Raw genomic sequence first — 88,993 nt, 5'->3', positions numbered from 1 at the left:
TGGTTCAGACGGTCAGGAAAGCGCAGCGCCACTGCCCGGAGCGCTGAGAGCAGATCACACCGGACATCAAAACTAAGCTCGACAGTCCTTAGTTAAAAAATCTTCTGCCGCCCAGGCTCCTAGCGCCGCTCGCGAGCAGCCCATCCATGGGCTGCACTTGCTCCGGCGAGTTAAGACATTATCTCGCCGGAGCAATAGAACGATGCCGCGACTGCCCGACGCTAGTCGATCGCACGTACCCGCAACACCATGCCTTCGATCGCAATCACCCGCACCCGCGTACCAGCGGCGAGATCATCGCCCGAGACCGACCACAGCGCGTCGCCGATCTTGACCTTGCCGCGCCCGTTCTCGATCGGCGCATCGAGCGTCAGCACGCGATCCATCAGTTGCGCGGCTCGCTTGTTCAGCAGTGGCTGATCGGTAACGCGCGGCGGATGCGCCAGTTTGTAGCGCCAACCGGCATAGGTCGACGCCAGGGCAAACAGACTGAACCAGATCCACTGCACAGCCAGACTCGACTCTGGCAAGGCCAGATGCACCAGGCCGGTCGCCGTCGCCGCAATGCCGAGCCACAGCATGAACGCGCCAGGCACCAGGGCCTCAGCGGCAAACAGCGCCAGTGCCAGTGCCCACCAGAACCAGGTTGAATTCATCCACTCCATACATCGTCCTCCTGTCGCCCTGCGATCGCTCAACTTGCGCTTTGAACGTCGCGTTCAACTGCAAGCGCCAGCTGCACGCTGCGTTGCCAGCGCCGGCCGACCAGAACTCGAGTCGGCCGGTCGTCACTCAAGCATCCACCTCAGCCGAACCCTGCCATCAACGCGACGGCAGGTTAGGGGGCGTGACCTTGCTGCCACTGCCGATGCCCTTGGCCAGTTCGGTGATGCCGGCCAAGGAGCCGAGCACACCGGTGGTTTCCATCGGCAGCAGCAACAACTTCTGGTTCGGCGAAGTGGCAAACTCCTTCAGCGCCTCGACGTACTTCTGTGCCACGAAGTAATTGATCGCCTGGATATCGCCCTTGGCGATTGCGTCGGACACCATCTGCGTCGCCTTGCCTTCCGCTTCTGCCAAACGCTCGCGCGCTTCGGCGTCGCGAAATGCGGCTTCGCGTCGACCATCGGCCTCGAGTACCGCGGCCTGCTTCTCACCGTCGGCTTTCAGAATCGCCGCCTGACGATGACCTTCTGCTTCCAGAATGTTGGCGCGCTTGTCACGCTCGGCCTTCATCTGCCTGGCCATCGAGTCAACCAGGTCACGAGGCGGCTGGATGTCCTTGATCTCGATGCGGTTGACCTTGATGCCCCAGGGGTGGGTCGCCTCATCGACCACGGTCAACAAGCGTGCATTGATCTCATCGCGTTTCGACAGGGACTCATCGAGATCCATCGAACCCAGCACGGTACGGGTGTTGGTCATCACCAGATTGAGCGCGGCGATTTCCAGCTGAGCCACCTCGTACGCTGCCTTGGCTGCATCCAGCACCTGATAGAACACCACCGCATCGACCTTCACCACCGCGTTGTCCTTGGTGATGATTTCCTGCGACGGCACATCCAGCACCTGCTCCATCATGTTCATCTTGCGCCCGACGGTGTCGATCCAGGGGATGATGAAACCCAGACCCGGCGCCAGGGTGTGGGTGTAGCGACCAAAGCGTTCCACGGTGTACTCGAAGCCCTGCGGCACCGAGCGCACACCCTTGAAGATCGAAATCACCACAAAACCGATAAACACCCAGACAAAAATGTCCATTTCCACATTCCCCTAGATTGACCACGCCTGCGAAGAGTTCGGCGATCATACTCGCGCGCCACAGCGATCGGCGCATGCCTTGATGACGCGCGCACGTCGCGGCTGTGACGCTGCCTCTGTGAGGTAGGCGTGATGGCGGGTCGCATGCTCGGCGTGGTAGATGGGCGGGGCTGGCATTGCCGTTAAAAAGCTGTGAAGCTATTCGCACCTTCGGGGGAGATTCCACATCATGAAAGCACGCATCCTGTCTGTTGCCGTCAGCTGCGGTCTGCTGGCCGTGAGCGGTTCTGCGCTGGCGATTTCCAATAATGAGGCCAACGCCAATATTCCTTTCAGCTTTTCCACCCCGGGCGCACGCAGCCTGGCGATGGGCGGAGCCTTCCTCGGCGCCGCCGACGATGCTACCGCGGCACTGGCCAACCCGGCCGGCCTGACCCGTCTCGGCCTGGAACAGCAAGTCATGCTGGAGTTGCGACACAACTCGCCACGCACGCCGTACGCGGCCGGCGGCAGCGTCACCAACAACCCGTTCAACCCAACCCGGGTTCGCTACGGTGAAGACACAAGCAGTGTCGAGCACGTGAGCTATCTGGCCTGGGTGCTGCCACGCGACACCTGGGCGCTCTCGCTGTATCGCACCACCATGGTCGATTTCGAGTCGAACTTTTCCACCGAGCAGATTGACCTGCTGGATTTCCCCGGCACCTTCGTGCGTCCTTACAGTTCGGCCGCAGACCTTGAAGTGGTCGGCTATGGCGCCTCATTCGCCATGAACCTCAATGACAACCTGTCATTCGGGGTCGGCGCGATCTGGTACGACTTCGAGATCGCCTCGATTACCGATCGATTCGAGAGTGACGGCGTCACCCTGGCCAACCGCCAGCTGCAAGGTGGCGATGACAACGATGTCGGCTTCAATGTGGGTCTGCTCTACAAGGGCTCAGACCGATTCAGCTTCGGCCTGAGCTATCGCTCGGCGCCGGAATTCAGCTATGGCGCCAGCAACACCGTGTTCCGGGTGAACGATCCGAACACCGGCGATCTGATCACCTTGGATCCGCCGGTGCTGGCAGCCAACTTCACCACGCCGTTCAAGGCGCCGGATGTGTTCGGCGTCGGCATGAGCTGGCGCGCCACCGAACAGCTCACCTTTAACCTCGACATCAATCGGGTTGGCTACTCCAATCTGTCCGAGCAGGTCGACGATGCCTTCTTCACCGGCGGCGATTTCGAAGTCAATATCGATCCGCAGATTCTCCGCTCGCTGGAGATCGAAGACGAGATCGAACCGCGTCTGGGCGTCGAGTACGTGCTTGCCGAAATGAGCTATCCGGTGAGTTTGCGCGCCGGCTGGTGGCAGGAGAAGCGGCACACGCTGAGCTTCAATGCCGATCCGGACAGTCTGAATTTCGACAACCCGGTAGTCGCCACCGCCAATGCCGTGCTGTTCTCCACCGGCGAGGATGAGGACCACATTTCGGTCGGCTTTGGCTGGGCCTTCCCCAACTTCCAGGTCGACTTGGGCTATGACCATAGCGACACCATGGAAGTGCTCTCGCTGTCGGGCGTCTACCGCTTCTAGCCAACCGGCACTCTGCTCAACAAGGGGCGCGGCAACGCGCCCCTTTGTTTTTGCCCAACACGGTGTGGCAGCCGACATTGCCGACGACTGCGATCAACGGTCAGCGCGTGTTGGACCAGAAGGCGATGAACTTGGGCGAGAAGGCAGCGCGATCGGGCGCCAGGGAAGCCTGGGCACTGCGCGCTGCTCGCACATCCTGCCGGGCTTGATCGAGACCTCGCTGATCGCCGTTCTGCTCGGCCAGACTGAACCCGGCCGCCGCACGCAGCATCAGCGCATGGGCGCGGGCGCGGCCATCGCTGACTGACTGCGCCTCGAGCTTGAGCAGATCCTGGTAACGACCGGCGAAGTAGAGATCAGCCGCTTGGCGCAGAACAGCAGGTACGGAGACAGCAGCCGGGCGCGGGTCGGGCGGGCGCGGCGCGGGCGGCGTGGTGGTCGTGGCGGGTCGCGGCGTATTGCTGGCGGTGCTTCCGCTGCTCACAGGCGACGTGCTGCCCGAACTTGAGCTGCCGGAACCTGGCGTTGCCGCTGCCGTGCTGGCGGTCGAGCTGCCGGTGGTCGGCGTGCTGCTGGAACCCGTTGTTGTGGCGGGCGCCACCGGTTGACTGGCCGCTGCTAGCCGGGTATCGCACTCCTGCTTGCCGCGTTGCCACTGTGCCCGAAGCTCCGGCAGCTCGCCGCGAAACACATTCTGCATACCGGTGTTGGACCAGTAGTTCAGTGCCTCTTCGCAGCGGCCCTGACGATACGCTGCCATTCCGGCGTAGAAGTGCGGCATGTATTCGTCAAAGCGCATGCCCTCGAAACGCTTTCGGTGACTGGCATCGTCTTCATCGCGGATGGCATCACGAAAGCGCGCCTCGGCTTCAGCCCAGTCGCCATCAGCATAGGCCTTGCGACCACGGTCGTAGTCGCGCTTCCAGTCTGCCAAGGCGCTGCCGCTGAACAGCAGCAGGATGCACGCGACCGCACACGCACAACGGCTGGTTTGCCTGACCTTAGTCACCATAGCCGGCCCGTTTCAGGTAGTCGGTGGCAGTCAGCGCACCGAAGTTGGCCTGCGATAGTTGGGTGGCCTTGGCATCCACCTGCACCACCTGCACCACCGAGCGCCCCACCAAGGGATGCTTGTAGGTCACCCGGTAACTGCCCTTGGGCAGGCTCAGCCGCAGCGGTGTAGAGCGCTCGCTCGGCAGGTCGATCGACTGCCCGGAGCTAGCCTCGACCACCGATTCCACGGTCGCCCACGGCGTGGCATTCAATACCAGCACGCCGCTCATCGCCGCCAGCCGCTCCTGTTCGGCCGCCGTCAGCGCAGCGCGGCGTTGCGCCAGCTCGCTGACTACCAGCCGCACGTCTTCGCTGCGATCGCCCAACTGCGCCTTGATCTGAGCGATCACTGGCTCCATGGCGTCCAGCTCTTCCAGCTTGTTGCTGGCGTCAAGCACCCGGATGACGCCGCCCAGAAACTGGTCGCGATAGCGCCGCGCATCGATATCGTTGGGATCGAGCTTCTGCAGCTCGGCAATGGCAAAGCCAATCTCACGCGCCGTGTCGGCGTTCAAGATGCGCTTGGCCAGGGCTCGCTGCACAGCGTCAAGCAGGGCCTGACGCTTGGCCAGCCGTTCCGACTGCTGTTGCTGGCCGGCCAGCTTGCGCGCCAGAGCGGCAATCTCGGCATCGTTCTTGTACACCGCCTGCGCCTCACCCAACAGCGCAACTGCCTGTTCAAGATTGCCGCGCGCGGCCAGCGCTTCGGCTGACTCACGCACCAGTCGCGGCAGATCCTGCAGCAAGCGAACGGCAGCCGGCTCGTCAGGCTGTCGCTTGATCACGCCCTGCAGCAACGCATGGGCATTGCTGTCGGCGGGAGAGAAATAATGCAGCTTGGCGATCGCATCGCGCGCCGCCGTCAGATCACGCGAGATCTGCGCCGCCCGTTCGCCGACCCGCTGCTCCAGCGCCTTGCGCGCATTCTGTGAACTGCTGTCACCCGGCTGCAACTGCAGAGCCTGATCATAGCGGGTCAAGGCCAGGCTGAAGTCGCCGCCGCGCTCGGCTTCACTGGCCGCTCGCACCAGCAGGCGCGCCGCTTCGGCCCGCACCTTGCCGGCCTCGCTGTTGTCCGGATCGATCTCGCTGATCCGCTGCAGCGTCTCGACCACATTGTTTCCGGCCGGCTCGACCACCCGGCCGGCGGCCAGCTGCTGGCGCGCCGCCGCAACCAGCTGATCAATGCGGGCGCGCTCGGCCTGAATCTGGCGGGCCTTTTGAATCTTCTGCTCCAGCGCCTGCCAGGCAGGCTCAGCGGCTAGGAAGCTGGCCGAGGATTGCAGTGCCGACTCGGCGCGATCGAGCTGACCGGCCGCCACTGAACGTTCCACCGGCTGCAGGATCTTGCCAACCAGATCGGCCATGGCCTGTTTGGCTACGCCTGAGTCGGGGTCGATCTGCAGGGCGTCGCGAAGGATGGCCAGTGCATTGTCCTGCCCCTCACCGGCCAGCCGACCGGCCCGCTCCGCCTCCCCCGCCCGCGCAATCAGCGACTTGACCTTAGCCTGGCGTTCCACCGCGAGCTCGGCAGCCATGATGGCCTGTTCCAGCTTCTTGTTCTCCGCCGCGTCAGGCAGCACCCGATAGGCCTCACTGAGGCGTTGCTTGGCCACTTCGAACGACTGCTTCTGCAGCGCTTGCTCGGCTTGCTGGCGCAGTTGCCCGGCGATCTGCTGAAAGCGCTTTTCCGCCTCCGGATACACCGATACCTCACGCAGGGCCAGATCATTGGCTTCCTGCAGCAACTCCAGTGCGTTGTCACCGGGCGGGGCCACCAGCTTACCGGCGGCAATCAGACGATCGACCTCGGCCAGATTGCGGCTAACTACACGTTCAATCGCCGGATCAAGACCACCGCCACCGCTGAACATCAACCAGCCGCCGAGGCCGGCGGCGGCGACGATCGCAGCCACCGCGGCCGGAATCCACCAGGGTAGTTTCTTCTTGGCCGGCGGCAAACGCACTCCGGGCCCGCTGCCGCTGACGCGTGGCGCCGCCGACTGACTGCTGACCCGGGCAAAGGCGGCCTGTGCCGGCGCCTGCGGACCGGCACCGGTATGAATCTGGCTTTCCGAAAAACCCAGTGCGCGCAGCTGTTCGGAGGAACTGCTGGTCGGGTCGAACTGCAACTGATGGACCAGGGCATCGCTACCCGTAACCAGGTCCTTCAACTGGCGTACGAACACCTTGAGATCTGGGAAGCGCTGATCGCGTTCTTTCGACAGCATGCGGTCGAGCAGGGGCTGGAAGAACGAAAACTGCGGCGGTAGCGGCGGCGGCGGTGAATTGATATGCGCCAGCACGACCTGGATCGGTGTCGATCCCTCGAACGGCGCGCGACCGGTCAACATTTCGTAGAACATCACGCCCAGCGAGTACTGGTCGGAGCGGCCATCGAGATCGCTACCGGTGGCCTGCTCGGGACTCATGTAGGTCGGCGTGCCGATCATCATGCCGGTCTGGGTCAGCCGGGTGGCTTCCGAGTTCTGCTGCCGGGCAATGCCGAAATCGGTCAGCACGGGAGTGACCCCGTCACGGAACATGATGTTGGCCGGCTTCAGATCGCGATGGATGATGCCGTTGTCATGGGCGTACTGCAGAGCGCCGGCGATCTGCACCACGACCGCGATGGCGTCAGCCAGACTCAGCCCTTCGCGCATGCGGTCAGACAGGCTGCCGCCCTCGAGGAACTCCATCGCGATGTAGTTGATCGACTCGTTCTGCACGATGTCGTACACCCCAACGATATTGGGGTGTGGCAGCCGCGCCATGGTGCGGCCTTCAATCAGGAAACGCTTTTCGACATTCTCATCGGCCAGACCGCGGCGCATGACCTTGATCGCCACCTTGCGATCCAGCGAGCGCTGGGTGGCGAGGAATACGGTCGCCATACCGCCCGAACCGAGTTCACGGATCAGTTCGTAGCCTGGAATGTCGAAAGCCGGGGCAGACATGCGGAATCCGATCTAGCGCTGCAATAGCTGAGCGAACGTGTCTGTTACAGAGACCGGCGCCGCTGACAGTCTGAACACAGCTTGCAGCCAAACGGCTGATCGCCCGGACCCAGACTGATTTCTAACGCGCATTCACCCTCCTTGCGACCTGCGCTCGGTGTGCGAAATCGGTTGCCCCATCGTCCCTGTGCCGGGCACAGGTCGACGCGTTCAAATCATAGCACTGGCATCGCTCGGCCGGACGCCTGCCAGGTTGCTGAAAAACCTCCAGGAGTTCTTCAGCGCAAACGGTCGCAGCAGATCCGCGCCACCCTTGCCGAGAATCAAACACTTGTCGGGTCCGATGCTCGTGCGCGCCATCCTTGGCACACCTTAACAGGCCGCTGAAAGCCGGCTCAGCAGACTGCTACAGCTTGCCATGCCAACCAAGCCTAGTTTGTCACCACGGCACGCAAACTGAGCGGCAGGTCGATGATCACCCGGGTACCTTGGCCGGGCTGGCTCTCGACCGAAATCCGCCCATGCAGCACGTCGCTGACCAGTTGATAGGCCAGATGCATGCCCAGCCCGTTGCCGCCGCGCCCGAGCTTGGTTGTGAAGAAAGGATCAAACACACGGCGCACCCGGTCTGCACTCATGCCGCAGCCGTTGTCGGCGATCACCATGCGTACCCAGTCGCCCGCCATGCGCTCGGCGCGGATCCGTACGACACCGTCCTGATCGGCATCGAAGGCATGCACGAAGGCATTGCTTACACAGTTGGAAATCACCTGCTCCAAAGGACCCGGCGTGCTGTCCAACACGATACCCGGGGGCACCTCGTACTCGATGCGCTGGGCACTATTGCGCCACTGGCTGCGCAAGGTTGCCACCACATCGCCAATCAGTTCGCCAAGCTCGAAGGCGCGCTGCTGGGCGCTGACCTGATCAACCGCCGACTGCTTGAAGCGACGCACCTGCTCGTTGGCGCTGTCCAGAGAGCGCTGCAACAGGGCCAGGCCCTCGTTGGCCTGCTGCAGGAAATCAGCCAGCACACTGCGACGCAATTGCTCACGATTGAACTGCTGGTCGAGTCCCTCGAGCAGACTGCGCAAGTGGCTGACCACGGTAACGCTGGCACCGAGCGGTGTATTGATCTCGTGCGCGACACCGGCCACCAGGCTGCCCAGCGCCGCCAGCTTCTCGGCCTGTACCAAGCTGGCCTGGGTGCGGTGCAGCTCGGCCAGGGTGGCTTCGCTGCGATCCTTGGCGGCACGCAGCGCGCGCTCGTGGTCGAGCAGGTCGGAGATGTCCTGCAGCACCAGCACATAACCTCGCAGTGCGTCGGCGACCGGGTCGAGCATGGCCGAGCAGGCCAGCGAGAAGCCGCGACTGCGGCCGCGCACCACCAGACCATGCAATTCCTGCCGATGCACCTCGCCGGCCACCAGGGCGGCGATGCTCGGCCAGTCGATCGCCGGCAGCGTCGCCAGCATCGAGCGACCATCGATCTCGTGCGCCAATCCCAATTGCTGATAGAACGCCTGGTTGGCACTGATCAGCTTGAACTCATTGTCGAGAAAGGCAAACGGTGTCGGCATGGTCTGATTCAGCGAGGTCTGCAGCAGCAGCTGTTCGCGCAAGCCACGCTCAGCATGCTCCTGCCGCGCCAGACCATTGTTGTACTCGCGAATGAACTCCCCTAACTCGTCGTTTGAGCTGCACACCGCCGGCTCGCGCCTACCGGTCTCGCGAAACACCCGCAGGGATCCGGCCACCTGATCCAGCGGATTGAGCACGGTTCGACGAAAGGCCCAGATCGCGCTGACCATCAGCACCATCACCAGCAGCACCAGCTGGAACAACAAAGGCCAGAGATCGCGCCACACCTCGGCGGCGTCCGGCTGCAGATCAAACCAGTGGCGAAGTCGACCCAGTTCCTGCACCGAGCCACGATCGCTGAACTGCACCGGCACTTCGATCAACACGTTCGCCTGGCGGTCCTGGCAGCTGCCGACCGCAGGCGGAGCCTGCAGGCCGACCAGTTGATCGAGCTCGACGCAAACCAGACCCGGCACGCCGCTCAACGAGCGCATGATCGCCGCGACCGTTACCTCATCGACATTCCAGACCGGATAGCTCAGCAGGCTGGCATTGGCGGCCGCGCGCTGCTCGGCCAGCTGCCGATTGAGATCAGCACGGTCACCCAGCTTCAGCACATAGGCGCCGAATACAAACAGCAAGGCCGCGACGACCATGGTTGGAATGGTCGTGAGCAGGAACTTGCTGCTTAGCCGGGTGGTTGAAGCCATCGCGGGGTGCTTTCAACGGTGTGCGGAGCAAGGAGCCGGCGGCTCCGGCGTCGCCCCAATAGTGGCCCTTTTTAGCGCGTTCGACCAGTGATCCTGGGCGAGAATACTCATCACGTAATTTGCACATCCGACCGTCCGCCCAGCGGCCTGCGACCCTTTTCCTGCTCAGCGCATCTTTAGGTCATATGAACCCACAATCGCCCTTTGCCATCGAGATTCCGGCCCTGCTGCTGGCCAGCGCAAAACGCGGCGACGAGCGTGCCCTGGAAGCGATCTACAGGCAGTTCCAGGGCCCGGCCTATCAGCTTGCCTGGCGCCTGTGCGGCGATCGCGAGCTGGCCCGCGATATGGTTCAGGAGTCGATGTTCAAGGCGTTCCGGCAACTGCATCAATTTCGCGCTGACGCACCGTTCTGGGCCTGGCTGAGACAGGTGCTGGTCAACGAATGCCTGATGCACCTGCGCCGTCAACAGCGCATCGAACAGCAACAGCAGGAGCCCGACCTGCAAGCCGAGGAAACCAATCTCAGCCTGCCGCCGGAAGTGGCCGAGTGCGGCCTGCTGCAGAGTGCGCTGGAACGTCTACCAACAAGTACCCGCGCCGTGCTCTGGCTGTACCACGTTGAAGGCTATACCCACGAAGAGATCGCCAGCCTGATGCAGCGGACCATCAGCTTCTCAAAATCGCAGCTGTCCCGTGGCACGCAGCGACTGCGCGAAATGCTCTGCCTGAAGGAGGAGCTAAGCCATGTTTGAGTTTTCCCGCCCCCCGCATGAGCCGCGGTTGCCACTATCGGCGGCACTACGACAGCTGGCCGAACAACCGGCGCCGTTTGACGATTGGCCGCAACTGAGCGCACGACTGCGAAGCGAGGCGCACAGCCATCAGTCGCGTTGGCCGAGTCTTGCGCTCGCCGCCAGCCTGCTGATTGGCATCACGCTGGCGCTATTGCTGCAGCCTACACCCCAGGTTTCAGCGCCGCAGGCCACGGCGGTCGAGCCGCCCGCGCTGGAAGCGCTGCAGGCCGAATCGGCGTGGCTGGAAAACTGGCTGCGTCAGCAGCGCCAGCTCAAGCGCGCAACGGCGGTGCTCGATGCAGAGCGCTTGAGTGCCCGCCAGGAACTGATCGACCAGCTGCAGTTCGTCGATCTGCTGCTGGCCGAAGAACCGGTCGCTGACACCGAACTGGCGCTGTGGCAGCAGCGCGTTCTGCTGCTGCGGCAACTCTCAGTCGAATACAGCGCTCTGGGGCCCGCACTTTCGGCAGCTGCCCTGGTCAACGGCCCCCTGTTGCTGTGAGTCCATTACCACCCTATGGGAGAACTCGATGAACACACCCCTGCCACTGCTAACCGCCGTGCTAAGTCTGCTACTGGCCTCCAGCGCGATCGGCGCAGAGCCAGCCGGCCCGACCGAATCGATCGAGCAACTGCAGCAGACGCTGGAACAGCTTGATGAGCAGCGCGCCGAGCTTCGCGAACGACTGCATGCAGCAGAGCAAGAACGGCGCCGGACGATGCTTCAACCGCTGACCCAGGAGGGCGAAATCCATCGCGCACGGGCCCGGCTTTCGTCGGAGCAGAACCGCGAACGGGTGCGAAGGAAATTGCAGACGACGCTGCGTGAGCTGGACAAACACCGCGCGGAGTTGCGCGAGCAACTGCAGGCGGCAGAACAGGGGCAAGAGGGAGCAATTCAGCGGGCACAGCTGGAAAAGCTGCGCGAGCTTGCGCGGCAATCGGCTGATGCCTCCCGGCGCGCGGCCACCGAGCAGCACGAACAGTTGCGTGAGGAGCTGCACCGGTCACAGGCTGAGATGGCCCGACTGGCCGCGCATATCGCCACCCTATCGGTGGATCTGCAGGCTGAGGACTATGCCAAGGCGCTGCGCGCTGACCGCTTCAATCAGCCGCGCTTCGGTGTGCTCTTGCAGGCCGATCCAAGCGCCGGGGCGCTGATCAGCGGCGTCACCTTCGATGGCCCGGCCGAACAGGCCGGCCTGCGCAGCGGTGATCGCCTGTTGAGTATCAACGGCGAGGCGCTGCTCGGCAGCGCTGAGCAGCGGCTGCAACGGGCGCAGGATCTGTTGCAGGTAGAGGGCGCCGAGAAGACGGTGAAGCTTGAGGTTGAAACGGCAGGCAAGCCGCGTTCGATTTCAATCACTGCCCGACCCCTGGTCGCGCTCGCGGTGAACCCTGCGCTTCAGCCCGGCAGCGCGCCGATCATTCCGGCCAGCTTCGACATCGCGCCGTACGCGCCCAGCCTGATCTGCGGCGAAGACTCGGACAGCTGCCGTTTCGATCTCTATAGCAGCGTCTGGCGCGGCCTGCGGTTGGCCGAACTTAACCCGGAGCTGGGCCGCTACTTCGGCCATGAGCGCGGCGTGCTGGTGCTCACCGCGGGCGCTTCGATGGAGGGTGTTGAAGGCGGCGATGTCTGGCTGTCGATCGATGACCAACCGGTGCACACTCCGGATCAGGCAATGCGCGCCCTGCGCCCCACACCTGGCACTCAGCATCACAACATTTCGTTTGCTCGACAGCGCGAAATGCTGAACTTGAAAGTGTCGCCGGCGGCGACCTGGCGGCTGCCGATCGACAGCCAGGCGGGTTTACCCAAGGGCCGTTCGGCAGAGCTGGATTCAGGCCTGCTGCAAAGGCTGATCGAGCAGGAGTCCGCGCCGGCAGACAAAGACCGTCAGCCGCTGTAGGTTCCGAATGCAACTGATTTCGCCTCCGAATCCTGTTTGACCCGGCGCAGTGCCGGCACCCCGTCTGAGGCGCTGCCAACGGCGCCCCGACAGCGCTGAAACCGATTCCCTTGGCGCTGGTCGACGGCCCCCTGCGCAAGACCCGCGAGCGCCGCATTGACCATGCGCGGTGGCAACGCGCTAGCATGAGCAGCGCATTTCGCCCAAGGATCTCCGTTCAGCATGGATACGCTGCTCCTCGAACGCATCACCCTGATGCTGCTCCTGCTCGGAGCGCTGGCGCTGTTCGCCTCGGAAAAGGTGCGCGCAGACCTGGTATCTCTGGGCCTGCTGCTGGCACTGATGGTGATAGGCATCATCAGCGTCGAGGAGGGGTTCAGCGGCTTTGCCAGCCCGGCGGTGATCACCGTCGTCTGCATGTTCATTCTCTCCGGTGGCCTGGTGCGCACCGGCGTTGCCGATGAAATTGCCGGCTGGGTGGTGGCGCGTGGCGTGCGCAACACCATTGGCTTGACTGCCATCCTGATGGTGCTGGTGGGCTTGATGTCGAGCTTCATGAACAACATTGCCGCGGTCACCATCCTGATGCCCTCGGTATTTGCGATTGCCCAGCGTACCGGCGTGCCAGTCACCAAACTGCTGATGCCGCTGGCGTTCGGCTCGCTGCTCGGTGGCCTGTCGACCTTGGTCGGTACGCCGCCCAACCTGCTCGCTTCCGAAGCCCTGCAGCGGGCCGGACACACGCCATTCGCGATGTTTGATTTCCTGCCGACCGGATTGGTGGTGTTTTCCACCGGCCTGTTGTATTTCGTACTGATCGGCTCGCGACTGGTGCCGATCCGCATTCCGGCATCGGCGCCGGAAGAAGGCAACAGCCTGCGCCACTATGTCACCGAAGCCATCGTTCCGCGCGGCTCGGCCCTGGTCGGGCGCAGCGTGGAAGAGGCCAAACTGCGCGACACACTGGGCGTCAGTGTGGTACGCGTCCATCGTGCCTATAACCACGATGGTCAGGAAACCGCCGATGACCGTCCGTGGTTGCGTTACGGCCGCTATGGGCGCGACGAGGGCGACGGCGGCTACTCGTTCCAACCCTGGCCGGAGTGTCGATTTGCCGTCGACGATCACTTGCAGCTGGAAGGCGACCCTTCCCTGCTGCTGCAAAAGCAAGGTCGCGGTCTGCTGGAAATTCCGGAATCGGAAGCCGACCACGGCGAAACGCCGTTGATCGGCGAACTCGCCCTGTCGCCAGGCTCACGCTCACTCGGCACCAGCATCGCCGAAGCTGACTTTCCGGCGCGCTACGGCGTCACCGTGCTCGGGCTGCGGCGCAACGGTCGACAGGAGGACGAGCGAATCAATCAGCTAAGACTGGAACCCGGTGATGTGCTGCTGGTACGCGGCACACCCTCGGCGATGGCCTTGCTCGGTCATAACCCGGACTTTCTCGTGGTCAATCGCCTGGCTGGACCGGCGCGCGATCACCGCAAACGCTGGATCGCCCTGGCGGTGATGGCAGGCACGGTGATCGCGGCGGCCAGCGGTGCCCTGCATATTTCGGTGGCTGCGCTGGCCGGCGTGTTGGTGATGGTGACCAGCGGCTGCATGCCGGTGCGCGACATGTACTCGCAGGTCGACTGGCGCGTGGTGTTCATGATTGCCTCGCTGATGCCGCTGTCGATTGCCATGGATGGCGAGCACACCGGCACGGCGGCCTGGCTGGCCGAATCGATGCTGGTGCTGACCGGCGGCGCCAGCCCCTACTTGGCGATGATGGCAGTGATCGTACTCACCGTCGGCCTGACCCAGCTGATGTCGAATGCCGCCTGCGTGGTGCTGGTGGCCCCGATCGCGATCAAGATGGCCGAGGGTCTGGGGATCGAACCGCATGGTTTCGCCATGGCCGTAGCGATCGCCGCGTCGACCGCATTCATCACCCCGATTGGTCATCAGGCCAATATGCTGGTGTATGGCGTGGCCAACTACCGCTTCAATGACTTCATCAAGGTGGGCGGCCCGCTTAGCTTCCTGGTGGTGATCACCGTCTTGATCGTGGTGCCCTGGGTCTGGCCGTTCTAGACCAAGGGTTCCACCGCATCCAAGGCGGCGCGTCCAAGTGGGCTGCAACCCACTGCAGCAGGTCGTAGCGGGCAGCCTGCAACGCACCCATCGAGCCGACATTTCGACAGCGACCATTCATCGCTGCAGACCCAGCGACAACGGCGTGCGGCAAGGCCTGACAGGCGCAGACACATGCCGGAGTCACCAACCGACTGCACTTCATCGAGCCAGCGATCCCAGGCAAACCAGTCGGTATCGCGCGCCGCAGTCAGCACGAAGGCGCTGTGCGGCGAACAGACCGCGATGGCCGGGCACAGACGCGGCTGCATGCGCGGCGCGCTGAGACAGACGCTGAGCGGATACTCGGCCCAGACCGACGTCGGTTCGTGCGGGGCCCATCGATGGGACGGCGACAACGGTGACGACCAGCACCAGAGCGGGCCACAAACCCGCGCCCAGCGCCGCATGGCCGGCGCGGCCGCGGTCGGCGGATGGGCCGCGGTGGTCCTCACCGATCGATCACTTGGTGAGAATCAGCTTGTCGTTGCGGGTGTGACGCAGGCGATACAGCTGATCACCATGAAAAATCAACAACTCGCGCTCGCCGCGCAGCAATTCGCGGCTGTTGAGTGCAGCCATCGGCGGGGCCACCTGCTTTGACGTATTGAGATCGGTGTTGCGGGCGGGCCGGGATGCGGAGCTGGCAGACATAGGACACCTCTGGGGTCGGAGTGCGCCCAAATGATAACGCTTCGCATTTGCATTGCAAGTGTCGCCAGGGCTTTCGCAGCCCATCCAGGGAGGTCGGCCTTTCAGCGGCTAATCGCATTCAAACAACGACTGCGCCTTGGCCATCAGCTCTTCTTCCACCCTTCCCAGCAAGCTCAGACTGTGCAGATTGTGCTCCAGCTGGGCCACCGTGGTCGCGCCGAGAATTACCGAGCTGACATGCGGATTGCTCAGGCACCAGGCAATCGCCAGCTGCGTCGGCGAAAGTTCGTACTGCTGACACAGCTCGACAAAGTGCCCCACCTGCTTGTCACGCTGTTCCGCTGAATCGCCGCGCACCGAGCGCGCCAGCCAGTCCAGATCCTTGCGCTGCAGTCGCGCGTGTGAGGTGCTCGAATCCAGATATTTTCCGGTCAGCAGCCCGGAAGCCAGCGGCGACCAGGTGGTCAGGCCGATGCCATAGGCGGAAAACAGCGGCGCATATTCCAGTTCGACCCGCTGTCGATGAAACAGGTTGTATTGGGGCTGCTCGACGGCCGGGGCGATCAAGCCGTGCTTGACGGCAAACTTGCAGGCTTCTTCGATCGCATCGGCGGGCCATTCCGAGGTGCCCCAGTACAGCACCTTGCCTTGCCGGATCAGCGCATCCATGCTGATCACCACCTCTTCCACCGGCGTGTCCGGGTCGTGGCGATGGCAGTAGTAGAGATCGAGGTAATCGACCCGCAATCGCTTCAGCGCAGCATGGCAGGCATCGACGATATGTTTGCGCGACAGGCCTTTCTGGGTCGGCCGCGGCTCACTGGCCGAGCCGAAGAACACCTTGCTCGATACGCACCAGCCATCACGCGGCAAACGCAGGTCGGCGATCACATCACCCATCAACTGTTCCGACTCGCCGTCGGCATAGGCTTCGGCGTTGTCGAAGAAGTTCACCCCGCTGTCGTAGGCATGGGCCACCAGTTCGCGCGCATCGTTGCGGCCGATCTGCCGCGCAAAGGTCAGCCAGGAGCCCAGCGACAGCGCAGACAGCTTCAGGCCTGAGCGGCCCATACGACGGTAGTGCATCGACGAATCTCCTCCTTGGAACTCGGCTCAAGTCTACTCCGCACGGCGGTTCGCCTCCGTTCGGTCGACGCAACCCGGCATATTCCATCAGGTCGCGCCGAAAGATCCGGCAACTGCGCGCCTACGATGTGCTGTAGATCTCCCGGGCGATCCTTGGCCGTGGCGCGTGGCCGATTGCGGGGCGCACCGGCTGCTACGCGGCACGCCCCGGCCGCAGCGCTTGCCGGCCACCGCCGAAGCGCCTACTCTGCCGCGATCGTTTGTCCGGGCAGGGGAACCGCCTGGGCGCTGGCTATTTCGGAGTGGGGCACGCCCCGTCCGCTTAGGGGTGTTGCATGCTGTCAATCCTGTTCGGGCTGTTTGGCCTGGCCTGTCTGATCGGCCTGACCTGGCTGTTCTCCAACAACAAGCGGTCAGTCAACTGGCGTCTGGTCGCCACCGGCATCGGCCTGCAGCTGGTGTTTGCGGTGTTCGTGCTGCTGACGCCCTGGGGCGCGGTGGCGTTTGGAAAACTCAGTGAGGGCTTTGTTGCCCTGCTGGGCTTTACCGCCCAGGGCTCACAATTCATCTTTGGCGATCTGGCCAGGATCGAGAAGTTCGGCTTTGTATTTGCCTTTCAGGTATTGCCGACGATCATTTTCTTCGCCGCCTTCATGTCGGTGCTGTATCACCTCGGCGTGATGCAGGCGATCGTCAAGGGCATGGCCTGGGTAATCACCAAGGTGATGCCGGTGTCGGGCGCCGAAACGCTGTCGGTCTGCGCCAATGCCTTTATCGGCCAGACCGAAGCACCGCTGGTGGTGAAACCCTATGTGTTGAGCATGACACCCTCGGAACTGCTGACCCTGATGGTCGGCGGCATGGCAACCATCGCCGGCGGCGTGCTCGGCGCCTACGTGCTGATGTTGGGCGGCGATGATCCGGTGCAGCAGGCGGCCTTCGCCAAGCACCTGATCACCGCCAGCATCATGGCCGCGCCGGCCACCCTGGTGGTGGCCAAGATCCTGGTGCCGGAAACCGGCCAGCCGATGACCATGGGCAAGGTGAAAGTCGAGGTGGAGAAGACCACCGCCAATATCATCGATGCGGCCGCTGCCGGCGCTGCAGATGGCCTGCGTCTGGCGCTGAACGTCGGCGCCATGCTGCTGGCTTTTGTCGCCCTTATCGCCCTGGTCAACGCGCCGCTCACCTGGCTCGGCGACGCTACCGGCTTGAGCGCCGCCTTGGGCAAACCGACCGATCTGGCCTCCCTGCTCGGCTACCTGCTGGCGCCGATCGCCTGGCTGATCGGGGTGCCCTGGGCCGATGCGCCCACCGTTGGCGGCCTGATCGGCACCAAGGTGGTGCTGAACGAGTTCGTCGCCTACCTCAGCCTGGGCGATATCGTGCAGGGCAAGGTGGCCGGCGTCAGCCTCAGCGAACACTCGGTGCTGATCTCGACCTACGCCCTGTGCGGCTTCGCCAACTTCAGTTCGATCGCGATCCAGATCGGCGGCATCGGCGGGCTGGCGCCAGAGCGGCGCCAGGATCTGGCCGTGTTTGGACTGCGCGCAGTGCTCGGCGGCTCGATTGCCACCCTGATGACCGCCACCATTGCTGGCGTGATTTCGCAGCTGTGAAGCGCTGCAACTGAAGTATCTGTTATGAGCAGCCAAGCACGCAGCAAGAAAGCCAAACAAGCGGCGGCGCAGGTCGTGGTGGTGGGCAGCTACAACCAGGACATGGTCTGGCAAGGCGCACGCTTTCCGCAGCCGGGCGAAACCCGCATGGGCCGGTTCTTTTCCGGCCCCGGTGGCAAGGGCTTCAATCAGGCCGTCGCGGCGGCCAGGCTTGCGGCACGCACCGGCTTCATTGCCGCCGTCGGTCGCGACCCCCTGGGTGATAACGCCGCCGCATTGGCGCGCAGCGAAAACATCGATGCCCGCTGGCAACTGTGCAGCGAGGCCACCGGCACCGCCGCAATCTGGCTTGACGGCGCTGGCCAGAACATGATCATCGTGGCGCCCGGCGCCAATGCCTTGCTGTCGCCGGCACAGGTGCTGGCGCAGCGCGAGTTGATCGAGCAGGCCAGGGTGCTGCTGACCCAACATGAAGTTCATCCGGTGGCCAGCCTGCGGGCGATCGAGGTGGCCCGCGCGGCCGGAGTGACCTGCATTCATAATCCGGCGCCCAGCAGCGACAGCCCGCAGGTGCGCGCCCTGCTGCAGGCCGCCGACATCATCACGCCGAACGAAACGGAGTTCTGCGATCTGCTGCGGCTGTTTGAGGTCGAGGTCAACGAACAGGCGCTGGCTGCGGCCGATGCCGCGCAATTGCATACCTGGTGCCGAATGCTGCCCACCGCCACCATCGCCCTCACCCTGGGCGCCGCCGGTGTGTTCGTATCGCAGGCCTCACCCGCAGGTGAAGATCCGCCGTTTTTCAGAACGCCCGCAGCCGCGGTCAATGTGGTCGATACCACCGGCGCCGGCGATGCTTTCAATGGTGGACTGGCCGCCAGTCTGGCCAGCGCCCCCGGGCGCAACCTGCAGCAGCACGTCGCATTCGCCGTGCAAGTGGCTGGTTGCGCCATCGAATCCAGCGGCGCGGCCCAGGCCATGCCCACCCTGGCCGAGGTGGAGCGGCGCTTCACTGGCTGAACGATTCACAAACTCACCACGTCCACAATTTCGAATTTTGCCGTCCATGGTGCAGCGATCACTTGCAAGCCAGACGTCCTGTCACCAATTCTGTTTCCAATGAGGAGCCCGCCCACGGGCAGCTCAGAACTCTAGATGGAGGATTCAACCCATGCGTCGCGTAGGCCTTTTCCTACTCACCAACCTTGCCGTCATCCTGGTCCTTGGGACAGTGCTGCGCCTGCTGGGCGTCGACCACTACCTGAATGCCCAGGGCGGGGCGCTGAACTACACCAACCTGCTGATCTTCGCAGCGGTGTTCGGCTTTGGCGGCGCCTTCATCTCGCTCGCCATGTCGAAGTGGATGGCCAAGCGCAGCACCGGCGCCGAAGTCATCACCCAGCCGCGCAATGCTACCGAGCAGTGGCTGTTCAGCACGGTGCAGCGCCAGGCGCAGATGGCCGGCATCAAGATGCCCGAAGTGGCGATCTACCACAGCCCGGATCCCAACGCCTTCGCCACCGGCATGAACAAGAATGCCGCCCTGGTGGCGGTCAGCACCGGCCTGTTGCAGAACATGGAGCGCGATGAGGTCGAAGCGGTTCTCGGCCACGAGATTGCCCACGTCGCCAATGGCGACATGGTGACCCTGGCCCTGGTGCAGGGCGTGGTCAATACCTTCGTGATCTTCCTGGCCCGCATCATCGGTCACACCGTCGATCGCGTGGTGTTCAAGAACGAGGATGGTCCTGGCATAGCCTACTGGGTGACCTCGATCGCCGCGGAGATTTTCCTCGGCGTTCTGGCTTCGATGGTCGTCGCCTGGGTCAGCCGCCAGCGCGAGTTCCGCGCCGACGCCGGTGGTGCGCAGTTCGCCGGTCGCGGCAAGATGATCGCTGCCCTGGAGCGACTGCGTTCGATGCAACCGCCGCCGCTGCCGGGTGAGCTGGCCGCCTTCGGCATCGCCGGCAAGAAGGACGGCCTGATGGCCCTGTTCGCTTCGCATCCGCCGCTGGAGCAGCGCATTGCCGCCCTGCGCCAGTAAGTGAACCCACGGCTGATGAAGCAAGGGCGCCGCGAGGCGCCCTTTTCATTTGCACACTCAGTCCACTGCATCCAGCCTGAGCACCGCTTCGCTGTGACCACTCTGCGCCGCCATGTCACGCGCGCGCCGACCATCATCGGCTTGCAGCTGTCGATCGGCGCCGCTGCGCAGCAGAGTGTCGATCATGGCCAGATTACCGTGCAAGGCGGCCGACATCAGGGCCGTGAAGCCGCCACCCTGCTGGATGTTGGGGTCGGCACCTGCCTCCAACAAAGCCTCTACGCCGGCGGTCTGTCGGCTGGCGGCGGCTGAATGCAAGGGCGTCATCGCCCCCGGCTGACGGGCCCGCTGGTTGGGATCGGCCCCCAGACTGAGCAGATGGTTCAGCACCGGTTGGCGGGCGAAGAAGGCGGCCAGATGCAACGGCTGAAAGCCGTCGCTGGACCAGGCCTGCAGCCGATTGGGGTCCGCTTGCAACAGCGGCCGCACGGCTTCCAACCGCCCCAGGGCAACCGCTTCGAACAGCGGCAGTGAGTCAACCTGTTCAGCCAGCAGGTCGGCAATCGCTGACTTGCCCTGATACAGGGCCAGCATCAGCACGCTGACTCCGGCACTAGTCTCGGACAGCGCCAGTTCCGGACTGCTCTTCAGCAACTCGCGAATCCCCTGCAGATCGCCGTCGGCAATCGCCTTCTCCACCGCGGCCGCATCCATCATCGCTCCTTGCGGGACCCTGCCCGCTCAAGCCAGCTCTTAACGCCTACGTCCACCACCCTCACTGGCCTGCAGGTCGCGCACCAACTCCGGACTCAAGCCAGGAATCTTGCTCCAATCGACGCTGTCGATCTGGTGCGCCGGAAGGAAGCGTTTGGCGTAACGCAGGTAGACCTTCTCGCGCAGGAACACTTCGAACAGATCGGGGTCGATGTGATGGTCCTGCTTCATCAGGGCGAGTATGCGAATGGCTTCTGACAGCGACTTGCCATCCTTGTACGGCCGGTCGCCGGCGGTCAGGGCTTCGAAGATATCGGCAATCCCCATCACCCGCGCCTGCACGCTCATCTGCTCACGGGTCAATCCACGCGGATAGCCCTTGCCATCCATGCGTTCGTGGTGGCCGCCGGCATATTCCGGCACCTTGGTCAAATGCTTCGGCCAGGGCAAGGCTTCGAGCATCTTGATCGTTACCACGATGTGGTGGTTGATGATGTCGCGCTCACGGCGGGTCAAGGTGCCCTTGCGGATGGTCAGATTTTCCCGCTCATCGGCATCGAGAAACTCGCGCTCTTCGCTACCGTACGGCGTCCAGCGCAGCTTGGCCGTGCTCTCGATTTCGGCGATCTTCGCGTCATCCATGAATTCGCCACCGATATTGCTGCTGCGCACCTGCTCGCGCCGCTGCAGCAGATCCTCAATGCGCGCCTGGCATTCCTGCTCGGTGATTTCTCCGCGCGCGGCGGCCAGCTGCTGATCGCGGATCAATACCTCGAAGCGGGTGTCGAGCATATGCACACGATCGAACAGGGTCTCCAGCTTGGTGCCCTTGTCGACCACGTGCACCGGCGTGGTGATCTTGCCGCAATCGTGCAGCAGGCCGGCGATCTTCAGCTCGTAGCGATCCTTCTCGCTCATGCTGAAGTCTGCCAGCGGCCCGCTGGTGATGCGATCGGCCGCTTCGGCGATCATCATGGTCAGCGCCGGCACGCGCTCGCAGTGACCGCCGGTATAAGGCGACTTCTCGTCGATAGCGGCATTGATCAGGCCAATCAGGCTCTCGAACAGCCGCTCCTGTTGCTCGATCAGCAAGCGGTTGGACAGTGCGATCGCCGCCTGTGAGGCCAGCGATTCGACCAGTTGCTGATCGGCATCGCTGAAGGCGGTGACCCGGCCTTCCGGGTCGAGCGCATTGATCAGCTGCAGAACCCCGATCACCTCGCCCTCGCCATTCTTCATCGGCACAGTAAGGAAGGAGGTCGAGCGATAACCGTTGTCGGCATCAAACTTGCGCGTACCTGCAAAGTCGAAACCGCTGGTGTTGTAGGCGTCGGCTACATTGACGGTTTCGCCGGACAGCGCGGCATAGGTCACCACCGTGCTGCGATTGGGCTCGCCGTTGCGGTCGTATAGCTCGATCGGCCGAAAATCGATCGGCTGACCACTGCGCCCGCCCATGTTGTATCCCAGGCTGTCGTTGCGCAGCACCTCGAAACGCAGCTTCTTCTGATCTTCCACTCGGTATAGGGTGCCGCCATCGGCGCGGGTCAGGCGCCGTGCCGATTCCAGAATGGTTTCCAGCAGACGGCGAATGTCGCGCTCCGACGACAGCGCCGCCCCGACTTCAATCAGCGTGTTAAGTCGCTGCAGGATATCGCTATCGCGCGTCATCGCGGCGCTCAAGCATCGGGAAACGCCACCACGCGATTGCGCCCCAGCCGTTTGGCTTCGTAAAGGGCAGAGTCGGCGCGGGCGTACAGGGTGTCGACCTTGGTGTCGGTCGCACGTACCGCGGCGACGCCAACGCTGGCGGTAAAGCTGATCGGTTCACCGTCTTCCAGCAACTGCATGGCGGCAATAGCGGTGCGCAGCCGCTCAGCGATCCGCATCGCCTCATCCTTGCCGGTATCTGGCAGCAGCAGGGCGAATTCTTCACCGCCGATGCGCCCGGCGTAGGCCCCATCAGGCAACTGATCCTGGATCAGCTTGCCGACGGCAGCCAAGGCATCGTCACCCGCGCCGAGGCTGAAGCGGTCGACCACATGTTTGAAATGATCAAGATCCAGGGCCACCATGCGCAGCCCATCGGGGCCGCGCTTGGGGTCGAAGGACTCTTCCATACGCTGGCGGAAACGGGCGCGCGACTCAATTCCAGTCAGCGAATCGACGCCGGAATCTTCGCGGTGACCATAGGGCAGCGGATTGTCCGGATTGGAGGGCGCCAGCAGCCGCGCATCGAGATCGCCCAGGCGTAGCATGTCGCCGTCGAACACCGGGCTGAGGGTGATCTGCAACCCATTGACCAGGGTCGGATTGGTCGCCCCGAGATCGGCCACCCAGTACCCGCCGCGCTTGCGGAATAGATGGCAGTGGCGTCGTGACACGCTGGCCTCGCCGAGGGTGATATCGACCTGACCGGTGCGACCGATCAATACCGAATCGGTCAGTGGAAAATTCTGGCCGGCCATACCACCGGCGACGATCGACAAACACCAGGGACGGGTTTCCGCCGCCATTGATGGCGTCATGACCCGCGATGTCATCTCAGTGAGGACCTTGCCTTTGACCGTTCCGTGTTCCACGGGTGCCCCCGATTCAGTGCTGTCCTTGATGTGCGCCGCGCTGGTTGCCGCCGTTGTCGTAGCGAGACGATTATGCACGCCCGCCATGGCAACGCGGCACTGCCGCTAGCGACAAGCCTACCGCTCTACGCGACAGTTTGCAGGATCACCTGCGTCACCGTGGCTCAAGCCACCGCATGCGCTAGGATTTGACCATGAGACGCGCTCAACCTCCCACTGCCGACGCCGCCCTGCGTCTCGATCAACAGGTTTGCTTCGCCCTGTACTCGACCAGCCTGGCCCTGCAGAAGGTCTACCGACCGCTGCTTGCCCCCCTCGGACTGACCTATCCGCAATACCTGGTCATGCTGGTGTTGTGGGAAGCCGACGGCCTCAGAGTCATTGATATTGGCGCCAGATTGCAGCTCGATTCCGCCACCCTGACGCCGCTGCTGAAGCGCCTGGAGGTGGCCGGATTGGTGTCGCGCCAACGGGCCGAGCATGACGCCCGCGAGGTACTGATCGAACTCACCGAGGCCGGGCGGGCCTTGAAGAGCCGTGCGCGGGATGTTCCAGCCGGGGTTTTGGCGGCATCGGGCTGCCCCGCCACTGAGTTGATCCAGTTGCGGCAAGAGCTTGAAAGCCTGCGGCAGCAGCTGAACCAACACCTCGGTCACCGCGCTGCCGCAGAAAATTAAATAGCGCGCGATTTATTTTTCCGCTAGACTGGCTCACCATGGATGTCCCGCCGCAGGACCGCGGCCTCACCTGAGGAGAATTCCCATGTCATTGGACAAAGTGCTGTACCGCGCCCATGCCACCGCCGTCGGCGGCCGCGAAGGTCGTGCCCACAGCTCGGACAACGCGCTCGACGTCAAGCTCAGCACGCCCAAGGAACTCGGCGGCCCGGGCGGCGACGGCACCAATCCGGAACAGCTGTTCGCCGCCGGTTATTCCGCCTGTTTCATCGGCGCGATGAAGGCGGTGGCCGGCAAGACCAAAATCAACCTGCCCGACGATGTGCAGATCAACGGCACCGTTGGCATCGGCCCGATCCGCCAAGGCGCGGCCTTCGGCATCGAAGTGGAATTGGAGATTTCGATCCCCGGCATGCCGCGCGAACAGGCCGAGGAACTGGTCGCCAAGGCACATCAGGTCTGCCCCTACTCCAACGCCACCCGCGGCAATATCGACGTCAAGTTGGTCGTCGCCTGATCAACTGCAGCCTCCTGAGCCGCAAACCCGGTTCGGGAGGCTTCGCTGGCGGGGCCTGCCGCAGTCGGCCAATCGAAGCCGAGCACTCAGGGTCCGTTCGAAGATGACTCGACCAAGACGCCCCGTCGATGCTCGCTTCGACAAGCTCAGCGAGCGGCTCGCGGCGTGTTGACCCGCCCCAAGCGCAAACGCTGGCTGAGCTCGTCGAAGCCAGCCAAACGAAGACAAGTTCTCAGATTCCGCGCAAAGCCGACTTGGTCGAGGCGCCGCGTTTATCTTGCGGTTGCAGATGATTCGCCCTGTCGATGCTCGCTTCGACAAGCTCAGCGAGCGGCTCGCGGCGTGTTGACCCGCCCCAAGCGCAAACGCTGGCTGAGCTCGTCGAAGCCAGCCAAACGAAGACAAGTTCTCAGATTCCGCGCAAAGCCGACTTGGTCGAGGCGCCGCGTTTATCTTGCGGTTGCAGATGATCGTCGAAGCCAGCCAAACGAAGACCGCACCTACACTTTCATTCGAGGATGTTTCGACCAGGGCGACCCTGAATCCTTGGCTCTTGACTCGCCAACTTGGCCCTGTCGATGCTCGCTTCCACGGACTCAGTGAGCGGTTCGCCTAGCCCGGATATTTCAATGAGGTCGCGACGAAAGAAAGCGCCCGCCTCAATCACTCCAATTCTGCAATAGCGCTCGCAGCAGGTCAGCGCGGCTGATCTGACCGATCACCCGGCCTTCCTCCAGCACCGGAAACCGCCTGAAGTGACTGTTAAGAAAGTGCCGGGCGGCATCGACCAGATCGAGGTCGGCTGGCAAGGTTTCAACCTCGGTGCTCATATAGTCGGCCACCGTGCCGCCCAGCTCCTGGTAGTAGCTGGCGTTCAGTACCGCTTTCAGGCAATCCTTGCTCGACAACACGCCGACCAGGCGCTGCGCCTGATCGAGAACCGGCGCGCCGGACAGTTGCTGTTCCAGCAGGATATGCATGGCCCGATTGATTTCCATGGTCGGGCTCAAGGTAACCAGGCGGGTGGCCATGTAATTGCGCACCTTGGGCGAGCGCGGCGACGTACTCATAACGACTCCTTGTGCTGCGTCCGCGGGCAGGCCTCACAGCGCAGCCGCGTGCAGCGAGCCCGGTCGGCACACCCCAGACTGGGCGTGCGACCGCGCCAGAGCAGACTGAAACCGAGCCCCGCCATGGCCAGCAACAGAACCAGCCAGCAGGCAAGAAACATCCAGATCCAGGTCGACATGATTCAGCGACTTCCAAAGTCGTCATTGAAAATGCGCTCAGGCTCAACCCCGAGCTGATCGAGCATGGCCAGCACCGCCTTGATCATCAAGGGCGGGCCGCACAGGTAGTACTCGCACTCCTCCGGCGCCGGATGCTGACGCAGGTAACGCTGACACAGCACCTCATGGATGAAGCCACGCGCCCCATCCCAATCATCGCCAGCGGCGGGATCGGACAGCGCCACCGTCCAGCGGAAATTACCGTACTCGGCGGCCAACGCATCGAACTGCTCGCGATAGAACAGTTCGATCTGGCTGCGCGCGCCATACCAGAACGAGATGCGCCGCTGACTATGCTGGGTCTGCAGCAGATCGGTGATCATCGCGCGCAGCGGCGCCATGCCAACGCCGCCGCCAATGAAGACCATCTCGCGTTCGCCAGGCTGCGCGGCAAAATCGCCAAACGGCCCGGATACCGGCACCCGGTCGCCCGGCTTGCGGGCAAACAACCAGGACGACACCCGACCAGGCAAGGCCTCGATGACATTCGGCGGCGGCAGCGCCAGACGCACCAGCAAGACCACCCGACGCCCGCCATCGGCCGGCACATTGGCCAGCGAATAGGCGCGACTGACCGGCGCCTCGCTTTGCGCCACCAGGTCGGCCAGCTGCAGTCGCTGCCAGATCGCCCGGTGTTCGACCGGAGGCTGCAGCTCGCTGAATGCCAGTCGGTAGCTCGGCGCCTCGACCATCACATAGCTTCCCGGGCGAAACGCAAAGCTAAGAGCATCCGGCAACTGCAAAACGATCTCGCGCATCAACGGTGCCAGCGCGGTGACCTGCAGCACCTCGCACTGCCATTGTTCGGCCTTCAGCAGAGCATCGTCGAGCTGGATCTCGAGATCCTCTCGCAGCAACAACTGACAGGCCAGGCGTTGCCCCTGCTTTAGCTCAGCGCGACTGAGCCGCGCACGCTCAGTCGGCAGCACCTCGCCACCGCCCTGCACCACCCGGGCCCGACACTGGCCGCAGGTGCCGCCGCCACCACAGGCCGCTGGCAACTTCAGACCGGCGGACTGCAATGCGCGCAGCAGGGTCTGACCCTGCACTGCCGGCACCGGCTCGGCTCCGCGCACATGCACGGTCAATGGCCGCGCCGGCATCAGCCACTTTCGCACCCACATGACGATCGCGGTCAAGCCCAGCACCAGCAGCAGGAAAAACACCAGCCCGAGACCAATCGCTCTCATTTCAACGCCAGCCCCGCGTAGCCGGTGAAGGCCATCGACATCAGCCCGATCACGATGAACGCAATGCCCAGGCCACGCAGGCCGCGCGGCACGTCGCTGTAGTGCATGCGCTCTCGCAAGGCGGCAAGACAGCACAGGGCCAGGGCCCAGCCCACGCCGCTGCCCAAGCCGAAGGCGATACTTTCGCCGAAGTCGTACTGCCGCTCGACCATGAACAGGCTGCCACCGAGAATTGCGCAATTCACCGTGATCAGCGGCAGGAAAATACCCAGGCTGCGGTGCAGCACCGGAAAGAAGCGCAGCAACACGATCTCCAGAATCTGCACCATGGCGGCGATCACGCCGATGAAGGCAATCAGGCGCAGAAAGCCCAGGTCGACGTCCTCCCAGCCGAGCCAGGCCCAGGCCCCCGCCCTCAGAAACGCATGGTGGATCATGTAGTTCAGTGGCACGCTCAGACCCTGCACCACGATCAGGGCCAGACCCAGGCCAACCGCCGTCTCCAGCCGCCTCGACGCGGCCAGAAAGGTGCACAAGCCGAGAAAGAACACCAGGGCCAGATTCTCGCGAAACAGCGCGCTGACGAAGACATCAAGCATCGTCGTCCTCCACACCCAGTTCCGCCAATCGCGGACGGAACTCCTCGCCCTCGACCTGCTGCGGCCAACGACTGCGCAATGCCCAGACCAGCAAGCCAAGCAGGAAGAAAGCGCTCGGCGCCAACAGCATCATCTTCAGCGGCTCAAACCAGCCGCCCTGTTCCACCAGGGGCAGCAACTGCACGCCGAGCAGTTGACCGGCCCCCAGCAGCTCGCGCAGCGCACCGATCAGGATCAGCATCAGGCTGTAGCCCAAGCCGTTGAGCAAGGCGTCCCACAGACTGGCAAGCAGGCCATGCTGACTGGCGAAGCCTTCGGCCCGCCCCATGACCAGACAGTTGGTGACGATCAAGGAGACGAAGATCGACAGGCGCTGACTCATGCTGTACCAGTAGGCCTGCAGGATCTGATCAACCACGATCACCAGCGAGGCAATCACCGTGATCTGAATGATAAGACGCACGTGATTGGGCAGGAAATGCCGAATCAGGCTGATCGCAGCACTGGAAGCCAGCAGCACCGCGCTGAGCGCGATGCTCATGGTGATGGCGGTGCTGAGCGAGGTGGTGACAGCCAGGGCCGAGCACAGGCCGAGCATCTGCACGGTGATCGGGTTGTCCTGAATCACCGGCGCAAAGCGCGCCCGCCAGCGGCGCCAACTCATGCTTCGTTCTCCTTAGCTAGCCGTTCAAGCAAGGGCCCGTAACCGTCAGGCCCCATCCAGAACTCGATCATCCGGCCGAGGGTGACGCTGCTGCGCGTGGCGCCGGCAATCGCGTCGACCTCGAAGGCCGGATTCTCGACCTGCTTGCGCACCGCAAAGCGCCACTCACCGGCGGCATTGCGCAACTGCCGATCGGCAAAGCGCGCCTGAAACGCCGGCTCAACGATGCGCGCGCCCAGTCCTGGGGTTTCACCCTGTTCGTGCACCTGCAGGGCGGCGATGGTATTGAGATCGGCCTGCAACACCAACAGCGCGTGCAGGGTGCTCTGATAACCGCGCCCGTAGATGGGTAGCACCAACAGTTCGAGCTGCCGCCCCTGACGCAGCAGCATGACCCTGCCCAGTGCCGGACGGCAGCCAATGCCGACCAGATCGCGCTCGCGCTCAAGCGGCCGACATTGCTGCCCCTGATCGGCCTCGGCGATCGCCTGACGCCAGTCGAAATCGATAGCGCTGGCCGGGTCGACCGCGGCACCGCTGTCCAGGTCGATCATCAAGGACTCCAGGCCGTCGGCACCGCTGGCCTGCAGCAGCTCGCTCATGCCTGGCAGCTCACTTAACATGGCGCTCATTCGCTGCTCGCGCTCGGCCGCGCGGTGCTGCTCCTGCAGTGGTCGCAGCTGCACGGCGGTGAACGAGACCAGGGCTGCACACAGACTGGCGATGCAGAACACGATCAGCAGGGTCTTGGCTGGGTGTTCGTTGGGCAAGGCGGCAAAGCGCTGCCAGAGGGCGCGCAGCTCAGTCATCGTTCTGCCTCCTTCGCTCGCGCCGCACCATCCACCACAGAGCACAACGATCCAGCAGGGGCGCGAACAGGGCGGCCAGCATCAGGGCAAATGCCAAGGCTGCCAGCGGCGCCGGCTCGCCGTAACCCGGCATCGGCAAGGCCAGCAACAGGCCGGCCAGCAATCCATGCGCGATGCGGCCGGGGCGCGTTGCCGCGCCGGCTACCGGATCGGTGAGCAGGAACAGCACCGCGAACCAGAACGGATCGTTCCACCCGGGCAACAGCCATTCCTGGCGAACGACACAGACCAGCAGCCAACCGGCGCTGGCAGCCAGCAGCAGGCGCCAGGAAATCAATCCTTGAAACAGTAGCAATAGAGCCCCCAGAGCAGCGGCCAAGGCCAGGCCAGACAGCGCGGGAGCAGGCAGCGGACCGTAGGCGAAAACCTGAAAGCCCACGGCCAGGACCACCGGATTCAGCAGATAGCGCCCGCGCCCACCAAACACCTGCTCGCCCAGCACGATGGCGAAACTGATGGCGATGAGAAACTGACCGAGGGGTATGTCCGGGCCGAGCAGGAGCAGCGCTCCAGCCACGGTCAAGCCGGCGTCGGGCAGCAGCGGACGCCCACGCAGTCGGGCGAAAGCGGCCTGCCAGGCCAGGCCCAGCGCGGCACCCAGCAGCAAGCGCAGCAGGGCCGCCATGCCGCCCTGCCACAGCGCCAGCAGCAGCAACGGCAGCAGGGCCAAGGCATTGACCGCCAGACTCGGCCAAACGCCCTGTTCAGGGCGCAACCAGAGGCGCGAGAATGGCTGCAGACGCAGATCCGGCGCGACGCTCATGACCCGGCCTCCCAGGCTTGCAAGGTGCGCCGCAACAGGGCGCCATAGCGCACTCCCGAGACGCAGACATGACTGAGCAGATCGAGATCTTCCTCCAGCAACTGCAAAGCACCGAGTTCCACCGCCCGCTCATCGTCGCCCACGCTCAGGGCGCGCAACAAGGGTGTGGCTGGCAGACCGAAGGGAAACACCGTGTCCAGCTGCTCCAGCGCCAGCATCGCGCCGATCGCGCTGCGCCGTCGCTGCGACCACCCGCGCCAGCCGGTAGCGTCGCTACGTGGCGGCGGCAAGACGCTGATCTGGTAGTGGCGCCGACCGAGGTAGCGGCCAAGCCGACCATGCAGGGGTGAGCCGCTGATGATGGCGGACGTCGTCGAGGCGGCCAGGGTCGGCGCCAGCTCGGCCAGATCGGCCGCCACTGGCAGGGCATAGATCGCCGGTTGACGCGCGTCTGCCCCGGCCACGGCGATCCAGCGCTGCGGCCATAGCCGCCCGTGCTCAAGCAGGTGACCGAGCGCAATGACCTCCTGATAGTGAATCTCCCAGACCTGGCGCCGACCGGCCGGCAGCAACTGATGCACATGGGTGCCCGGCAGGCCGGCCGGATGGCGACCAACGAAGCGCACCGGGGTGATCTGCGCGCCGGGCTCGATACAGGGCGTTTCCGCGGCCTGACAGACGAACACGGGACCGCTGCCGAGCAGACACAGCGCTTTCAGCCCACGCTCGAACTCGCTGCGATGAGGCTCGATGATCAGCAGCGGATCGGCGGCCAGGGGCTGGGTGTCAATGGCCTGCACGAACAGCGCCGCCGGTACCGCCTCGGGATCAGGGATGCCGCCGAATGGGCGCGCGCGCAGCGCGGGCCACAGTCCACTGGACTGCATCAGCTGGCGTAGACCGCTGGCACAGCTGGCATCGTCGGTGGCGAATTCGCGCGGCTCCAGACCGGCCTCGAGTTCGATCTCCAGTCGCTCGAGTCGACGCTGCGCACCCAGCTCAAGCACGCGCAGAGTGCCGCTGTGTGGCGCGGTAAAGCAGATCGCAGATCGACGCCGGTCGACCATCAGACAGTCACCGGCGCGAACCTGATCACCGGGCTTACGTGCAAGACGGGGCCGCAATCGGGCAAAGTCTGCCGCCTCCCAGCCCACCCGGCTGATCGCCGTCCCGCTGAGCAGACGCGGCGCAGGCGCTCCGGGCAGGTCAAAGCGCAAGCCGCCAGCCAGCCTGATACTGCGCATGCGCACGTCTGCACCCATCAGAACTGTTGCACCCAACTCAGGGTAATCACATTGACCTGATAATCCGGCTCGGCGAACCCCGGCAACAGTACATTGGCCAACTGATCCGGCGGCAAGCCACCATCGGTCGGATTCGACACCCGGTAGCGCTCATGCCACCAGGCCAGTTTCACTTCGGCACGCGGATTCAGCCGCCAGCGCAGTTCACTGCGCGCGCCAAGCAGATCATCGCGATAGTCGGGCAGCGGCGCGGCGGCCACCGCCGAACCGGCCTCGAACAGCAGCGCACTGCGACCATCGCCGTAGAGCAGATCAAACGAGGCGCTAAAGGCCCTGTCCGGGGGCCGCCAGTTCAGCTGCAAACCGCTGGTTTGCCAATGATCATCCATCACCACCGACCAGCGATTGGCCGGATCATTGATCTGATCGATGCGGGTGGCGCCGCCGCGGAAGGCATGGCCAGCCTGTTCGAACTGCCGTCGCTCATCGACCTGATACAGCGCCAGCTGCCAGTCCTGATTCGGCGCAAACTGCAGCTGGGTGTTGATCAGCCGACTGTCGGCATCGGTCAGACCGAGCGGAGAAGCGTAGTAATCGTCGCGGCTCCGATCTGCCTGCAGCGACAAGGTCCAGCGCTCGCTCCACTGCCAGCTCAGATTGGCACTGAAGCGCCAGCGTCGGCGGTCGGCCTGATGAAAACGCCGCAGCTGGGGATGATTCTCAAAGTCTCCGACCAGAGTGTCGATGAACTCGGGTGTGTAGGCGGCCAGGAACGGGCGGTTGCCGATATAGGTCGAGCCGTCGCGGTCGCTATGCTCGGTCTTGAGAGCGAACGATCCGCGCTGTCCCAGGCGCTGCCGGTACTGCAACTGCAGCCGATCCTCGCGCGCCTGCAGTCGCTCGGCCTGTTCGCGCTCGATCTCGCTGCGCTGCCAGCCAAAGCGCCAGCTACCGGCAGCCGCGCTGCGATAGCCAGCATCGAACTCGATCAGCTGCTGGGCGTAACTATACGGTTCGTTGAAGCGCCGTCGCCCGCTGCTGGCGGCAGCGTCCTGCAGCATGGAATCACCGCCGATGTAGACGAATTGCGCGTGCGGGCTCTGATTGTCGCGCTCATCATCGCGCCAGCGCAGCGCCCAGTCGAGACCGTTGTCGAGGCGCTGAGACAAGCGCAGTTGCAGGCGTCGAGTGTCGACCCGGCCGTCGAGCGAACTGCGTGGCAGCGCCTCGACCACGCTGGCCGCCTGCTGCGGATTGATCGTATAGGGCAAGAAGGCTTCATCCTGCGTGCCGCGACCTAACGACAGGTCAGCGGCCAGACGCAAGCCATTTCGCCAGCTTTGTGCAAACGCCATGCTAAGCTGGTGGAACTGATTGTCCGGATCGCGGGCGATCTGCCCCTGACCGGTGGGATAGCCGGCACTCGGGTGCCAGCCGCTGATCGCGCTGTACGGGTTCTGCCAGCGAATGGCTTCGACCTGGTTGTCGAACAGTGACAGCAGATAGCCCAGGCTGAACTGACGCTGCGTATCGGCATAGCGCAGCGCCCACTCGACTTCACGGCTCCGCTCATCAACCGGCGTGGGCAGAAAGGCCACCCGCGGCGTACCACCGCTATTGCCAATGGTGCCGGCCAACACGGTCAGCCCCTGTTTGCGCTGCTCACGTAGTTCAACCGTGGTATCCCAGCGGATCGACAACCAGCCCTGCAGACCGAGCAGCCCAACACGACGTTCAGTCTTCGGACTGAAGCGTGCCAGCGAGCCGGGCAGCTGGCTGAATCCCGCGCTGCTGGCGCCCGGCTGCCAGTTGCCCGGCAGCCCGAGATCGGAACTGCCGACGCCGCGAAACGGCGTGAAGCCATGCTCGCTGAGATAGACCGGCAGTTCGACATAGCTCAGCCAGACCCGGTAGCGGCCCGGGCGCTGCGCGTCCAGCTCCACGCTGCGCGCCTCAAGCCCGAGCTGTCTCGCGTGCAGTCGCAGATCCGCCTGGTCGGGATGCGAGGCAGCGCGCCACCAGTCGAGATTGAGCACGCCGTAGCCGCCCTGCTCGGACAGGTCGTTGTAGCGGCCAAAGCGCAGCGAATCGGCATCGACATACCCCAGCCCCAGCTCCAGCCTGAACATATCGTTCGATTGCGAATAGGCAGCGCCACTGGCTAGCATGGCCACGGCGAGCAAGCAGCAGGGACGCTTCGACGAGCAGAGCCAGCGCATGGCGAATCCTCCGTCAGCGAGTCAGGCGCGAACCCGAGGGATGATTGCTGCCATGCACCTGCGGATGACAGTTCATGCAATTACGCGCCAGCAGCGACTGCGCGCCCGATGGTCGCGTGTCGGTGGGCAGACCGGTACCGCTGTACAAGGCACTGGGATGGAACTGAGCCAGATGGCATTGCTGGCATAGCCAGGGCGCGCGAGCGGTCAGCAGCGCCGGATGCGGTGAACCATGTGGCCGATGGCACTGGCCGCAGTCCTCACTGGCCGGCGGGTGCTCCCACAAAAAAGGGCCACGCTTGTCGGCGTGGCAGCGAAGACAGCTGTCGTTGGCCAGCCCCAGCACCGCGGTGCCGGAGGCCGATTCGCCATGTGGATTGTGACAATCACTGCAGGACATCTGGCCGTCGCGCAAGGGATGCGCCGAGGCAAAGTGCAACTCGGCGCCTTGTTGCAGATGGCAGCGGGTGCAGGCCTGCACCGCTGCCTGTTTGTCTGCAGCCGCATCTGGCTTGGCCTGATGGATGCGGTGACAATCGACGCACTTCAGTTCGGCCTTTTCATGCGGGCTGCCCGGCCAGTGCATCTGCTCGCGACCCTGATGACAGCCAAGACAGGGCGCGTTCTGCTGCTCGACCGGAGAGGCATGCGGAGCATCGCCGAACTGCACGTCCGCCCCCCGCTCGCCCTTGCCCGGGCCCTGCAAGTGCTTGTTGCTGGCACCGTGACAAGTGACGCAGCCCGGCGCCGGCGGCCCGGTGCCCTCCTCTCGCGAGCGGTGTGGCGAGGCCTGCAAGGCCTCGACCGCGGCTGCGCTCAAGCCACGGTGACAGGCCAGACAAGTGGCATCGGCCTCAGCCGCCGCCGCGCTGCCCACGCCCATCGTCGCCAAGCATAGCCACAACAGTGCGGTCATTCTCATCGGACCTCCCGTACTGCTCAGGAAAGAGGTCTCAGTGTAGCCATCGCGTCGGCCGAACTCTTGAGCTCGATCAAGTTTGCCTGCTGGGCCTTGCACAGATCCTGCTCTCCAGGTTCGCACCTGGGGGGCCTTCGTTCCACAGAACCCGATGGATCAGCCATCCTGACCGCAACGCTCGCACACCGAGCGCACGTCGCGGAACCGATTGGTGAGGCGGTTCAAGGGGGGCGCGCCACCTCCGGTGTACAGCGCCGAGCCACGCAGCCAAGCTCGGGGGAAAGGCGCGTATGTTTGAGCACATGGATGTGCGCGTATGCGGGCGAGCAAAAAAGGTGGGGAGACCTCAGGTCGAGACCTACATTTGACTACCTCGCTCCGTAGCGGAGCACGCCACTGCCTTTGATTTCCTCAACAACCGGGAAACCTCAGGCCTTGAAGCGCCGCGCCAACACCATCAGTCATGCTTGGCCGATTCGCCATCCGCCGCCGACTCGGCGGCCGGCGCAGCACCTGCCCCCTGCTGCGCGGCTGGCGTTTCCGCTGAGGCTGACTTTTCTGCCGCCGGCTGGGCAACCGCGACCGGCTGCAGCAGCCGCTGCCAGCCCTGACTCAGCTGGCGAAACTCCTCTTCGCAGCCGACTGCCCGACTGGCGGGCAGTGCCCAGTCCTCCATCACCTGCTGTTTTCGCTTGGCATTGCCGCCAGCCAGCCAACAGACCAGGTTGTAGTAGCGCTGCGCATCGCTGGCATGGGCACCGGCCGGGTCGTCCAGGGTCATGCCGGCAGCAAAGGCAGCGGCGGCGCTGAGCACGGCCAGATCGCCGTCCTTGCCATCCACCAGCAACCAGACTGCAAACTGATCGACCGCGGTTTCCTCATTGCCGATCATTGGCAGACTGCGCACTGCCACCACCGCGTGTCCCACTTCGTGCAGGGCAACGAAGCTCAGCACCCCCTTTAACGCATGGGTCAACTGTGCCTCATCTTCAACTTGCTGTGCCAGCAAGTCGGCAATTTGATCGAACAGCTCGAAGCACAACCGCACCTCACGCTGATCGGGCAGAAAGTAAGCATTGGCCTCACCGCACTCAGCAAAGCGCAATGCCACCGACTGCGGCAGCTCAATGCGTTGGTTAAGTCGCTGCACCACATCAGCCAGCACGCTGCCACCGGCCATCTGCTCGGCCAGCCCGCGATAGGCATCGCTGGACACCAGCGGCGAGCGCTCGACGAAGGATTTGCGTGGCGTGGGCGGCTTGCCAGCAGGCTTGCTCGGCTTGGCCTGAGGCTCGGGCTGCGACTCCGGGACCGCCAGCGGCTCGGTCGCGGTTGCGATCGGCGAATCCGGCTGGCCGACTGGCGCGACCACAGCTGGCCTGGTATCCGCGCTCTTGCCGCCCGGATCTTCACTGCCGGCGGCGGCCTCAACCAGGCACAGTGCCAGTGCCAGTGCCAGTGCCAAGCTGATCGCGAAAGGTGTCCGTGGCTGTCCGTTCAGCTGCATTCGTTGCCTCCCGCCCGAGCTTCTTCGATACTGCCGCGCCGCGCCGGCCAGCGCGAGCCCTGATCTTGCCGCCCCGGTAGACTACCTGCGATGAACATCGGCCCCTATCGTATCGATCCGCCGCTGGTGCTGGCCCCGATGGCCGGGGTCACCGACAAGCCGTTTCGCCTGTTGTGCAAGCGGCTGGGCGCCGGCTATGCGGTGTCGGAGATGACCACTGCCGATCCGCGGCTGTGGAAAACGCGCAAGAGTCAGTGGCGGATGGATCACGCCGGCGAGCCCGAACCGATCGGGGTGCAGATCGCCGGCGCCGATCCTGCGGTCTTGGCCGAAGCGGCACGGTTCAATGTCGAGCACGGCGCGCAGATCATCGATATCAATATGGGCTGCCCGGCAAAGAAGGTCTGCAATGTCTGGGCCGGGTCTGCGCTGCTGCAGGATGAAGCCCTGGTCGGGCGAATCTGCCGTGCCGTGGTACAGGCAGTCGAGGTGCCGGTGACCTTGAAGATCCGCATCGGCTGGAATCGCGACAACAAGAATGGCCTGGCCATTGCCAGAATTGCCGAGGACAGCGGCGTCGCCGCGCTGGCCGTGCATGGACGTACCCGCGATCAGCAGTACAGCGGCGAGGCCGAGTACGACACCATCGCTGCGATCAAGCAAGCGCTCAGCATTCCGGTGCTGGCCAATGGCGATATCGTCGGCCCTGAGAAGGCCGCTGAGGTGCTGCGCCAGACCGGCGCTGACGCCCTGATGATCGGCCGTGGCGCCCAGGGCCGGCCGTGGATCTTCCGCGAGATTGCCCACTATCTGGCGACCGGCGAGCAGTTGCCGGAACCGTCCGCGGCCGAGGTCGGCGCCCTCCTGCTAGGTCATCTGGACGCCCTGTACGCCTTCTACGGCGAGCAGCACGGGGTGCGCATCGCGCGCAAGCACCTCGGCTGGTACGCCAAGGAGCGACCGCAGAACGCTGCGTTCCGGCAGGTGGTGAACCGAGCCGAGAATGCCGCCGAGCAACGCCAGCTGACCGCCGAGTATTTCGAGCACTTGATTGCCGGCGCCGGCTACAGCGAAGATCGCCGCGCCGCCTGAGCGGCTCACTGGAATTTCACACTTGAAACTCGCCGCCCCCTCGCGCATCGCCATGCTGCGCACTTTTTCACTGTGCGCCCTGCTCCTGCTCGGCGCTGGCTGCAAGACCCTCTCGATTGCCGATAAGGATCTGCTGCCGAAGACCCCCGACCCCACCGACGCACCAACCATCGAGACCAGCCTGGCCGGCCAGGACTTTCAGCTGCGGATCCACCAGATCAGCGCTCACGACGGCACCCTGCTGCACGCCGCCCAGGTGATCCGCGACCCGAGCTTTCCGACCGTGCTGTACTTCGGTGGCAATGTCAGTCGGGTCAGCCGCGAGTTGCCGATGCTGGTCAAGGAAACCGCTGACATGCAGGTCAACCTGCTGATGACCGACCATCGCGGCAATGGCCGCTCAGCGGGGACTGCGAGCCTGCTGGCCCACTATCACGACGGTCTCGCCGCCTACGACTTCGCCCGCCATGAGCTCGGCATCGCGGCGGAACAGCTGGTCGTGCATGGCATGTCGATGGGCAGCATGAAGGCCAGCTATGTAGCCTTGCATCGACCAGTGGCCGGTCTGGTGCTGGAGGGCAGCGCCACCACCTCGGAGCAGTGGGCTGACACCATCATGCCCTGGTATGCCAAGCCCTTCGTGCGCATCGAGCTGGCCGAGTCGCTGCGCGGCCAGGGCGCCTTGTATGCGGTCAAGCATCAGAGTGCCCCGCTGCTGGTGATTGTCGGCAGCAAGGACACGCAAACCAAGCCAGTGCTGTCGCAGCGACTGTATGAAGCAGCCCGGCAAGCCGGTTACTCAGCGGAACTCCTGGTGGTGAAGGGCGCCGGCCATGGCAATGCCCTGGGCTTTGCCGATGCCCAGCAGAGCTACTCGCGCTGGCTCAATGCGGTCTTGGGTCGACCGGCCAAGCTGGCAGCCCAGCACTGAGGCGTTAAGCACCGGGCCGGCCTGGATCGGGTCGGCCCCGATGACGGATGCAGCGCGCCGCTGGTCGGCGCCATTACTTGCCCGGCGCAATAGAATGGCAGCCCGGCCAGCGGTCTGAAATACTCCGACCATGGCGCCACGCTCACCGGTCTGGAGCACACCTGTTACGGCAACCGATTCCCGGCTGCCGCAGCAACGTCTGGCCGTGGTCGTGGTCACCGATCTGGCCGACAGCACTCGCCTGCTGGACAAACTCGGTGATCAGGCCGCCGCTGAGCTGTTCGGCCAGCACGATCGACTGACCCGCGATCTGATCGACGCCGAACAGGGCGTGGAAATCGACAAGTCAGATGGCTTTCTGGTGCTGTTCGAGCACGCCGAGCGGGCGCTGGCCTTCGCCATTCGCTACCACACAGCACTGCGATCGCTGTCTGTCCAGAGTGGCGAACAGTTGCGAGCGCGTATCGGCATCGAGGGCGGCACCCTGCTGCTGCACGCCAATCCAGCCGATGACATCGCCCGCGGGGCCAAACAACTTGAGGTGGAAGGACGAGTTAAAGTGGTGGCGGCGCGACTGATGCATCTGGCCCGCCCCGGGCAGACCCTGCTCGGTGTTACCGCCTTCCAGGAGGCCCAGCTGCGCAATCCACTGCCGATGCTTGATCTGGCCTGGTGCGCACATGGCCGCTATCGCTTCAAGGGCATCGACGAGCTGATCGCAGTATTCGAGGTCGGCATCGTCGATGAGTCTCCCCTGCGGCCCCCGCCCGACAGCGAAAAGGCCTTGCGCGAGATCGACGCCGACGAGGCCAGCACCCTGGGCTGGCGGCCGGCACATCAGGTCGGTCTGCCGGGACGGCCGCAGTGGCGGTTGCAGCACCTTTTGGGCAGCGGCGGCTTTGGCGAAGTCTGGCTCGCCGAACACGCAGATCAACGCACGTTGCGTGTGTTCAAGTTCTGTCACGATGCCGAGCGACTGCGCTCCCTGCAGCGCGAAGTCACGGTGCTGCGCCTGCTGCGCGATGTATTGGGCGAGCGCGACGATATCGTGCGCATTCTCGACTGGCAATTCGACCACGCACCGTTCTACCTCGAATGTGAGTACATCGAAGGCGGCGATCTGCTGCAGTTCGCCGACAAGGCCGGCGGCATGCTGGAAATACCTTTCGAGATCCGGCTCGAAATCGCTATTCAGGTGGCCGAGGCACTGCACGCAGCGCATTCTGCCGGGGTTCTGCACAAGGACATCAAACCGGGCAATGTGCTGGTACGCCAGACCCAGGATGGTCGGCCGCTACAGGCGGTGCTGACAGACTTTGGCATCGGCCAGGTCACCGAGCGCCAGCGTCTGCTCGAACGCGGCATCACCTGCGCCGGCCTGACCGAAGCCGACGGCCAAACGCCCACTGGCGGTTCCCAGCTGTATGTCGCACCGGAACTGCAGGCTGGCCAGCCAGCCAGCGTGCAGAGCGATCTCTATAGCCTGGGTGTGCTGCTCTATCAACTTGCCGCCGGCACCACCAAGCCGCTGGCCCTGGGTTGGCAGCGCGATATCGACGACCCGCTGCTGCAATCCGATATCGCCCACCTGCTGGACGGCGATCCGGCCCGGCGGCCGGCCAGCGCAGCTGAGGTGGCCAGCGCCCTGCGTTCCCTCCCCGCACGCCACGAGCAGGTGCGATCCCGGCGTTTGGCTGAGTGCCGCCGGCACAATCGACAGCAGCTGCTGCGCAGCGCGCTGTGGGGGCTGGCCTTGCTGCTGGCGGTCGGCCTGGTGCTGCTATATACCCACCAGCGCGGCCGCGATCTGGTCGACGCCGGCATTCGTGCACGCATGCTGAGCATTGCCGAAGGCGTCACCGTGTTTGTCGATCCTGAGGTACACAAGTCGTTCTACCAGCCTGAGCTGATCGATATCGAGCACCCGACCTGGAAAGCCTATGACAAGACCTTTCAGCGCCTGCTGGCTCAACAGAAGGATCTCACCTACCTCTACACCACGATCCGACGCGACGGCCGCTACTACTTCATTCTAGACGGCACGCCAGAAGACGACATTGAGAACGCCTCTGAACTGATGGAGGAATATCTCGATCCGAACCAGGACATGATCACGGCGTTCGAAACCCAGCAACCGATCGTTTCGCTGCATCCTTACGAGGACAGCTGGGGCCGGTTCATTTCCGCCTACGTGCCGCTGTTCGATGAGGCCGGCGAGGTGTACGCGGTGCTGGGTATCGACATGCAGGCGTCGATTTACCAGAGCCAGCTGGCTCCGATCGACCGCACCTTTCATCAGGGTCTGGCCGCAGCCTTGCTTGGCAGCCTGTTGTTCAGCAGCATTCTCTATCGCAACCGGCGCCGACCTCCTGATGAGGATCGGCGGGCGCTGACTGGGCCGAACGCGCCTTAGCAGCCTGGCGATCGTTCCTGCGGAGGTCGAGTGAACAGGTTCACTGCGGAGCAGTGTCAGCTTCACAACGCGCTGATTTCGGGCATCATGAAGAGGTTCCGGGCGAACGGTATCGACACGATGCGCAAGCTGAGGGGGAACCGAGCTGATCAGCTCGCGCTGCGCTGGCTGCGCGGCCGGGCTTGCCCTGGCGGAGGCGACACCCCGTGACACCGCTGAACGGAGCGCCGCAGCCGCCGGCGCCGATTGCGTTTCGCGATCGTCTGGCCACCCGCACCGCCTTGTCGATGGCAATTCGCATCACTGCCGTGGTGATCGTGGTCACCGGTCTGTCGTACTGGCATGTGGTGCGCTCCCTGGCCGAGCAGACCGAAGACAAGCTGCTGCAATACGCCGCCGAACGCGCTGCCAAGGAAAGCGTCTATCTGCGCCCCACCGTGCAGCAGCAACAGGTATTCAAGCAGGCCTTCCTGGATGCCTGGGCTCGGATGGGCGAGGCCGATCTGGCGGACTTCGCGCGTCTGTATCAGCGACTCGACGACGGCACCACCCGGCTGCGGCCGGAGACCTTCTACGGCCAGCCCGGCGCCGACGGCGTGATCCATCGCAACGTTACCGGCTTCGTCGGCCGCGGGGTCAATGTCGACGATCCGTTTGTTCAGAAGCGCCTGGTGTTGATGTGGCGCCTGATCGACCGCTTTGGCCCAGCCTGGACGCACAGTTTCACCAACCTCTACGCCTATGGGCCGGAGAACCTGCTGATCGGCCATTGGGAAGGCCTGCCCTGGGGGCTCGGCGCCGAAGCCGATCTCGACATGACCCAGGAAGCCTGGTCGCTGATCGTCGATCCTCAGCACAACACCGCGCGCAACACTGCCTGGTCCGACCTCTACTTCGACGCCACTGCCGGCGCCTGGATGGTGACTGCCGCCACGCCGATCGATCTCGACGGGCGCATGCTGGGTGCGGTGGCGCAGGATGTCATCCTTAACGACTTGTTCGACCGCGTGGCCGCGGATCATCTGGAGGGCAGCTACAACCTGGTACTCAGCCGTGGCGGCGGGCTGGTCGTGCATCCGGGCAAGCAGGAAGAACTCAAGGCGCGCTCAGGTCAGGTGCAGATCGGTGAACTGGGCGATGTCAAGCTCGACGCCCTGTGGACCGCCGTATCGGCACAGCTCGATGGCGAACGCACGCCGTTCCTGATTGACGATCCGCACAATCAGGCCCTGTTGGCGGTGGCCTTTGTCGAGGGCCCAGACTGGGTCTTCATCACCGTCTACCCCAAGGCCTTGCTGGCCGCCACCGCCCGCAATACGGCCCAGTTCATCTTGTTGTTAAGCGTGATTGCACTGATCATTGAGTTGATCATGCTGGTACGGGTGGTGCGCAGCAAGGTGGTCGAGCCGCTGGAGCGCTTCGTCAGTGCGTCCGAGGCAGTCGGCCAGGGCGATTACCAGATCGTTGCCAGCGGCCAGTTGGCCCTGCCGGAGGCACGCAAGGATGAGGTCGGCGTATTGGCGCGCACCTTCCGGGCGATGAGCAAACGCATCGTCGACTTCCGCGACACCCTGGAGCGGCGGGTTGAACAGCGCACCCAGGAGCTGGCTCTGGCAATCGACGAAGCGCGCAACGCCAATGCCGCCAAGTCGCGATTTCTGGCCCATATGAGCCATGAAATCCGCACTCCGATGAATGCCATCATCGGCATGAGCCGACTGGCGCAGAAATCAGCCCTGGACCGCAAGCAACGCGACTATCTCGACAAGATTTCCGCCTCGGCCAAGACCCTGCTGGCGATCATCAACGATATTCTCGACTACTCGAAGATCGAGGCCGGCCACCTTCGTCTCGAGAGCATCCGTTTCGATCTGGTCGACGTGATCCGCTCGGTTACCGGCATCGTCTCGCTGCAGGCGCAGTCCAAGGGGCTGGAGCTGCTGTTCCACGTCGCCCCGGACGTACCGCGCAGACTGATCGGTGATCCGCTGCGGCTGTCGCAGGTAATCACCAATCTGGCCAGCAACGCGGTAAAGTTCACCGAACACGGCGAGGTGGTAGTCAAGATCGAGCAAACCGAGAGCAGCGGCGATCAGACCAGCCTGTCGATCAGCGTGCGCGATAGCGGCATCGGCATCCCACCCGAGCGGCTGCAGGCCCTGTTCCAGCCGTTTACCCAGGCCGATGAAAGCATCACCCGTCGTTTCGGCGGTACTGGCCTGGGTCTGGCGATCTGTCGTCAACTGGTCGAAATGATGGGCGGCGACATCGAGGTCGACAGCACCCCCGGCCAAGGCAGCTGCTTTCTCTTCACCTGTCGTTTGGGTGTGGAGCCTGGCGACCAACGCTGGAGCCAAGCACCGCAACAGTTGCGTGGCAAGCGGGCGCTGGTAATAGACGACAACTTCTCGGCCCGGCAAATCCTCACCGAAATGCTGGTCCATCTGGGCCTGAGGGCGGAGAACGCCAGCAATGCTGTCGAGGGGCAGGCCAAGCTGCGTGGCGCCTGCCTGGAAAGCGATCCCTTCGAGATCGTGCTGGTCGATTGGAACATGCCCGACGCCGACGGCATCGAGACGGCCAAGCTTCTGCAAGCCGATACTGAACAGCCCATTCCACTGACCTTGCTGATGGTCACCGCCTATGATCATGAGGGCCTGACCGATCAGGCCGAGCAGGCCGGGATCGCTCAGGTGCTGACCAAGCCCCTGAACGAATCGACTCTGCACGACGCTCTGCTGGAGGCGGTGCTCGGGGATCGCGCCGCGCGCGAACTGCCGGAGCGGCGTCGCCAGCAGCGTGAGGGGGAGTTCAGCGCCCTGCGCGGTGTCCGCGTGTTGCTGGTCGAGGACAGCCCCCTGAACCGCCAAGTGGCGGTGGAGTTCCTGGCCGACGTCGGCATCGACCCCGACATCGCGTGCAACGGCCGCGAAGCACTGGACATGATCCAGCCGGGCCGCTACCACCTGGTGCTGATGGATGTGCAGATGCCGGTGCTGGATGGCATCGCCGCCACCCGCGAGCTGCGCGCCGACCCGCGCTACAAGGATCTGCCGATCATCGCCATGACCGCCCATGCGATGAGCGGTGACCGCCAGCTGTCCTTGAACGCCGGCATGAATGAACACATCACCAAGCCGATCGACCCCGAGCAGATGTATCGCGCCATGCTGCAATGCCTGCGCGAGCGCGGCACCCTGCCACGGCAGTCAGAACCCCGTGATAGCGAAAGGGACACTCAGACCTTGCCCGATCGTCTGCGCCAGTTGAGTATGCGTGGCCTCCATGTGCAGCGCGGCCTGGGCCATCATCTCGGCCGCATACCACTATACGAGCGCGTCCTGTTGACCTTCATCGAGGAGTTCGGTGAGGCCGGTAAACAGATTCGCCAGCATTGCCGACAGTCAGAGCCCAACGAGGTGCTGAGGGTCGCACACACACTGAAATCATCGGCCAACAGCGTAGGCGCTGACAGCCTGGCCGATCAGGCTCGGCTGATCGAATCGATGGCCAGTGAGCAGCAGCTGCCCAATGAAGAACTGATCAGTCGTCTGGAAACCGAACTGCGCCGCGTCTTGGCTGCTTTGGCTGACTGGCGCGCCGACCTTGGGCGGCCAGCGGGCCGGTCCGACGGCTCCGATCATCACATGCTGTTTCAGCGTCTACGCGAGTGCCTGAGCCGCGACGACGCGGCTGCGCAGGAATGGCTGGACATGCTCAGCGGTGCTGCACCCGAGCAGCTGGCCGACGGACTGGAGAAGCTGCAGGCCGCGGTCGACGAGCTGGAGTATGCGCGTGCCATCGAACTGGCACAGCAGCTGGAACAACGCTGGAGCATGCCATGAGCGCGCCACAGCAGCAGATCCTGATCGTCGATGATCACAGCGCCAATCGCCGTGTACTCTACGAATTGTTCAAGGATAACTACCGCATCATTCTGGCCAAGAACGGCCCGATGGCCCTGGCGCTGGCGCAAAAGCATCTGCCCGACCTGATCCTGCTAGATGTGGTGATGCCCGAGGTCAATGGCTACGAAGTCATGAGCGGGCTGAAAGCCGAACCGGCCACTCGCGACATTCCGGTCATTTTCATCACCGCCCTGGAAGACCAGAGCTACGAGGAGCGCGGCCTGCTGCTCGGCGCGGCCGATTACATCATCAAGCCGTTCTACCCGCCGATCGTGCGTGCGCGAGTCAACAACCATATGCAGTGGGTGCGCCAGCGCCATTTACTGGAACGCTTCGCCCTGCTCGATCCATTGACCGAGTTGCCCAATCGACGCCGACTCGAAGACACCCTGAAAGCCAAGCATGCACCCGGCAGCTCAGTTTCGCTGGCGGTACTTGATGTGGATCACTTCAAGCAGTTCAACGACCGCTACGGTCATGCGGCGGGCGATCGTGCGTTGCAGGCGTTGGCCGGCGCCTTGCACGAGGTCAAGCAGAATGAGGGCGAACTGATGGCGCGCTTTGGCGGCGAGGAATTTGTGATCTGGTTGCCGCAGTGCGACCGTGCGCAGGCCAGCCGGCGTTGCGAGGAACTGCGCCTGGCGGTCAGCAAGCTGCGCATTCCACACGTCGAAGGCAAGCTGAAGATCAGCTGCAGCATTGGCGGTGTCAGCGCCGTGATCGGCCACTCTGGCGGCGTGCCCGATGATCTGTTCGAAACCGCCGATGGCCAGCTCTATCTGGCCAAGAGCCAAGGGCGCGATCGTGTGCATTGGAGCGAATTATCAGGCTGCTGAAAAGCGTCTCAGCAGCCCGATGGAACGCGCTTGAGCTGCGAGGCACACACCGACTGCTTAACAGGATGATGAGCCTCATTGCAGCTGCCTGCCAAAGCTACCACCTGACCTTCAACCGGATACCTCAAATGAAACGTTGCACCGCCGCCCTGCTGGCCTTGGCCCTGCCGCTCACCGCGGGCGCTGACGACAGCAGCACGCTTGATCGGATTGAAGTTACCGGCAGTTCGATCAGCTACCGCGACCTGTTGCACACGCCAGCCATCGCCATCACCAAGCACGGCGATTACCTGTCCCAAGGCTTCAGCCTGATCAACGACAGCCGCGATGCCGAACGCAGGAAGCAGGAGATTCACAGCACCATCGAGAAGCTGCTGGCGCGCAGTGGAAAGCGCTACAGCCTGATCTTCGAGGATGGCTACTCGATCACCTTGAACGCCCAAAATCATCGAGTGGAACTGCTGGACGACAGCAAGCGCCCCGATGTCAGCCGGGTAAAGCTGCGCCTGCGGCTTGAGCTGCCCGCCGAGGCCAAGGACGGCCTGCAGATCGTCGCCGACCTGCGCGAGTTCGTACGCAGCTCAGTCAAGGTGGGCAGAACCGAGATCGAGCTGGATACCGAGACTGCCCTGGGCATGAAGCGCCCGGAGCGATACCGTTATGAGCTGATCGAGGCGATCGCCGAGGATTCACAGCGCCTTCGTCGCAGCATGGGCAGCGGTTGCTCAGTGGAGCTCGAAGGACTGAACAGCAGAATCGAGTGGGAGCGCGTCGGCCCGGTGGAGCTGATGTTGTACATCCCGTACAGCATGACCGTCAGCGGCTGCAGCGAGGCTCCGACCCCTTAGTCCGGATATTTCATGAGGTCGCGCCGAAAGATCCGGCGATTCCAAGCGGGGCGAGAGTTTCGACCGATGGTGTTGAGATAACAGAGTGTTCGCCATCTTTCGGCGCTGGCACGGCCCTCACCGAGGACTTTGCGCTGTGAAGCGCCCGCGCGCACGGGCATGCCTGCCGTGAGCCTGTCGAACGGTACCGTTCGAGCGGGGCTTGAAGTCGAACAGTATGTTCAGACCTCAAGTTGCCGAATCACTTGTCGGACTTGCCCCCATTTCGCCAAGACTCCTCACCGTAGGGCTTTTGGGGATACCCGCCTAGCGTGACAACACAAACGCGGTGAAGCACGACCCATCCTTGGGCCATGCTTCACCGCGTCGCGCTTAGCAGGCTGCTGAGACTCATTTCAGCAGCCTGATTTTGCGCGCCACGGCGCGCGCGGAAATCGAACACGCAAGTGGTTGATTTCCGGCATGGGTGGCGCGGCCTTGCCCCGATCGGCTTGCCGTGAGCCTGCCGAACGGCGGTCCCTGAGCTTGTCGAAGGGTTGCGCTGAAAACCTCCAGGTTGGAGGCCTCAGCAACCTGTTAGGGGAGCGAAACAGTCAGCTCAGACTCGAACAACGATCAGTTGCCGATGCTCATCCGCCGATCGACATAGATCGGGGCTTCCATGGCAAACGGCGAGCCCTGGGTGAAGGCGCTGGCCTCAGGCGTGTTGTGGCCCTTGATCTCGATGCGCAGGGTGTAGGTGCCGACGTCCAGCGCCTGACCATTCTCCAGCGACACCAGATCAATCTCACCACCGAACACTTCGCTGGCACCCGGAGCAATGCTCAAGGTGTTCATGAACTGGGCGAAGCGGCGATTGGCGCCCCAGGTATTCAGCACGTCGCCTTCGGCGCTGAGCAGGCTGATCTCGAAGTGCTGCGAGCTGCCGAAATGCAGATCAATCGGTGCCTCGCTGGCATTGGTCAATTCGAGGTAGACCGGCACGCTCGGCGTGACATTGGACAGCACACGCGGCCCAGGGAAGCGCGCAGTCAGCTCCAGGCCCACGGTGGCGCTGGAGGTCGCACCGTAGTGCTGCCCGCCGATTTCAGCTTCCATCAGACTGAACTCCCGAGGTCCGGCAATGCTTGCCTCGCTCCACTTTACCAGCCCCACGCCCGGCGCAAACCAGGCGCTGCCGACGCCAGCGTCAGCGCAACTGGAGGTGAAGTCGAGACGGGTGGTATTGGCAAAGCTGCCAGCCTGGGTGCTGATGGTTTCACCGCGCTGCGCCAGCTTGGCCGAGTTGTTGCACGGGCCGAGGCGCAGGCTCCAACGCGTACCGACGGCGGCATCGAAATTGGCCATGCGATAGCTGCGATTCTGGTTGGCATTGAAGATCCATACGTCTTCATCGCCGGCGGCGGTCCACACCCAGGTCTCGCCCAGGCCGAGGAAATCGCTGAGCAGCTTCCAGTTGCTGCCCTCGGTACCCAGAACGCGGGCTTCGTGGCTAGCGACCGTCTGAGCTGCGGTCGAGAATCGGGCCACATCGGCGCCGCTCATCGGCAAGTAGTCTCCGGCCACGGCAGCGCCGCTGACCAGCCCAAGAACCACCGCTCCAAACAACTTGTTCATTCTTCATCTCCGTATGAGTGCTTCAAGGGACGCCACCTGACTCGTGAATGAGGGGTGACGGGGCGCGCACCTTACGGAATTTTTGTTGCACTGCAAAATAGAAATGAGTCATCCCGCGCAGCATGAATCATTCGTCGTCATGATCGATTCAGATTGATCGAATCATGCAAAAGATCCTTTTGTGCAAAATCCCCGATGACTCATGCACTTAGCCCGCACTTTCGCGCCAAGACCGGTCCCAGATCCATACTCCTACGTATCCATGTTTCGCCTCGTAACGGCAGTCAGCGCTTACCATCGAGCGGTATTAACCCGGATATTTCATGAGCGGGCGCGGATGGTGCGTCCATGACGCACCCTATGTATGGGTCGCCGCAACGCCGATGCCATCGGGTGCGGTTCACCGCACCATCGGGCATGGAACACACCCTACCGGCACGCCCCACCTCGCGCCGGTGCGTCCAACACGCACTCTACGGGGGAATCTGTGCGCATCCGTGGGTTAATCGCGGCTGCAGAATCGGCTGCATGCCCTTCAACGCCTGCACCGGCAAGGCCGAGGTAAAGCGATAGTCATCGGCATTCTCGCCCAGCACGAAGGCGGTCAAGGTGCCGAAGTACCGATCACCGAGGTAGAACACAAAGGTGGCGGTGCGGTTGCGCGCGCGCGATTCGATCACTCGGCCGCTGGCATCGACCGATTCGATGCGGTTGTCACCGGTGCCGGTCTTGCCGCCCAGTCGCCAGTCTTCGCTGGCGGCATCGGCGAAGCTGCCCTTCAGACGTCTGGCGGTGCCGCGCTCAACTACCTGGTTCAGCGCTTCGCGAAGCACGGCCGCCACTTCCGGTGCCATCACCTGTTGGCCGGCGGCCGGCACGCGCTTGAGCTCGGTGTGGTAGGGCGTGCCATCGGCAAAGCGTAATTCGCTGATCCGCACCGTCGGCAGGCGAATACCGTCGTTCAGTATGATGCCGACCAGCTCAGCCAGGGCCGCCGGCCGATCGCCCGAGCTTCCCAGCGCAGTCGCCAGTGAGGGCACCAGATGGCCAAACGGATAGCCCAGCTTCTGCCAGCGCTGGTGGATATCGAGAAACGCCTCGACCTCCAGCATGATGCGGATACGGTTGTCACGGGCCTGCTTATGCCGACTGCGAAACAGCCAGCCGTACACTTCCTGCCGCACCTCGGTGCTCGCGGCCAACAACTCACTGAACTCGACGTTCGGCTGACGAATCAGTTCAGCCAGCAGCCACAGGTCGAGTGGATGCACTCGGGCGATATAGGCGCGATCGGGCAGCGCGTAGGCATCGGGGCGGTAGCGCGCATGCAGGGCTTCGATATCCTGCTGACTGGGCAGTTCATCGACCCCGCGCTGGCGCAGAAACTCGGCCAGAGCGGCGGCGTCGGCCTGCGGATAAAGATAGCGAAACACCGCGCCAAGGCGTGCCGGCCGTGCAGCAAGGCCCTCGAGCAGGGTATCGATCCGCTTGCTTTCGTCCTTATCGCGGTACTTGTCCCAGAATCTGCGCAGAAAGCTCTGCCCTTCCTTGTCGACAAAGCGACGCAGATAGTCCTCGCGCCGTGGATCATCATCGTCCCCCAACAACTCGGCGCGGCGCGGCACGCTTTGATAGATGCTGTAGTTGACGATATCCCGCATCAGTCGCACAAACGGCAGGTTCAAGGAATCGCGCATCGCCTCGGCCACGCTGGCAACGCGCAGATCATCCTTGCGCTGGAAGTTACTGAAGCGGTGAATGCCGCCGCCAGTCAGAAAGCGCTCGTGCGGGCTGGCCGAATAGCGCCGCTGCATGGCCGCCTGCAGCAGGCTACTGAGGTCAGCCTGCGGGTGCTCGGCCAGATAACTCAACACCCAACGGGTCAGCCGATCGGCAGGTTGCACCTCGATCTCGCGCAGGATACGCGCCGGCAGGCCGCTGTAACGCCCATGCAGTTCAGCGATGACTTCCAGATAGGTCGCCACAACACGTAACTTGGCTGTGGAGCCGAGCTCCAGCTTGCTGTTCTCGCTCAGATCGAAGGCTTGCCGGGTGCTGTCGGTTTGCACTCGAACGGCAAACCGGTCCGGCAAGCGCTCATACAGGGTGAAGCTATAGCGCACGCCCTGCAACTGATCCTCCTGCAGCAGACTGTGGCCCAGCAGACCGGCGGCCTTGGCCGCCTCGGGCTCACGCAGACCATCGAGGTAGGCCGATACCTCACGCTGCAGTTCAGCGTCGAGACTGCTGTCGACGTCCAGGTCAAGCCGATCGAGGCTGTACAGCGGCACATTCAGCAGGCTGGCCAGATGGCGTCGAACCAGATTGGTGCCTTTGTCGTTGCTGATTGCGGTCTGGATTGGATCGCTGGCCCAATCGCGGAACTCCAAAGGTGCAGCCAAGGCAGCGTCACGCAGTGCCGGCTCGATCCTGCCGGCGCGTTGCAGCAGCCGCAGATGACTGTCGATCAGACTGTTAAGCTCGACCCGCCCCTGGGCCAGGTAGTAGCTCGGACGGCGCTGCGCCACCAACAAGGCCAACACCTGACGCAAGGCCAGCCCGCGTGCGGCCAGCGCGCTTTCGCTGTGACCATTGCCGGAGAGCAATTGATTGACGCGGGCAAAATCGGCACCGAACCAAACACGCAGGCCATCGGCCAGACCATGCACTTCGCCATGCCCAGGCACCGCCGACAACGGCACGGTGTTGAGGTAGTCGCGCAGGAGATCACGTCGGGCATTCAACGTGTCCTGGCCGTGCTGATAGGCGCGCACGCTGGCCGAAGCCATCTGTCGCCACTTCTCTTTGAACGAGCTGGTCAAGCCATCGGGCGAATGGCGAAACTTTTCGATCTGGGTGGCCAGTGTGCTGCCGCCCACCGCCGAGTCGCCCCAGCCCAGGGCCTCCTCCAGCTGTGACCAGGCGGCACTGAATAGCCGCGGCCAGTCAACCGCCGGATTGATCTCGCGCCGTTGCACATCCAGCAGATGACGATCCTCGATGAAAGTCAGCGCCTGTGCCACCAAGGGCGGCACATCTTCGAATCTGGCATAGGCTTCACCGGGATAGGCGCGGCGCCATAGCGGCTGCCAGGCGCAATCGCGAATCGATAGGCCGGCCTGGGTCTTCTCCGGGTACGGCGGGTAGTAGCCCTGGTCTGTGAAGTCGACCAGCTCCGGGCTCAGCACGGCTTGGCGATCAATGGCGTAGCCGCGCTCCAGGGCACGCTGCAGAAACAGCGGCAGGTAGGCATAGCCCAGGCGCTTGTCGAACGGCCCTTCGCGCGGAAAGTGGATGTTCTCGCTGGCGCCCTCAGCGAGACGAAACTGCAAACGATCGGCATAGCGACTGAGGTAATGCGCCTGTAGCGGTGAGTAGCGCATCTCGAACCACAGCCCGGCCGCGAGCACCAGCCCGATCACCACGACGATGCGTATCCCCCAGCGCAACAGCCGACGCCACCCGCCACGGCGCCTTCTCGCCGTGGCAGACTGCGGTCGCGTCTCCGGTTCGGGCCGCCCTGCTTCGAATCCATCCATCGCCACGCTTCCTTGCGTTCCAGTCTACACCGATTTGCCCCAACCAGCTTAGCCTGTTGATTAGTTGTTGTGCGGCTCACGATTCATCTTTCAGGACGGGTCTCGACCTGGAGACCCGCCGATTCGACACCCGCCGCCAAAAGCATCGAGTCAGTCGGCTTCCGCTCCTTGCAGGGGCAAAACAAGTCGAAAGCAGGTGCCCTGCGCCACCACCGAGCGCGCCTCGATGGCGCCGCCGTGATCGCGGACGATGCCGAATACGATCGCCAGTCCGAGCCCGGTGCCCGCCCCCACCCCCTTGGTAGTGAAGAAGGGCTCGAACATGCGATCGAGCACCGCGCGCTCCATGCCCACGCCATTGTCCTCCAGGCTGATTTCAACAGCAGCGATCGAGCGCAACGTGCATGGACGGGTGCTGATTCTTACCTCGCCCTGGCCGTCTCTTGTGCCGGCCTCGATGGCCTCACAGGCATTGACGATCAGATTCATGAACACTTGACCGAGCTTGGCCGGCTGGCACTCGACGTTCGGATTGTGCTCGAGCTGCAGATCGAAACGGATGCCATCAAAACGCGTGCGTACCAGATTGACGGTGGACTGAATCGGCTCGGCGATCGGAACCGGCTTACGCTGAGCCTCATCCAAGCGGCTAAACTGGCGCAGATCAGCAACGATGCGTCGGATGCGCTGATGACCTTCGCGCGCCGTACTGGCCATTTCTTCCAGGTGGCGGAAGCGCTGATCAAAGGCATCGAGCACTTCCGGCGCCGCATCCTCGCCCGCCAGATGCCAGAGCATTTCACGAAAGCGGCGCAGCTCCAGCTCCAGGTTCTGAATCGCGCCGTCGGCGAAGCTGGTCGGATTGTTGATTTCGTGCGCCACGCCGGCGGTCAGGGTGCCGAGAGCGGCCATCTTTTCCTGCACCACCATCTGCTGCTGGGCATTGAGCAGATCCTGATGGGCGGTTTCAATTTCTGCTTTCGATGCCAGTAGACGGTCGCGGCTGGCAGCCAGTTCAGCGGTGCGCTCGGCGACCTGCTGAGCCAAGCGGGCCGCGTTCCGGCGCATTTGCGCGGTGCGCCAGCGAAAACCGCCAAGCAGCAGGGCGAAAGCGAAGCTCGCATACGCCAGGTAGGCCCAAAGGCTACGCCAGGGCGGTGGGCTGACCTCTATCCAAAGCTGAGCTTCATCAGCACTCCAGTCGCCCGCGGCTGCGGCCTTAACGCGCAATTTGTACTTGCCAGCAGGCAGATTGGTATAGGTGGCGCGGCGATTGCGATGATCGGTCTCGATCCAGTCGGCGTCGTAGCCCTCCAGCCGGTAGGCGTAGCGCATTCGAGTCGGATCGAATGGGTGCAAGCTGGAGAATTCAAAACTGAGCAGAGCCTCTCGATGGCTGAGTGCAATCTGTTCGGTCACTTCGATCGGGCTTGGCAAGGCATAAATTGCGGGTTCTGCGCCGCCTCGCAATGGCACCGGTCGATTGAACAGCAGCATTTCGGTGAACACGACTGCTGGTGCTCCATCATCGCTGCGTATGGCATCGGGGAAGTAGCGATTGAAACCACGAATGCCACCAAGGAAATGTTCACCCTGGGCGCTTCGATAGTAGGCGTTGGTGTTGAATTCGGAACTCTGCAACCCGTCATGTTCACTGTAGTTGCGCACCGTGCCGTCACGCGGATCAAAGCAGGCGATTCCATCGTTAGAGCTCAGCCAGAGTCGACCCTGCCGGTCGGGAAGGATGCCGTACAAGGAATCATCGGCCAGCCCATGCTTGCGCGTGTAGGCACGGCTCTTTCCGCTGCTGGGATCAAACCGCAGCAGCCCGGCATCCAGGGTGGCCAGCCACAGAATGCCATCCGGATCTTCGTGGATGGCGCGCACGCCGTCCGAAGCGAGACTGTCGCGATTGGCCGGGTCATGGCGATAGCAGTGGAATCGATTGTTCAGTTCGTCGAGACGGCACAACCCTCCGCCCCAGAAGCCGACCCAAAGGTCACCCGAGCGGCCACGCAGGAAGACCCGCACATCGTCGTGCGGCAGGCTCGAAGCATCGCCGGCCTGATGGCGGTAGCGCCGACCCCGACCCGACTCCGGGTCGAGCTGGACCATGCCGCGCCCCATGGTGCCCAGCCACAGGCTGTTCGGTCCGTCGACACGAATGGCGACCACACGGTCGATCAGATTGCCGTCCTCTGGACTGCGCGGCAAAGGCACCGGCTCGAATTCCCGACGCTCGGGATCAAAACGAAACAGACCGCTGTCGCTACCCACCCACAGTGTGCCCAGCGCCGCCACCAGAACGCGCACATGCCAACTTGCCTGAGGCGCGCGGTCGGTCTGCAGCAAGTAGCGCTCAAAGCGACGTTGCCCAGCATCCCAGCGGTTCAATCCGTTCTGCGTGGCTACCCATAGCGTTCCACTGGCATCTTCGGCAAAGCCACGCACCCAGTCATGACTGAGACTTTCAGGATCGGCCGGGTGGTGACGGTAGTGGGGGAATTGCGAGCGGCGCGGATCGTAGCGCAACAGCCCGTCGGAGCTACCGATCCACACCTGACCATGCCGATCCTGCACCAGCCCATTGACGGTATCGTGGCTCAAGCCCTTGTTCGCCGCCGGATCGGCGCGCAGCCAGCGGAGATCGCCGTCAGCGGGACGGTAGATACCCAGCCCACCGCCACGGGTGGCAATCCAAAGCTGTCCTTCGGCATCCACCAGCAAGGCCAGAACGGAGGCGCTCTGGGACCGCGAGCTGGCTTCCGACAGTCGGGAAAACTGCCCCGATCCGGGATCGAAATGCTCAACGCCGGCCCCTTCCGTACCGACCCACATGCCGCCCTCGGCAGCGGCCACGATGGCGCGCACCGAATCCTGGGCCACGCTGACCGACCGCCCGGCCCGCTGCGGGAAGCGACTGAACTGCCTGTTCGTGATGTTGAGTCGATTGAGCCCGCCCTCGGTACCGATCCACAGATCGCCGGCAGGGTCAAACCACAGTGCACGCACACTGTTGTGGCTGAGACTGTTTGGGTCATCGACTGCATGCTGAAAACGGGTGAAGCCCGTGCCTCTGCGCGGCAAGCGGTTCAATCCTTGCGCTGAGCCCACCCACAGATCGCCGTTCTCCGCCACCGCCAAGGTTCGCACCCAATCGTCACTCAGCGAATCGGCGCGCTCGGCATCGAATCGAAACCGTTGAAACCTGCCACTGCGTGGATCGTAGCGATTCAAGCCGCCGGCATAGGTGCCGATCCAGATAATGCCGTCCGCATCTTCGACCAAGGCGGTAACGAAATTATGCGACAGCGAATTGGCATCATCCTTGTTGTAGCGATAGAGCTTGAAGGTATTGCCATCGAAGCGATTCAAGCCTTCCTGTGTACCCAGCCAGAGAAAGCCGCGCCGGTCGTGCAACATGGCATTGACGCTGGCCTGGGCCAGTCCCTGCTCCAGGCCCCAGCGATCGAGACGAATCTCCGGGCGCACCATCGCGGCGATCGGCTGGATAGGCACGATCGTCAGCACGAACCCGACGGCCAGCCACAGGCCGCAACAAAATCGCTTGGCAATCAGGCGCGCGCGCCTGTGCTGTAGCAGGAAGGCTGCTGCCTGACCCCAGCGCCCATCAGGGAACTGCGTGTGCATCGACTTCCGACCTCAAGGGCAGCACCACCACCAGCCGCGTCCCCCACTGAGGATCGGATTCCAGGTCCAGCCGGCCGCCATCTTCACGAACAATGTTCCAGGCCACCGACAGCCCAAGACCCGCGCCCTGACCGGGCGGACGGGTGGTAAAGAAAGGCTCGAACACATGCGACTGATCGGCCGGCGAAATTCCGCAACCATTGTCCTCAACGCAGATCTGCAATTCGTCGGCTGCGCCCAACCGTGCGTGCACAACAACGCATCCAACATGCGTTGCCTCAACCTGTTGTCGCGACTCGATGGCCTGGCAGGCATTGGTGATCAGATTCATGAACACATGATTCAACTTGGCCGGCTGGCACTCAACCTGTGGATCCACATCAAACCTGGCCTGGATGTCGATGCCGCGATAGCGCCCACGAGCCAGGCTGATGGTGGCGGCAAGCGACTCCGCCAGTCTGACCACCTTGCGCTCGGCTTCATCCAGCCGTGAGTAGGTCCGCAAGTCTTCCACGATGGCGGCAATTCGCTGTGAGCCTTCGCGAATGGTGGCCAATTCCTCCAGCTGAGCAGCAATCCGCGCCTCGATCAGGGCCAGCACTTCCGGCGGCGCATCCTGGCCTGCCAGGTGGCGCAGATGCTGGCGAAACTGTTCCAGCTGGGCGGCCAGATTCTGCGCCGCACCGTTGATGAAGTTGTTGGGATTGTTGATCTCGTGCGCCATGCCAGCAGTCAGTTGGCCGGTGGCGGCCAGCTTCTCACTGGTGATCAATCGGGCCTGCGTCTGCTGCAGTCGCTGCAAGGTCTCCTGCACCTGCGCCATGGCCTTGTCCAGTTGTTCGTAGGTCTGGGCATTGTCGACCGCGATCGCTGCATAGCTGGCCAAGGCCCGCAGCAGCTCCAGTTGCGCGCTCGAATAGGCACGTGGCCGCGGACTCTGCACGCTGAGGCAACCAATCGTGCGGTCGCCTACCCGCAGCGGCAGGTAGACAATCGACTCCATCACGTGACCTTGCTTCGGCGCCGCGACGTCACCGACATAGTTCGCCAGCTCCTGTCGGCAGGCGGTGCACAGTTCCTGGCCGCGGGTGACGCACCACACAGCCGGACGATTGGTTTCGCTCAGCGCATAGTCGACGGCGCTATCGCGCACGCCAGCCTCGATGCTGTAGCGATCGCGCAGGGCCTCGCGTTCGCGATCGAGCACGGAAATCGCGAATACGTGAGCATCGAGACGTGAGGCCACTTGCGCATGCACTTCCGAGAAGGCCTGTTCGAGATCCAGCGTCGCTGTCAGGCGTCGACCGATTTCACCCAGCTTGAGGATGTCGGCGGTACGTGCCGCCACTTGCTCCTGCAGCTCCTGGCCGCGTCGGGCCAAGGCGGCGGTGCGCCAACGAAACGCGCTGAACAACAGAAACAGCAGACTCGCCGCCACACTGATCTTGAAGCCGGCGGTTTGCCACCATTGTGGAAGTATCTCGACTTGCAATTCGCGGGGCGGACTCCACTCGCCATCACGATTGCCTGCCCGCACCTGAAAGCGGTATGCGCCCGGCGCCAGATTGGTGTAGTGGGCACGACGCCGCTGAGCATCGCTGACCACCCAGTTCGACTCAAAGCCCTGCAGCCGATAGGCAAATAGCATCTGGTGCGGGGCAACGAAGTAGGGCGAGGTGAAATTGAAACTGAGATTGCGTGCGCGGTTCGATTGCAGGGCAAGCGATTGCAGCTGGGGCGCCGAGGTCTCCAGCGGCGAGTTGGGGTCGGAGGTTCTCGCCAGCAGCGGGCGATTGTCCGACTCGATCGAGGTCAGCACCGGCTGGGTTGGAATGGGCGCCTGATCGACCTGTTCAGGATCAAACACGGTGAAGCCGTCCAGCCCTCCAAAGACGAATCGGCCAGATGGCAACGCGGCGGCGCTGCCGATGTAGTAAGACGCATCCAGGGCACCGTCAGCGCTGCTGTAGTTGCGTACAGCGAAGCTGTTGGGGTCGAAGCGACTGATGCCGCGTGTGGTACTCAGCCACAGCCGGCCACGCGCATCCTCAAGGATGCCGCCGATGGCGTCGGCCGCCAGACCCTCGGCGCTGCCATAGGCCTGAAACTTCGCCTGCGCTGGATCTGCCCCAGCCTCCAGCTTCATCTCGTGCAGGCCGGCACCCTGCGTGCCAATCCACCAGCGCCCGTCGCGGGCGCGCAGAATCTCGGTCACCGTACTGGCCTGTAAGGCAGCATCGATGCCAGGTTGTGCCAGGGTGCGGTGAAGCAGTCTCGCACCATCGCGACTGAACCAGAGCAGGCCGCCACTGGTACCGACCAACATGATGTTGTCGTCGAATGGCTCAAAGGTGCCGCGGCCGATCAATCCGCAGCTGACCGGACTGTGCTTGGCCAACACGGCGGCAGTCGCCCGATCCAGAACCCACAAGGTGTCCGCATCGCATAACCATAGCCGCGGCCCATCGATTCGAAATGAGAAGCGGATGCTCAACACACCGAGTTCCGCCGGCAGCGCAATCCGCTGGAGAGCTTGGTCCTTGACCCGATAGAGCCCGGAGGTGCTGCCCACCCAAAGCTCATCCGAGCAGGCCAGATCACTGCTGAACAGCGCTTCGCCCCCGACCATTGCCGACAGTCGCGCCTTGTCCAGATCGAACTGGTACAAGCCCTGCCGGGTCGCCAGCCACAGTCGATTCTGCGCTGATGGATGAGCTGATGCATCGGCACACATCGCCAGCACCGACGCATCGCGCAGACCCGAGGTGGCCGGCATATCGGGATCGAAGGTGATGAAATCCGGCGGTCGCGGCGGCATTCGTCCTACGCCTCCGGTCCAGCTTCCGGCCCAGATCCAGCCATCCTGATCCTGCAGCAGACTGGCGATCCGGCCACTTCCGATGCCATCGCGAAAAGGCCGCTGATAACGAAAGTGGGTCCATGCCACCGATTCGGCATCCGGCTGTTCGGCGACATCGAGCCCCGACTCGTGACCGACCCAGATGCGGCCATCAACGTCCTGCAGCAAGGAACGTATTCGCCCATCTGCCAGGGAAGCGGGTTGGGCGTCCGGCAGCCAGTGCCTATCGATTTCACCCTTGACGTTGAGTCGGTACAGGCCGAACCCATCGGTGCCGACCCACAGCTGCCCGTGTCGGTCGTGCAACAGCGCGGTGACCGAAGGCGCCTCTTCGGCCAAGGGGTACCTGCGCTGCGCGCCCTGAGCGTCACGCTTCGCCAGGCCCGCCGAGGTGCCAATCCATAGCGAACCGTCGGCGACCGGCGCCAGCGCATGCACAAACTCTCCTGGCAAGCGGCCATCGCCGTGCGCAAGGTAATCAAGCACGCGGCCCTGTGCGCTCACCCGCGCCAGACCACGCCCACCCACCCAAAGATCGCCTTTGCCATCCACCGCCAGCGCGCGCACCACGCCGGCCGGCGCAGCGCCAGGATCGTCGACTGCCGACCCGATGCGCTGAAACGTCTCGCTATGGCTGAGGTAGCGGTTCAGGCCTTCGCTGCTGCCCACCCACAACTGGCCCTGTTGATCCAGGGCCATGGCATTCACCCGATTGCCCCACAAAGAGTCGGCGCGGTCGCGATGGTTGAGGAATACCCGAACCTCGACGCCGTCGTAGCGCGCCAGGCCATCTTGCGTACCGATCCAGACGAAACCCGAGGCATCCTGCACCAGGGCCAGCACGCTGACCTGCGGCAAGCCGTTGCGGGCATCGAGATGGCGAAAGCGAATGGCCTCGGGATTGAGTTCGGCTGACTGCGCCAGCCCCAGCGGCAGCAGCAGGGCCGCCAGCCAGCGCCAGCCCGACCCGCGGCGATTGATCTGCTTATCCACGCGCACGCCAGGGGCGGCAGAGGTGCGCTGCCAGTGGCGAAACGCGCCGGCGGCCATGGTCCTGGGCAATCAGGTGCAACCGGCAGTTACAGCAGTCAAGTCCATAGCCTCCCCTTGGCCATGATCATGGTAACGCTGCTTTCAGCTGATCGTTCAGCGAACGCGCCTGCAGGTGAATAAAGTCACTGCCTGAGCTATGGCTTCCACCCCCACCATGGCGCATTATCCTGCTTGCAGGTGAGGGGGAGACGCAATGGGTCTTTTCAGTCGCGACCGGTTGACGCAGCTGCAGGCAAAAGCGCCCGACGCATCCGCGCATGGCGTCATGATCGTGGACGATGAAGAGGGCAATCTGCGTGTACTGCGCACCATGCTCGCCGACCGCTTTCGGGTCATCGAAGCCAGGGACGGCCGCGAAGCCTTGGACCTACTTGAAAACCTGGCCGCTGAGGACGCGCCCAGCGTCATCCTGAGTGATCAGCGCATGCCACGCATGACCGGGATCGAGTTGTTCGAAAGAATCCGCGATCGGCTACCGGCCAGTATCCGCATTATCATCACCGGCTTTGTCGACGTCGGCGCCATCGTTGATGCCATCAATCGCGCAGGGATTTACAAGTTCATTGTTAAGCCGTTCGACCGCAACGATCTTCTGCTCACCCTGGAGCGCGCTGTCGAGGCGTTCGAAATGCGCCGCGAGATAGAACGCCATATCGAACAGCTGGAGGACAAGGTGCGAGAGCGCACCCGCGAGCTGGAGCAAAAGCACCAGGCCCTGTTGCTGGCCTCGGCGGAACTCGAACGGGCCAGCCTGACCGATGCCTTGACCGGGCTTGGAAACCGTCGCTTCGTCGAACGGGAAATATCCGAACGCGGCCGGCTTGAAGACGATGAGCGGCGCTCCGGGCTTGGCCAGCGCGTAGCCTACTTGCTGGTCGACGTCGATCATTTCAAGTCGGTCAACGATACCTATGGCCATGCCGCAGGCGATGCGGTGCTGATTGGCTTGAGTGAAGTGCTGCGTCAGTGCTGCCGCGAAGGAGATCTAGCGGCACGCTGGGGCGGCGAGGAGTTCCTGTTGCGGATCAGGGTTGAGGACGAGGCCCAGGCGATCGGTTTTGCACGCCGGCTGCGTGAGTCGGTGGCCTCGGCTCGATTTGACATTGGCGACGGGCAACAGCTGCAGCGCACCTGTTCGATCGGCATTGCGCTGCACCCATTTGACCCGCGCGATCCGCAGGCGCTGAGCTGGGAGCACGTGCTTTCGGTCGCCGACCATGCGCTTTACCTGGCCAAACGAGGCGGACGCAACGCCGCGCTATGCCTGACTTGCGGTGACCCGTCCGCGTCGGTCAACATTCATCGAATACACGAAGAGCTGCAGGATTGGATAGACGCTGGCGCGCTGCGCCTGCTCAGGGAATCCTGATCGTCACTCTACATCGGCAGGGCAACGGTGAAGCGCGCTCCGGCGCCCGGCTCGGAATCAACATCGACGTGTCCGCCGTGCTCGTTGACAATCGACCAGGAAAGCGCCAGGCCGAGGCCGGTGCCCTCGCCAGCTGGCTTGGTGGTAAAGAACGGGTCAAAGATCTGCGTTTTCAGGCCGGGATCAATGCCTGATCCATTGTCCTCGACGACCACGCAAAGCTGGTCGCCTTGCTGGAACAGCCGAACCTGTACTCTGCCACAAAACGCAGGATCGCCTTCCGCCGCTTTCTGCTTGATTGCCTGGCAAGCGTTGACGATCAGATTCATGAACACCTGGTTCAATCGCGGCGGATTGCAGAAAATCTCCGGATCGTCATCAATCTGAAGCGCGAACTCGATGTCATGTTTGTACTTGGCTCGAACAAGATTCATCGTCGCGCGAATCGGCTCACCCAGACTGGCACGACTGCCTGCCGGCGACTCGGCGCGGGCAAAGGTGGTCAGATCCCTGACGATGCCGAGCACGCGATGCGTACCCTCGAGAATCGTTTGCACCTGCTCGCGCAACATATCAAAGCGACGCTCCAGACTCTGCAGCACCTCGCGATCGGCATCCGGGCCCGCTAATTGAAAGAGAAACTGTCGAAACTCTTCCAACTGCTCATTCAGGGCATCGGCCGCCAATGCGGCATAGTGGGTCGGGTTATTGATTTCATGTGCCACGCCGGCACTCAGCTGACCTGCCGCAGCCAGCTTCTCACTCACCAGCAAGTGCTCACTTTGCATCACCTGCTGCAAGGCCGATTGAGCACGTTCGGCCTGCTGCCTGAGTCCCGCCTCGTTCTGCAACAGCACCTCCTCGACACGTTGCCGTCGTTCGACTTCCTGTTGCAATGCACGCTGTGTTGCCCTGAGATTCAAATGGGTGCCAATGCGCGCCACAACTTCGGCAATATCGACCGGCTTGGTCAGATAGTCGACGCCGCCGGCCTCGAAGCCCGCCAGTTTGTCCTCGGTATGTTGCAGCGCGGTCATGAAGATGACCGGGATCGCTCGCGTATTCGGGTTACGCTTGAGCTGGCGACACGTTTCAAAGCCATCGATACCCGGCATCATGACATCAAGCAGGATCAGGTCCGGCATCACCTGCTCGGCCTGCAACAATGCCTCGGCGCCGTCATGCGCCAGCCGAACCTTCAGCCCATAGGTCCACAGCTGCTCTTTCAGCGCGTCGAGCAATACCGACGAATCATCGACCAGCAGGATGGTCGCTGGCGGCAGACTGGCGTTGGATGGCTTTCGCTCAACCATAACGGCATCCTCGAAACCTGATCAATTGATTCCTTCTGCCAACACGCGGCAGCGCTTGCAGTCGCCCTACCTGGTCAGGATGGCCGCAATTCAAACGCGGCATCAAACAGGGCCTCCAACTCGGCATTTGCGCCACGCAGGCCATCAATCACTTCCTTGGCCCAATCGAAGTATTGTTGCCGTCGCTGCAAGGACCAATCGGGCGGCGGCGACTGCGCAACGTCGCGCAGGTTACAGATCTTATCGGCGAGTTTCACCTGCGCTGCCTGCAGTGTCAGGTGCGGGGCATGCTCGACCTGGGCCCGCTTGCGGGTCGCCTTGTCCAGGCGCTTGTCGTCAGTGACCTCGATCACGATGCCGGTGATCACGCGGCCGAAGCGCTGCTCCAGTTCTTCTTCGGTGGTTTCGGTATCTTCGATGGTGTCGTGTAGCAGCGCCGCGCACAGTACCTGCAAATCCTGCACACCGGCTTCCAGTCGCAGCACGCGCAGCAAGGCGATCGGATGATTGATATAGGGCGAGGCCTCGATATCCTTGCGCCGTTGGTCTCGATGCTTGTGCGCGGCAAAGGCCAGGGCGTCGATCAGCAAGGGTGAGACTTGATCCATGGCAGCACTCCTGGTTGCGCCGTTGCCAACATAGCAGCTCAGTCGACAGGTTTCGACTTCGGGCCAGCACGCCCTCGGTGCGCCCAAGGTGCATGCTTGCGGTCAGGGCTTGCGGTCATACACAGGGTGCGCCTCGGGCGCACCGGGCGCCATCGACGACGTGCAGCTGACACCCAGCCGGGTATGCTACGCGCACCATTGATGCCGCTGGATACGAGCCGGGCCGATCACAAGGGTTGGGTGCCGACCAGCGGCCACGTCTCCCATCGCAGAGGAGCAGGCCATGAAATCCCGCGCCGCCGTCGCCTTCGCCGCTGGCGAACCCTTGCAGATCGTCGAGATCGATGTCGCCCCGCCGAAGTCCGGCGAAGTGCTGGTGCGGATCACCCACACCGGGGTCTGCCATACCGATGCCTTCACCCTGTCCGGCGATGATCCGGAAGGCCTGTTCCCTGCCGTGCTCGGTCATGAGGGCGGCGGCATCGTGGTCGAGGTCGGCGAAGGCGTCACCAGCGTCAAGCCCGGTGATCATGTGATTCCGCTGTATACCGCCGAATGTGGCCAGTGCAAGTTCTGCACCTCGGGCAAGACCAATCTCTGCCAGGCCGTGCGCGCCACCCAGGGCCGCGGTGCGATGCCCGATGGAACCAGTCGTTTTTCCTACAACGGCCAGCCGCTGTATCACTACATGGGCACCAGCACCTTTAGCGAATACACCGTGGTCGCCGAGGTATCGCTGGCCAAGATCAATCCCGAGGCGCCGCTCGGCAAGGTGTGCCTGCTCGGCTGTGGCGTCACCACTGGCATCGGCGCGGTGCACAACACCGCCAAAGTGAAGGCTGGCGATAGCGTGGCGGTGTTTGGCCTAGGCGGCATTGGGCTTGCGGTGATCCAGGGCGCACGCCAGGCCAAGGCCGGACGCATCATCGGCATTGACGTGAACCCATCCAAGTTCGAACTCGCCAAGCAGATGGGCGCGACCGACTGTATCAACCCCAAGGACCACAGCAAGCCGATCCAGGAGGTCATCGTCGAGCTCACCGACGGCGGCGTTGATTTCAGCTTCGAATGTATTGGCAATGTCGAGGTGATGCGCGCCGCGCTGGAATGCTGTCATAAGGGCTGGGGCGAGTCGGTGATCATTGGCGTGGCCGGCGCCGGCCAGGAGATTCGTACGCGTCCGTTCCAGCTGGTGACCGGGCGGGTGTGGCGCGGTTCGGCGTTCGGCGGCGTAAAGGGCCGCAGCCAGCTACCCGGCATGGTGGAGCAGGCCATGCGCGGTGACATCGAGCTCGACCCTTTCATTACCCACACGCTGCCGCTGGAGCGCATCAACGAGGCCTTCGACCTGATGCACGAAGGCAAATCGATTCGCACCGTCATCGAGTTCTGATCATGCAACAAATCGAGCACCGCGCCTGCTTTGGCGGCTGGCAGGATGTCTACCAACACGCCTCGCCCACTCTTAACTGCACAATGCGCTTTGGCGTCTATCTGCCTCCCCAGGCCGAGCGAGCGCCCTGCCCCGTGCTGTATTGGCTCTCTGGCCTTACCTGCACCGAACAGAACTTCATCACCAAGGCCGGCGCCCAGCGCTACGCCGCCGAGCACGGCCTGATCATCGTCGCGCCGGACACCAGTCCGCGCGGCGAAGGTGTTGCCGATGATCCCGCCGACGACCTCGGCCAGGGTGCAGGCTTTTATCTCAATGCCACTGAATCACCCTGGTCATCGCATTACCGGATGTACGACTACATCGTCGACGAACTGCCCGCCTTGATCGAGTCGAACCTACCCGTTACGCAGGCGCGCGGCATCAGCGGCCACTCGATGGGCGGCCACGGCGCGCTCACCATCGCCCTGCGCAATCCTGGCCGCTATCACAGCGTCTCAGCCTTCGCCCCGATCGTGAACCCGAGTGAGGTGCCCTGGGGACAGAAGGCCTTGCGAGCCTATCTGGGCGATCGCCCCGAGGACTGGCGGCAGCATGACAGCGTGGCGCTGATTGCGACCGCGGCAGAGCGCCTGCCCCTGCTGATCGACCAAGGCGAAGCCGACCCGTTTCTTAACGCACAGCTTCAACCTGATCGACTGCGACAGGCGTGCGAGCAGCACCATCATCCACTGCAGCTTCGGCTGCAACCCGGTTACGACCACAGCTACTACTTTGTCGCCAGCTTTATCGGCGAGCACATTGCCCATCATGCCGCCGCTCTTGGTTAGCGCAGAGTGAATCCGATTCGTTGGCCTGTGCCGGCGATACCCCTCTCCCCCGCCCCGCTCCCGCGAGGGGAGAGGGGAGCAAAGCGGACGCTCGGCGTATCGACACGTTATGGAATGCGGAAGCAAAAGTCTCCCGGCGCGTCGTGTCCAAATTGCAGCCGGGCCGCGAGGCGAAGTGATTCGAGCCCCTCTCCCCTGGAGGGAGAGGGGTTGGGGTGAGGGGGAGCGTCCAGCGCATAGAGTGTCTGCCCCCTCTCCCCCGCCCCTCTCCCACGAGGGGAGAGGGGAGCAAAGCGGACGCTTGGCGTATCGACACGTTATGGAATGCGGGCGCGAAAGTCTCCCAGCGCGTCTTGTCCAAATTGCAGCCGGGCCGCGAAGTGAAGTGAATCGAGCCCCTCTCCCCTGGAGGGAGAGGGGTTGGGGTGAGGGGGAGCGGAGCTACAACACACCTCAACGCTTGGCTAAGGCGACTCAAACGAATCGGCAATCACCCGGATCGGCGGCGGCGGCAGGGTGTTCTGCGGCGTGCCGTAGGCGCCCGCGCCTTTTGCGGTTACCACCCGCTCGAAGATGTAAACCTTCCCCGAGCGCCTGCCGGCCGCGGTGTTGGCCTCATGGCAGCCCACCACGAAGCGGGTGCCGCTGGCGGCGTGAAAGTTGGCGAAGGTATTGGTGCAATCCGGGTCGCCGGCGAGCAAGGCCTGGGTGCTGGTGTAATCGGGTTCGTAAAACACGCGGTACTCGTTGATCAGGTTGCCCACGGCCAACCCCAGTACCAAACCCGTGCCCCAGCTGATCTGTCGCGCCTCAAGCGTGGTACTCGCGATCTCGATCACCTGGGTCTGGTTCCACACGCCTCCCGTTTCCTCCAGCATGCGCGCTGCTGGCGTGGTGCCGGCCATCAGGTTGCGCGTGGGAAAGCCGCAGGCAATGGCCACTTGCGTGGTGCTGCGGAAGGCGGCGCTGGCCTCGAACCCGCACGAGCTGCTACGGGCAAAGCCGCCGCTGCGCACCCAGGACATACCGTCGAAATCCAGCACATGCCAGTCGCCGTTCTGCGCATTACGCGCCAGCAGCCGCCCGGTCGCGATGGTCGCCAGAAACAGGCTCGTGTTCGGCACGCCGGACACGCTGATCTCGCCAACTAAATTGCAGGCTGAGCCAACCACGCGCCAGGCAAAGTTGCCGCCGTTGAAGCGAGCAATCACGTGTTCGCCATCGGTGAGCAAGGGCAACGCAAAGCCCTGCGTCGCAACAGACCGATCCACCGGCAAGGGCAACTCGCAGGCCCAATTCCAATCCAGTCCATCGCGCAGATACACATCGGCACGCCCGATGTTGGGGACGCCATCGACCGTGGATTTGGAGGTGACCACGGCTAAATCGCCGCCCAGCGCCCCGCCGCTTCCAAAGCTGTCGAAGGCCGCCAAGGTCTGCGGCGGCGTTAGTGCTTGCTGGCGCACCCAGTCCAACTGGCCTTGACGACGGTACATGTACACCGCTCCGGCGTCCGGCACTCGCCCGGCATCGCCAAGCTCATCGCGCCCTTGCGCGGTCGCCAGTACCCAGTCGCCATCGATGTCCACTGACAACCCGAATAGGTCGCCTAACAGGCCGTTGCCGTGGACAAATGTTTTTTCCAGTACTGGAGACGCGCCGGCGAGGGAGAACCCGTAGCCCACGCCTTGCCCGGAAACGCGATTGAATGACCGCGTCGGATCGCCGACAAACAAGTGGGTGTCGGTCAGCGCAACCGACGCATTCCCAGCTTGCGGCTGTGAGGGCAACGAGATCTGGACGGGGGTTGTCCACGCATCGTTGCGAAACTCGGATAGATAGATCTGATCAACGCCACCCGAAATGACCGTCGCGGCAACGCGCGGCACGGCCCCATCGAAGACAGCCAGATCGTTCCACGGCTCTGGGAAGGTGGGTCCCTCTTCGGCCACCGCCCAGACCCCGGCGGTTCGCCGATGCAACTGCAGGGTGGTCGCACTGGGTGGCAGCCAGGTGGCCAACACATCTCCATGGATGGCCCGGAAGGCGATCGCGCCGGTGGCGATGGTTTGAGCGTATTGCCAGGTGCCGCCGTTGAGCTCGAAGACGTACTCCGCGCCCCTCTGCATGTCGGAATTGAGGTGGGAGCGCGCGTTGACGATCAGCTGATCGCCAGACAGATCGACGTAGTAACCGAATCGATCGCGCGGCACGCCGTCAGGCGCCGTCAGTTCCTGTCGGTAGACGTAGTTGTTGCCAACCCTCTCGAACACATAGGCGCGTCCAGGATCGGTCGTGTTGCTCACTTGCGGGTTGCCGGGCTGCCCGACGATCAACCAACGATCATCGATGGCACGACCGCCGCCGAATCGGCCTTGTGCAATCGGCACTACCGACTCCACGTGAGCCAGCTGCGTCCAGCCATCGACGCCGCGCTCATACACCGTGACGGCACCTGAGTTTTCATTGCCCAGAACACTGACGAACGGATGCCCTATGGCCAGCAAGTTGCCGTCAGGGGAAAGGCTGGCAGAGTTGCCGGCAATGCCACCAAAGGTTTGCGACAGCTGCTGGAACTGACCGCTGCGCTGCCAGCTTCCGCCAACCTGTTCAAACGCAAAGAAATTGTCATCTGATCGCACGCCCGAAAACGGACTGAACACGACGCTGACACCTGCCGCCGCCACATCCGCACCAAACTCATCGAAGGAATCCGCCTCATCGGCGTAGTCCGGCACCGATAGCTGCGCCTGTGCCAGCGAGGTGGCCAGCACGGCCGACAGTAAAACCGCTTGCTTCATGAATCGCATAACGCCCCCCTGTGCGGCCGTCGCCGCGTTACTTATCAAATCGGTCCACCACCTGTGCACCCTACTCAAACCCACTCTTGTAAACCGCCTCAGCACGGGCCGGCTCGATCAGCACCTGGCGGTCGTCATCGCCCAACAGCACTTCGGTGCCGACCGGGGCGGTGACCTCGGCGCTGATCTCGACGAAGTTCTGCGTCGGGTCGATTTCACCGGTAATGTTCAGTTCGGCGCTGTTGCCGACGGCGAGGTCAAATTGCGTTTGCGCCGCACCGCTGCCGCCGGGCGGCACGCAGCTCGGGGCGCAGCTCCACAACACCGCGTTCAATCCAACCGGCGCGCCGACTCGCAGCTGCAGATCATCCACCGCATCCGGGCCGTAGTTGTGCACCTCGACGCTGTAGTCGGCCAGGGTGCTGCCCTTGGCAATCGCCTCGGCCAGCAGGCGTGGGGCGGGTTGGTTGCGGCGAATCACCAGACCCAGATCGGCACCACGTCCGACCGAGATGCGACGAATCACCGGCGTGCCGCGATCGGCGCCGCCGTTGGCAGTGCCGCCGTTGTCGACCGGTGTGACTCGAATCCGCGCCGCGCCGCTAGTGCCGCTCAGCGTGTAGTGCAGAGTGCCGCCGGCATCGACGCTGATGGTCTGCAGTACGCCGGACAGATCGCGCACTACCTCCACCTCCACCGAGGCGGTTTGGCTGCCCTCATTGGCCGGGCCGGCGCTAAGGCCGCTGACAAAGCCGCCAACCGACTGCGCGCCGCTGCTGCCCGCTGGCAGCGCTTGGTCACCGGCAAAGCTCGCCGTCGGCGGATCGTTGACGGGGGTGACCGTCAGGGTGCTTTGCGCCTGATGGGTCGCGCCGTCGCCATCGTCGACTTCCAGGGTAATCACCGCCTCGCCGTTGCCGTTCGGCACCAGGTTCAGGCTTAACGTGCGGTTGGCGCCGCTGCCGCCAAGCCCGGCGGCCAGCGCCGCATCGGTGATCAGCGCCTGGTTGTCGCTGCTAGCGCTTAACACCAGGCTACCCGGTGCAGTGCGATCGTCGCCGACGGTAATCGCCAAGCTGCCGCTGCCATCCTCCAGCACAGTGAGCGTCGAATTCATCGCAATCGTCGGCGGCTGATTCGAATCCGACACCGTAAAGCTGCGATCGACATCGGCCGCCGCGGTGTAGTTCACATCGCCGGCCTGACTGGCGCGAATCGTACAGGTGCCAAGATTGCCGATGGTCAGCGTCACCGTGCTGCCATTCGTCCCCGAAGTGGTACACACCCCGGTGGTCTGCGAGGCAAAGGTCACCGGCTGACTCGAATTGCCGCCGCTGGCCGACACACTGAACGGCGGATCATTGTCCGGGCGATCGCTCAAGGCGGCGAAGCTGATGGTTTGACTGCCCTGGCCGATGGCAAAGCTTTGCGTCACCTCCGGCGCGGCGGCGTAGGCAGCACTCCCGGCCTGATTGGCCGCGATGGTGCAGCTGCCCACAGTGACACCGGTGACGGTCGAACCATTCGTTCCACTTACCGTGCACACGCCCGTGGTTTGCGAACTGAACACCACGGGGTTACCCGACCCACCGCCGGTCGCCGACAGCGCCCCCGTCCCCTCCACCAGCACCGTCGGCGCGCTGCCGAAGCTGATCGCCTGGCTCGCCACTGGCGTGACGCTATTCGACACCGCCGACGGCGCGCTGGTACCCACGCCATTGGTCGCGGTCACGGTAAAGGTGTAGGCCGTACCGTTCGTCAGCCCAGTCACCGTACACGGTGATCCAGTGCAACCGCTACTGGTCAGGCCCTCGGGGGAACTGGTGGCGGTGTAGCCGGTGATGGGGCTGCCGCCGTTGCTGGGTAAACTGAAGGCAATGCTGGCAGAGGCATCACCCGCGGTGGCAATCACATCCGCCGGGGCATCGGGGATATTCCCTGGCACAACGGCGTTGGAGGGCAGTGATGCTGCGCTGAAACCCGCGAGACTGGACGCCCGCACGGTGAAGGTGTAGCTCTGCCCATTGGTAAGCCCGCTCACTTCGATTTCGCATGCCCCGGGCCCATTGCAGGTCCCGATGCCAGCAATCGGCTCCGACTCCGCCTGGTAAAACAAGATTGGATCGCTGCCAGAGTCCGTTGGCGCGTCAAAAGTGATGCGTGCCGATTCGACACCCGGCACGGCAACGACATTGGTCGGCGCACCGGCAACGCAGGCTTGCTCATCGACCTCGCCGTCGCAGTCGTTGTCGAGTGAATCGCAGATCTCCGGCGTCGGCGACACCGCACCCTGTACCACCCACGCGCCGCCACTGCAGGTCAGCGTTCCCACCCGGCAGACCGCGGGTGCCGTGCCAACAAGGTTGCCTAGGCCGCTGCAGGTTCCGCCAGCGGGCGGACACCAGTTGGTTGTGGAGTGGCTGCAACAATTACCCGGATTCGACCAGCCGCCTGAGTTGGAAGGCGCGTCGGTGAGATTATTGTCGATCGTGCCGTCCAGATCATCGTCAATGCCATTGCAGGTTTCTGGCGGATGCGGGGTGACGCTGTTCGACGGCGCCGAAGCCGGTCCCGTGCCCACGCTGTTGGTCGCGGTAACGGTGAAGGTGTAGGCCGTGCCATTGGTCAGGCCGGTGACCGTGCACGGCGATGACGTGCAGCCGCTGCTCGTCCGTCCCTCGGGGGAGCTGGTGGCGGTGTAGCCGGTGATCGGGCTGCCGCCGTCATTGTCAGGCGCGGTGAAACTGATAGTCGCTTGTCCATCGCCAGCCGTTGCCAAGGCATCGGTGGGCGCGGCGGGCGGGCAAGCGTTTTCGTCCACCTCGCCGTCGCAGTCGTTGTCGAGTGAATCGCAGATCTCTGGCGTCGGAGGCACCGCACCCTGCACCACCCATGCGCCGCCACTGCAAGTAAGCGTGCCGGCTCTGCAAGTCGCCGGCGCAGTACCGAGCAAGACGCCCAGTCCACTGCAGGTTCCACCGGGTGGCGGACACCAGTTGGTAGTGGAATGGCTGCAACAGTTGCCAGGCTCTGCCCAGGCGCCTGAGTTGGAAGGTGCATCGGTGAGGTTATTGTCGATCGTGCCGTCCAGATCATCGTCAATGCCATTGCAGGTCTCTGGCGGATGCGGGGTGACGCTGTTCGACGCCGCCGAAGCCGGTCCCGCGCCCACGCTGTTGGTCGCGGTAACGGTGAACGTGTAGGCCGTGCCATTGGTCAGGCCGGTGACCGTGCAGGGCGATGACGTGCAGCCACTGCTCGTCCTTCCCTCGGGGGAACTGGTGGCGGTGTAGCCGGTAATCGCGCTGCCGCCGTCATCATTGGGAACGGTGAAACTCACGCTGGCGGCTCCATCGCCTGCCACTGCAGCCACGTCGGTGGGTGCACCGGGAACGACGGCGCTGATACTGAAGGTTTGGGTTTCCTCGGCCGCGGCGTTGTACTGCGTGGCCCCCGCCTGATTGGCTGCAATGGTGCAGCTGCCCACTGAAACGCCAGTCACCACATCATCGCTGATGGTGCATACGCCAAGCGTTTGCGAGGTGAACACCACGGCATTGCCAGATCCACCGCCGCTAGCGCTGACGCTGCCGGTGCCGCCGACCGTGATGCTGGGTGCAGTGCCAAACTGAATGGTCTGATCGAAACGGTAGGTTAAAGTCACGGAGCCGTGCGCGCCCGCCAGATCCGGGGACGACGTGCCGCCGTTACCGGCCGAGTAGCCTAGGGCCGGGTTTCCACCAAAGTTCGATCCTGCGCCGCCACCGCCGTTGCCGTTTCCCGCGCACGCGCCACCGCCACCACCGGCGTAGCCACCGCCGCCACCGCCGCCACCGGTATCGCCCGAGCTGCAGCCGCTGCCGCCAACCACGCCACCACCACTGGCACCACCGCCGCTACCGCCGCCTGACCCACCACCGTTGCCACCTGCACCAATCGGGCCGAAGGAACCGCTACCTGCTCCGGTAGCACCGGCGCCGCCGGTCGCCCCTGAGGCCGTGAAGCCGCCTGCCGCGCCGCCTGCGCCATTTGCGCCATTGCTGCCGAAGTGCGCGTCACCACCCGATCCGCCAGCTGAACCTCCACTTCCACCACCGCCACCACCACCGCCGCCCGCCACGATCAGCAAGGTGGCGGTGGTGCTATTGGTGACTCCAGAGGCGCCGCCTCCGCCTCCGCCACTTCGCGCGTTGCCCTTGTTGCCACCTTGACCGATCAAGATTTGCAACTCGTCGCCTGCACTGACGGAGAACGTATCCTCCACGAACTCGCCGGATCCGCCTGCGCCGCCGGTGCCATTTGTGCTGGAGCCTGCGCCTCCGCCAGCGCCGGTGGCAGAAACGGTAATCGTCGACACGTTCGCCGGCACAGTGTGGGTTTGCGCAGCGCCGACGAAACTGAAGGTGCAGCCGTTGCCGCAGTTGGACAAGGCCTGATGAACGGGTGCGAGCGTCAGAAGAAGCGCCGCTACCAGGACTCGGCGCAGCGGGCGGCCGCGGCCCGTGGTGACCCGGGCCCTTGGCTGTCCACGGCGGAACTGTGCTCGAGCTTCGGCCCACTCAACACTCATGTTCATCGTCTGCTCCACGATTACTCAAACCCACTCTTGTAAACCGCCTCAGCACGGGCCGGCTCGATCAGCACCTGGCGGTCGTCGTCGCCCAACAGCACTTCGGTGCCGACCGGGGCGGTGACCTCGGCGCTGATCTCGACGAAGTTCTGCGTCGGGTCGATTTCACCGGTAATGTTCAGTTCGGCGCTGTTGCCGACGGCGAGGTCGAATTGCGTTTGCGCCGCACCGCTGCCGCCGGGTGGCACGCAGCTCGGGGCGCAGCTCCACAACACCGCGTTCAATCCGATCGGGGCGGCGACCTGCAGCTGCAGATCGTCCACCGCATCCGGGCCGTAGTTGTGCACCTCGATGCTGTAGTCGGCCAGGGTGCTGCCTTTGGCGATGGCTTCGGCCAAGTGTCTTGGCTCCGGTTGATTGCGGCGAATCACCAGACCCAGGTCGGCACCACGACCGACCGAGATGCGACGAATCACCGGCGTGCCGCGATCGGCACCGCCGTTGGCCGTGCCGCCGTTGTCGATCGGCGTGAAGCGAATGCGCGCTGCACCGCTGGTGCCGCTCAGTGTGTACTGCAGACTGCCGCCGGCATCGACGCTGATGGCCTGCAGCACGCCAGCGAGGTCTCGCACCACCTCAACCTCCACCGAGGCGGTTTGGCTGGCCTCGTTGGCCGGGCCGGCGCTGAGACCACTGACGAAGCCGCTGACGGATTGCGCGCCGCTGGTACCGGCCGGCAATGCCGGATCACCGGCAACGCTCGCCGTCGGCGGATCGTTCACCGGCGTCACCGTCAGCGTGGTCTGCGCCTGATGGGTCGCGCCATTACCATCGCTTACCTCGACCGTGATCACCGCCACGCCGTTGCCGTTCGGCACCAGGTTCAGGCTTAACGTGCGGTTGGCGCCGCTGCCGCCAAGCCCGGCGGCCAGCGCCGCATCGGTGATCAGCGCCTGGTTGTCGCTGCTAGCGCTTAACACCAGGCTACCCGGTGCAGTGCGATCGTCGCCGACGGTAATCGCCAAGCTGCCGCTGCCATCCTCCAGCACAGTGAGCGTCGAATTCATCGCAATCGTCGGCGGCTGATTCGAATCCGACACCGTAAAGCTGCGATCGACATCGGCCGCCGCGGTGTAATTCACATCGCCGGCCTGACTGGCGCGAATCGTACACGTGCCAACATTGCCGACGGTCAACGTCACCGTGCTGCCATTCGTCCCCGAGGTGGTACACACCCCAGTGGTCTGCGAGGCAAAGGTCACCGGCTGACTCGAATTGCCGCCGGTCGCCGACACGCTGAACGGCGGATCGTTGTCCGGGCGATCGCTCAAGGCGGCAAAGCTGATGGTTTGACTGCCCTGGCCGATGGCAAAGGTTTGCGTCACCTCCGGCGCGGCGGCGTAGGCAGCACTCCCGGCCTGATTGGCCGCGATGGTGCAGCTGCCCACAGTGACACCGGTGACGGTCGAACCATTCGTTCCACTTACCGTGCACACGCCCGTGGTTTGCGAACTGAACACCACGGGGTTACCCGACCCACCGCCGGTCGCTGACAGCGCCCCCGTCCCCTCCACCAGCACCGTCGGCGCGCTGCCGAAGCTGATCGCCTGGCTCGCCACTGGCGTCACGCTATTCGATGCCGCCGACGGCGCGCTTGTGCCCACGCCATTGGTGGCAGTCACGGTAAAGGTGTAGGCCGTGCCGTTGGTCAGGCCACTCACCGTGCACGGTGACTCAGTGCAACCGCTGCTGCTCAGGCCCCCGGGGGAACTGGTGGCGGTGTAGCCAGTGATGGGGCTGCCGCCGTCAAAGGCGGGCGTGGCGAATGAGATGCTCGCTGACGCATTACCAGAAGTGGCGGAGCCGACGGCAGGAGCGCCAGGCACGACTGCGTTTACGGCAAAGCTCTGCAGCACCGGCGAAGCAGAGTCGTAGGTGGCATCGCCAGCCTGGTCGGCGCGGATGGTGCATGTACCGCTAGTCAGGAAAGTGAGCGAACCGCCGACGGTGGTCGTACAGACGTCGGTAGACGTAGAAGTGAAGCTAATCGTTAGGCCGGAGCTGGCCGTCGCGGTCAGGGTCGGGGCGCTGCCGAAGTTCTGCGCGCCCGGGTTGGCAAATGTGATGCTCTGCGCCTGACCGAATTGCGCCTGCGCCACACGAGCTGGCAGCGCACCGGCGGCGTTGAAGTCGCCGCCTGCATATAGCCGGCGGTTTCCGGCATCCCAGGCCAGGGCGCGCACGGCGCTGTCCATTCCGCTGCCCAGCACTGCCCAAGTGCTGCCGTCCCACACCGCGATTCGGTTGGCGGCAAAGCCCCCGGCGGAGGTGAAAAAGCCCCCCGCGTAGAGGCGGCTGCTGCCTGCGTCCCATGCCAGGGCGAGCACAAAGTTGTTCAGGCCATTGCCCAGGGCTGCCCAGGCGCTGCCATCCCACACCGCCACGTAGTTCGCCACCGCACCCCCGGCGGAGTTGAAGAAGCCCCCTGCGTAGAGCCGGTTGTTGCCGGCATCCCAGGCCAAGGCCCCCACGCTGCTGCTCACGCCGCTGCCCAGCGCCGCCCAAGCGCTGCCGTCCCACACCGCGATGTTGTTGGCCGACGCGCCCCCGGCGGTGGAGAAAAATCCCGCCGCATAGAGCCGGCTGTTAGCCGCATCCCAGGCCAGGGCTCCGATGCCCCCGTTCATGCCGCTGCCCAGTGCCGCCCAGCTGGTGCCATCCCACATCGCGATGCGGTTGGCCGAGGCGCCCCCGGCAGTGGTGAATTGGCCGCCCGCATAAAGTCGGGCGTTGTCAGTATCCCAAGCTAGCGCACGTACATCACTGTCCACACCACTTCCCAGTGCCGCCCAGCTGGTGCCATCCCACACCGCGATGCGATTGGCCGCCGAGCCCCCGGCGGTGGTGAAATTTCCTCCGGCGTAGAGCCGACTAGAGGCAGCGTCCCAGGTCAGGGCGAACACACCACCGCCGCCCACACCACTGCCCATAGTGGCCCAGGTGTTACCGTCCCACACCGCGATGCGGTTCACCGCAGCGACGCCGGCGGTTGAAAAATAGCCCGCCGCAAAGAGCCGGCTGTTGGCCGCGTCCCAAGCGAGGGCATGCAGTTCGCCCTTCATGCCGCTGCCCAGCGACGCCCAGCTACTGCCATCCCACATTGCGACATGATTGGCAGAGCCGCCACCAGCTGCGGTGAAGAAGCCACCCACGTAAAGTCGGCTGTTGGTCGTGTCCAGGGCTATGGCGCGCACATCACTGTCCATGCCACTTCCCAGCGCCGCCCAGCTACTGCCGTCCCAAACTGCGATGCGGCTGGCCGAGACACCGCCAGCATTGCCGAACGCCCCGCCCGCAAAGAGCCTGCTGTTGGCCGCGTCCCAGGCTAGGGCGTGCACGAAGCTGCTCGCACCGCTGCCAAGCGCCGCCCAGGCGCTACCCTCCCATACCGCGACGTGAAACGCAGAGACACCGCCGGCGGTGCTGAATGCACCGCCCACAAAAAGCCGACTGCTAGCAGCATCCCAGGCCAAGGCGGACACGCTGTTGTTCATGCCGCTGCCCAGCGCTGCCCAGTTACTGCCATCCCACACCGCAATGCGGTTGGCCGAGGCGCCGCCGGCAGTGGTGAATTGGCCACCCGCATAAAGTCGGCTGTTTGCCGCGTCCCAGGCCAGGGCGGACACTTGGCTACCCATACCGCTGCCTAAGGCCGCCCAACTACTGCCATCCCACACCGCAATGCGGTTAGCCGAGACGCCGCCAGCGGTGGTGAAGAAGCCGCCCGCAAAGAGCCGACTGTTGCCAGCGTCCCAAGCCAATGCGAAGACGCTGCTGCCCATTCCGCTACCTAGTGCCGCCCAGCTGCCGCCATCCCATACCGCGATAAAAGACGCCTCGGCTCCCCCGGCGGCACTGAAGTTCCCACCCGCGAATAGGCGACTGTTGGCCGCGTCCCAGGCCAGAGCGTGCACACTACCATTCATTCCACTGCCCAGAGTGGCCCAACTACTGCCGTTCCACACCGCGATGTAGTTAGCTGCTGTTCCATTTGCAGCGGTAAAACCCCCGCCCACGTAAAGGTCGTTACCGGTCCAAACTACGGCGTTAACAATGCTGTCAAAGCCAGGCACATCGAGCGCCGTCCAATCCGAATCGCTAAACGTCGGATCGATACGCAGCGGATACTCAGCCCCCTGATCCGACACCGCAATCCGAAGCACACCGGCGGCAGTCACATCCATCCGCGCCGCTAGCACGGCGCCGGTGGCGTCGGTCACCTGCAACCGGTGGTAGTGCAATACGCGCCCATCGGCCAGATGGACTGCAACCGCCTTGCCTTCGTGCTGCGCCACCGGCGCCAGCCCTGCGCCTTGAGCAGACAGTTCCAGCACCAGCTCCGCTTCGCCCGCCGGCCGCACGGCCACAACGAAATCTTGTCGAATGCCGTCGGCATTCGCCTGATACTCTTCGATCAGGCCCGGGCGCTGCACTTGCACCAGGTCGCCCATGATGGCCACCGCACCGCTCGACGATAGCGGCAATACATGGTTGCCGCGACCTAAACCCTGCACCCGCCACTGAAACGCCGCTTCACCGGCCTCGTCGGTGGAACGAAGCGCGGTACCCTCGGGCCCGATCAGCGCTTCTAGATCCTGCATCGGCGCGGTCATCCGCACCCGGCCATCGGGCAAGCGCTCGATCACTTGTTGCGATTTCGATTCGGCACTGGCCTTGTCGGCCACCTCGGTCATCGACATCGCTGCCGGCTCGGTTGAGGCCAGCAGGGGCAAGGGGGTGGCCATGCCTGCCCCGAGTAGTAGGCCGATGATCAGACGGCGCCAAGCACATGGGCTACCCAAGTCTGCGGAAGCGGTAACGAGGTGAACTGGATGCGAAGTCATTGCGGTGTTCCGATGTTGTGCTGCGGCGTCGGCTAGATCTTTGATTGCTCATGCGATTGCGGTGCAATCCGCCATGTCCACCACCAACAGAATCAGCGCAATGCGCGACTTAACACCGCACTTGAGAAAAATGCTGCGGTTGTGGCTGCGCACGGTTTCCACCCCCATGCCGAGAGTGCGGGCAATGGCGGCGAGGCTGAGGTCAGTGAGGAGCAGGCTGAGCACGGAGAGTTCGCGATCGGTGATACGGTGGGTACAGGCCAGCTGCTTGGCGCCGCGCTCGAGCAAGGCAGCGCCTTTGCCTGATCGGGCGGCGGGGCGGTCGATGACTTCGGGTGTCGACATCTGGCTGCCCTCCAAGGTTTGGCAGACCTGCAACACGTCTCGATGCGAGCCGAGGCGCAGGACGCCTCGGCTCACGTCGCGATCAGGGCGACTCGAATGAATCCAGAACGATCTTGATGGTGGGGGGCGGAATCACTTCCTGCGGCGCGTTGAACAGCGGCGTGCCCTTGGCCACTGTCGGGCCACGCTCGAAGAAGTACAGCTTCCCCGAGCGTCGGCCAGCGGCGGTGTTGGCTTCGGAGCAGCCGGTCACGATGCGCTGTGCGTTGGCCGCCGTTCGGGTGTAGAAGCTACCGGAACACTCAGCATCGCCGACCAACAAACGCTGGGTCTGGGTGTAGGCCGGTTCGAACTGCACCTGGACTTCCACAAACTGATTGCCTTCGCCTACCGATATCACCAGATCGCTACCCCAGGAAATGCCCAGCGGCTGTTTGCCGGGGCTGTCGGCCTCAATCACCGCGGTCTGACTCCAGACGCCGGCAGTTTCTTCCATCAGCCGAGCCAGCGGAGCCGTGGTGGCACCCGGCGCCAGGGTGGGGAACAGGCACCCCACCGCCAGCTGCTGCGGCGTCTTGAAGGCTGCGTAGACCTCAAACTGGCACTGGCCGCTATAGGCAAAGCCGTTGGTGCGCACCCATTGGCTACCGTCAAAGTCCATCACGTGCCAGTCGGTCACGCCGCTGATCGTCTGCCTGATCAGCAATCGTCCAGGCGTGGTGATCGCATTGACCGACAGTGAAGCTGGCTGACCCGTGGGCGAGAGTCCACCGGTCGACACGCAATCGTCGGCGACTACCCGCCAGCTGTACCACCCGTTGTTGAACAGAGCCACTACATGCTCACCGTTGGTGAACAGGTTGCTGAATCCGGAGTTGGCCGCGCCGCGCTCAAAAGGCGGCGGCAGCTCGCACACCCAGTTCCATTGATCGCCGGTTCGTCGATAAACATCGGCTCGCCCAATATTCAGCACGCCAGCGACTTCGGCCTGTGAGGCCACGACGGCAAGATCACCGGCCATCGCCGCACCCGTGCCAAACACATCGAAGGATTGCGCCGCGCTTGGCGGCGAGAGAGACTGCATAAGCTCCCAATCGCTAACGCCACGTTTGTACATGTACACGGCGCCGGCATCTGTTGCGCCGAGTTGGTCACGCCCGCGCGAAGCGGCCAAGGCCCAATCACCGTCAATGGCAACCAATCCGCCCAGCAAATCGCCCAACAAGCCATTGCCGTGCACAAACGTGCGTTCCAGCACCGGCGAGCCAGTGCCCAAAGCAAATGCGTAGCCGACACCTTGTTCGACTACCCGATTAAAGCTGCGGTAGGGGTCTCCCGCGAATAAATGGGTCTCGGTGAGTGCCAAGGTAGTGCCAGCGAACGGCCCTGGTGCCACCGGCAGATTCACCTTGGCCGGCGTAGACCAGGCACCTCCGCGAAACTCCGACAAATACACTTCGTCTTCAGCGCCGGGCACAATAAGACCTGCCATCCGAGGAACGGCGCCGTCTTTAATCACTAGCTCCCAAAGGAAATCGGCAATGCTTGGCCCTGGACCCGCCGCCGCCCAAGTACCGGCTGAGCGACTGAACAGCTGAGTGCCGCCGGTACCCGAACGGGCGACCAGAAGATCACCATCGACTGATGTAAGGTTGCGCGAACCTGTAGCCAGGGTTTGCACGTACTGCCAGGTGCCGCCACTCAGTTCGTATACGTATACGGCGCCACGCGAGTTATTCGGATTAAGGTGTGATCGCGCATTGATCAGCACCTGGTTCCCGCTGAAATCCACCAGATAGCCAAATCGGTCTTGAGCCACGCCATCCGGCGGAATCAGCTCCTGGCGAAACACATAGTTATTCCCAACGCGCTCGTATACAAACGCGCGGCCGGGGTCGGTGGTATTGGAGGCAACCGGCTCTCCTGGCGCACCTACGATCAGCCAGTCACCCTCGATGTCACTGCCTCCACCGTAGCGAGCCCCAGCGGTGGGCGTGGGTGCTTGCAGGGCGGCCAGTTCCACCCAGCCCGCGCCGCCACGCTCATAGACGTTGACGGCGCCCGCACTGAGCTCGACGCCGACATCAACAAATGGGTGGTGGACGACCAGCAGGCGGCCGTCGCTGGAGAGGCTCGTACCCTGCGAGCCACCTCCGGAGAATACTTGCGAGCGCTGTTGGAACTGACCGCTACGCTGCCAGCTCCCACCAACGCGCTCGAAAGCGAAAAAATTGTCGTCGCTACGAACGTCCACGAACGGGCTGAAAACGACGGTATCGCCCGCTGCGACCACGTCGCTACCCAAGTTGTCAGAAGGATCCGCCTCATCGGCGTAATCCGGTACCGGCAGCTGCGCCCACGCCGGTAGGGCAAGCACACATGCCGCAATCAACCACCCCACTCGCTTCGTAGCCACCTGAACGCCCCCCCAGGGTGAATCACCGTAGGCGTTCAGCCTATGCTCTTGTCGAATGACAAAGCATCCCCTGATCGGGGGATATGCCGGAAAGGTGAATTAGTTCACTCAATGGGGCGCGGAGGCGGGACTGGCTCGAGGCACCGATCGCGCACTGACCTCGTTCGGCTGGCTTCGACTGGCACGGACAGCGGAGCAATTGGCGCGGAGCTAACGCACCCTGAGCTCGCCGAAGGGTGTCTGGCATGGCGAGGCTCTGAAGCGTTCTGATGTAGCTCGCAGCGATCGACCCGCAACCTGATGGCTTGCTGGCGCCTGCTGAGGTCATCGGCAGACGCGGCGGCAACCGGCATGAACGTTGGCTTCGTTCGGCTGGCTTCGACTGGCTCAGCCAGCGTGGCAACCGCGAGATCAATACGTTGTCCGTCTCAGGGCAACGGTTGGGTTTCAAATCCATCAGCAAACACCCTCGGCCCCGGCAGCGAGGCAGGCGGCAAGGGGCCGCCCGATACACTGAACGACTCGCTGCTGCTTATCCCGGCCGGCTCGCCCTTCAAAACAATCAGTTGCAGCTGCAGACTCTCAGACTGCATCACGGCTGAGCCGGCGCTGGGACCGCCTGTTAAGCGGAAGTTTTCGCTCGTGGCGTCAGTAGCCGTGCTGTTGGGCGCACAGCACAGCAACAGCGAGGCCACAGCACCGCGCATCAGCCCTCGTGCGTTTAGCTGCATGGCCAGCTCCTAGAGATTGCCCGGGGGACAGGTCTCGGGATTGAAGCCGAAGCCTCGATTGGTCGTCGCGGAACACGTGCCGGTGCCGTTGCAAATGCCACCGATCAGCTGGGTATGCGCAATAAAGAATGTGTAATTGGCATCGCCGCCTATGCTTGCTCCCAAACAGGCCGGGCCAGCCGCTGCCGCAGTGGAGACCAGTCGAGAGTGTGACGCGGTCAGGTGCGTGGTGACCGCGCCGCCGTTGGTGTAGGGATTCAGCGCCCAACCGTTGGCTGAGTTCTGCTCCAGCGTTGAATGCAGAACCGATATCGGGCCGGCGCCGGTCAGCACGGTAGTGAGCGAGGGGTCTTCTGACCCCATGGTAAGCGCCTGGCCGGCAAACACCTGCAGTAATGAATTGCGCACCCAGAGACCGACGTTCTGGCGCGCAGGCGACACCCCGCGATTCAGCGCATTGCAGTACAACTCGTTGTCGGCAAGACAGCCTACCGAGACATGCGAGTCATGCAGATCGAGCTGGGAATCGCCTGCGGCAATCCCTTGCACGACCGGGAAAGATTCACTCATGTTCGCCGCCGCCGTACCGGAGACGAACACCTGAACATCGTTGACCAAGGCGTTGTCCACTTCGAACAGATCAAGGCCAGAGATCGCATAGGCGCGTCCGCTGGAAGCCACCTGACCATCATCGATCTCGATGTTCTGCACGCGGTGGATGGCGAAGCCAAATATTCTCGCCAAGGGAAGCGCCGTCGAGGTGGAAGACTGGGCATTGACCAGCACATCTTCGAATCGACCTGCCGACTCGCTGTCGCGGACAAAAACACCCATGAGCTGAGTCTGCGCTGCGCTGGCCGATGGCGTTGCGCGAGCCACCAGGCCACGCACCAAGCTGAAGTTGGCGATGATCTCGGCGCCAATCGTGGTGGTGTTGCCACCATCCGCGGCCACTTCCACTTCAAACAACTGCACATTGGTAGCGAGCGGAAGGCACTCCACCGACAATCCACGGGCGTGATTGCCGCCGCTGGCACGCAGGTAGGAATTGCGAATGGTCACAGCTTGCGCATTGCAGATCAGCAACCCCACCTTGCGCTCGCTGGCGGCGCCTGGGGCATCGGCCCACAGATTGGCGTCGGATATGCGCACCTGCTCCGCTCTCGAACTATCGTTATTGATCACCAATACAGCGCCCCCTGGGGCGTTCCCCGCTGGCGCACCATTGTTGAACACCAACACATCGGCCAACTCAGAAAACGACTGCATGTGCACGGTTGCGCTGTCGGCAGTCGAGCGAACTGTAGTGTTCAGTTTCCCGGCACCTTGCAGCACCGTGCCACGCGGCAACACCAGGGCCTGATTGCCAAGATCATAAGTACCGGCATCAAGTCGGACTACGAATGGGTTGCCGCCCGCGGCGCTGGCGACCGTCATCGCCGCCAGTAGCGCCAGTCCGTTTTCGCTGGCGCTGGCTTCGGCCGGCACACGCAGTTCGTTGTGCATGGTCTGCAGCGCGCGAACGGCGTAGGGTGCCGCTGCCAGCTTGGTTCTCGGGGTCATTTCAGAATCACTGCCGACCCGCACGCCGAGCCAGAGCTGACGGTTCAGCAACTCCTCGGGGATGGCGTTGCCGTCGCCGAGTTCGGCCTGGAAGCGGCCGTCCACCACTACCACCGAGTCGGTTTCGGTCCACAGAGCCGACCCACCGGAAGCAACGTCATACAGCGAAAATACGATCGACTGCGCCCCGTTAACCGGACTGCCGCCGCTGGTGCGCAGCTCACCTTGATAGTTCAGGGTACGTGGGGGAGGTACCGCCTGGGCCACCCCTGCCAACGCCAATGCCATTCCAATCAGGACATTGGAAATGCCCGCCTTCTGCTTCGACATTGCAGCCCCCTGCGTTGCTTGCCCACTGACCTTGCAGGTCGCCGCACTGCGTGGAGGAAACGCGGCCTTGTCCCGATCCCTGCATGTCACCTGGGGACAAACTACTCTTCTGCTATGGATTGCGAATCCCCCGATCGGGGGACCGCCTGATCAAAGCTTGGGCAATGAACCCAGCACGCGATCGAGCACCCGCGCCAGTTCGCGCTGGCTGCGCGTGCCGGTCTTCTGAAAGCAGCGCTTGAGATGGGTGCGTACGGTTTCCAGACCAATTCCGAGCAGCTCGGCGCAGCCCTGCAGATCAGTGTCGTTCTGCAAGGCCAGGGCGACCTCGGCCTCTTTGGCGGTGAAGTTGAACACCACTTGCAGGGTCTGCTGCGCCAGGCGATCGATCTGACTGCTGTCGAGTCCAGTGAGATACACCAGCACTTGACCTTCCGATTCCGGAAAGCCGCCGCACACCGAAGGCATAGCACATAGATGCATCACAATGCCTTTGTCACGCTGATCAAGCGAAGCAATCAGCACCGATTGCGGGCGTGGCGTCTCGTGCTGCAGCTTCAAGGCCAGCAGGGCGGTCTCGAACTGCTGCCGATGAGCTGGGCTGGCAAACTGCAGCCGTGCGCCACCCCCGCGGGAGACACCGCTGTGGGCATGCAACACCTGCTCTGCCTGCAGATTGGCCTTCAGCACGGCGCCATCGCGACTGAGTATCAATATGCCGATCGGGCTGCACTCGAATCCGGCCCGGAATGACTGAACTTTGGACTCCAGCCTGGCGATGCGTCGATACAGGGCGTAGGCGTTGCTGAGGTGCGGCTGCAGCTTGGCAATGATATGCAGCTCATCGGGGCTGAACGGTCCTGCGCTGGCGCTGCGATTGATCGAGACCACCGACAGATTGAGACTGGAGTCGCGCCAGACACAGATCCCGGCGCCATAGCGAATATCCAAATCGCGCAGAAAGTGCAGGTAATAGGCGCTGCGCAGAAACTCGCTGTCGCTGACCACTGCCTGCCCGTGCTGCCACCCCTGCTCGAGAAAGCCCGGCAAACTGCGTCGCATCCAGATGTTCTCGGTGGCCCACTGCTCCTGATAGCGATGGGTGACATGGCCGATATCCAGCGCTGACAACTCGGCCACTGCTTCAGCACTGCCGCGGGCCAGGCCGAAGTCTTCGGTGTGGATGGCGCAGAAGTGCGAATTGAACGCCCGGGCGATCTGCGCCAGCGCGCTCTCGAACTGCATGGCGTCGACCAAGGAGCCATACAGACCCTGCACCAGACCATCGAGATCAAGCCGAGCGTTGGGCATACCGCATCTTCCGGTGACGAGCCTGGCGCATCATAGAGCTAGGGCCCGGCGAGATGCACGCGGTGCTGTTCTAACCCGTAGGCAGACCTGTCGGGCAGGTATCTATCTTTCCGATTTGAGAGACAGGCGCTGTACAGCCCCTCTCCCCTTGCGGGAGAGACTCGGTGAATTGCAACCTGTCTCGCAATGCGCAGACCTCAATCGACTTGTGTCGGAAGCCCAATAGGGCGCGCTTCAGACAACACGCGCGGGCAACCTCCGGGACGGCGGCATTGCAGCAATCAGCGCGCGTAGTACTGATCGAGGTGACGCAGGATTTCGGTTGATTCAAACAGTTCCACGCCTTGATTCGGATCGATCAGATACGGCACCTGCGCCTTGCCGGTGTCACTTAACATGGCTTCACGTCTGCCGCCTGGCTTCGCTGCCCAAGGCCGCAGGCTGAAGCGCAGGTTGGGCGGCCCCCAATCGCTGAGTTGCTCCTTGCCAAAGCTGCGCAGCACCCAGGGCAACTCAAGTTCGCAAAGGCGCTCGCGCACCAGGCGCGAGTAAGGGCTGGATTCGAAGCTGTACAACTCCAGCGGTTTGCGCGGTGAGCGTGAAGGCCGTGCCAGCGCGCCTTGTCGACCGCGCAACCGCGAGGCCAGTTGCGAGCTGAGTCGCATCGGCCAGCTGGTCAGCAGATGCCGGGCCCATCCGATGCCAGCATAGTGCTGCAACAGATGGCCAAGACAGTCGCGCACACCCTGCAGCCTGGCATCTTCATTGCGATCGATCAGATACGGCAGGCGGGCCCCACGCGGCAGCTTCTGCGCAAAGCGCCGTCCGCCTTCCGGGCAGGGCTGGATCAGCGCGTCGAGTTGCAGCTCGGTCAACACCTCGCGCAGCAGCCGGCATTCCGGATCGTTCTCGCGATCGAACACCACCAATTGTTTCGCTGGCGCCTTCACCGCCCGCAACACCTGGGTGCCGCGCCAACCGCGGGCAGTGGATGCCAGCAAGGAACGAATCAGATCGGGCATCGGAGGCTGAGGCATGGCCGGGTCCATCGAGACGTGTAACGCCAGGGTACTACGCCGGGCAGCGCGGGCTTCAAGCGGCCTGCTGCCCGAGCAAGCGCGGCCGCTTGCGCAGAGAGTGGGAGACTATAGCGGCAAGCTGGCCGTCAGCGCCCGGAACTCGGCCAAGCGGTCGAATCCGGGGTCGGCGTCTTTCCAAGCCGCCTGCAGCTGCTTGCCGTATCCAGTGGCTGCCGCCTGATCGCCAGCCAGAAGCGCGGCGCGCAGCGACCACCAGAGCACGGTCGGACCTTCCGGCTCAGCGCGCTGCAGTTTCTCCAGCCAGGGGCGGGCAAAGGCGTGCTGGCCATGCTGCAGGGCAATCTCGACCAGCATGGCATGCCAGCTCTGCAGTTGACTCATCGGCTGATTCGACGCCGCCAGCACGTACTGAAACTCTTCCAGCGTTTCTGCCCAGGCGGCCAGACTCTCAGGAGTGCCGGCCTGCCAGGCCTGCCCCAGACGCTGATAGATCAGCGCCGAAACCGACAGCGGTGCGCCGCTCTGCTGCCAGGCCAATTCGAGTTTCTCCAGCCCCTGGAAATAAAGCGAGCGGTCCAGCAGCTGCAGACCCAGGACCAGATCGAGATTGGCTAGGGCATGTTCACGCAACCTGGGGTCTTCCGAGATGTTCCATTGGGCCATCCATTCACGCGCTGCCTGTACGCCTTTGACGCTGGCGTACACGCCTATGTAACCGTTGAGGTTGTGCGCCATCATCACCGGCGCAGAGCGAGAGCGCTCCATCTCCATCAGGTCCATCAACACATCGAAGGCCGCCTGCTGTCGCCCCAGGCTGCGCAGCAGATCGATTTGCTTTCTCAGCACATTGATACGAGCAGTGGGATTGTGCTCGGTTCGTTGGCGCGCGTTTTCAATAACGCGCAAGGCCTCCTCCCAGCGCCCGGTGCTGAACAGCACGTCAGCTCGGCTGAGCACGGGCGAGATCAGCTCCGGGCGTAGCAGGGCTGCTTCGTCCAGTGCACGCAGGGCCTCGTCATGGCGTCCCTCCAGGCGCGCAATCTCGGCCATCAGCAGCGGCGCGCCAATCTCCATCGGGTTGCGTTGAGCGGCCAGCGTGGCCAGCTCCCTGGCCTGATCGGGCAGTTCGCGAAGCAAGGCCGATGAGGCCAAGCTCAGCAGCTCTGAGGCGCTGCCCGATTCGATCGCCAATTGCTGCAAGCGTTGCCAGATGGCCGGATCATCCGGCGCATCGCTCAGCTCCATGCGTGCCAACATCAATTGCGGCTCTCGATCATGAGGCGCCCGCTTCGACCACAGCCGGTACACCCCAAGCACCTGCTCGCGACCGACAGCTGAAGCCTGAATCGCCTGCATGGTGAAACGCAGTCGGTCTGGCAACATGCCGGTGCGCGGCGCCAACGCCTGAGCAATCTGCCGGGCTTGCAGGATGTCGCCCAACTGGGCACGAACCAGGAAGCGCTGCACGTCGGCAGCGACGAAATTGCCATCCAGGGCAATCGCTTGATCCAGCAGTTCAGCGGCACGCGGATAGTCGTTGTCCTGCACTTCGACAACGAGGGCTTCCACGTAGGCGCGAAGCGCCGGAAGCGAGTCGGTGGTAATGCTCAGCAAGGGCGCATCTCTACCTGGCTGATCGCGATCGGTGCTGCTGACCTGCTCGCGCAGCAGTGCTGCCAACTGATCCACCGCCGACCACACATCCTGCGCCTCAAACTCGATCGCGCCGAGATCCCGGTCGGGATTCAGACCCTGCACTGAGGCGCGAACGGTCAGCCCGCTGGCGCCGACGCTGACTTCGCCGCTGACCATCACCTGATAGGCCTGAGCCAGCGCAGCGTTGCGCAGCATCGCCCGACTGGCACCATCGAAGTTTCGACCCCCTTGAGCACGCAGCGTGGACAGCAGCCCGGCCGATGCATACGAGGCGTCGAGCCGCGGATCGAATAGCAGATCGTAGCGCGTCAAGACCGCCATGGCGGCGCCCAGCCACTGATCCTCGGCTGCGCCCTGCACCTTGAAGGGAAACAGCACGACCCGCGGCACGACGACCGCTGTCGAGGACGATTTCGCCGCCGTCTCGCTGCCATCGACGGCGTTCGCAAGTGAAGCTTTGTGTTGTGTGGGGCCGCCAATAAAGCGTGGCGCCTGCCAAGCCGTGGCCAGGCCAGCCAGCAGCAGTACCCCAATACTCAGCGCGCGCGACCGGGTCCAGTGCATGGCGCCGACCTCGCCGATCCACCAAGTCAACAGCACCACCGTGGGCAACAGCACCCACATACCGGCAAAGACCATGTCGATCAGGTACTCGGGCAGGGCGTAGCGCTGTACCAGGAAGGAGGAAAACTCGATCAGCGCCCAACATAGGCCGAACCAACCGGTAAGCACCGGAATCAGATGTCGCTGACGCACTTGGCGCCACACTGATGACGGAGTGCCGGAGCTAGCAGCGTTACTCACGGGGTCTGCCTTGGGTCAGCGAGAAGATCAGCGCGGCAGTATCCGAGCTGCCTCAGGCCGACGCAAGCCGGCCCGGCAGATCAGCACAAACCAGAGCTCAAGGGGCGCCTGCCTGCCCTGGCCGAGTTACGAACAGGGAAGCGATCTGCGCCCGTCCGACCCAGCCACGCCACCCGGCCAGCAGCATGATCGTGCTCGCCAGCGCCAGCATCGGCCACTCGGCGTGCAGGGCATGGGTGGCCACGGCACCGATCATCAGTAGCCCCAGGCAGGCCGCGGCCAGCGCCGACAGCCGTGGAATCAGCAGACCCAGTGCGCCTGCGACTTCAAGCGCGCCGGTGAGGTACATGAACCACAGCGGGTAGCCCCAGCGCGCAAAGGCCTCAAGCTCAAACGGCAGGGCCGCCAGCTTGGCACCGCCCGAGGCGAAAAACACCAGGGCCAGAAGATAGGTCAACAGGCGAATGATCACGGGCGCCCCCCTGAAGGCAGGACTCCATTCAAGCATGTTTCTGGCCGGCTGCCTGCCTTCGCCGAGTGACAACGGTCCGTTAACGCCGAATCGTCAACAATCTCGGCTGTCTTGGTCGCGCACCGCTCATGTCCAGATTATTGTTCGCCTGCCTCTTGCTGCTGACCGCCCGCGGCCTGCAGGCTGCCAGCCCCACAACACACGAATTCAGCGATCACTTCAAGACGGCACTGACCGAACGCGGCATACCCGGAGGCGCCTGGGCGGTGATCGAGGATGGCAAATTGCTGGCATCGGGAGGCGTGGGGGTGCGCGGCATCGAAGACGCCAACCCAGTGACTGCCGATACGGTATTCCGCATCGCCTCGATATCGAAGACTTTCGCCGCCCAACTTACTGCCCTGCTGGTGCGCGACGGCAAGCTGCACTGGGAAGACAAAGTCGGCCGGGCGGTGCCTGATCTTGCCTTCAAACAGGCACAACACGGCGCTCAGTTGCAGCTGCAGCATCTGCTATCGCACTCGACCGGCATCGTCTCGAACGCCTATGACAACCTGCTCGAAGCCAACCAGCCACTGGATCGCATCCTGCCGCAGTTCCGCAGCCTGAAGCCGCTGTGCGCACCGGGGCGCTGCTACACCTATCAGAACGTGTTGTTCGCACTGTCTGCACCGGTGATCGAAAAGGCTACCGGAGAATCCTACGCCGAGCAGATCCGGCAACGCCTGATTATCCCGCTGAAGATGCAAAACACCTCGGTCGGCATGAAGGCGTTTCTGGCCAGCCCTGACCGCGCGCATCCTCATCTGCAAAGAGCCGGCCGATGGCTGCCCGGCCAGGTGCAAGCGGGCTACTACCAGGTCGAGCCCGCAGCAGGCATCAATGCCAGCGCCAATGATCTTGCCCGCTGGCTGACCGCCCAGCTCGGTGACAGCCCGGACATCATCCCCCCCGAGACGGTCAGCGAGCTTACCCAGCCGCGCGTTCGCACTACCCGCGATCTGCAACGGCGCGCCTGGCGTGACCTGCTGACCGATGCACATTATGGCCTGGGCTGGCGAATCTACCAGATCGGTGATGAAACGATCTACTTGCATGCCGGCTGGGTGCACGGTTATGTCGCCGAGATCTCCTATTCACGCCAACATCGCGCTGGCCTGGTGATGCTGCTTAACGGCGAATCCGGCCTTCTGGCGGACCTTGGTGCTAAGTACTGGTCGGCGCGCTTGCGCAACACAGAGCAGCCGCAGGGATAACAGGCGTGAAACACCTGTGAGGGGCCCCGAGCGGCACTGCGAAGCATCCGCCAGTTGGTCTACCATGAAGCCGCCGTTAATCCCAATGCACGGATGGCCGACCGACGGAGTTGATCGATGAGCTTTTCCATCCATGGAGACGTGCGACTGGAAGCGGCGTTTCCGTTGCTGATCACCCATGTCCGCGGGCCCTGGAATCGCGAGCTGACCCGGCGCTGGGCGGCAGTCTCTCTGCCGCTGGCGCACGAGTTTGCCGAGCGTGGTGCCTGGGTCGGCGCGGCGGTGGTTTCAGAATCGATGATGTGCACGCCGGAAGCCCTGAGCCTGCATGCCCAGATGGCCGAACGAATGGTGGCCGAGTTCGGCATGGTAGCCGCCGCGCATGTTGCGCTTCCTGGCACCGAGGGCGAGAAACTGATGCACCCGGTATTCGAGTCGATGTTTTCCCGCCTCTGTCCGTACCGACGGTTCGAGACGCTGGAGGACATGCGCGCCTGGGGGGTGGCGCAGACCGGGGCGCGCTCCTAGCAGTCTGCTGAAATGAGTTTCAGCAGCCTGCTAGCCGAAGCAAGGCCGGGCGGACCACAGGCAGCCGCCTCGGCCGCCCATGCCGTTTTGGGTTGAACGCCATGTTCAAATTCACAACCGCCTGGTGGCGCACGGCATGAAGAGAAGGCGAATGATCGAGCAGGTAACTGCCGCAAACCAAGACCTAGCCCGGATACTTCATGAGGTCGCGCCGAAAGATCCGGTAATTCCAAGCGGGGCGAGAGTTTCGACCAATGGTGTTGAGATAACAGAGTGTTCGCGATCTTTCGGCGCTGGCACGGCCCTCACCGGTCCTTTGCGCCGATTGCCGCGTTGCTTCTCGCCCAAGTGGGCCCACCACTTGGGCTCGTCGCGCC

Annotated in this window: 60 protein-coding genes; 21 read left to right on the top strand and 39 right to left on the bottom strand. The window is 63.5% G+C overall.

Annotated features, from left to right (window positions below; genetic code table 11):
* Positions 1-221 precede the first annotated feature (221 nt).
* The gene (locus IFO71_RS10385; RefSeq protein ID WP_192029565.1) at positions 222-656 is read right to left on the bottom strand and encodes an NfeD family protein; all 435 of its coding nucleotides are present in this window, start codon (positions 654-656) and stop codon (positions 222-224) included.
* 166 nt (positions 657-822) lie between these two features.
* Positions 823-1,761: an SPFH domain-containing protein gene (locus IFO71_RS10380; RefSeq protein WP_192029564.1), complete on the bottom strand. Its 939-nt coding sequence runs from the start codon at positions 1,759-1,761 to the stop codon at positions 823-825.
* 229 nt (positions 1,762-1,990) lie between these two features.
* On the opposite strand from IFO71_RS10380, the gene IFO71_RS10375 reads away from it, so the two are divergent.
* Entirely contained in the window at positions 1,991-3,343 is a 1,353-nt protein-coding gene (locus IFO71_RS10375; RefSeq protein WP_192029563.1) for an OmpP1/FadL family transporter, read from the top strand.
* 100 nt (positions 3,344-3,443) lie between these two features.
* On the opposite strand, the gene IFO71_RS10370 is transcribed toward IFO71_RS10375, so the two are convergent.
* From IFO71_RS10370 to IFO71_RS10360, 3 genes are all read right to left on the bottom strand, one after another.
* Complete coding sequence (locus IFO71_RS10370) at positions 3,444-4,355, bottom strand: hypothetical protein (protein ID WP_192029562.1); 912 nt, start codon at positions 4,353-4,355, stop codon at positions 3,444-3,446.
* Positions 4,345-7,353 carry a serine/threonine protein kinase gene (locus IFO71_RS10365; RefSeq protein WP_192029561.1) on the bottom strand — a complete coding sequence of 1,003 codons (3,009 nt, stop codon included), beginning with the start codon at positions 7,351-7,353 and terminating at the stop codon, positions 4,345-4,347. The genes IFO71_RS10370 and IFO71_RS10365 overlap by 11 nt, the downstream gene beginning before the upstream one ends.
* 431 nt (positions 7,354-7,784) lie before the next feature.
* Positions 7,785-9,644, bottom strand: coding sequence for a sensor histidine kinase (locus IFO71_RS10360; RefSeq protein WP_192029560.1), 1,860 nt, complete (start codon positions 9,642-9,644; stop codon positions 7,785-7,787).
* A gap of 185 nt (positions 9,645-9,829) precedes the next feature.
* On the opposite strand from IFO71_RS10360, the gene IFO71_RS10355 reads away from it, so the two are divergent.
* The 4 genes from IFO71_RS10355 (at position 9,830) to IFO71_RS10340 (ending at position 14,433) form a co-directional block, all read left to right on the top strand.
* Entirely contained in the window at positions 9,830-10,399 is a 570-nt protein-coding gene (locus IFO71_RS10355; RefSeq protein ID WP_192029559.1) for an RNA polymerase sigma factor, read from the top strand.
* Positions 10,392-10,943 (top strand): hypothetical protein, encoded by a 552-nt coding sequence (locus IFO71_RS10350; RefSeq protein ID WP_192029558.1) that lies wholly within the window; start codon positions 10,392-10,394, stop codon positions 10,941-10,943. Before IFO71_RS10355 ends, IFO71_RS10350 begins: the two co-directional genes overlap by 8 nt.
* Before the next feature lie 28 nt (positions 10,944-10,971).
* Positions 10,972-12,354 (top strand): PDZ domain-containing protein, encoded by a 1,383-nt coding sequence (locus tag IFO71_RS10345; RefSeq protein WP_192029557.1) that lies wholly within the window; start codon positions 10,972-10,974, stop codon positions 12,352-12,354.
* A gap of 222 nt (positions 12,355-12,576) precedes the next feature.
* Positions 12,577-14,433 (top strand): SLC13 family permease, encoded by a 1,857-nt coding sequence (locus IFO71_RS10340; RefSeq protein WP_192029556.1) that lies wholly within the window; start codon positions 12,577-12,579, stop codon positions 14,431-14,433.
* On the opposite strand, the gene IFO71_RS10335 is transcribed toward IFO71_RS10340, so the two are convergent.
* The 3 genes from IFO71_RS10335 to IFO71_RS10325 form a co-directional block, all read right to left on the bottom strand.
* A complete protein-coding gene (locus tag IFO71_RS10335) occupies positions 14,430-14,927 on the bottom strand; it encodes a hypothetical protein (protein ID WP_192029555.1) in 498 nt (165 codons plus the stop codon). The genes IFO71_RS10340 and IFO71_RS10335 overlap by 4 nt on opposite strands.
* A 7-nt stretch (positions 14,928-14,934) precedes the next feature.
* Positions 14,935-15,126, bottom strand: coding sequence for a hemin uptake protein HemP (gene hemP / locus IFO71_RS10330; RefSeq protein WP_192029554.1), 192 nt, complete (start codon positions 15,124-15,126; stop codon positions 14,935-14,937).
* Positions 15,127-15,234: 108 nt separating this feature from the next.
* A complete protein-coding gene (locus tag IFO71_RS10325) occupies positions 15,235-16,212 on the bottom strand; it encodes an aldo/keto reductase (RefSeq protein ID WP_192029553.1) in 978 nt (325 codons plus the stop codon).
* Positions 16,213-16,547: 335 nt separating this feature from the next.
* Here IFO71_RS10325 and IFO71_RS10320 point away from each other — a divergent pair, with 335 nt between their 5' ends.
* The 3 genes from IFO71_RS10320 to htpX all read left to right on the top strand — a co-directional run bounded on the left by IFO71_RS10320 (position 16,548) and on the right by htpX (position 19,875).
* Positions 16,548-17,831, top strand: a complete 1,284-nt coding sequence (locus IFO71_RS10320; RefSeq protein ID WP_192029552.1) for a NupC/NupG family nucleoside CNT transporter — start codon at positions 16,548-16,550, stop codon at positions 17,829-17,831.
* Positions 17,832-17,855: 24 nt separating this feature from the next.
* On the top strand, positions 17,856-18,851 hold the full coding sequence (locus tag IFO71_RS10315; protein WP_192029551.1) for a ribokinase: 996 nt from the start codon (positions 17,856-17,858) through the stop codon (positions 18,849-18,851).
* A gap of 151 nt (positions 18,852-19,002) precedes the next feature.
* On the top strand, positions 19,003-19,875 hold the full coding sequence (gene htpX / locus IFO71_RS10310) for a protease HtpX (protein ID WP_192029550.1): 873 nt from the start codon (positions 19,003-19,005) through the stop codon (positions 19,873-19,875).
* Between the two features lie 57 nt (positions 19,876-19,932).
* On the opposite strand, the gene IFO71_RS10305 is transcribed toward htpX, so the two are convergent.
* Genes IFO71_RS10305 through IFO71_RS10295 form a run of 3 tightly spaced genes read right to left on the bottom strand, consistent with a single transcriptional unit; the run spans position 19,933 to position 23,117 of the window.
* Positions 19,933-20,589: an ankyrin repeat domain-containing protein gene (locus tag IFO71_RS10305; RefSeq protein ID WP_192029549.1), complete on the bottom strand. Its 657-nt coding sequence runs from the start codon at positions 20,587-20,589 to the stop codon at positions 19,933-19,935.
* A 39-nt stretch (positions 20,590-20,628) separates the two neighbouring features.
* Complete coding sequence (locus tag IFO71_RS10300; RefSeq protein WP_192029548.1) at positions 20,629-22,260, bottom strand: GAF and HD-GYP domain-containing protein; 1,632 nt, start codon at positions 22,258-22,260, stop codon at positions 20,629-20,631.
* An 8-nt stretch (positions 22,261-22,268) separates the two neighbouring features.
* Positions 22,269-23,117: a GGDEF domain-containing protein gene (locus IFO71_RS10295; protein ID WP_192029547.1), complete on the bottom strand. Its 849-nt coding sequence runs from the start codon at positions 23,115-23,117 to the stop codon at positions 22,269-22,271.
* A gap of 248 nt (positions 23,118-23,365) precedes the next feature.
* Here IFO71_RS10295 and IFO71_RS10290 point away from each other — a divergent pair, with 248 nt between their 5' ends.
* Entirely contained in the window at positions 23,366-23,848 is a 483-nt protein-coding gene (locus tag IFO71_RS10290) for a MarR family winged helix-turn-helix transcriptional regulator (RefSeq protein WP_192029546.1), read from the top strand.
* 85 nt (positions 23,849-23,933) lie between these two features.
* Positions 23,934-24,365, top strand: a complete 432-nt coding sequence (locus tag IFO71_RS10285; RefSeq protein WP_192029545.1) for an organic hydroperoxide resistance protein — start codon at positions 23,934-23,936, stop codon at positions 24,363-24,365.
* Between the two features lie 659 nt (positions 24,366-25,024).
* Here IFO71_RS10285 and IFO71_RS10280 read toward each other — a convergent pair.
* The 11 genes from IFO71_RS10280 to IFO71_RS10230 all read right to left on the bottom strand — a co-directional run bounded on the left by IFO71_RS10280 (position 25,025) and on the right by IFO71_RS10230 (position 35,628).
* Positions 25,025-25,435 carry a CBS domain-containing protein gene (locus tag IFO71_RS10280; protein ID WP_192029544.1) on the bottom strand — a complete coding sequence of 137 codons (411 nt, stop codon included), beginning with the start codon at positions 25,433-25,435 and terminating at the stop codon, positions 25,025-25,027.
* Complete coding sequence (locus IFO71_RS10275; protein ID WP_192029543.1) at positions 25,432-25,614, bottom strand: hypothetical protein; 183 nt, start codon at positions 25,612-25,614, stop codon at positions 25,432-25,434. The genes IFO71_RS10280 and IFO71_RS10275 overlap by 4 nt, the downstream gene beginning before the upstream one ends.
* 3 nt (positions 25,615-25,617) lie before the next feature.
* Positions 25,618-26,844, bottom strand: a complete 1,227-nt coding sequence (nqrF, locus tag IFO71_RS10270) for an NADH:ubiquinone reductase (Na(+)-transporting) subunit F (protein ID WP_192029542.1) — start codon at positions 26,842-26,844, stop codon at positions 25,618-25,620.
* The gene (nqrE, locus tag IFO71_RS10265) at positions 26,841-27,443 is read right to left on the bottom strand and encodes an NADH:ubiquinone reductase (Na(+)-transporting) subunit E (RefSeq protein WP_192029541.1); all 603 of its coding nucleotides are present in this window, start codon (positions 27,441-27,443) and stop codon (positions 26,841-26,843) included. Before nqrE ends, nqrF begins: the two co-directional genes overlap by 4 nt.
* Positions 27,436-28,107, bottom strand: coding sequence for an NADH:ubiquinone reductase (Na(+)-transporting) subunit D (locus IFO71_RS10260; RefSeq protein ID WP_192029540.1), 672 nt, complete (start codon positions 28,105-28,107; stop codon positions 27,436-27,438). The genes nqrE and IFO71_RS10260 overlap by 8 nt, the downstream gene beginning before the upstream one ends.
* The gene (locus IFO71_RS10255; RefSeq protein ID WP_192029539.1) at positions 28,104-28,916 is read right to left on the bottom strand and encodes an FMN-binding protein; all 813 of its coding nucleotides are present in this window, start codon (positions 28,914-28,916) and stop codon (positions 28,104-28,106) included. Before IFO71_RS10255 ends, IFO71_RS10260 begins: the two co-directional genes overlap by 4 nt.
* A complete protein-coding gene (locus IFO71_RS10250) occupies positions 28,909-29,739 on the bottom strand; it encodes an RnfABCDGE type electron transport complex subunit D (RefSeq protein ID WP_192029538.1) in 831 nt (276 codons plus the stop codon). The genes IFO71_RS10255 and IFO71_RS10250 overlap by 8 nt, the downstream gene beginning before the upstream one ends.
* The gene (locus tag IFO71_RS10245; RefSeq protein ID WP_192029537.1) at positions 29,736-30,983 is read right to left on the bottom strand and encodes a hypothetical protein; all 1,248 of its coding nucleotides are present in this window, start codon (positions 30,981-30,983) and stop codon (positions 29,736-29,738) included. The genes IFO71_RS10250 and IFO71_RS10245 overlap by 4 nt, the downstream gene beginning before the upstream one ends.
* Positions 30,984-31,000: 17 nt before the next feature.
* A complete protein-coding gene (locus IFO71_RS10240) occupies positions 31,001-33,202 on the bottom strand; it encodes an MtrB/PioB family decaheme-associated outer membrane protein (RefSeq protein WP_192029536.1) in 2,202 nt (733 codons plus the stop codon).
* 13 nt (positions 33,203-33,215) lie between these two features.
* Complete coding sequence (locus tag IFO71_RS10235) at positions 33,216-34,124, bottom strand: DmsE family decaheme c-type cytochrome (protein WP_192029535.1); 909 nt, start codon at positions 34,122-34,124, stop codon at positions 33,216-33,218.
* Positions 34,125-34,578: 454 nt separating this feature from the next.
* Positions 34,579-35,628 carry a DUF4344 domain-containing metallopeptidase gene (locus IFO71_RS10230; protein WP_192029534.1) on the bottom strand — a complete coding sequence of 350 codons (1,050 nt, stop codon included), beginning with the start codon at positions 35,626-35,628 and terminating at the stop codon, positions 34,579-34,581.
* Between the two features lie 90 nt (positions 35,629-35,718).
* On the opposite strand from IFO71_RS10230, the gene dusB reads away from it, so the two are divergent.
* The 6 genes from dusB (at position 35,719) to IFO71_RS10200 (ending at position 45,656) form a co-directional block, all read left to right on the top strand.
* Positions 35,719-36,720, top strand: a complete 1,002-nt coding sequence (gene dusB / locus IFO71_RS10225; RefSeq protein WP_192029533.1) for a tRNA dihydrouridine synthase DusB — start codon at positions 35,719-35,721, stop codon at positions 36,718-36,720.
* A 22-nt stretch (positions 36,721-36,742) separates the two neighbouring features.
* Entirely contained in the window at positions 36,743-37,651 is a 909-nt protein-coding gene (locus IFO71_RS10220; protein ID WP_192029532.1) for an alpha/beta hydrolase, read from the top strand.
* Positions 37,652-37,781: 130 nt separating this feature from the next.
* Positions 37,782-40,064 (top strand): serine/threonine-protein kinase, encoded by a 2,283-nt coding sequence (locus IFO71_RS10215; RefSeq protein ID WP_192029531.1) that lies wholly within the window; start codon positions 37,782-37,784, stop codon positions 40,062-40,064.
* A gap of 206 nt (positions 40,065-40,270) precedes the next feature.
* Entirely contained in the window at positions 40,271-43,909 is a 3,639-nt protein-coding gene (locus tag IFO71_RS10210; protein WP_192029530.1) for a response regulator, read from the top strand.
* Positions 43,906-44,808, top strand: coding sequence for a GGDEF domain-containing response regulator (locus tag IFO71_RS10205; protein WP_192029529.1), 903 nt, complete (start codon positions 43,906-43,908; stop codon positions 44,806-44,808). The genes IFO71_RS10210 and IFO71_RS10205 overlap by 4 nt, the downstream gene beginning before the upstream one ends.
* Before the next feature lie 128 nt (positions 44,809-44,936).
* Positions 44,937-45,656, top strand: a complete 720-nt coding sequence (locus tag IFO71_RS10200; protein ID WP_192029528.1) for a hypothetical protein — start codon at positions 44,937-44,939, stop codon at positions 45,654-45,656.
* A gap of 615 nt (positions 45,657-46,271) precedes the next feature.
* Here IFO71_RS10200 and IFO71_RS10195 read toward each other — a convergent pair.
* The 4 genes from IFO71_RS10195 to IFO71_RS10180 form a co-directional block, all read right to left on the bottom strand.
* Entirely contained in the window at positions 46,272-47,273 is a 1,002-nt protein-coding gene (locus IFO71_RS10195) for a BsuPI-related putative proteinase inhibitor (RefSeq protein WP_192029527.1), read from the bottom strand.
* Between the two features lie 473 nt (positions 47,274-47,746).
* Positions 47,747-50,812: a transglycosylase domain-containing protein gene (locus tag IFO71_RS10190; protein ID WP_192029526.1), complete on the bottom strand. Its 3,066-nt coding sequence runs from the start codon at positions 50,810-50,812 to the stop codon at positions 47,747-47,749.
* Between the two features lie 150 nt (positions 50,813-50,962).
* Complete coding sequence (locus tag IFO71_RS10185; protein ID WP_192029525.1) at positions 50,963-54,463, bottom strand: two-component regulator propeller domain-containing protein; 3,501 nt, start codon at positions 54,461-54,463, stop codon at positions 50,963-50,965.
* Positions 54,444-58,373: a two-component regulator propeller domain-containing protein gene (locus IFO71_RS10180; RefSeq protein WP_192029524.1), complete on the bottom strand. Its 3,930-nt coding sequence runs from the start codon at positions 58,371-58,373 to the stop codon at positions 54,444-54,446. Before IFO71_RS10180 ends, IFO71_RS10185 begins: the two co-directional genes overlap by 20 nt.
* A gap of 196 nt (positions 58,374-58,569) precedes the next feature.
* Here IFO71_RS10180 and IFO71_RS10175 point away from each other — a divergent pair, with 196 nt between their 5' ends.
* Positions 58,570-59,745 (top strand): GGDEF domain-containing protein, encoded by a 1,176-nt coding sequence (locus tag IFO71_RS10175; protein WP_192029523.1) that lies wholly within the window; start codon positions 58,570-58,572, stop codon positions 59,743-59,745.
* An 8-nt stretch (positions 59,746-59,753) separates the two neighbouring features.
* Here the strand turns inward: IFO71_RS10175 and IFO71_RS10170 are convergent, their stop codons facing one another.
* Both IFO71_RS10170 and IFO71_RS10165 read right to left on the bottom strand, forming a co-directional pair.
* Entirely contained in the window at positions 59,754-61,058 is a 1,305-nt protein-coding gene (locus IFO71_RS10170; protein ID WP_192029522.1) for a hybrid sensor histidine kinase/response regulator, read from the bottom strand.
* Between the two features lie 74 nt (positions 61,059-61,132).
* Entirely contained in the window at positions 61,133-61,666 is a 534-nt protein-coding gene (locus IFO71_RS10165; RefSeq protein WP_192029521.1) for an HD domain-containing protein, read from the bottom strand.
* 283 nt (positions 61,667-61,949) lie between these two features.
* Here IFO71_RS10165 and IFO71_RS10160 point away from each other — a divergent pair, with 283 nt between their 5' ends.
* Entirely contained in the window at positions 61,950-63,059 is a 1,110-nt protein-coding gene (locus tag IFO71_RS10160) for an S-(hydroxymethyl)glutathione dehydrogenase/class III alcohol dehydrogenase (protein WP_192029520.1), read from the top strand.
* 2 nt (positions 63,060-63,061) lie between these two features.
* Complete coding sequence (gene fghA / locus IFO71_RS10155; protein ID WP_192029519.1) at positions 63,062-63,889, top strand: S-formylglutathione hydrolase; 828 nt, start codon at positions 63,062-63,064, stop codon at positions 63,887-63,889.
* Between the two features lie 464 nt (positions 63,890-64,353).
* On the opposite strand, the gene IFO71_RS10150 is transcribed toward fghA, so the two are convergent.
* The 11 genes from IFO71_RS10150 to IFO71_RS10100 form a co-directional block, all read right to left on the bottom strand.
* Complete coding sequence (locus IFO71_RS10150) at positions 64,354-66,690, bottom strand: FG-GAP repeat protein (RefSeq protein WP_192029518.1); 2,337 nt, start codon at positions 66,688-66,690, stop codon at positions 64,354-64,356.
* Positions 66,691-66,760: 70 nt separating this feature from the next.
* Entirely contained in the window at positions 66,761-71,266 is a 4,506-nt protein-coding gene (locus tag IFO71_RS10145) for a fibronectin type III domain-containing protein (protein WP_192029517.1), read from the bottom strand.
* Positions 71,267-71,280: 14 nt separating this feature from the next.
* Entirely contained in the window at positions 71,281-76,065 is a 4,785-nt protein-coding gene (locus IFO71_RS10140) for a beta strand repeat-containing protein (protein WP_192029516.1), read from the bottom strand.
* A 147-nt stretch (positions 76,066-76,212) separates the two neighbouring features.
* Entirely contained in the window at positions 76,213-76,584 is a 372-nt protein-coding gene (locus IFO71_RS10135) for a LuxR C-terminal-related transcriptional regulator (protein WP_192029515.1), read from the bottom strand.
* Positions 76,585-76,591: 7 nt separating this feature from the next.
* Positions 76,592-78,886: an FG-GAP repeat protein gene (locus IFO71_RS10130; RefSeq protein WP_192029514.1), complete on the bottom strand. Its 2,295-nt coding sequence runs from the start codon at positions 78,884-78,886 to the stop codon at positions 76,592-76,594.
* Positions 78,887-79,353: 467 nt separating this feature from the next.
* Positions 79,354-79,656, bottom strand: coding sequence for a hypothetical protein (locus IFO71_RS10125; protein WP_192029513.1), 303 nt, complete (start codon positions 79,654-79,656; stop codon positions 79,354-79,356).
* 9 nt (positions 79,657-79,665) lie between these two features.
* Positions 79,666-81,549 (bottom strand): hypothetical protein, encoded by a 1,884-nt coding sequence (locus IFO71_RS10120; protein WP_192029512.1) that lies wholly within the window; start codon positions 81,547-81,549, stop codon positions 79,666-79,668.
* 150 nt (positions 81,550-81,699) lie between these two features.
* Complete coding sequence (locus IFO71_RS10115; protein ID WP_192029511.1) at positions 81,700-82,860, bottom strand: helix-turn-helix transcriptional regulator; 1,161 nt, start codon at positions 82,858-82,860, stop codon at positions 81,700-81,702.
* A gap of 281 nt (positions 82,861-83,141) precedes the next feature.
* Entirely contained in the window at positions 83,142-83,897 is a 756-nt protein-coding gene (locus IFO71_RS10110) for a glutathione S-transferase N-terminal domain-containing protein (RefSeq protein WP_192029510.1), read from the bottom strand.
* A gap of 108 nt (positions 83,898-84,005) precedes the next feature.
* Complete coding sequence (locus tag IFO71_RS10105; RefSeq protein ID WP_192029509.1) at positions 84,006-86,360, bottom strand: tetratricopeptide repeat protein; 2,355 nt, start codon at positions 86,358-86,360, stop codon at positions 84,006-84,008.
* Positions 86,361-86,457: 97 nt separating this feature from the next.
* A complete protein-coding gene (locus IFO71_RS10100; protein ID WP_332309357.1) occupies positions 86,458-86,832 on the bottom strand; it encodes a DoxX family protein in 375 nt (124 codons plus the stop codon).
* Positions 86,833-86,960: 128 nt separating this feature from the next.
* Between IFO71_RS10100 and IFO71_RS10095 the strand changes: the two genes are divergently transcribed.
* Both IFO71_RS10095 and IFO71_RS10090 read left to right on the top strand, forming a co-directional pair.
* The gene (locus tag IFO71_RS10095) at positions 86,961-88,088 is read left to right on the top strand and encodes a serine hydrolase domain-containing protein (protein ID WP_192029508.1); all 1,128 of its coding nucleotides are present in this window, start codon (positions 86,961-86,963) and stop codon (positions 88,086-88,088) included.
* 117 nt (positions 88,089-88,205) lie between these two features.
* Complete coding sequence (locus IFO71_RS10090) at positions 88,206-88,616, top strand: hypothetical protein (protein WP_192029507.1); 411 nt, start codon at positions 88,206-88,208, stop codon at positions 88,614-88,616.
* Positions 88,617-88,993: the final 377 nt, after the last annotated feature.

The organism is Pseudomarimonas arenosa (genome assembly GCF_014841215.1).
Classification (GTDB): Bacteria; Pseudomonadota; Gammaproteobacteria; order Xanthomonadales; family Xanthomonadaceae; genus Pseudomarimonas; species Pseudomarimonas arenosa.
This window is presented reverse-complemented; position numbering and strand designations above follow the sequence as displayed.

Coding starts and splice junctions, on each gene's coding strand:
- IFO71_RS10385 (WP_192029565.1), bottom strand. CDS start 656: ATGAATTCAACCTGGTTCTGGTGGGCACTGGCACTGGCGCTGTTTGCC.
- IFO71_RS10380 (WP_192029564.1), bottom strand. CDS start 1,761: ATGGACATTTTTGTCTGGGTGTTTATCGGTTTTGTGGTGATTTCGATC.
- IFO71_RS10375 (WP_192029563.1), top strand. CDS start 1,991: ATGAAAGCACGCATCCTGTCTGTTGCCGTCAGCTGCGGTCTGCTGGCC.
- IFO71_RS10370 (WP_192029562.1), bottom strand. CDS start 4,355: ATGGTGACTAAGGTCAGGCAAACCAGCCGTTGTGCGTGTGCGGTCGCG.
- IFO71_RS10365 (WP_192029561.1), bottom strand. CDS start 7,353: ATGTCTGCCCCGGCTTTCGACATTCCAGGCTACGAACTGATCCGTGAA.
- IFO71_RS10360 (WP_192029560.1), bottom strand. CDS start 9,644: ATGGCTTCAACCACCCGGCTAAGCAGCAAGTTCCTGCTCACGACCATT.
- IFO71_RS10355 (WP_192029559.1), top strand. CDS start 9,830: ATGAACCCACAATCGCCCTTTGCCATCGAGATTCCGGCCCTGCTGCTG.
- IFO71_RS10350 (WP_192029558.1), top strand. CDS start 10,392: ATGTTTGAGTTTTCCCGCCCCCCGCATGAGCCGCGGTTGCCACTATCG.
- IFO71_RS10345 (WP_192029557.1), top strand. CDS start 10,972: ATGAACACACCCCTGCCACTGCTAACCGCCGTGCTAAGTCTGCTACTG.
- IFO71_RS10340 (WP_192029556.1), top strand. CDS start 12,577: ATGGATACGCTGCTCCTCGAACGCATCACCCTGATGCTGCTCCTGCTC.
- hemP (WP_192029554.1), bottom strand. CDS start 15,126: ATGTCTGCCAGCTCCGCATCCCGGCCCGCCCGCAACACCGATCTCAAT.
- IFO71_RS10325 (WP_192029553.1), bottom strand. CDS start 16,212: ATGCACTACCGTCGTATGGGCCGCTCAGGCCTGAAGCTGTCTGCGCTG.
- IFO71_RS10320 (WP_192029552.1), top strand. CDS start 16,548: ATGCTGTCAATCCTGTTCGGGCTGTTTGGCCTGGCCTGTCTGATCGGC.
- IFO71_RS10315 (WP_192029551.1), top strand. CDS start 17,856: ATGAGCAGCCAAGCACGCAGCAAGAAAGCCAAACAAGCGGCGGCGCAG.
- htpX (WP_192029550.1), top strand. CDS start 19,003: ATGCGTCGCGTAGGCCTTTTCCTACTCACCAACCTTGCCGTCATCCTG.
- IFO71_RS10305 (WP_192029549.1), bottom strand. CDS start 20,589: ATGGATGCGGCCGCGGTGGAGAAGGCGATTGCCGACGGCGATCTGCAG.
- IFO71_RS10300 (WP_192029548.1), bottom strand. CDS start 22,260: ATGACGCGCGATAGCGATATCCTGCAGCGACTTAACACGCTGATTGAA.
- IFO71_RS10295 (WP_192029547.1), bottom strand. CDS start 23,117: ATGACGCCATCAATGGCGGCGGAAACCCGTCCCTGGTGTTTGTCGATC.
- IFO71_RS10290 (WP_192029546.1), top strand. CDS start 23,366: ATGAGACGCGCTCAACCTCCCACTGCCGACGCCGCCCTGCGTCTCGAT.
- IFO71_RS10285 (WP_192029545.1), top strand. CDS start 23,934: ATGTCATTGGACAAAGTGCTGTACCGCGCCCATGCCACCGCCGTCGGC.
- IFO71_RS10280 (WP_192029544.1), bottom strand. CDS start 25,435: ATGAGTACGTCGCCGCGCTCGCCCAAGGTGCGCAATTACATGGCCACC.
- IFO71_RS10275 (WP_192029543.1), bottom strand. CDS start 25,614: ATGTCGACCTGGATCTGGATGTTTCTTGCCTGCTGGCTGGTTCTGTTG.
- nqrF (WP_192029542.1), bottom strand. CDS start 26,844: ATGAGAGCGATTGGTCTCGGGCTGGTGTTTTTCCTGCTGCTGGTGCTG.
- nqrE (WP_192029541.1), bottom strand. CDS start 27,443: ATGCTTGATGTCTTCGTCAGCGCGCTGTTTCGCGAGAATCTGGCCCTG.
- IFO71_RS10260 (WP_192029540.1), bottom strand. CDS start 28,107: ATGAGTTGGCGCCGCTGGCGGGCGCGCTTTGCGCCGGTGATTCAGGAC.
- IFO71_RS10255 (WP_192029539.1), bottom strand. CDS start 28,916: ATGACTGAGCTGCGCGCCCTCTGGCAGCGCTTTGCCGCCTTGCCCAAC.
- IFO71_RS10250 (WP_192029538.1), bottom strand. CDS start 29,739: ATGAGCGTCGCGCCGGATCTGCGTCTGCAGCCATTCTCGCGCCTCTGG.
- IFO71_RS10245 (WP_192029537.1), bottom strand. CDS start 30,983: ATGCGCAGTATCAGGCTGGCTGGCGGCTTGCGCTTTGACCTGCCCGGA.
- IFO71_RS10240 (WP_192029536.1), bottom strand. CDS start 33,202: ATGCGCTGGCTCTGCTCGTCGAAGCGTCCCTGCTGCTTGCTCGCCGTG.
- IFO71_RS10235 (WP_192029535.1), bottom strand. CDS start 34,124: ATGAGAATGACCGCACTGTTGTGGCTATGCTTGGCGACGATGGGCGTG.
- IFO71_RS10230 (WP_192029534.1), bottom strand. CDS start 35,628: ATGCAGCTGAACGGACAGCCACGGACACCTTTCGCGATCAGCTTGGCA.
- dusB (WP_192029533.1), top strand. CDS start 35,719: ATGAACATCGGCCCCTATCGTATCGATCCGCCGCTGGTGCTGGCCCCG.
- IFO71_RS10215 (WP_192029531.1), top strand. CDS start 37,782: ATGGCGCCACGCTCACCGGTCTGGAGCACACCTGTTACGGCAACCGAT.
- IFO71_RS10205 (WP_192029529.1), top strand. CDS start 43,906: ATGAGCGCGCCACAGCAGCAGATCCTGATCGTCGATGATCACAGCGCC.
- IFO71_RS10200 (WP_192029528.1), top strand. CDS start 44,937: ATGAAACGTTGCACCGCCGCCCTGCTGGCCTTGGCCCTGCCGCTCACC.
- IFO71_RS10195 (WP_192029527.1), bottom strand. CDS start 47,273: ATGAACAAGTTGTTTGGAGCGGTGGTTCTTGGGCTGGTCAGCGGCGCT.
- IFO71_RS10190 (WP_192029526.1), bottom strand. CDS start 50,812: ATGGATGGATTCGAAGCAGGGCGGCCCGAACCGGAGACGCGACCGCAG.
- IFO71_RS10185 (WP_192029525.1), bottom strand. CDS start 54,463: ATGCACACGCAGTTCCCTGATGGGCGCTGGGGTCAGGCAGCAGCCTTC.
- IFO71_RS10180 (WP_192029524.1), bottom strand. CDS start 58,373: ATGGCCGCCGGCGCGTTTCGCCACTGGCAGCGCACCTCTGCCGCCCCT.
- IFO71_RS10175 (WP_192029523.1), top strand. CDS start 58,570: ATGGGTCTTTTCAGTCGCGACCGGTTGACGCAGCTGCAGGCAAAAGCG.
- IFO71_RS10170 (WP_192029522.1), bottom strand. CDS start 61,058: ATGGTTGAGCGAAAGCCATCCAACGCCAGTCTGCCGCCAGCGACCATC.
- IFO71_RS10165 (WP_192029521.1), bottom strand. CDS start 61,666: ATGGATCAAGTCTCACCCTTGCTGATCGACGCCCTGGCCTTTGCCGCG.
- IFO71_RS10160 (WP_192029520.1), top strand. CDS start 61,950: ATGAAATCCCGCGCCGCCGTCGCCTTCGCCGCTGGCGAACCCTTGCAG.
- fghA (WP_192029519.1), top strand. CDS start 63,062: ATGCAACAAATCGAGCACCGCGCCTGCTTTGGCGGCTGGCAGGATGTC.
- IFO71_RS10150 (WP_192029518.1), bottom strand. CDS start 66,690: ATGAAGCAAGCGGTTTTACTGTCGGCCGTGCTGGCCACCTCGCTGGCA.
- IFO71_RS10145 (WP_192029517.1), bottom strand. CDS start 71,266: ATGAACATGAGTGTTGAGTGGGCCGAAGCTCGAGCACAGTTCCGCCGT.
- IFO71_RS10140 (WP_192029516.1), bottom strand. CDS start 76,065: ATGGCCACCCCCTTGCCCCTGCTGGCCTCAACCGAGCCGGCAGCGATG.
- IFO71_RS10125 (WP_192029513.1), bottom strand. CDS start 79,656: ATGCAGCTAAACGCACGAGGGCTGATGCGCGGTGCTGTGGCCTCGCTG.
- IFO71_RS10120 (WP_192029512.1), bottom strand. CDS start 81,549: ATGTCGAAGCAGAAGGCGGGCATTTCCAATGTCCTGATTGGAATGGCA.
- IFO71_RS10115 (WP_192029511.1), bottom strand. CDS start 82,860: ATGCCCAACGCTCGGCTTGATCTCGATGGTCTGGTGCAGGGTCTGTAT.
- IFO71_RS10110 (WP_192029510.1), bottom strand. CDS start 83,897: ATGCCTCAGCCTCCGATGCCCGATCTGATTCGTTCCTTGCTGGCATCC.
- IFO71_RS10095 (WP_192029508.1), top strand. CDS start 86,961: ATGTCCAGATTATTGTTCGCCTGCCTCTTGCTGCTGACCGCCCGCGGC.
- IFO71_RS10090 (WP_192029507.1), top strand. CDS start 88,206: ATGAGCTTTTCCATCCATGGAGACGTGCGACTGGAAGCGGCGTTTCCG.